Origin of the sequence: Actinomadura parmotrematis, from assembly GCF_019458805.1 — a bacterium.
Classification (GTDB): domain Bacteria; phylum Actinomycetota; class Actinomycetes; order Streptosporangiales; family Streptosporangiaceae; genus Spirillospora; species Spirillospora parmotrematis.
The window spans coordinates 1-110,686 of record NZ_JAIBOA010000012.1; the positions used below are offsets into that span (position 1 = coordinate 1).

Below are 110,686 nucleotides of genomic sequence, written 5' to 3' on the forward strand. Positions count from 1 at the left end.
CCCCCGCCGCCGGCGCCGCCCGCCGCGGGCGCGGCCGCCGGCGCCCACCACGCGCCGGCCGGGGTGCGCGGGGCGACGTCGCCGCCCGCCGCCGGGGCGCCGTGCGCGCGGGGCGCGGCGGCCGCGACGGTGAGGGCGGGCGCGGGATGCTCGGGCTCGGTGCCGTCGGCGGCCTGCTCGTTCCAGGCGACGACGCGGCCGTCGTCGTAGGTCTGGGTCGCCGGCAGCGCCAGCGGGCCGGGCGGCAGCGGCCCGGCGCGCAGCGCGAACCGCCCGGTCGCGCCCGGCCGGACGCCCCGGCCCGGCGCCGCCGTCCAGGTGACGGTGCCCGCCGCGACCCGGGCGGTCCAGCCCGGACGCGGCGCCGGGTCGAGGCGGGTCAGGGACGCCGGCACGCGGACGGCGAGGACCGTCGTCGCGGCGGTCGCGGACTCGCTCGGGACGCTGAAGGTGAGCGTCGCGGTCGCGCCGGGCGCGGTGGTGTCGGCCTGCACGGTCACGTGCGCGGACGCCGCGCCGGGCGCGGCGAGGACGCCGGCGGCGGTGAGGGCGGCGACGGCGAGGACGCGGCGGATCACGGCCCCTCCGCCCCGGCCGGCTCCGCCCCGGCCGGCTCCGCGAGCCCCTGCTCGGCGAGCCAGCCGTCGTCGAAGACCTTGGACAGGTACAGGTGGCCGGAGTCGGGCAGCAGCACGACCACGAGGTCGTCGGGGCCGAGCCCGGCGCCGAGCCGCAGCGCGCCCGCGACGGCCGTCCCCGACGAGCCGCCGACGAGCAGGCCCTCCTCGCGGGCGAGGCGCCGCGCGGTGCGCAGCGACTCGCGGTCGGGGATCCGCTCGAACCGGTCCACGACCGCCGGGTCGTAGGACTCGGGCCAGCGGTCCTCGGCGGCGTCGGGGTGCCGGAAGTGGCCGATGCTCTCCACCAGGTAGGGGCGGCCGTCGCCGCCGGAGTACACCGACGCCTCGGGGTCGGCGCCGACGACGGTGACCGCGCCGCCGCTCGCCTCCTTCAGGAAGCGGCCGGTGCCGGTGATGGTGCCGCCGGTGCCGACGCCCGCGACGAAGTGCGTGATCCGGCCGCGCGTCTGCTTCCAGATCTCCGGGCCGGTGGTGCGGTAGTGCGCCTCGGGGTTGCGCGGGTTGTTGTACTGGTCGGCCAGCCAGGCGCCGGGGATCTCCTCGGCGAGGCGGACGGCGGTGGCGCGGACGTGCGCGGGGTCCTGCGGCGGCACCCCCGACGGGCACACCACGACGTCGGCGCCGAACGCGCGCAGCACCGCGACCTTCTCCCGGCTGCTCTTCTCGGGGATCGCGAACACGCACCGGTAGCCGCGGGCGGCGGCGACCATGGCGAGGCCGGCGCCGGTGTTGCCCGACGTCGCCTCCACGATGGTGCCGCCGGGCCGCAGCAGGCCGCGCTCCTCGGCGTCGTCGACCATCGCGGCGGCGATGCGGTCCTTGGCGCCGCCGCCGGGGTTGGCCGACTCCAGCTTGGCGTAGACGGCGCAGTCCAGGCCGCCGGTGACGCGGCGCAGCCGGACGAGCGGGGTGCCGCCGACGAGGTCGAGCGGGGATTCGTGGACGCTCATGACTCCACTCCGAGCAGCCGCAGGATCCGGTGGCGCAGGTCGCGCAGCGCCGGCGCGCCGGTGTCGCGGGGCCGGGCGGCGTCCACCGGCAGGTCCGCCAGCACGCGGCCGGGCCGCGCCGACAGGACGAGCACGCGGTCGGCGAGGCGCAGCGCCTCGTCCACGTCGTGGGTGACGAGGACGGCGGTGAAGCCGCGCGCCTCCCACAGGTTCAGCAGCTCCTTCTGCATCGCCAGGCGGGTGAGGGCGTCGAGGGCGCCGAGCGGCTCGTCCAGCAGGAGCAGCTCGGGGCGGTTGACCAGGGCGCGGGCGAGCGCGGCGCGCTGCGCCATGCCGCCCGAGAGCTGGCTCGGGTAGGCGTCGGCGAAGTCGGTGAGGCCGACGAGCTCCAGCGCGGCGGCGACGTCGTCGCGGCGCTCGCGCAGCCGCCCCGTCGCCCGCGGGCCGATCTCGACGTTGCCGCGGACGGTCCGCCACGGGAACAGCGTCGGGTCCTGGAACACCAGGGCGCGGGACGGGTCGGGGCCGGCCAGCGGCGCGCCGTCGACCGTGAGGCGGCCGCGGGTCGGCCGGTCCAGGCCGGCGAGCAGCCGCAGCAGCGTCGACTTGCCGCTGCCCGAGGGGCCGACGACGGCGACGAACTCGCCGGGCGCGACCGCCAGGTCCACGCCGTCGAGGACGGTGAGCCGGTCCCGGCCGAGCGCGAACCGGTGCGTCAGCGCGGTCGCCTCGACCGCCGCCGTCACCATCGGACCAGGTCCTTCTGCCAGCGCAGCACGCGGTTGCGGACCCGGAACAGCAGCGCCATCGCGCCGCCGCACAGCACGATCATCAGCGTGATCGCGGCGTACATGCGCGGGTAGGCGGCCCAGCCCTTGGTCCACTGGATGTACCAGCCGAGGCCGTTCTTGACGCCGAGCAGCTCGGCCACCACCAGCGTGAGGAACGCGGCGCCGAGCCCCATGAACAGCCCGACGAAGATCTGCGGGAGGGCGGCCGGCACCGCTACCCGCCACACCAGGTACCCGCTTCCCGCGCCGAGAGTCTGCGCGACGTCGTAGTAGCGGCGGCTGACGGCCGCGACGCCCGCGCGCGTCAGCACGGTCGTGGGGAACCACACGGCGAGGGCCACCATGAACACCGCGCCGCTGTAGCTGGTCGGGAACACCAGCAGGATCAGCGGCAGCCACGCGGCGGCCGGGACGGGGCCGATGCTCATCAGCACCGGGTGCGCCCAGTAGTGCACGCGCGGCGACCAGCCCATGGCGATGCCCGTCAGCACGCCCGTGGCGGCGCCGAGCGAGTACCCGATCACCAGCAGTTTCAGCGAGTTGCCGAAGCTGTCGAGCAGCAGCGCGCGATCGTCCCAGAGCGCCGCCAGCAGGCCCTGCGGCGAGGTGAAGTAGGGCGGTTCCAGCAGGTCGAGCTTCGCCGTCGCCAGCTCCCAGAACACGAACCAGTAACCCGTCGCGGCGATCCACGGCCCGGCGCGGCGGACCCGTTCGGTGAGCGCCGGCGCCAGCGCGGCGGTCAGCACCGCGACCGCGCCCGCGAGCCCCGCCGTGACGGCCGTGTGCTCCGCTTCCTGGCGGTTCGGGACGAGGGCGGTGAGGGCGGCGCCGGCCGTCCAGACGAGCGCGCCGAACAGCGCCGCGACCGGGGGCCGCGCCCGGCGCCGGGCGGCGGCGCGCGCCGGCGCCGCCGCCCGTTCCCGTTGGGTGACGGCCATCAGAACGCCAGGCCCAGATCGACGAACGCCTTGTCGGCGAGCTTGGCGGGATCGGTCTTCCTGTCCAGGTAGCCGGTCTGCTTGAACTTGGCCGCGCTCGGCGCGATCTCCTTCTTCAGGCCCTTCGCCGACGGGTCGAACAGGTAGGTCGACAGCACCTTCTGGATCGTCGGGGCGTCGGCGGCGACGTACTTGCGGGTCGCCTCCAGGTTCGCCGCGGCGGGCAGGTTCGCGCCGACCCACCGCGACCCGTCGGACCAGGCGGTGACGAGCTTGGCGGCCGTCTCGGGGTCCTCGCGCAGCAGCCGCCCGTTGATCGCCGTGGTGCAGCAGTAGTGCTGCGCGTTGGCGCCCTGGCGGTTGTTGGCGAGCTCGACCGCGATGCCCTTGAGCTGCGGCAGCAGCGCGTTCGGGTCGGAGGCGGCGACGGCGGCGACCTCGCCGCGGTCCAGGGCCTGGCCGAGCTGGTCGGGCGGGTACGCCCGCCACTCGACGTCGTCGCTCGGGTGCAGGCCGGCGTCCAGCAGGTCGAGGGAGAAGAACGACATCGCCGAGCTGCCGATCGCCTCCACCCCGATGGTCTTGCCCTTCAGCTGCGCCGCCGAGGTGATCGGGCTGCCCTTCTTCACCACCAGGCGGAGGCAGCCCTCGTGCAGGCCGGCGGCGAGCCGCACGTCGACGCCCTGCTCGATCGGCTTCAGCCAGGAGAACAGGATGCCGGGGGCGGCGTCGAGCTTGCCCGCGCCGACCGCGTCCTTGATCTCGTCGGAGCCGGTCTTGATGATCTCGACCTTGAGGCCCTGGCGGGCGAAGAAGCCCTGGTGGTGGGCGGCGAACAGGGGCGCCTCGCAGATCCCGCCGCCGTAGCCGATCTTCAGGGTGCGGGCGGCGGCGGAGCCGGCCCGGCGGCGGCCGCCGCCGCCGCGGGTCGCCCAGGCGGTGAGGCCGCCGGCGGCGGCGAGGGTGCCGACGGCGACGGCGCCGCCGGCCAGCAGCGACCGGCGGGAGAGGAGCCGCTGGTCGTCGGGGCCGGCGCCCTCGGCGTCGAGGTCGCCGGGCGCGGCGGGGTCGTCGGGCGCGGCGGGGTCGTCGGGCGCGGCGGGCTCGCGGGGCTCGCCGGGCTCGTCGGGCGCGGGAGGGGGGTTCTCGGACATCGTCAGGTTCTCCGTGGTTCAGAGCACGCCGAGGGCGGTCTTGCCGACCACGTCGTGGACGAGGTTGGCGTTCGGGGGGTGGAACGGTCCGGACTGCACGTCGCGGATGAGGCGCTCGAACTCGCCGGAGCGGAACAGCGACGCTCCGCCGTGGACGCGGGCGGCGAGGTCGACGACCTGCTTGGCGCCCTCGACGGCGTTGTACTTGGCGCCGAACAGTTTCGCGCTCCAGGCGGCGCCGTGGTCGACGCCGGCGTCCCAGTCGGCGGCGACCCGCTCCAGCTGGGCCTCGACGGCCTCCAGCCTCAGCGCGGCCTCGGCGACGTTCCACTGCACCGACGGGTGGTGCGCGAACGTCCGCCCGCCGAGCTCCTTGGACGTGCGGCGCCGCGCCGACTCCACCGCGACGTCGAACGCGCGCCGGGCGATGGCGTGGTAGATGTTGCCGAACAGCGGCAGCACCCAGGCGAGGATGCCGAACACGAACGGGTCCTCGATCGGCCCGGCGGGAACGACCCGCGAGACGTGCTCGGGCGCGGCGACGACGCCCTCCAGGACGGTGTCGTGGCTCTGCGTGGCGCGGACGCCGAGCGCGTCCCAGGTCTCCTCGATCCGGTACCCGGGCGCGTCGCGGCGCACGAAGGCGTGCACGACCCGCGGGTTCTCGGGGTCGGCGGCGTCCAGGGCGTGCACGCCGAGCCAGTCCCAGGCCGGCGACAGCGAGGTGAAGATCTTGCGGCCGTGGAAGGCGTAGCCGCCGTCCTCGCGCCGCTCGGCGCGGACGTTGGAGTGGCCGAGCGCCAGGTCGTTGCCCGGCTCGCCGTGGCCGGCGGCGAACAGCTCGCCCGCCGCGGCGGCCTCCAGCAGCCAGTCCAGCGAGGCGTCGCCGGCGGCGTGCACCTCGGCGGCGGCGCCCGTCCAGTACAGGTGCATGTTGATCGCCAGGGCGGTGGCGGGCGACCGGTAGGCGAGCCGGCGCTGCTCGCGGGCGACCTCGGTGAGCGAGTAGCCGAACCCGCCGAGGTCGGCGGGCACGGCGATCCGCAGGTAGCCGATCTCTCTCAGCTCGGCGAGGTCCTCGCTGAAGAAGGCGTTGTCGCGGTCGTAGTCGGCGGTGCGCTTGGCGAAGCCGTCGAGCAGTTCGTCCGGCAGCAGTTGCCGTTCGGGCATGACGTTCCAACTTCCTGGCACGGAGTTGAGGCGTCCGGGGGACGGGAGGAGGGCAGGTGGGAGGGGTGCGCCCTGGCGCGGGGCGCGGTGTCCGGCGGCCGGTGCCCCGACTGTAGGCCGGGCCGGGGCAGTAATCAAGTTTTCCTACCTATTTAGTAGAGATAAGTCCCGGGGCGCCCCGACCGGAGGCGGACGCGGCCGCCCGCGCGAGCCCGCCCGCGACACCTCCTCCCGCTCCGGCATTCACGGGGGACGGCGAAATAAAAGATGCGCCCCAAAGGGACGCGCCGTTAGACTTCGACCATGTTCGAGCCCCGGTACCCCTAGTCCAGGACCGCGCGCTTACCCGCAGGCGTCGGTCGCCCTTCAACGCACCGCGACTCCGCCTTCGCGCTCCGCTCCCTCCGCAGCGGCCGCGCACCCGATCCCGCACGTCACCGGCCCCGCCGGGCACCGTGCGGCGACCTCCTCGCTCCGGTCCGGATCCTGCGATGAATGACGCCCTAAAAACAGGGAATAGCAGGGATCCGACCGGAAAGGACCTCTTCCCCCGAGGACTCGGAAATGACCACCAACGGAGTACCCAAGCACGTTCTCAAGGCCGGGACGAGGCTGGCGACGATTTTCACCCTCTTCGGTCTGGTCTCGCTCGGCGAGGCCCTCGCGACATGGCTGCACGGATCCTCGGCCGACTGGGGGTTCGCCACCTTCGCGGCCGTCGCGGGCGGCGTCGCGGTCCTGCTCGGCGCCTACATGTTCGTCATGGTCTGGCGCCTCGGCCGCGCCCCCGCGGCCCCCGAGCCGGTCCCGGCGGACGACGCCGAGCCGGCCCCCGCGCCCGTGGAGATCGCCTGACGGCCCCGGCGGGCGCCGGTCCACTCCCCCTCGGACCGGCGCCCGCCAGGCGGGGACCGCCGCCTCCAGGGCGCCCTCCAGCTTCTGGCGCGAGCCCACCCCGAGCTTCCCGAACACCTCGCGCAGGTGCCACTCGACGGTGCGCGGGCTGAGGAACAGCAGCGCGCCGATCTTCCGGTTGCTGTGCCCGGCGGCGGCGGCCGCGAGCGCCGCGCGCGGCGTCCCGGGCGGCGCGGAGCAGCGCCGTCTTGCCGATGCCGGGATCGCCGCGCAGCACGAGGCACTGGCCCTCGTCGCCGGCCCGGCCGATCATCTCCGTCAGGGCCAGGATCTCGGCGTCCCGGCCGAACAGGGTGCTGGTCATCAGCGCAAGGTAGCCGCCGCCGGGCGCGCCGTGCTTGCGTCGAACGACCGCGTCCCGGCGGGCGCCGGAACGTCAGGGCGTGAAGAACGCCAGCGACTCGGGGTTGGCCATCGAGTCGCGGTTGGCGGCGCGGTCGGCCGGGACGCCCTGGAGGATCTTGCGGACCGGGACCTCCAGCTTCTTGCCCGACAGCGTCCGCGGCACCCCCGGCACGGCGGTGATCTCGTCGGGGACGTGCCGCGGCGACAGCGCCGAGCGGATCGCGCCGCGCAGCCGCGCGACCAGGTCGCCGTCCAGCTCCGCGCCCCCGGCGAGCTGCACGTACAGCAGCAGCCGCCCCTCCTGCCCGAGCCGGCCGGTGTCGATGACCAGGCTGTCGGCGATCTCGGGGAACGCCTCGACGACGCGGTAGAAGTCCGCGGTGCCCATCCGGATGCCGCCCCGGTTCAGGGTGGAGTCCGAGCGGCCGTAGATGACGCAGCCGCCGTCCGGCAGCACCTTGATCCAGTCGCCGTGCCGCCAGACGCCCGGGTACATGTCGAAGTAGGACTCGCGGTAGCGCTCGCCGCCCGGGTCGTTCCAGAACGCCACCGGCATCGACGGCATCGGCTCGGTGATGACCAGCTCGCCGACCTCGCCGGTGACGGCGCGGCCCTCCTCGTCGAACGCCTCGACGCGGGCGCCGAGCCCGCGCGCCTGGATGACGCCGGCGCGGAGCGGCAGCAGCGGCGACGGCCCGACGAAGCCGGTGCAGAGGTCGGTGCCGCCGGAGAACGAGCCGAGCAGCAGGTCGGCGCCGACCGCCTCGTACACCCAGGCGAACCCCTCGGGCGGCAGCGGCGAGCCGGTCGAGCCGATGCCGCGCAGCCGCGACAGGTCGAGCTCGGCGCCGGGCTGGCGGCCCTCCTTCATCGACGCGGTGATGTAGGGGGCGCCGACGCCGAGGTAGGTGGCGCCGGTCTCGGCGGCGAGGCCCCACAGGTCGGCCGGGGCGCCGTCGTACAGCACCACGGTCGCGCCGACGAGCAGCCCGCCGACCAGGTAGTTCCACATCATCCAGCCGGTCGTGGTGTACCAGAGGAAGACGTCGCCGGGCCCGAGGTCCTGGTGGAAGCTGAGCGCCTTCAGGTGCTCCAGGACGATGCCGCCGTGCCCGTGCACGATCGGCTTCGGCAGGCCCGTCGTGCCCGAGGAGTACACGACCCAGAGCGGGTGGTCGAAGGGGACGGGCTCGAACTCCGGCGCCGCGTCCGGGCGCGGCAGGTCGGCGTAGGCGACGGTGCCGGGCAGCGTCGCGGCCGCGTCCAGGTACGGGACGAGGACGGTCGCGCGGAGCGTGGGCAGCGCGTCGCGGATCTCGGCGACCGTGCCGCGCCGGTCGAAGCCCTTGCCGTTGTAGGTGTAGCCGTCGACCGCGATCAGCACCGCCGGCTCGATCTGGGCGAACCGGTCGATGACCGACGACGACCCGAAGTCCGGCGAGCACGACGACCAGATCGCGCCGAGCGAGGCCGTCGCGAGGAAGCAGACGAGCGCCTCGGCGGTGTTCGGCACGTAGGCGGCGACCCGGTCGCCGCGGCCGACGCCGAGCGCGGCGAGGCCCGCGCGGACCCCGGCCACCTGCGCGGCGAGCTCGCCGTAAGTCAGCTCGCGCGGCGCGCCCGCCTCGGACCGCACGATGACGGCGGTGGCGGACGGATCGCCGCGCAGGGCGTTCGCGGCGTAGTTGAGGGTCGCCGACGGGAACCAGCGCAGGCCGTCCACCGGCATGGGGCCGCCCGCGCGGACGGGCCCGTCGCCGCGCTCCCCGGCGACGTCGAAGTAGTCCCAGACGGCGTCCCAGAAGGCGTCGACCTCGGTGGTGGACCAGTTCCACAGGTCGGCGTAGGAGCCGTCCGGCCCGACCGGCGCCCCGCCCTCGCGCAGGCGGCGCTGGAAGCGGGTCACCCGCGCGGACGCGACGACTTCGTCGGACGGCCGCCACAGCGGGGCCCCCTCGGACACCTGGGACATGTGCGCTCCCCTCACTGGCGTGCGCCGTCGCACGCGCCCCTTCTCAATATCCGGCACCCGCCCACCGGCGCAAATGCGACGGGGCGTCAGGCGGGACGGGCGGGCGCGGTCAGGTCGACGACGGCCCGGACGACCGTCGCGGTGTCGGTCAGGTCGGCGAGCACCGTGTCGGCGCCGGCGGCGCGCAGCTCGGCCTGCGTCGCCGAGCCGGTCGCGACGGCGATCACGGGGGTGTAGGCGATGCGCGCGGCCTGCACGTCGCGCGGCGAGTCGGCGATGTAGACGGCCTGGCCGAAGCGCGCCCCGAGCTTCTCGCCGGTGCGGGTGCGGGCGAGCTCCAGCAGCGCGGCCTTGGAGTACACGCCGGTCTCGTAGCCGCCGGTGTCGATGTTCAGCCAGCGGTCCAGGCCGAGCTCGGTCAGCTTCAGCAGCGCGTTCGGCCGGATGGAGCCGGTGAGGACGGTCTGCGCGGTGTCCTTGCGGGTCGCCAGCGTGGTGATCGCCTCGCGGGCGCCGGCCAGCACCCGGCCGTGCCGGCGCAGGTCGCCGCGGCGGGCGGCGAACGCCTCGGTCAGCGCGACCATGAAGGCGGGCAGGTGGTCGTCGGTGGTGACGATGTCGTTGAACGCCAGCGTCTCGAAGATGATCTCCGATTCGGTGCGGCCGGGCGTCGGGGCGAGGCGGACGAGGGGCCGCCCGGTGGTCCGCCGGAACGCCTCGGCGTACGCCTCCCGGGTGACGCGCGCGACGTCCACCAGGGTGTTGTCGATGTTCCAGAGCACCAGTCGGTTCAGCGTCGACATCCGGCTTTCCATGGGGATCGGCGGGCGGGCCCGCGGGCGGGGGCGGGGCGGGCGTGCTTATCGTCGGGCCTGCGCGGGGGTCACCGCAACTAGCCCGGAACGGGCGGAACCGGGCGCCCGCCGGGGGTTCCCGAAAGGGGCCGGGAGCCGGTCAGGGCAGCAGGTCGGCGAGCTCCTGGGTGGCGTACCAGAGCAGCTCGTGGCCCTCGGCGCCGTCCACCTCGAACCGGGCGTCCTCGTCGCCGGCGTCGGCGGCGGGCAGCGCCGCGACGGCCGCCCGGACGTCGTCCTCCGCCGCCGGCTCGTCCACGTGCCCCGACGCGATCAGCTTCCAGCCGACCGGCGCGCCGACCGTCACGCGGGCCCGCTCCTCGTCGCCGTGGACGGCCGTGACCGCCGCGTCGGGGACCTCGGCGGCCAGCACCACGCGGCGCGGCGCGGCGCCGGGGTCGGCGGCGAGCAGCCGCAGCGAGGCGCGGGCGGCGGCCGTCATCGCCGCGTACTCCAGCTCCTCGGTGTCGCCCTCGGCGTACCACTCGCGCAGCGCCGGGGTGACCGCGTAGGCGGTGAGCGGCGCGGGCCCGGCCTCCCGGTCCGCGTGGACGCGGGCGAGGGCGGGCAGGGTCGAGGGCAGGTAGACGCGCATGACGGCAGGTTATGCGGTCAGAGCGCGCCGAGCGCACGGAGGGCGTCCGCGGTCGCCGCCGGCGAGGTGTGCACGATGCCGCGCATCCCGAGCCGCTCGGCCGCCGCGACGTTGTGCTCGATGTCGTCGATGAACACGCACGCCTCGCCGGGCAGCCCGAGCCGGTCCAGGGTGTGCCGGAAGATCTCCTCGCCGGGCTTGCGGAGGCCGACCTCGCAGGAGATGACGACCTCGTCGAACAGGCCCGCGAACAGGTGCCGGGGGTAGTCGTTGCCCCAGGAGTTCGACAGCAGCGCCGTCCGGACGCCGCCCGCGCGGACCTCCCGGAGCGTCGCGTACATCGGCTCGACGGGCTCGAACGCGGCGAACATGCGGGCGATCAGGCCGTCGGCGGGGACGGGCGCGCCGTCCAGGTCCAGCAGCTCGGCCGCGAGCAGCCGCTCGAACTCGGCGACATCGAGGGTGCCGTCCTCCAGGCCGTGGATCGGGTTGACCTCCGACCCGTCGTAGGCCTGCCGGACCCAGGTCCGCATGACGTCCTTGTAGCGGGCGGTGTCGATCCGGTCGGCCCGCATCCAGAGGGCGATCGCGTCGTTCAGCGGGGAGGTGAGGACGCCGCCCCAGTCGGTGATGACCGCTTCGACCTTGTTCACGGCGTCCGTCCCGGTGTTCGTCGTCACGGGCCGATGGTAGGCGACCGGTCCGGCAGCACGGCCGCCAGGATCAGCAGCGGCACCGCGGGCAGCACGTACCGGTAGTCGAACTGGGCGGTGAAGGCGGGCACGACCAGCAGCGTCACGCCGACCGACCACGGCAGCAGGCCCGCGCCGCCGAGCCGGCGCCGCCGCCGGACGATGCGCGCCGCGCCCGCGACGACGATCGCGCCGAGCACCACGCCGGGCAGGTAGGCGGTGCGCTGGTAGGCGCCGAGGAAGGACGCGTAGGGCCGCACGACGCGGGTCGGCTCGTAGCCGGAGTCGTAGCGGCGGACGTAGCCCTCGGCCTTCGCGCCGGGGCTCGCGACCGTCGGCGCGAACAGGTAGCGGTGGTAGGTCTCCCCGTCGGGGAACTGCGGGTGCCCCCAGCGGAAGGTGCGGGCGATGTCGGTGAGCGCGACCCGCAGGTAGTCGCCGGGCTGCGCCATGATCGCGCGCAGCGCGAAGGAGCGGGCGAGGCGCTCGCCCTGCGGCCCGAACCCCTCGGCCTCCACGCGGTGCCGGGCGGCGTCCGGCCCCCAGATGTAGGAGCGGTACACCGACCGGCCGCCGGGCGGGCCGGACAGGCAGAGCGGCATCTCGTCCACCGGCGGCCGCATCGCCCGGCAGTCGGCGAACGGCGCGACCCGGCCGTACAGGAACACGCCGGTGCTGCGCGTCATCGCGAACTCGCCGTGGTGCGCGGCGAACCAGGACGAGTAGGCGACGAGCGGGACGAGCCCGGCGGCGAGCGCGGCGAGGACGTGCCGCCAGCCCGTCCGCCGCACCAGCAGGTACAGGCCGAACAGCAGCAGCAGCGGCAGCCCGGCCGAGCGGGTGAGGGTGGCGAGGCCGAGCAGGACGGCGGCGCCGACCGTCCAGCGGAGGCCCGGCGCGCCGCCGGGCCAGAGCAGCAGCGCGAGCGCGCTCATGACCAGGAACCCGAACAGGGTGTCGGACATCACCATGTGCTCGAGCTGGAGCTGCCAGGCGTCCAGCAGGGCGGGGACGGCGGCGAGCGCGGCGAGCCACCCGGGCGCGCCGCGCCGCCGCAGCAGCGCGTAGAGCAGCACGCCGGTCGCGACGCCCATCGCGTGCTGGGCGAACGCGACGAGCGTCAGGCTGTGGAAGGGCTTCAGCAGCCAGAGGAACAGCGAGTAGCCGCTCGGCCGGACGAGGCCCGGGTTGGGGTTGACCGCGCCCGACAGGTAGTCGTCGGAGTCGGGGAACCACATCACCGACCGGTAGCCCGCCATCACCGCGAGCCGGAGCAGCACCCCGGCGGCGAGCACGCCGAGGAACGCCCGGTGCCGCCGCGCGGACGCGCGGACGTCCCGGAGCGCGGCCCGGCGGTCCGGCGGGCCGGCGGCGGGGGCCGGGGTGCGGTCCTCCGGCCGGAGGCTCAGCTCGGTCATGGTGGGGATCACGATGCCCGAAGAGCACGGTCCCGTCCATCGGCGCGTTCCGCCCCGGCCTCCCCCGCACCGGGAAACCGAATCCCGTTCTGCGAGACTGGCGGCATGGACTTCGAACTCAGCCCGAAGGCGCGGGAGTATCAGGAGCGCCTGCTGGCCTTCATGGACGAGCACGTCTACCCCGCCGAGTCCGTCTACGCCGGGTGGCGGGCCGCCCACGACCCGCACGCGCTGCCGCCCGTCGTCGAGGAGCTGAAGACCGCGGCCCGCTCGCGGGGGCTGTGGAACCTGTTCCTGCCCGACGTGTCGGGGCTGACGAACCTGGAGTACGCCTCCCTCGCCGAGATCACCGGCCGCTCGCACGAGCTCGCGCCCGAGGCCGTCAACTGCGCCGCCCCCGACACCGGGAACATGGAGGTGCTGCACATGTTCGGCACCCCCGCCCAGCAGAAGGAGTGGCTGGAGCCGCTGCTCGCCGGCGAGATCCGCAGCGCGTTCGCGATGACCGAGCCGGCCGTCGCCTCCTCCGACGCCACCAACATCACCACCTCGATCGTCCGGGACGGCGACGCGTACGTGGTCAACGGCCGCAAGTGGTTCATCACCGGCGCCGCCGACGAGCGCTGCAAGATCTTCATCGTGATGGGCAAGACCGACCCGGACGCCCCCGCGCACCGCCAGCAGTCGCAGGTGCTCGTGCCGCGCGACACCCCCGGCGTCACCGTGCTGCGGCACCTGCCGATCTTCGGCTACCAGGACCAGCACGGCCACTCCGAGATCGTGTTCGAGGACGTCCGCGTCCCGGCCGCCAACCTGATCGGCGAGGAGGGCGGCGGGTTCGCCGTCGCGCAGGCCCGCCTCGGGCCCGGCCGCATCCACCACTGCATGCGCGCCATCGGCATGGCCGAGCGGGCGCTGGAGCTGATGTGCAAGAGGGCCGCCGAGCGCGTCGCGTTCGGCGGGCCGCTCGCCGCGCAGGGCGTCGTCCAGCAGCAGATCGCCGAGTCGCGGATGGCGATCGAGCAGGCCCGGCTGCTGACGCTGAAGACCGCCTGGCTGATCGACCGGCACGGCGCCAAGGGCGCCCGCACCGAGATCGCCGCGATCAAGGTGGTGGCGCCGCGGGTCGCCGCCGAGGTCATCGACCGCGCCATCCAGGTCCACGGCGGCGCCGGCGTCTCCGCCGACACCCCGCTCGCCGCCATGTACGCCTGGGCCCGCGCCATGCGGATCTTCGACGGCCCCGACGAGGTCCACGTCCGCACCGTCGCCCGCCAGGAGCTCCGCCGCCACGGCGCCTGACCCGCCGGTCACCCCCGGCCGGACGCCGCCGCCCGCAGGCCGGACGCCTCGGCGCGGAGGCGTCCGGCCAGCGCCGGATCGGCCGCCTCGACCAGCCCGGCCCGGCCGGCCAGCGCCGCCGCGGCGAGCGTCCAGGCCCAGATGTGGCCCGGCTCCCGCTCGGCGACCCGCGCCAGGCGGTCGTGCGCCTCGACGTACAGCGCGTCGCGCTCGGCGGGATCCGCGGAAGGCGACAGGTTCGCCCGGTGGACGAGGGCGTAGGCCAGCCGCTTCACCGTGTCCGGGTCGTCCCGGCCGCCGTCCAGCAGGCGCCGCGCCGTTTCGGCGGTCCGCGCGAACGCCTCCGCCGCCCTCGCGTCGCCGGTCCGCTCCAGGAGCTGCCCCCGGACCGCCTGGACGGTGCAGAGGCGGTCCGTGAGGTAGGGCCGCGCCCCCTCCGCGCGGGCCAGGTCACCGGCGGCCCGGTCGTAGTGCTCCAGCGCGGCCCCGGCGTCGCCGGTCTCGGCCAGGCGGCCCAGGTGGTAGTGGCACCAGCCGCGCCCGGCGAGCAGGTCCGGATCGTCCGGGGCCGTGGCGAGCCCGCCGTCGTGGACGCGCGCCGCGGCGGCCCACGCGTCCGCCTCCGCCGCCTTCTGGCCGGTCCGGCCGAGCGCGATCGCCCGGCCCTCGTGCGCGTCGGCCAGGGCGAGCCTCGCGGCGAGGTTCTCCGGCGCCCGTTCGACGGCCCGCCGGAGCACCTCCTCGGCGCGCCGGTGCAGGTCCAGCGCTCCGGGCAGCCCGCGGGCGTCCGCGAAGCGGCCGCGGTCGGCGAGCGCGGCCCCGAGCCGGTACAGGGCGTCGGGATCGTCCGGGTCCTTCCGCAGGAGCGCCTCGCCCCACTCCGCCGACTCGGCGGCGAGCCGGTCCGCGAGCGCGGGATCGGCGGGCGCGAAGATGAGGGCCCGCATCCTGAGCGCGAAGGCGATCCGGGCCAGGGCGCGCGGATCGCCCCGGCGGGCGCCGGGCGAGTGGCGCGTCCGGTGCTCGAGCTCCCGGTACAGCCGCTCCTCCTCTTCCGGTCCGGCGTACCGGGCCCGGCCGATGAGCGCGTTGCCGAGGCTCCAGAGGACCTCGTCGCGGCCCGGGCGCAGGTCGAGGGAGCGGCGGTAGAGCGCGGCGGCCTCGGCGTAGCCCTCGCCCCGCCGCTCGCCCTCCTGCTCCACCCGCGTGACGATCACCTGCCCGAGCCGCCACGGGTGGTCGGCCTCCGCGGGCTCGACCCCGGCCAGCACCCGGTACCAGGTCTCGGCGACGCCGAGGAACCGCACCGCCTCGCCGGGGGACGGGTACTCCTGCTGGAACAGCTCGAACGCGGCGCCCGCGAGCTGCCGCACGGCGACGGCGTTCCCCTCGACGGGATGGGCGAGGGGCGCCGCCCGCAGCCGCTCCACCGCCTCGGCGGCGGCGTCCGCGTCGCCGGAGCGGACGGCCCGCTGCGCCTCGCGCCTCAGGTGGCCGAACGCCACCGACGCGCCGGCGATCATGCCGGGGCCCCAGTCCGCCGCCGCCGCGCAGCGCGGGCAGGACGGCAGTTCCGCCGCCGCCGCGCCGGTGCGCTGAGGGCGCCAGCGCTTGCCGCACAGGGCCCTGACGATCCCGCCGTCCTCGGCCGCGCCCTTGCGGACGCGGTGGCTCAGGCCGTCCGGCTCGCTGACTTCCTGCGCGGGGAACGCCTGCCACCCCAGGTACAGCCATTCCGCCGCCCGCTCGTAGTCGGAGACGACGGCGACGAGATCCGCCAGCTCGGCCCCCGTGACGGGGCCGCGCGCGGGCCCGGTCGTCATCTGGATGCCGTCGGGCAGGACCTCGTACCGCTCGATCCGCGGCGGGCCGGTGCGCCGCTCCGCCAGCCACACCTTCTCGTCGAGGGCGAGCCACGACCCGGCGCGGCCCCAGCTGTCGCCGAAGGTGCCGTCGAACATCGCCAGCTCCCGGCCGATGAGCCGGGCCGGCCGCCTGCCCGGGACGTCGGCCGCCGCGCGCAGGAAGGCGAAGAACGCGGTGAGCACCTCCTGGCAGGAGCCCGCGAGGAGCCGCTGGAGGATCCGCGCGGTCAGCGGGTGCATCACGAACGCGTCGGCCTCCACCGCGACCAGCGCCCACCGGGAGAGGACGGCCTCGGCCGCCGCGACCGTCAGGGCGCCCGCCGGGCCGGGGAACAGGTGCCGCAGGAAGTCGTCGGCCAGGTCCTTCGGCACCGTGCCCTCGCCGGCCGTCCACACCAGGGCCGCCAGGACGCGGACGGCGTCCGGGGCGTCCGCGCGCAGCTCCTCCAGCGTCCGCCGGTGGATCACCGACAGCCGCTCGGCGGCGCCGCTGAGGGCGTCCAGCGCGTCGAGGGTGCCGGAGGTGTCGGCGGACAGCGCCGCGACCACGTCCGGGACGGTCCGCCCGGGATCCGCCGCCAGGTACCGGCAGACCCGGTCGAGGACGAGCGGGTGGTGGGCGACGGCCGCGGCGATCCGGTCCCGGTCGCCCGCCGGGAGGCCGGGCAGGAGGGCGCCGATCGCCGCCGCGGTCTCGGCGGGGCCGTAGGCGCCGACCCGCATCCCGGCGAAGGGCGCGGGCGGGTGCGTCCGGGCGGTGACGACGACGGGGACGCGCGGGTCGGGCGGCACGATCTCCCGGACCCGGTCCGGGTCGCCCGCCCCGTCCATGATCACGGCACCGAGGGCGCGGCCGTCCGCCAGCATGCCCCGCAGGTGGCGGCGGCAGGCGGCGGCGCTCCAGGAGCTCGCGTCCGCGTCGCCGTGGGCGAGCGCGGCGAGGACGTCGCTCTCGGTGACGCGGGAGTTGCCGAGCCGGATCTGGGCGGCGGGCCGGGGCCCGCGGACGCGGTCCGCGATCTGCCGGGCGAGCACGGTCTTGCCCGTCCCGGCCTCGCCCCACAGCCACAGCAGCCGCGTCCCGGACAGGAGGCGCCCGGCCTCGGCCAGCGCCTCGGGCCGGTCGATGCGGGCCTCGGCGGGCGGGGCCGGGACGGCGGGGGCGTCCAGGGCGGCCAGGGCGGCGGTGAGCTCCTCGATGATGAGCCCGACGTAGTTCCGGCCCTGCCGGAACGTGTTCGGGGCGGGGTTCTTCGGATGCCTCCGGGCGGCCGTCTCCAGCCGGTAGGGCCACGCCTTGCCGAAGGTCTCCCGGGACACCCCGAACAGCGCCGCCGCCGGGGCGCGCAGCTCCTCGACGCCCATCAGGGCGACGGCCTCGCCGAGCAGGGCGCGCAGCGGCGGGGGCGACGCGGCGCCGGTGCCGTAGCGGCGGCGGGCCAGGGCGGACAGCACGGGGACCCGGGCCGCCAGATCGGCCTCGGGCATCGTCCCGAGCCCCCGGCGCCTCACCTCGTGCAGCTCCGCGGCGGGCGCGCCCGTCACGCCGTCACCGATCCGTCACCGGCCCGTCACCGCCGCCCGCCCGCGGCGCCGAGAGTGGTCGCGACGGGAGAGGAGACCCCCATGACCAGCGCCCTCGCGCACCTGACGGACCCCGCGCACCCGATCGCGATCAAGCTGCTGGCGGCCGGCCTGGTGGCGGCCCTCGCCACCGCCGTGGCGCTGGCCGCCGGCATCGTGAGCCGATTCGCCAAAGCGTCCCTTCCCCAAGCCGCCATCTGCGCGGGCACCGCCTTCGGCGGCACCGCCACGATCCTGCTGCTGGCGATCTCGACTTTCAACCCGTTCTAGCGGGCGAGCGGGCCGCCCGGCGGGGACGTCCCCGCCGGGCGGCCCGCCGCGTCACGCGCTGCGCAGCAGTTGCAGCGCCTCGCGGACGCCGCCGTCGGCCTCCTCCAGCAGGAGCGTGGCGCGCGCGGCCGGGACCTCGCCGAGCAGCGACACCAGCGCGACGCGGGTGTTGCCGCCCGCCTCGGCGAGCGCGTTCTCGCAGGTCACCGGGTCCATGCCGGTCGCCTCGGTGAGGATGCGCACGAGCCGGGTGCGCAGCTTGGAGTTCAGCGCGTTCACGCTGACCATCAGGTTGGAGTAGGTCCGGCCGAGCCGGATCATCAAGGTGGTGGAGAAGGAGTTCAGCACCAGCTTCGTCGCGGTGCCGGCCTTCATCCGGGTCGACCCGCTGATCACCTCCGGGCCGGTGGCCAGCGCGATGTGCACCTCCACCTCCTCCCCGTAGGGCGTCTGCGGGTTGCAGGAGATGAGCGCGGTGTGCGCGCCCGCCGCGGCGGCGGCGCGGAGGGCGCCGACCACGTAGGGGGTGCGGCCGCTCGCCGCGATGCCGATCGCGACGTCGCCCTCGTGCACGTCGCCGGCGTCGCGGCCGCCGAGGTCGTCGTCGTCCTCGACGTCCGACACCGCCTGCGACAGCGCGCCGGGACCGCCCGCGTGGTGCGCGACGACCCGGCCCCAGATCCCGAAGGTCGGCGGCAGCTCGGCGGCGTCGATCACCGCGAGCCGGCCCGAGGTGCCCGCCCCGAAGTAGTGCACCCGGCCGCCCGCCCGCAGCGCGGCGACGGCCAGGTCGACCAGCTCGGCGATCTGCGGCAGCACGGCGGCCACCACCATCGGCACCGTGGCGTCCTCGGTGTTGATCAGACGCAGCACGTCCAGCGTGGGCAGGGTGTCGACGTCGAGGGTGCGCGGGTTGCGCCCCTCGGTGGGCAGCTCGCAGTCGATCACCGACGCCTCCGGTCGGGTCGCACGGTCCGGCCGCGGACCGCCTCGTAAGTGGCTTCCAGGGCCTTGCGGGTGGATCCGAAGGTACGCTGCGCGAGCCCGACGAAGACGCAGTCCACCACGGTGAGCTGCGCCAGCCGGCTGGCGGTCGCGCCGGACCGGAACGTCGTCTCCCGTGCCGCCGTCGTCAGGATGAGGTCGGCCACCTCCGCGATCGGGGACTTGGGGAAGTTGGTCAGGCCGACGGTGGTGACGCCGCGGCCCCGCGCCACCTCCAGCGCGTCGATGGTCTCCATGGTGGAGCCGGTGTGGCTGATGCCGATCGCCACGTCGCCCGGACCGAGGACGGCGGCGCTGGTCAGCATGATGTGCGCGTCCGACCAGGCGCTGCAGACCCGGCCGATGCGGTGCAGCTTCTGCTGGAAGTCGGCGGCGACGAACGCGCTCGCCCCGACGCCGTAGACGTCGACCCGGCCGGCGCCGGCGAGGGCGTCCACGACCTGCTCCAGCGTCTTGATGTCGAGCTGGGCCGCGGTCTCCTCGACGGCGCGGGCGTCGGCGAAGGTGACCTTCTCGACGATCTGCTCCAGCGAGTCGTCGGGGCTGATGTCGCTGCCGATGACGCGGCCGCCGGTCGCGCTCTGCGCGCGCCCCGCCTCGGTGGCGAGGGTGAGGCGCAGCTCGGGGTAGCCGTGGAAGCCGATCGCCCGGCAGAACCGGATCACGGTCGTCTCGGACGTCCCGCAGGTCTGCGCGAGCTCGGTGATGGTGGAGTTGGCGACCCCCTCGGGGTCGTCGATGACGCGCTGGGCGACGCGTCGCTCTGCCGGGGGCAGGGAGGGCAGCAGGGAGCGCACCCGCACCACGGTGCTGAGCGGCGTGCCCTCCCGGCCGGGCGGCGGGCCCCCCGATGTGCTCCCCGACTCTGGGCCGGTGGGTTTCCTCATGGTAGAAAGTTTCTTACTGGCTGGATGTCACGTCAACGGGCGAAAAGGCTACGGTCGCCATGTGTTGACCCATTTGGCCGGTCCTTTCGTGATCGGCATAGACGCGGGTGGCACGAAGACCCGCTGTGTCGTACTAACGCTCGGGGGCGCCCTGGCCGGTTCCGGAACCGGTCCCGGCGCCAACCCCAACTCCGGGGGCGACACCGCGGGTGCGCTCTCCACGGCCCTGCGCGAGGCGCTCGGCGATCTCGACCCCGGCCTGGTCATCGGCGGCGCGTTCGGCATCGCCGGGGCCGGCTCGGCGGGCCGCCCGGCGGCCGTCGCGGCCGCCCGGACCGCCTGGCAGGGGCTCGGGCTGCGCGGCTCGCCCGCCGTCGTCACCGACATCGCCGTCGCGTTCGCGGGCGGCACCACGGCCGGCCAGGGCATCGTGGTGTTCTCCGGCACCGGCGCCGGCGCCGCGGTGATCAACGACGGGGCGATCGTGCAGCGCGCCGACGGCTACGGCTGGCTCGTCGGCGACCAGGGCTCGGCGGTCTGGCTCGGCCGCGAGGCGGTCGGCGCGGCGCTCGCCGCGCTGGACGGCCGGGCGACCCCGACGGTGCTCACCGAGTCGGTGCCGCGCGCCCTGCTCGGCGCCGCGGTGCTGACCGAGCTCGACGACGCGCACCGGCCCCGGCACCGGCGGGCGCTCGCCCTCGCCGGATCCACGGCACGCGCGCCCGGCGACCCCGACGGCGGTACCACGATGCTGCTCGCCGCGCCCGGGGACGCGCCGGCGCCCGATCCGCGGCTCGCCCAGGCGATCATCAAGGAGGTCTACGGGCGCCCGCCCGCCTCCCTCGGCCGGCTCGGCCCGGTCGTCGCCGCCGCCGCGAGCGCGGGCGACGCGGTCGCCCGCCGCATCATCGGCGAGGCCGCGGACTGGCTGCTGCGCGACGTGGACGCCGTCCGGCCCGCGCTCGGCGACCCGACCGCGCCGGTCGTCATGCACGGGTCGGTGCTGCGCAGCGGGCCGGTCGCCGACGCCGTCCGCGCCGGGCTCACCGACCGGTTCGCCGCCCCGCCCGAGGCGGCCGGCGACGGCGCGGTCGGCGCCGCGTCGCTCGCGCTCACCCGGCTCGGCTACCCGCCGCTCGCCCCGGTGCGCTGAACCGCCCGCAACCGGGAGAAGGCGGCACCGGGCGCGCCGGACCGAGTCGACAGCACTCGCGGGGAGCGGCTACCGTCGCCAGGGTCGGATCACGACCCTGTAACGATCAAGGACGGAGCCGGACCGGTGCGCGCCACTCGTTCCCTCGCGCTCGCGGCCGCCGCGGCGCTGGCGGCGCCGCTCGCCGCCTGCGGCGACGCCGACGGCGGCGCGGCGGCCGGGCACGGCTCCCCGCCCGGCGCCCCGTCCACCACCGGCCCGGCGTCCGCCGCGCCGCACGACGCCGCCTGGATCGCCGCGCGGGTCGCGGGCATGAGCCTCGCCGAGAAGGTCGGGCAGCTGTTCGTGCCGACCGTGGCGGACCGCTCGGCCGGCGTCGCGATGGTGAAGAAGTACCACGTCGGCGGCGTCATCTACTTCCCGCAGAACCTCACGTCCCCGGCCGCCGCCGCCCGGCTGTCCAACGCGCTGCAGAAGGCGTCCCGGACGCCGCTGACGATCGGCGTGGACGAGGAGCAGGGCCTCGTCACCCGGGCGCCGTTCGTCACCCGCCTCCCGGGCAACATGGCGCTCGGCGCGGGCGGCAGCGCCGCCGACGCCCGCGACGCCGCCCGCGTCACCGGCGCCGAGCTGCGCGCCGTCGGCATCAACCAGGACTTCGCGCCGGACGCCGACGTCAACGTCGACCCCGCCAACCCCGTGATCGGCATCCGCTCCTTCGGCGCCGACGCGAAGCGGGTCTCGCCGCTGGTCGCCGCCGCCGTCGCGGGCTACCAGGCGGCGGGCGTCGCGGCCACCGCCAAGCACTTCCCCGGCCACGGCGACACCGCCACCGACAGCCACACCGGCCTGCCGGTGATCGAGCACTCCCGGGCCACCTGGGAGAAGGTGGACGCGCCGCCGTTCCGCGCCGCGATCGCCGCCGGCGCCGACTCGATCATGTCGGCGCACATCGTGGTGCCGGGCCTGGACTCCTCCGGCGACCCGTCCACGCTGTCGAAGACCGTGCTCACCGGGCTGCTGCGCGGCGAGCTCGGCTACCGCGGCGTCATCATCACCGACTCGCTGGCGATGGCGGGCGTCCGCAAGAAGTACGGCGACGCGTCCGTCCCCGTCCGCGCGATCACCGCGGGCGCCGACCAGCTCCTCATGCCGCCGGACCTGCCGCGCGCCCACGCGGCGGTGATGCGGGCGGTGCGGTCCGGAAAGATCTCCGCGAAGCGGCTGGACGCGTCGGTCGCCCGCATCCTGGCGATGAAGGAGCGGCGCGGCCTGTTCAAGGGCACGCACGTCGACCCCGCCAGGGCCGCCGCCGCGATGCGCACGAGCGCCCACCGCGCCGTCGCGCACCGCGTCGCCGGGCACTCGGTCACCCTGGTGCGCAACACCGGGGGGCTGCTGCCGCTGAAGGGCCGGACGGTCCGCGTCACCGGCCCGCACGCGGCCGACCTCGCCGCCGCGCTGCGCGCCTACGGCGTCCGCACCGTCACCGGGGGCGCCGACGTCACCGTCGTCACCACGCTGAACACCAGGCCGGCGGTGCCGGCGGGCGGGCGGACGGTCGTCGCCGCCCTCGGCAGCCCCTACGCGCTGAACGGCCTGCCGGCCGGTGCGGACGCGGCCCTCGCCACCTACTCGTCGTCGGCGGTGTCGGTGACCGCCCTGGCGAAGGTCCTGGCGGGGCGGGCGAAGCCGACCGCCAAGCTCCCCGTCCCCGCCGCGGGCCGCCCGATCGGCTACGGCCTGCACTACTGACGCGGGTCTGGACGGGTGTCCAGCCGGGCTGGCAGGATCTCCTCGCCCCTGGGAGGTCGCCGTGCCCCGTCGCCCGCTGCTCGCCGTCCTGATCACCGCGCTGGCGCTCTGCGCGGCCTGCGGGGGAGGCGGCGACCCGCAGCCCGCGCCCTCGCCGGCGGCGCGCTCCACCGGGCCGGCGACCGTCCCAGCCGCCCAGTCCAGGGCCGCCCGCGCCGCACTCGTGGCGTACCTGCACGCGCTCGGCAAGGGCGACGGCAAGGCGTGCTCCTACCTCTCCCCCGCGTACGCGCGGGAGACCTTCGGCAAGAACTGCGCCGCGGGCCTGCGTAGCGCGCGTGCCCGGCTGCGGCCCCGGGACCTCAAGTCGTTGCAGGCGGTCACGGCGCCCGAGGCGGAGCCCGGCGTGACTCCCGGCGAGGTGTCGATCCCCTTCGAGTCCCTTCGGTGGAAGGACGAGCCCGCGCTTCCGGGCGGCCCCGTCGCGGCCCGTTTCACGCTGCAACGCACCGGCAAGCGCTGGCTGATCTCCGGCTGACCCGCCCTCCCCCGACCCTGGGACATCCGGGCCCGCAAAATCTGACAGTTGACTTTCATTTCAAATCGTACTCTCATAAGAGTCCCAACTGTCGATATCTGGAGGTCCGCCGTGGCTCCCCCCGGCACCCGCTCCCCGCGCCGCTGGCTCGCGCTCGCCGCGCTCACCCTCAGCGTGCTGATCATCGGCCTGGACGGCACCGTGATCACCGTCGCGCTGCCCACCCTGGCCCGCGACCTCGGCGCGAGCGCCGCCGAACTCCAGTGGATCAACGGCGGCTACCTGCTGGCGCTGTCGGTGGCGCTGCTGCCGGCCGGCAAGCTCGGCGACCGGTTCGGCCAGAAGCGCCTGCTGCTCGCCGGGATCGCGCTGTTCGGCGCGGCCTCGCTGGCCGGCGCGTTCGCCGCGACCACCGGCCAGGTGATCGCGGTCCGCGCGCTGCTCGGCCTCGGCGCCGCGGCGATCATGCCGCTGTCGATGGCGATCCTGCCGCGCCTGTTCGCCCCGGACGAGCTGTCGCGGGCCATCGCGGTCTGGACGGCCGGGACGGCGCTCGGCATGCCCGCCGGGCCCCTGGTCGGCGGCTGGCTGCTCGACTCCTTCTCCTGGGGCGCGGTGTTCCTGTTCAACGTGCCGGTCGCGGCGGCCGCGCTCGCCGCCGCGGCCTGGCTGCTGCCCGCCGACGGCCCCGCCGGGCGCGCCGCGTCCGGCCCGTTCGACCTGGCCGGGACGCTGCTCGGCGCGGCCGGCATCACCGCCGTCGTCTACAGCACGATCCGCGTCCCCGCCGCCGGGTGGGGCGACCCCGCCGTCCTCGCGACGCTGGCGGGCGGCGCCGTCCTGCTCGTCCTGTTCGTCCGGCGGCAGCGCCGCCACCCCGACCCGCTGGTCGACGTCGGCCTGTTCGCCGGGCGGGCGTTCCGGTGGGGCGCGCTGGCGGCGGTGTTCGTGAACTTCGCGGTGATGGGGCTGCTGTTCGTCGTCCCGCAGTACCTGCAGGACGTGCTCGGCGGCGACGCGCTGTCCACCGGCCTGCGGGTGCTGCCGCTGATCGGCGGGCTGATGGCGGCGGCCACCCTCAGCGAGGCGCTGGTGCCGAAGCTCGGCGCCCGCGCGGTGATCGCGGCGGGGCTCGTCCTGCTCGGCGGCGGCGCGCTGCTCGGCGCGACGACCGCGCCGTCCGACGGCTACGCCTTCACCGCGGCCTGGCTGTCGGTCGCCGGGCTCGGCTTCGGCCTCGCGATGGTCCCGGCGACGAGCCTCGCCGTCGGGGCGCTGCCCGCCGAGGGGACGGGCGCGGGCACCAGCCTGCTGGAGACCGTCCAGCAGCTCGGCGGCGTCCTCGGCGTCGCGGGCCTCGGCAGCCTGCTGAACGCGGGCTACCGCTCCCGCCTGCCCGCCGGCGCCCCCGCCGCGACCCGCGACTCGGTCGCGGCCGCGAACGGCGACCCGGCCGCCCTCGCGGCGTTCGTGCACGGCATGGACCTCGTCCTCGCCTTCTGCGGCGCCACCGCCCTGGCCGTCGCCGTCCTCGCCGCCGTCCTCCTCCCCCGCCGCGCCCCGGCCCCCGAGCTTCCCCTCCCCGCCCCCCACCCGGGACAATTGCCCGTTTGACTTCCTCCCTCACCTAAAGGCGGGGGATTCCAGCGGTCGCCCGCCGGGTTTCCTGCTTCATCGACGACCGCCCCGTCCGGGAGGACTCCCGTTGAGGTCTTACACCGTCTCCACAGGCGGACGCCGCCGGCCCGGCGGCCAGGATGTTGCGTGCCGCGTTCACGTCGCGGTCATGCACCGCGCCGCACTCGCACGTCCACTCCCGGACGTTCAGCGGCATCTTCGCCGCGACCGTTCCGCAGGCCCCGCACAGCTTCGAGCTGGGGAACCAGCGGTTGATCACGACGAGTTCGCGCCCGTACCAGGCGCACTTGTACTCCAGCATGGAGCGCAGTTCCGTCCACGACGCGTCACCGATGGCACGCGCCAGGCCGTGGTTCTTGACCATGTTGCGGACGGCGAGGTCCTCGATCACGACCGTTTGGTTCTCACGGACGAGCCGGGTGGTCAGCTTGTGCAGGAAGTCCCGGCGCCGGTCGGCGATCCGCGCGTGGGCGCGGGCCGCCTTCCGGCGGGCCTTCTCCCGGTCCGCCGAGCCCTTCTCCTTGCGCGACAGTGCCCGCTGCGCGCGGGTCAGGCGGGCGCGGTCGCGGCGCTCGTGCTCGGGGTTGGTGACCTTCTCCCCGGTGGACAGGGTCACCAGGCAGGTGAGCCCCGCGTCGATACCGACCGCGTTCGCGGTGGCGGGCGCGGGGGCGATGCCATCCTCGCACAGCAGGGACACGAACCAGCGTCCCGCGCTGTCGCGCGACACCGTCACCGTGGTCGGCTCCCCTCCCTCGGGCAGGGGACGGGACCACCGGATGTCCAGCGGCTGCGTCATCTTCGCCAGAGTCAGCTTCCCCTCACGCCACGTGAAGGCGGAGCGGGTGTACTCGGCCGACGCGCGAGACTTCTTGCGGCTCTTGTACCGGGGATACTTGGCGCGCTTGGCGAAGAAGTTCCCGAACGCCGTCTGAAGGTGACGCAGCGCCTGCTGGAGCGGGACCGACGACACCTCGGCCAGGAAGGCCAGCTCCTGGGTCTTCTTCCACTGCGTCAGCGCGGCCGAGGACTGCACGTAGGAGATACGGCGCTGCTCGCCGTACCAGGCGCGCGTACGTTCCTCCAGCGCCTTGTTGTAGACCAGGCGGACGCAGCCGAACGTGCGCGACAGCTCCGCCGCCTGCTCGCCGGTGGGGTGGAAGCGGTACTTGAAAGCCCGCTCGACCTGCTGCGCCATGCCTCACACTCCATTAGTTTCCGTGTGAGCCGCAGGGTTCGGCCGGTTACCGTGGACGCCGGATCGCCCTGGCGGCGATTCGCCTTTCCCCGCCCCGCTACGCGGGAGCTTCGTTTCCTCCCCGGCCCGAAGGCCGGGGTATCCACGAAGGAGATCCGATGAACATCCCGGAGGCGAGGCGATGAGCGGGGAGATCTCGGCGGAGGCGGGGCTGGGGCTGCGGGAGCGGAAGAAGCTGCGGACGCGGCGGGCGATCCGCCGGGAGGCGTACCGGCTGTTCGCCGAGCAGGGCTACCAGGCGACCACGGTCGAGCAGATCGCGGCGGCCGCCGAGGTCTCCCCGAGCACCGTCTTCCGCTACTTCGCGACCAAGGAGGACATCGTCCTCGCCGACGAGCACGACCTGCCGCTCGCCGAGGCCCTGCGCGCCCGGCCCCGCGACGAGCCGCTGCTGGAGTCGCTGCGGCGCGTCGTCGCGGACTCGATCGGGGCGGTGATCGAGCGCGACGCGGCGGCGCTGGCCGTGCAGATCCGGCTCGCGACGAGCGATCCCGACATCCGGGCCCGCGCGTTCGAGGACCAGTTCACGAGCCAGCGCCGGCTCGCCGAGCTGATCGCCGAACGCACCGGCCGCGCCCCCGACGACCTCGACGTCGCCACCGCCGCCGCGGCCGTGATCGCGCTGTCCTTCACCGTCCTGCGCCACTGGGTCGACGGCGGCTGCACCGCGGACGTCACCGCCCTCTACGACCGCCAGTTCGCCTTCCTCGCCGCCGGCCTCCCCTTCTCCTGACCCCGCCCCCGGGCGGGTCAGCGGCGGCCGGCGATGGTGTGGACGGTGAGCGCCATGACGGCGAGGAAGGCGGCGGCGCCGGCGGCGGCGATGTTGAAGCCGTGGACGGCGGCGGCCGCGGCGGCGCCCGGATGGGTGTGCAGGTAGCGGACGGCGACGGTGCCCGCGACGGTGCTGAGCAGCGCGGTGCCGAGGGACGCGCCGATCTGCTGCGACGTCATGACCATCGCGCCCGCCGTGCCGGTGTCGGCGCCCGCGCCGAGCGTCGCCGTGGAGTTCGCGGCGACGAGCGTCCAGCCGCCGCCGAGGCCGACGAGCAGCAGCACCGGCAGGACGTGCGCGGCGTAGCCGCTGCCCGGGTGGACGAGGGCGAGCAGCGCGACGCCCGCCCCGACGGTGAGGATGCCGGGCGCGAGCAGCGCCCGGACCGGCGCCCGCGCGAGGAGCCGCCCGACGAGCCGGACGCCGACCATCAGCCCCGCCGTGATCGGCAGGAAGCCGAGGCCGGTCCGCACCGGCGACCAGCCCCGCACGTCCTGGAGGTAGAAGGTGAGGAAGAACAGCACCGCGAACATGCCGACCGACAGCGACAGCACCGCCAGGTAGCAGGCGCCGCGCCGCCGGTCGAGGACGACGCGGAGCGGCAGCAGCGGCGCGGCGACGCGGGTCTGCGTCACCACGAACGCCGCGAGCAGGACGAGCCCGGCGGCGAGCGCCGCGAGGGTGGTGCCGGCGCCCCAGCCGTCGGTCTCGGCGCGGGAGAACCCGAACACGAGGGCCATCAGCCCGGCGGTGGCGAGCACCGCGCCGGGCACGTCCAGCCGCGCGTCCGGATGGCGCGGCGCGGGCCGGACGGCGTAGAGCACCCCGGCGCCGGCGATGACCGCGATCGGCAGGTTCACGAACATGCACCAGCGCCAGTCGAGGTAGTCGGTGAGCAGGCCGCCCGCGATGACGCCGAGGCCGGACGAGCTGCCCATCACCGTCCCGTAGAGCCCGAACGCGCGGCCGCGCTCGGCCGGCGCCGGGAAGGTCGCGCCGAGCGTGCCGAGCACCGCCGGGGTGAGCATCGCCCCGAAGGCGCCTTGCAGGGCGCGCCCGGCGAGCAGCGTCGCCGGGCCGGTCGCGATGCCGCCGAGGGCGGACGCGAGCGCGAACCCGGCCAGCCCGATGACGAGCATCCGGCGGCGCCCGGCGAGGTCGGACAGCCGCCCGCCGAGCAGCAGCAGGCCGCCGTAGGTCAGCGCGAAGATCGTCACGACCCACTGCCGGGTCGGGTCGGACATGCCGAGGTCGCGCTGCGCGGACGGCAGCGCGATGTTCACGATGGTGAGGTCGATCCCCACCATGAGCTGCGCGGTCGCGACCGCGCCGAGCGCCCACCAGCGCCGCGGGTCGGGCGGGGCCTCCGGGCCCGTCTGCACCGTCGTGGTCATCGCACGTCCCTTCCGAGGTAGGCGGCCAGCCGGTCGATCGCCGGGGCGTCGCCGGGCGCGGGCCGCTCGGGGCCGAACGCGTCGCCGCGCGGGCGCCCGTCCAGGCGCTCGCGTACGAACGCCAGCGACCGTTCGGCGAGGTCGTCCGGCAGGCCGGCGGGACGGCCGGTGGCGCGGGCCAGGTCCCAGCCGTGGGCGAGCAGGTCGGTGATGCGGAGCGCGAGGCGCTCGCCGTCGGCGTCCGGACGGTCGAACGCCGCCCGCAGCGCGGCGGCCGACGCCCGCCAGGCCGCGAGCGGGTCGCCCTCCGGCTCGCCCGCCGGCTCGCCCGCCAGTCCGGCGAACCGCAGGTTCAGCAGCGCCAGGTGCGCGGCGAGCGCGCGCACGTCCCAGCCCGTGCAGGGCGTCGGCGCGTCCCAGTCGGGGACGGCGGCGAGCAGGCGGTCCACCGCCGCCACCGTCCGGTCCAGATCGTCGATGTTCGGGTCGTCCACGGTCCCATCCTCCGTAAGTGAACACCTGTAGCGCTATGACTGTAGCGCTACATTCGCTTGGCTACAATGGCCCTCATGGGCGGCACTTCGGGAGCGGCGCGCAGCCGCAACAGGCGCGGGCAGGGCGAGCTGCTGCGCGAGGAGATCGTCACGGCGGCCCTGCGGATGCTCGACGAGCTCGGTGACGAGCAGCTGCTGTCGCTGCGCGCGGTCGCCCGCGAGGTGGGCATCGCGGCGACGTCGGTGTACCTGCACTTCGCCGACCGGGACGCGCTGGTCGCCGCCGCCCTGGAGCGCTACCACCGCGACATGATCGAGGCGGTCGACACCGCCGCCGCCGAGGCGGGCGACCCGGTGGGACGGCTGCGCGCGCGCGTGCAGGCGCGCGGCGATTGGATCTGGCGGCATCCCGGCCTCTACCGGGTGCTGCACGAGGGCAGCGTCAGCTCGGAGTCGGTCGGGCAGTGCAAGCAGGAGCTCGCCGACCGCACCACCGCCGCCGTCCGGGAGGTGATGGAGGCCGGGCTGGCGCCCGAGGACGATCCCGAGATCGTCGCGCTGGACCTGCGGTCCGCCGTCCACGGCGCCGTCTCGATGCGCCTGCACCAGCCGGACGTCGTCTGGCCGCCGCTGGAGGCGCAGGTCGAGCGCTACCTCAAGAAGATCGTGGGAGTCAGGTAAAAGGCGGCGACGCCACCCCTACACCGGGTGGCGTCGCCGCCGGATCCGCCCTACAGGCCCAGTTCCTCCAGGCCCGGCAGGGACGCGCGGGCCGCCCCGTGGGCGCCGGACGCCGAGCGCGCGGCGCGGGCGGCGGCCGCCGCCTCGCGGCACTCCTCCAGCGAGTGCCGGGCGAGCGCGGCGCGCACCAGCGGCAGGGACGGCGCGCTCATCGACAGCGACGTGACGCCGATCCCCACCAGGACGCACGCGAGCACCGGATCGCCGGCCGCCTCCCCGCAGACCCCGCAGGGGACGCCGGCGTCCGCCGCCATCGCGACGAGGTCGAGGACGGCGGGCTGCCAGGGGTCCTGGAGGTGGGCGAGGCCGCCGACCTGCCGGTCGGCCGCGTACGCGTACTGGGTGAGGTCGTTGGTGCCGACGCTGAAGAACTCCACCTCGCCCGCCAGGTCGCGGGCGCGCAGCGCCGCCGCCGGGACCTCGACCATGACGCCGGGGTGGTCGAGGCCGGCCGCGCGGCAGTCGGCGGCGAACCGGGCGGCCTCCGCCGCCTCGGTCACCATCGGCGCCATGACCTGCAGCGTCGCGCCCTGCCCGGCGGACGCGCGGGCGAGCGCGGCGAGCTGGGCGGCGAGGATCTCGGGGTGCCGCCGCGCCATGCGCAGCCCGCGCTCGCCGAGGGCGGGGTTCGGCTCGTCGGACGGGGGCGGGAGGAAGGCGAGGGGCTTGTCCGCGCCGGCGTCCAGGGTCCGGACGACGACCTTGCCTTCGGGAAAGGCTTCCAGCACCGCGCGGTAAGCCTCCTCTTGCTCGGCGTCGCCGGGCGGCTCGGTCCGGTCGAGGAAGAGGAACTCGGTGCGGTAGAGGCCGACGCCCTCCGCGCCGTGCGCGAGGGCGGCCTCGACGTCCTGCGGGCCGCCGATGTTGGCGAGCAGCGGGACGCGGTGCCCGTCGCGGGTCGCGCCCGGCCCGGACGCGTCCGCGACCGCCGACGCGCGCGCCTCCGCCGCGGCCCGCGCCGCCGCGACCTGCGCGCCGGTCGGGTCGACGGTGACGGTGCCCGCGGTGCCGTCGACCAGCACGACCGTGCCGTCCGCCAGCTCCGTCGCCCCGGGGAGCGCGACGACGGCGGGGACGCCGAGGGTGCGGGCGATGATCGCGGTGTGGCTGGTCGGGCCGCCCTCCTCGGTGACGAAGGCGAGCACCCGGCCGCGGTCGAGGACGGCGGTGTCGGCGGGCGCGAGGTCCCGCGCGACCAGCACGAACGGCTCGTCGGACACCGGGACACCGGGCATCGGGACGCCGAGGAGGCGGGCGACGGCGCGGTCCCGGATGTCGTCGAGGTCGGCGACGCGGGCGGCCAGGTACTCGCCGGCGCCGGCGAGCGCCGCCCGGTACCCGGCGAACGCCTCGAACACCGCGCGGGCCGCGCCGGTGCCGCCCGCGACGAGCGCCGTCACGGCGTCGGCGAGGCCGGGGTCGCGGGCCATGAGGGCCTGCGCGGCCAGCACGTCGCGGCCCTCGGCGTTCCCGGCGGCCGCGGCGCGCTCGCCGCGCTCGGTCAGGTCGGCCGCGACGGCCTCCAGCGCGGCGAGCGCCCGCTCGGCGTCGCCCGCCTCGGCCGGGGCGCCGGCGGGCGGCTCGGGCACCGCGCCCGCCACCGCCCGCACCGGCCCGTGCCCCGCACCCGGGCTGACGCCCGCGCCGCGCAGGACGTCAGGCACCCTTGGGCTCCGCCTCGGCCACGACGGCGGCCAGCTTCGCCAGCAGCTCGTCGGCGCCGTCGCCGTCGGCGCGCAGCGTGATCTCCTCGCCGTGCCGGGCGTCCAGCGCCAGCACCGCGAGGATGCTCTTGGCGTTGACCGGCTCCTTGCCGGGCTTGGCGACGGTGACGTCGATCGGCGCCTGCGCGGCGGTCTGCACGAACAGCGCCGCCGGGCGGGCGTGCAGGCCCACCTTCGACTCGACCTTGATGGTGCGCTCGGACACTTCAGACTCCTCGTGAGGCCCCCCGCACCCGCAGCGCGGGTCCGGGCAGCACGTCGATTCCGGTGAGATCGGCGACCACGCCGTCCGCCGCGGCGAGCGCGGCGGACGGCTGCGTGGTGGTCACCGCGATGCAGGTCATACCCGCGGCCTTGGCCGCGGCCACCCCGGCGGGCGCGTCCTCGAACGCGACCATCGCGGCCGGCGGGGCGCCGAGCCGCGCGGACGCGGCGAGGAACCCCTCGGGGGCGGGCTTGCCGGTGGCGACGTCGTCGGCGGTCACCACCGCGTCCAGCAGGTCCCGCACGCCGAGCGAGACGAGCATCTCCTCGGCGTAGCGGCGGACGCCGGAGGTGACCACGGCGAGCGGCACCCCGGCGGCGTGCAGCGCCCGGACGAGCTCCAGCGCGCCGGGCACCGGCTCGGCCGCCGGCAGCGCCGGGTCGTCGTGGTCGTAGCCGACGACCTGCTGGAACAGCTCCTCGACGGTCCGCCCCGGGAACAGGTGGAGGCGGTCGGCGAGGGCCTCGCGGCCGCGCCGCCCGGTGAACGACGACAGGACGTCGTCGTCGTAGGGGGCGCCGTGGTCGTCGAAGAGCCGCGCCCACAGGATCCGGCTGCGCGGCTCGGTGTCGACGAGCGTGCCGTCCATGTCGAACGCGACCGCCCGGAGCGTCAGCTCCATGCGAACAGCTCGGCGCCGCGCTCGACGTCGCCGTCCTCGCGGACGCCCGACAGCGCGTCGGCGCCCGCGTCCAGCGCGACGACGGCGCAGACCGGGGAGCGGCCGCCCGCCTCGATCGCGGCGGGGTCCCACGCCACGACCGGCTGCCCGGCCTCGACGCGGTCGCCCTCGGCGGCGAGCAGCTCGAAGCCCGCGCCCTTCAGCTGCACGGTGTCGATGCCGAGGTGCACGAGCACGCCGTGCCCCTCGGCGTCGACGACCACGTAGGCGTGGGGGTGCAGCTTGACGATCGTGCCGGCGACGGGCGCGGCGGCGGCGCCGGGCCCGCGCGCGGGGTCGACGGCGGTGCCGGGGCCGACCATGGCCTGGGCGAACACCGGATCGGGCACGCCGGCCAGGCCGACCACGCGGCCGGGGACGGGGGAGAGAACTCGCGTCATGTCAGTGCCTCCGCAGGCCCTCAGTCGAGGATGTCCTCGATGTCGCTGGCGAGGGTGTCGGCCTCGGGGCCGACCACCACCTGCACGACGGTGCCCGAGCGCATGACCCCGTACGCGCCGGCGGCCTTCAGCGCGGCGTCGTCCACCGCGCCGCCGTCCCGGACCTCGGTGCGCAGCCGGGTGGCGCAGGGCTCGATCTCGATGATGTTGTCGGCGCCGCCGAGCGCGGCGACGATGGCCTCGGCCTTGTCCATGTCCTGATCTCCTGGTGTTCGTTCAGTCGGTCTGGGTGACCTTGTTGAGTCCGCGGGGCACGTCGGGGTCCAGGCCGAGCGCGCGAGCCAGATTCTCCACCAGGATCTGGCCGGGGACGATGAGGCCGAGCGGGGCGACCCACTCGGGCAGGTCGGGGCCGGCGAGCGCGGCGCTGCTCGCGGCCGCGAGGCCCGCGCCGCCGCCGACGCCGAACGCCGCCGCGCCCGCCCCGCGGACCCGCTCGGCGAGCGCGATGGTGCCCGGCAGCGTCGGCCCGTCGCCCGCCGCGACGAGGATCGCGGGCGTCCGCTCGTCCACGACGGCGATCGGCCCGTGCAGCAGGTCGGCGTAGGACAGGCCCATGGCGTGCAGGTAGCACGCCTCCTTCAGCTTCAGCGCGAGCTCCAGCGCGGTGCCGAAGGCGAGGCCGCGGCCGGAGACGACGGCGCCGGGCACGCCGGCGAGGCCCGCGACGATCTCGGGGAGCGCGTCGGACGCCTCGGTCGCCTCGATCAGCCGGGCGACCTGGTCGGGGACGCGGCGCAGGTCGTCGCCCGCGACGTCGGCGCCGAGGCCGAGCCCGAGGACGGCGAGCGCGGCGAGCTGCGTCGTGTAGGTCTTGGTGGCGGGGACGGCGAGCTCGTCGCCGGCCTCGGTGAGCAGCGCGACCTCGGCGGCCTCGGCGAGCGGGGAGCCGTGCCCGTTGGTGACCGCGACGGTGCGGGCGCCGCAGCGGGCCGCCCACTCCAGCGTCTGCACGATCTCCTCGGTCTTGCCGGACTGGCTGATCGCGACGGCGAGCACGCCGGACAGGTCCAGGTCGCGCCGGTAGGTCGTGGCGATCGACGGCGCGGCGAGCGTCGCGAGGCGCCCGGCGCGCGCCTCGGCCAGGTAGCGGCCGTAGACGGCGGCGTTGTCGGAGGACCCGCGCGCGATGAACAGCACCTGGCGGGTGTCGCGGGCGAGGCGCGCCACGTCGGGCACGCGCGGCAGCAGCCCGTCGATGGTGCGGTCGAGCGCGCCGGGCTGCTCGCCGATCTCGGCCCGCATGCGGCTGGTGGTCATGATCCCCCCTGGAAGACGTTCTGCCCGTTGACCCATGTCGCAAGCGTCCGGTACCCGCCGTCCAGCCAGACGAGGTCGGCGGCGGCTCCGGGCGCGATGCGGCCGAGGTCGGGGCGGCCGATCAGGTCGGCCGGGACGCGGGTGGCGGCGTCGATCGCGGTGACCGGATCGAGGCCGGTGCGGACGAGGTTGCCGATCGCCTCGTCCAGGCGCAGCCCGGATCCGGCGATGGTGCCGTCGGCGCGGACCGGCGGCCCCTGCTCGGGCAGGGTGATCGGCTCGCCGCCGAGCTCGTACTCGCCGGGCGGCATCCCGGCGGCCGAGGCGGCGTCGGTGACGAGCACGACGCGGCCGGGCGCGGCGCGGAACACCAGCGCGCAGACCTCCGGCGCGACGTGGTGCAGGTCGGCGATGAGGCCCGGGTGCAGCCGCTCGTCGATCAGCGCCTGCACGGCGACGCCGGGGCTGCGGTGGTCGACGCCGGTCTGCGCGTTGAAGATGTGGGTGACCATGCGGGCGCCCGCGTCGGCGGCGGCCGCGGCCCGCGCGGCGGTCGCGTCGCTGTGCCCGACGCTGACGAGGACGCCGCCCGCGGTGAGGGTGCGGATCGCCTCCAGCGCGCCGTCCCGCTCGGGCGCGAGGGTGACCAGCTTGACGAGGCCGGTCTCCAGCAGCGCGGCGACCGCGGCGGGGTCGGGGTCGGTCAGGAACCCCTCGTTGTGGGCGCCCTTGCGCTTCGGCGACAGGAACGGCCCTTCGAGGTGGACGCCGAGGACGCGGGTGCCGGCGGGCAGGCCGGGCAGCAGCCCGGCGAGGCCGCGGAGCGCGGCGGCCTGGGTCGCGACGGGCGCGGTGATGAACGTCGGCAGGAACGACGTCACGCCGGTCTCGGGCAGCCGGGACACGACCTCGTGCCAGCCGGCCTCGTCCGCGTCCACCACGTCGTGCCCGTAGAAGCCGTTGACCTGGAGGTCCACCAGGCCGGGAGCGAGGACGCCGCGGTCCAGGCGCACGTCGGCGCGGTCCGGGCGGCCCGTTCCGACCTCGGCGATCACGCCGTCCTCGATCCGGACGAATCCCGGGCCCGGCGGGCGGGTAGGACCCGCCCCGGGGGAAGTGATCATGCTGTTCGCGCTGATCAGAAGCGTTGCCATGGGTGTGCGCTCTCTGTGCCGCCGCGACCGCGGGCGATCCGGCTCCCAACTGGTCTAGTCCGGACTAGACCAGCCAGCACCATACTCCACCAACCGGATGGAAAAGAAGATGTCGGACCGCGCCCGGTCGTCGGCCCTCGCCGTCCTGCAGCGCATCGGCCGGAGCCTGATGCTGCCGATCGCGGTGCTGCCCGCCGCCGGCATCCTGCTCCGCCTCGGGCAGGACGACCTGCTCGGCGCGGACGGCCTCGGCTGGACGCGCGTCGCCGAGGTGTGCGCGGCGGCGGGCGGCGCGCTGCTCGACAACCTGCCGCTGCTGTTCGCGGTCGGCGTCGCCATCGGGTTCGCCCGCAAGGCCGACGGGTCGACCGCGCTGGCGGCCGTCGCCGCCTACCTGGTGTTCGACCGCGTCTCCAAGGCGCTGTTCGCGCACAGCGCCGAGCTGAAGGGCGACGTCGTCCAGGTCGTGCGACAGGACGACGGGTCGCTGCGCGAGGTGGTCGGGTACGGGCTGAAGAACCCGACGCAGGTCCTCGGCGGCATCGCCGTCGGGATCCTGGTCGCGCTGCTCTACCAGCGCTTCTACAAGATCAAGTTGCCGTCCTGGCTGGCGTTCTTCGGCGGCCGCCGCTTCGTCCCGATCGTCAGCGCCGCCGCCGCGCTGCTCCTCGGCGTCGCGTTCGGGCTCGTCTGGCCCGCCCTCGGCGGCTGGATCGACGACTTCGGCGACCGGCTGACCGGCCTCGGCGCCGCCGGCGCGGGCCTGTACGGCGTCGCGAACCGCCTGCTGCTGCCGTTCGGCCTGCACCACATCCTCAACTCGCTCATCTGGTTCGTGTTCGGCACCTACGACGGGCCGGACGGCGCCGTGCACGGCGAGATCAACCGGTACCTGGCGGGCGACCCGCACGCCGGCACGTTCCTGTCCGGCTTCTTCCCGGTGCTGATGTTCGGGCTGCCCGGCGCCGCCCTCGCCATCTGGCGGGCCGCGCGGCCCGAGCGGCGCGCCGCCGTCGGCGGCCTGATGGTCTCCGCGGCGCTCACCGCGTTCGTCTGCGGGGTGACCGAGCCGATCGAGTTCTCGTTCATGTTCGCCGCGCCGCCGCTGTACGCGATCCACGTCCTCCTGACGGGCGCGTCGATGTACCTGCTCGCGGCCGCCGACGCCCAGCTCGGCTTCACCTTCTCGGCCGGGCTCATCGACCTGGTCCTCAACGCCACCAAGGACAACACCCGGCACCTGTGGCTGGTCGTCGGGCTCGGCACGGTCTACTTCGTCCTCTACTTCGCCGTCTTCACCCTCCTCATCCGGCGCTTCGACCTGCCCACCCCGGGCCGCGAGCCGGAGGAGGCGCCCGACGGCGCGGACGCGTGACCCCCGCCACACCCGCGACCTCGCAGAACACCCTGACCTGCACCGATTCGCAGCGGCTCGTTACCGATTCGTGCATTGACACCCCTTCCGGAGCTGTGGTCTAGTCCGGCCTAGACCAGTACGAACCCCTGTCGATACCGGTTCCCCCTGCTAGGAACATCCCGTGACGACCATTGATCCGAACAGCCCGGTCCCGAAGTACTTCCAGCTCCGCGCGATCCTGCTCGACCTGATCGACGGCGCGGAGCTGCCCGTCGACGCGCCGATCCCCTCGGAGCGCGAGCTGTGCGGACGGTACGGGCTCTCCCGGATGACGGTCCGCCAGGGGGTGGACCAGCTGGTCACCGAGGGCCGCCTCTACCGGGTGCCGGGCAAGGGCACGTTCGTCGCCCGGCCGAAGCTGGAGATGCCCCTGCGGCTCGTGTCGTTCACCGAGGACATGCTGGCGCGCGGGCTGCGGCCCGGCGCCGTCGACCTGTCCCGGCGGACCGTCCCGGCCGACGGCTGGCTGGCCCGCATGTTCGACGTCGCCCCCGGCACGCCGGTCCACGTCGTGGAGCGGCTCCGCACGGCGGGCGGCGAGCCGATGGCGCTCGAACGCGCGCACGTCCTGGCGTCCCTGGCCCCCGACCTGCTCGACCGGCGGCTCGCCGACCGGTCGCTGTACGGGGTGCTGGAGGCGGTCTACGGGCTGGTGTTCGACGCCGGGGACCAGACCATCGACGCCGGCCTCGCCGACACGGCCGAGGCCCGGCACCTGCAGATAGCGAAGGGCAGCGCGGTGCTGCTCCTCCGGCGCCGCTCGTTCACGAACGGCGTCTGCGCCGAGCTGGGCGTGTCGACCTACCGGGCCGACAGGTACCAGATCCACACGGCACTCGGAAACCCCCCGTCACTCCCCTGAGATCCGAGGAAGGACACCCCCCGAATGAGTTCCACCACCGCCGTGGGCGGCACCGCCGCCCCGAGCCGAGGGTCCAGCGCCCTCGCCCTCCTGCAAAGGATCGGCCGCAGCCTCATGCTGCCGATCGCCGTGCTGCCCGCCGCCGCCCTGCTGCTCCGCCTCGGCCAGCCCGACTTTCTGGGCGAGAACGACGCCGCCAAGATCAACTTTGCCGGAGCGGACCGGGTCGCCGAGATCTTCGCCTCCGCCGGCGGGGCCCTGTTCACCTGGCTGCCGCTACTGTTCGCGGTCGGCGTCGCGGTCGGCTTCGCCCGCAAGTCCGACGGTTCTACGGGCCTCGCGGCCGTGGTGGGCTACCTGGTCTTCCACTACGTCAGCATGACCATGTTCTTCCACACCTTCGACGAGAAGACCACGGTCTACGGAAAGATCACCAAGCAGCTGTTCGATCCGGACAACCCGGGCAAGCCGAAGGTCGTCCTGGACCTGGCGACCACCAACCCCACCCAGGCGTTCGGCGGCATCGTCATCGGCATCGTCACCGCCCTGCTCTACCAGCGCTTCTACCGGATCAAGCTGCCCACCTGGCTGGCCTTCTTCGGCGGCCGCCGGTTCGTGCCGATCATCACCGCCTTCGCCGCGCTGGTACTCGGCCTGCTCTTCGGCTGGATCTGGCCCTTCTTCGGCCAGGGCCTGACCAACGCCGGTGAGTGGATCTCCGACCACAGCACCCTCGGCGCGGCCATCTACGGTGTCGTCAACCGCCTGCTGCTGCCGTTCGGCCTGCACCACATCGTCAACAACGTCGTCTGGTTCCAGATCCCCGACTGCACCGTCGGCGGCAAGTCCTACACCGGTGACCTCTCTTGCTACCTGAACGGCCAGGACGGCGCCGGCTGGTCCATGACGGGCTACTTCCCCGTCCTGATGTTCGGCCTGCCCGCCGCGGCGCTCGCCATCTGGCGCGCCGCCCCGGCGCACCGCCGCCCGGCCGTCGGCGGCCTGATGATCTCCGCGGCGTTCACCGCGTTCATGACCGGCATCACCGAGCCGATCGAGTTCGCCTTCGTGTTCGTCGCGCCGCTGCTGTTCGGCGTGCACGCGATCCTCACCGGCGTGTCCATGGCCGTCGCGAACGCGCTCGGCATGAAGCTCGGCTTCGGCTTCTCGGCCGGCTTCATCGACATGTTCATCAACGGGTCCAAGCCCAACACCCACAAGCTGTGGGAGCTCGTCCTGATGGGCCTGATCTACGCGGTGATCTACTACTTCCTGTTCTACTTCATCATCAAGCGGTTCAACCTCGCGACGCCGGGCCGCGAGCCCGAGGGCGTCGAGTCGGTCGCCGCCGACCCGGCCGCCTCCCCCGAGGTCGCCGCCGCCGAGGCCCCCGCCGTCGAGACCGACAAGGCCACGGTCGGCGCCCCCGCCGCCGCGGACCCCGACCCCGACCCGGCGCCCGCCGCCGAGCCGAAGGCCGAGCCCGACACCAAGTAGGACCACGCGGCTCCCGGACGGCTCCGTCAGCCCACGGACCGTCCCGCCTCCGCAGGCCCCCCTCCCCACCAGGACGAAGGCGGGGGCCGCCCGACCCGCTGCGGCGGGCGCTCCCCGAGCGCCCGCCGCAGCGGCGTTCCCGGCCCCGGACGTTACGGTTCTGGCCTGATCCGGCCAGGACGTATTTTCCGTGCGGCTCGCGCCTCTTGAAGGGTGTCCCCTCACACCCCTCGAGGAGTTCCCATGGACCCCAGGCGTGCCGCCGTCCCGGCCGTCGTCCCCCTGCCCGCCCCCGCGCGGCCCGCGCCCGTCCGGCTCGTGCGGGCGGTGGCGCCGTCCCGCCCGTCCCCGGCGCCGCTGCGGGCGGTCCCGCCGGCCCCCGGCGGCGGGCCGGACCCGCTCTCCGGCGAGGCCGTCCGCGACGCCGTGCTCGCCGCCGTCCGGCTAATCAGCGAGGTCGTGACGGGGGCGCGCCCGGACCGGCAGCTCGCCGGGATGGCGCTGCCCGAGGTCCGCGCGGGCCTCGCCGCGCTCCGCCCGCCCGCCGGAGGCCGGACGCGCCCGCCGGCGGTGCTGCGCCACTGGTTCCAGCGGCCCTCCCCCGCCGCCGTCGAGGCGGGCGCCGTCGTGGACGCCGGCGGGCACGTCCACGCGATCGCGCTCCGGCTGGAGCTGCGCCGCGGCCGCTGGTGCTGCACCGCCGTGGAGACCACCGCCCGCCGCGTCCCCGCCCCCGGCAGGCGGCTGGCCGCCTGAGACGCGCAGCGGCCCCCGGGACGGTATCCGTCCCGGGGGCCGCTGCGGTGCCGGACCCTACTTCTTGCTGGGGTCCCCGTGGCAGCGCTTGAACTTCTTGCCCGACCCGCACGGGCACGGGTCGTTGCGGTTCACGCCGGCGTACTCGTCGGCGGCCTCCTCGGTGTGGTGCTCCACGCCGCCGTCGCCGTCGACCGTCGGCGCCGAGTAGTCGAGCTTCTTCGGCCGCTGCGGCTCCTCCAGGCCCTTGGCGTGGATGACCGGGACGTCGTCGGTCCCGGCGTCCGCCGGGACGTCGTCGACCTCGGCGTCCACCGCGGTCGCGTCCAGGGCCACCGGGTTGGCGCCGACCTTGGGCGCCTCCGGCTGGTCCTCGATCTCGACCTCGAGGTTGAACAGGTAGCCGACCGACTCCTCCTTGATGCCCTCCAGCATCGCGTTGAACATGTCGTAGCCCTCGCGCTGGTACTCGACCAGCGGGTCGCGCTGCGCCATCGCGCGGAGGCCGATGCCCTCCTGGAGGTAGTCCATCTCGTAGAGGTGCTCGCGCCACTTGCGGTCCAGGACCGACAGGACGACGCGGCGCTCCAGCTCGCGCACGACCTCCTCGCCGAGCTCCTCCTCGCGCTTGGCGTAGGCGGCCTCGGCATCCTCGTGCAGGCGCGTCGCGAGCGTCTCGGCGTCCAGGCCGGAGATGTCGCCGCCGACCTCCTCGACCAGGTCGTCGACGGTGAGGGTGATCGGGTAGAGCTGCCGGAACGCCTTCCACAGCTTGTCGAGGTCCCACTCCTCGGCGTAGCCCTCGGCGGTGGCGCCCGCCACGTAACCGCGGACGACCTCCTCGATCATGCGGCGGACCTGGTCCTTGAGGTCCGCGCCCTCCAGCACCGAGCGGCGCTCGGCGTAGATGACCTTGCGCTGCCGGTTGAGCACCTCGTCGTACTTCAGGACGTTCTTGCGCATCTCGAAGTTCTGCTGCTCGACCTGGCTCTGCGCCGAGCGGATCGCGTTCGACACGATCTTGGACTCGATCGGCACGTCGTCGGGGATGTTGAGGCGCGTCATGATCGCCTCGACCCGCGCGGAGTTGAACAGCCGCATGAGGTCGTCCTCCAGCGACAGGTAGAACCGGGACTCGCCCGGGTCGCCCTGCCGGCCGGAGCGGCCGCGCAGCTGGTTGTCGATGCGCCGCGACTCGTGCCGCTCGGTGGCGAGGACGTACAGGCCGCCGGCCTCGGTGACCTCCTCGTGCTCGCCCTTCACCGCCTCCTTGGCCTTCTCCAGCGCCTCGGGCCACGCCGCCTCGTACTCCTCGGGCGTGTCGAGCGGCGACAGGCCGCGCTGGTGCAGCTCCAGGTCGGCGCGGAAGTCGGGGTTGCCGCCGAGCACGATGTCGGTGCCGCGGCCCGCCATGTTGGTGGCGACGGTGACGGCGCCCTTGCGGCCGGCCTCGGCGACGATCGCCGACTCCTGCTCGTGGTGCTTGGCGTTCAGCACCTGGTGCGGGATGCCGCGCCGCTTCAGCATCTTGCTGAGCCGCTCGGACTTCTCCACCGAGGTGGTGCCGACCAGCACCGGCTGCCCGTTCTCGTGCCGCTCGGCGATGTCGTCGACGACGGCCTCGAACTTGGCCTGCTCGGTCTTGTAGACGACGTCGGCGACGTCCTTGCGGACCATCGGCCGGTTCGTCGGGATCGGCACCACGCCGATCTTGTAGGTCTTGTTGAACTCGGCCGCCTCGGTGTCGGCGGTGCCGGTCATGCCGCCCAGCTTGTTGTAGAGGCGGAAGTAGTTCTGCAGGGTGATCGTGGCGAGGGTCTGGTTCTCGTCCTTGATCGCCACACCCTCCTTCGCCTCGATCGCCTGGTGCATGCCCTCGTTGTAGCGGCGGCCGTGCAGGATGCGCCCGGTGAACTCGTCCACGATCAGGACCTCGCCGTTCATGACGACGTAGTCCTTGTCGCGCTTGTACAGCTCCTTGGCCTTCAGCGCGTTGTTGAGGAACGACACGAGCGGGGTGTTCACCGAGTCGTACAGGTTGTCGATGCCGAGGTAGTCCTCGACCTTCTCCACGCCCGCCTCGGTGATGCCGACGGTCCGCTTCTTCTCGTTGACCTCGTAGTCGCCGGGGCCGTACTCGTCGACCTGGCCGGCGGTGGAGACCAGCTCGGCGCGCTTCAGCCGCGGCACGATCTTGGCGAACTCGGCGTACCACTTGGAGTTCTGCTCGGCCGGACCGGAGATGATCAGCGGGGTGCGGGCCTCGTCGATGAGGATGGAGTCGACCTCGTCCACGATCGCGAAGTTGTGGCCGCGCTGGACGCACTCCTCCAGGCTCCACGCCATGTTGTCGCGCAGGTAGTCGAAGCCGAACTCGTTGTTGGTGCCGTAGGTGATGTCGGCGTTGTACGCGACCCGGCGCTCGTCGGGGGTCATCTGCGGGAGGATGACGCCGACTTCCAGGCCGAGGAACTGGTGCACGCGTCCCATCCACTCGGCGTCGCGCTTGGCCAGGTAGTCGTTCACCGTGACCACGTGCACGCCCTCGCCGGACAGCGCGTTGAGGTACGCCGGGAGCACGCAGGTGAGGGTCTTGCCCTCACCGGTCTTCATCTCGGCGATGTTGCCCAGGTGCAGCGCGGCGCCGCCCATGAGCTGGACGTCGTAGTGGCGCTGGCCGAGGACCCGCTTGGCGGCCTCGCGGGCGGTGGCGAACGCTTCGGGGAGCAGGTCGTCGAGCGACTCGCCGTCGGCGATGCGTTCACGGTACTTGTCCGTGAGCTCGCGCAGCTCGGCATCGCTCATCTCGAGGAAGTCCTCCTCGATCGAGTTGATCTGATCCGCGAGCTTCTTGAGCTTGCGCAGGGTTTTGCCTTCGCCCGCACGAAGGATCTTGTCGATGACTGGCGGCACTCTAGGAGGCTCCTTGCAGATCGTGGGTCACCGCCTGAAGGCGGCGCGCACACCACACGTACGATTGCCATCGTAGGCGAGACCCAGGATGGTCTAGGTCACCCTGGGACGCAACGCCGCGCCTTTACGGGCGCGGTGAGGACAATTAGTGATCATGCAGAGCACCAGAGGGGAGGCGCTGATGTCCGAAGAGTCGCACGGCTCGCACGCCGGACGCCCCAGTTCATGGGTCGCGGTGGCCATCATGTTCGCCGGTTTCGTCGTCGGCGGGGTCGCCTTGTGCGTCGGCCCGCAGTGGATCCTGTTCTGGGTCGGCGTGGCGATCGTGCTGGTCGGCGCGGTGGTCGCCGGCCTCGTGCACATCTTCACCGACGTCGTCGTCGACGCGCCCCGGGTCATCCCGGAGATCGTGGACTACTCCGTCTTCGGCGGCCACAGCGACAAGCGCCGCGGCGGCTCGGCCGGCGAGACGCTCGACCGGCCGGTGAAGACCGACACGCAGAGCACGCCGCACGGCTGACCCGCTTTTCAGCCGGCCGAATCGATCGACCCGTCCAGCAGATCGCGCGAGATCTCGGGCGGGTCGATGCGTTCCACCCGCACCGCGTCGCAGCCGACCCACTCCGCCGCGCGGCGGAGCGCCTCGGCGAGCGATCTCGTGGCCGCCTCCCGGCGTGTCGCGGTCGCGATCGCGCGCGGTTCGAGCGACACCTGCCGCGCGACGAGCGTCCGCCCCTCGCGCGCCGGGTCGACGCGCCCGATCAGCCGGCCGCCCGCCAGCACCGGCATGACGAAGTAGCCGTGCACCCGCTTGGCCTTCGGGACATAGGCCTCCAGCTGGTGGTCGAAGCCGAAGACGCGCGAGGTGCGGGGGCGGTCCCAGACCAGGGAGTCGAACGGCGACAGCAGGGTGGTGGCGTGCCGGCCGCGGACGGGCGCGGCGAGCGCGTCCGGGTCGGCCCAGGCGGGCTGCCGCCACCCCTGCACCCTGACCGGGACGAGGCCGCTCGCCTCGATCGCGCCGTCCACGTGGCGGGCCTTCAGCCGGTAGTAGTCGGCGAGGTCGGCGCGGGTGCCGACGCCGAGGGAGCGGCCGGAGCGGCGCACCAGGTAGGCGAGGCACTCGTCGTCGGCCGGGTCGCGGTCGAGGAGGTCGGCGGGGATGGCGCGCTCGGCGAGGTCGTAGACGCGCCGCCAGCCGTCGCGGCGGACGCAGACCGCCTCGCCGGTGTCCAGCAGCCACTCGATGGCGATCTTGTGGTCGCTCCACTCCCACCAGTCGCCGCCCGCCTTGGCGCCGCCGAGGTCGCGGGTGGTGAGCGGCCCGTCGGACTTCAGCCGGGCGCGCACCTCGTCGCAGACCGCCGCCGGGACCTTGTGCCAGCGCCAGCCGCGCTCGACGTAGGAGCGGCGGCGGAACGCGAAGTAGGGCCAGTCGGCGACGGGCAGGATGCACGCGGCGTGCGCCCAGTACTCGAAGGCCGTCGCGCCGTTCCAGTACGCCTTCTCGACCTTGGCGCGGCCGACGGCGCCGAGCCGCGCGTACGGGATCAGCTCGTGCGAGCGGGCCAGCACCGAGATGGTGTCGAGCTGGACGGCGCCGAGCCGGGACAGGACGCCGGGGACGCCGCCGCGGCGGCCGTCCGCGCCGAGCAGCCCCTGGGCGCGGAGCTGCAGGCGGCGCGCGTCGTCAGCACTGAGTTCGAGCACGCCGCGATGCTACGGCACGACACCGACAAAACGGCATCGGTGGTGATCCCTCCGGAGGCCGGCCGGGATCAGGTGATCTCCAGGAGCTTCTCCCGGACGGCGTACACGACGGCCTCCATCCGCGAATGCAGCTGGAGCTTCTCCAGGATGTTGCGGACGTGGTTCTTCACCGTGTTCTCGGAGATGAACAGCTCCTTGGCGATCTCCCGGTTGCCGAGCCCCCGGGCGACCAGCCGCAGCACCTCCATCTCGCGCTCGGTCAGCCGCGGCGCGGGCACCTGCTGGGTGCGCTCCTCGCTGCGCTTGGCCAGCGAGGCGAACTCGGTGATCAGCTTGGACGCCATGGACGGGCTGATCAGCGACTGGCCGCCGTACACCGCGCGCACCGCCTGCGGGACCTCGTCGATGGAGATCTCCTTCAGCAGGTAGCCGCTCGCCCCCGCCTTGATCGCCTCGAAGAGGTCCTCCTCCTCGTCGCTGATGGTCAGCATGACGATCTTGGCGCTGGGGGCCGCCTCCTTCAGCGCCGAGCACGCCTCGATGCCGCTGCGGCGCGGCATCCGGATGTCCATCAGCACCACGTCGGGAAGCAGGTCCCCGGCCATCTGCACGGCCTCGTGGCCGTCGCCGCCCTCGCCGATGACCTCGATGTCGTCCTCGCTCTGCAGGACCATCTCCAGGCCGCGGCGGAACAGGGCGTGGTCGTCGACGATCAGCACCCGGATGGGGTCGGCCGCGCCGGCGGCGGCCTGCCGGGGTACCGCGGGGGTTCCGCGAGCCTCGGGATTCTCGCTCACCTGAGTCGCGGCGTGGAGGGACGCCGCTTCCCCCTTCCACTGTGCGTGATCTGGACCTGGAGGGTGCCGCGGGGCGGCGGCCCGGGAGCCCGGGCCGGCCGCCCGTACGGCCTGCTGGTTACGCCTTTCTAGATCATGACACGCTTCGGGCGGTGACGTGACGCAAGTGCCACATCACTCTGCGACGATCTACTCCTCGACGAGGCGGAGAACGCCGTAGTCCCACCCGCGGCGGCAGTAGACCACCGACGGCTGCCCGCTCTCCTTGTCGCGGAACAGGAAGAAGTCGTGCCCGACCAGCTCCATCTCCGTGAGGGCCTGGTCGATGGTCATGGGGTCGGCCCGGTGGAACTTCTCGCGGACCACGACGGGGCAGTCACCGTCCATCGGGATCGGCACGAGGTTCTCGTCGAGCTGCGCGGCGACGTCCTCGTACAGGGCGTCCTCGTCGTCGGTCCCCTGCACGGCGGTGCCCGCCTTGGCGGCGGCCGGGACCACCGCGGGCAGGTCGTCCGGCAGCGGCTCCAGGCCGGCGAGCTTGGCCCGCGCCCGCCCGCCGTGGCCGGGCTTGCGCCGCTCGGCGTCGCGCCGCAGGCGCATCTCCAGCTTGTCCAGGGCGAGGTCCAGCGCCGCGTACCTGTCCTCGGCGGCCGCCTCGGCCCGGATGACCGGGCCGTTCGCCCGGATCGTCAGCTCGACCCGCTCGCGCTGGTCGGGCTGGCGCAGGTTGCGGTCCTCCGAGACCTCCACGTCGACGCGGATGACCTTCTGGTTGAGTCGCTCGATCTTGGCGAGCTTGCCGTCGACGTGCTGCCGGAACCTGTCGTTGACGTCGGTGTGCCGGCCTCTCACGATGATGTCCACGCGAGACCCCCCTTCGTTGGCGTGCTCCTGCCCAACGCGGGGCTCCTTATAGCTCCGCGGGGCACTACAGCTCGATGGGATGCCACCCGCCCGGCCGACCTGGTCTTCGTCCCCACATCCGCCTGCTGAAGAGCTCGCGGCGCTATCGCCACTACTGTCCTTCTCCCGGTACGGAGGATGTCTGATCTTCCGGCGGGGCAGGGCTTACCTCTAAGGCGCACCGTGATCGGTCGACGAGAAGTCGCCTTACGTGGGCCGTTTCGCCTGCGCCTGGCATCGGCTAGCCGGATCGCGCACCGTGCTCCTGACGAGCACTGCGATCCGACGCAACCACGGACCCGGGCGGGTGCCATGTCAGGAACGCTAACCCCTTCCGCCACGAATGTCAGCGGGCTGACCCGAGGAAAAACTCACGCACCGTCATCGGAACCCGCCACAGCGCCCGGCCGACCGGCCCGTCCCGCTCCGCTCACCTGCCGTGAACCCCTGTGCACACAGGGGCTGCGCCCGTCCGGCGCCGCCCAGGCCACCTCCCTGAACACCGTTCTCCGGTTAACAAAATCTCTACCGTCCGCCCACCGGCGCATGGCCTGCGAAACCACCGGTAACCACGCACCGCCGAACAACTTCGACAGCACGCCATCACGGTAGGTAATCCCCCGCCTCGACCGGAAGCGTGAAGAAAGTCACTCTCCCCCTCAAGTAACCGCACTCTCACCCCTGAGCCCGCCCGATCCCGAACCAGACGGTGCCGAGCCCTGAGCCGATCCGCACCGAAGCAAGGCCGAACCCTGAGCCTTGAGCCGAACCGGAGCAAGGCCGAGCCCTGAGCCGATCAGAACGGGACCAAGGCCGAGCCGATCAGAACTGGACCAGACCGGAGCCGAGGCCGGGGACAGGATGGAGGCAGGCCAGAAACAGGACTACACCTGGCCTGAGCTGGGCCGCGTCGAAGTTATCCACAATCCCGCGCCCCTCTTCCCGCCCCGCACCTCCGCCGCGCACCCTTGCTTCATGAGCTTCTTCACCGACCTCCTCGACCTCCTCCTCCCGACCACCTGCGCCGGCTGCTCCCGGTCCCCCGGCCTGCTCTGCCCCCGCTGCACCCGCCACCTGGCCCGCCCGCCCCACCGCGTCCCGCACCTCCGAGACCTCCCGCCCTGCTGGACGGCCGCCCCCTACGAAGGCCCGCCCAAAGCCGCCATCACCGCCCACAAGGAACGCGGCCTCACCGCCCTCGCCGTCCCCCTCGGCCAAGCCCTCGCCGCCTCCCTGGAGGCCGCCCTCCTCGCCTCCCCCTCCCCCCCCGTCCCCGCCGTCGTCGTCCCCGCCCCCTCCACCCGCGCCGCGACGCGCCACCGCGGCCACGACCCCACCCGCCGCCTCACCGAGACCGCCGTCCGCGAGCTCCGCTGCCGCGGCCACCCCGTCACCGGCCTGGCCGCCCTCCACCACCGCCGCACCGTCGCCGACCAGTCCGGCCTCACCCGCGCCGCCCGCGCCCGCAACCTCGCCCGCGCCCTGGAGGCCCACCCCTCCGTCCAGGGCGCCCGCGTCCTCCTGACCGACGACGTGGTCACCACGGGGGCCACTCTCACCGAAGCCACCCGCGCCCTCACCGAAGCCGGCGCCCACGTCCTCGCCACCGCCACCGTCGCCGCCACCCCCCTCCGCCACTAGGAGTCCACCCACGACACCCCCACACCCCTGCACCACGACGCTCCGCCACGACCCTGCGCAGCACCTTCCGCTCCAACCCGCGCCGCCCACCCGACGATCACCCTCAGAGGAGCCCGCTCACGACACCACCCAAGACGCTGCGCCACGACCCTGCGCAGCCCCCTCCGCTCCAACCCGCGCCACCCACCCTTATTGGAGGCGTACACCCCTCACCACCGCTGGAGGCATACACCCCGATCACCGCCGTTGGAGGCGCGCACTTCACTCATCAAGCCGGAACCCAAACACAGCCCAAGACACGGCCCAGGCACAGCCCAAGCACGGCCCAAGCCACAGCCCAGGGCGCGGCGCAGACACGGCCCGGGCACGGCCCAAGACACAGCCCAGGCACGGCCCGGTGCGCGGCCCGGTGCGCGGCGCAGACACGGCCCCAAACACGACCCAAGGCACGACCCAAGTACCGCTCAAGACACAGCCCCCAACACCGCTCAGGACATCGCTCAGGACATCGCTCAAGACACAACGCCGAGGCGCTGCGCAGCCCCACGCGCAGTCCCCATCGCGTCTGGCAGGGTGACCTGGAACGGCCCGGACGATCCATGGACTCGGGCTCGGGCTCGCGGGAGGAAGAGCGCGATGGGCTCCTACATCGTCGTCGGGGCGGGGCTGACCGGGGCGGCAACGGCCTGGCGGTTGGCTCGCGGGGGCCATGAGGTAACGGTGCTGGAGCGCTCCACGCCGGCCAACGCCCAAGGGAGCTCGCACGGCTCCGCACGGATCTTCCGTTACGGCTATGCGGACCCGTTCTACGTCCGGCTGGCCGTCGAGGCCCGGCAGGCCTGGGAGGAATTGGAGCGCGCCTCCGGCGAGCGGCTCTTCACACCGACCGGCGCGCTCAACTTCGGCGAGCGCGGGGATCCGGCGGCGCAGGCGGCGGTGTTCGACGAGGTCGGCGTCGAGCACGAGCTGCTCAGCGCCGCCGCCGCAGCCGCGCGCTGGCCGCAGTTCGATTTCGACAGTGGGGTGCTGTGGCATCCCGGCGGCGGTGTCGTCGACGCCGAGACGACGGTAGCGGCGATGCTGCGGCTGGCCGAGGACGGGGGCGCCCGGGTGGAAACGGGTTGGCCGGTGGCGCGGGTCGAGCGAGCAGGCGCCGGATACCGGGCGGTGAGCGCGGACGGGCGCACTGAGGAGGCCGGGAGAGTCGTGATCGCCGCCGGCGGCTGGCTCCCCGACCTGCTGGAACACCTCGGTCTGCCGGCGGCGTTCCTGTCCGCGTTCCCACCCGTGCAGGTGATGCAGGAGAACGTCTTCCACTTCCCCTACCGAGACGTCACGGAAGGAGCCTGGCCAACGTTCATCCACCATGAGGCCGACATGCTGGTCTACGGGCTGCCCGGCGGCCGGGACGCGGCACTCCCCGACGGCCCGAACGGGCTGAAGGGTGGCCGGAGCGGACTGAAGATCGCCCAGTACAACGGTGGTAGGCCGATCCCGAGCGCGTCCGCGCGAACAGGCGAGATCGACCCGGACCACCGGGAGCGCATCGTGGCGTACGTCCAGCGATTCCTTCCCGGTCTCGTGCCCGAGCCCTACGCCGAGACGACATGCCTGTTCACCAACACCCCCACGGAGGACTTCGTGATCGACGGCGTCGGTGGCATCACGGTCGCCTCGCCCTGCTCGGGCCACGGCGCCAAGTTCGCCCCGCTGCTGGGACGGATCATCGCCGAGGCCGCGTCAGGGGAGCGCCCGGCCCCCGCGCCCTTCCGAATCACCGCCCCTGCCCCGACTCAGTCTCCGACCTGACGGCCCGAACTCCGCAAGACCGATCGCTGGAGTTCAGCGCCAAGCCATTCCGCTGCGACCAGGCGAAGAAACGCCTGGTCGGCGGGGCCGGCCGATGGTGAGGGCGCCAGGCCGAAGATCAGGTGACACCCCGGTCCAGCGCGGAGTCCATCGCGCGGAGGTCGGCGTTCGCTGCTGGGCTCAGCCGGTCGCCAGGGTCGAGTCCTCGCTGCTCCCGGTGTCGGGGGCGGGCCATGCCTTCATGGCCAGCTCGGCCGTGCTCGTGAGCTCGGCGGCGGTGGCGCCGTCGCGGGCGCGTTGGGACATGCCCTGCACGACGGCGGCGAAGTAGGCGGCCAGCGAGCGCGGATCCGTGTCCGCGGGCAGCTCGCCGTCTTCGCGCGCCTTCCGCAGGCGGGCCTCCATGGCGGCCAAGCCCTCGGTGCGCAGGTCGCGCAGGAACGCCTCGATCGCAGCGTCCTGCGGGGTGACGTTGGTGGCCGCACTGATGGTCAGGCACCCGGCCGGGTGGGAGGGATCGGAGTACACGACCGCGGCTTCGCGCAGGATGCGGGCGACCGCCCCGCGAGCGGTGCGCTCCTCCCGCAGGGCGACGCCGATGAACCCGCCGGCCGAGGAACGGCCGTAGTTCTGCACGACCTCGCGGAACAGGGACTCCTTGTCCCCGAAGGCCGCGTACAGACTGCCCGGCCGGATGCCCATCGCCCCCGTCAGCTCGCCGATGGAGGTCGCGCCGTAGCCGTGCGCCCAGAACAGCCGAGTGGCGGCCTCCAGTGCCGCCGCCCGGTCGAACCCGCGCGGCCGCCCTCGCTTCGTCCCCGTCTCGCCCACGCCGTCATTGTAGAACGTTCCCTCAAGAATGCTGCTACCGTATTTCTTGGTCGGTCACTCAATAAATCAGGGATGGTACGGACATGGCAGCAGGAGCACTTGAGGGCAAGGTCGCGCTGGTCACCGGCGGCAGCCGGGGCATCGGCCGGGCCATCGCGCAGCGGCTGGGCCGGGACGGCGCCATCGTCGCGGTCGCCTACGCCCGCGAGGAGTCGGCGGCGGGCGAGGTCGTAGCGGACATCGCCGAGAACGGGGGCCGCGCCTTCGCGCTGCGGGCGGAGCTGGGCCGGCACGGCGACGCCCGCCGCCTCTGGGCCGCCTTCGACGCGCGCATCGGCGAGTACACCGGGGAGCCGGTGGTGGACATCATCGTCAACAACGCCGGCATCGGCCGCAGCGCGGCCCTGGCCGAGCTGACCGAGGAGGACTTCGACGAGGTCTTCGCCGTGAACGTGCGCGCGCCGTTCTTCATCGTCCGCGAGGGGCTCGGCCGGTTGCGCGACGGCGGGCGGATCATCAACATCTCCAGCGGCGCCGCCCGCCTCGCCATGCCGGAGATCATCGCCTACGGCGCCACCAAGGGCGCCCTGGACACCTTCACCCTCAACCTCGCGAAGGAGCTGGGGCCGCGCGGCATCACGGCCAACTCGGTGGCCCCCGGCATCGTCGACACCGACGTCAACGCGGGCTGGCTGCGCGACGACCCGGCCGCCCAGGCCCACGCCGCCTCCCTCGCCGCCCTGGGCCGCGTCGGCCGCCCGGAGGACATCGCCGACATCGTGGCCTTCCTCGCCTCCGACGACGCGCGCTGGGTGACCGGTCGCGTCATCGACGCCACCGGCGGCGCCGGTCTCTGACCTCTTCGGCTCAGCGGCACCGAACGCAGGCGAGTCGCCGCCCTCCCGAAGTCGCGCTGCGGCACGTCGGCCGCCTCGGTTCTCCAAGGAGGCCAACGCGCCGCGCGCCGAAGCGCGCGGTGGGGCGGACACGGCGGCGGGGCGTTCGCGGTCCGGCTGTCGCTACCGGAAGGCTTCCCGTCAGGGGCGCGGGTCCGCCCCGCGCGTCTGGCGGCGCCACTGCCCGCAGACCCCGAGCCCTTCGTGGATAAGACTCTCAAGACCGTCCGCGATCGTGGTCAGCGCCACCGCCTGGCCCTTACAGAACGCGGCATCGACATGCCGACCGTTCTTGTCGTGCCGCGCCGTGAGCTTGCCCATCTCCTCGGCGAGGTAACGCTGGTTCTCGATCTCGTCGAGCACCGCACGAAGCGTGCGGCGGACGGACTTCGACCGGAAGACCAGCAGATACACGGGATGGAACCGGCGCTCGCGCCCCGTCACGCCGGGCACTCCTCGTCCGCGCGCTCGGCGTGGAGCACCGCCCATACGGCCTTGCCGCCAGAGGCGAGCGGGATGCAGCCCCACATGGGCGTCATCGCCTCGACCATCATCAGCCCGCGGCCGCTGGTGCTCTCGGCGTTGGGGGAACGGACCTCGGGCTTGATCTCGCTGCGGTCCCACACCTCCAGCACCGGCCCGGCATCGGAGACGAACAGCCGGACGATGATCCCTTCGCCGGGCATCGCCGCGTGCCGGTAGGCGTTGGTGACCAGCTCGGTGGCCACGGTCTCGGCGAGGTCGATGGACGTCTGGTCGAGCCCGTGGTCGTAGAACCAGCGCCCCACGAAATCACGCGCGCTTTTGATCGATTCGGGGGTCGCCGCGATCATGAGAGAGGTAACGCCGTTCGCGGCCCCCGGCGGCTTGTCGCCTGAATTTCGGATCATGGCTGATGACCTCCGCACTGTGGTGGGTGTACGCCACTAAGGTCACGCGTTCGCTACTCCCCGTGTTGCGAGCACCGCCCATCGGCGGAAACAGGCAGCGTTCATTCGGCGACTGATTGTGTCCAGTCGCTATGCGCTCGCAGCTACTTGGGAGATGATTGGAGCATGGTGCGACGAGCCCGCAAGTCCCAGCTCGCGAATCCCGCGCTGGTCGCCTTCGGCAACCAGGTCCGCTTCTACCGGGAGCGCCTGGGGCTCAGCCAGGAACGCCTGGGCGAGCGGTTCCCGGTGAGCGGCTCCTACATCGGGCTGGTCGAGGGCGGCAAGACGCGCTGCACTGAGGAGTTCGCCGAGCATCTGGACGGACACCTCGAAGCGCACGGCGCCCTCCTCCGGCTCTGGAACGATCTCGTCAAGGACGCCCCCTACCCGACGTGGTTCGACTGGCCTGTCATTGAAGCCGAAGCGGTCGAGCTGGTCGCATGGGAGATCTCCGTGGTGTATGGGCTGCTCCAGACACCGGAATACGCCGCCGCCCTGCTCGGCGACAACGCGAAGGTGGAGGGCCGCCTCTCCCGGCAGACCATCCTCACCCGCCCGGATCCCGCTCCCCCGACGCTGGCCGTCCTCATGGACGAGAGCGTCCTTCGCCGTGATATCGGCGGCGCGAAGGTGATGAGCGAGCAGTTGCAGCACTTGATCGACGTTTCGAGCCGCGGCCTGACGGTGCAGGTCGTGCCGCACGGGCTGCACGACGGCCTGTCCGGCTCCTGCGTGCTCGCGACGATGGACGATCGCAGCCAGATCGCGTACGTCGACACCGCCGTCCGGGGTTTGACCATGAGCGGCAAGGAGGAGATCGGTACTCTCTCGCAGGCGCTCACCTCCTTGCGGGCGAACGCCTATTCAGTGAGGGAAACCCAAGAGATCATCCGTAAGGTGGTACACGAGAAATGGACCTGAGCCGCGCGACATGGCGGAAAGCCAGTCGCAGCACCAACAACGGCGGCAACTGCGTCGAACTGGCCGCCGTTCCCGGCAGCGTCGCCGTACGCGACAGCAAGAACCCCCACGGTGGTGAGCTCCTGCTCGACCACGCCGACTTCCGTCGCTTCGTCGGCGTGATCAAGGATCTGTAGCTCTCCGCGGTCCCCTCGTCCCACATCGCGCGGGGGCGAGGGGACGTTCTCTCGTCAAGCTTTCGCAACCGAAAGTATGACCGCTTGGGGAGGGACGGCCACCGATCGGGTCCGCGTTCGTCAGGTCTTCCCGAGGGCATGTGGCCTTGTGTATTTCGGGTACGTATGCAAGGCAGCCATCCCGGAAGGTGGGCGAATGATGGATCTGAGCAAAGCCGCATGGCGCAAGTCTTCGCACAGCGCCGAGAATCAGGGCGACTGCATCGAACTGGCCGCCGTTCCCGGGAGTGTCGCTGTTCGCGACAGTAAGGACCCCCACGGTGGTGGGCTTCTGGTCGGACGGGCCGGCTTTCGTCGGTTCGCGGGTGTCGTCAAGGGGTTGTAGCCAACGCGGAACGTCCCTCGTTCCGCATAGTGCGAGGCGAGGGGCGTTCCGTTGGTGGGCTGCCTCGTCAGGTCGTGGGTGGCTTGGGATGGCGGAGGAGGGCGAGGGAGGTGCCGAGGAGCCACCAGCTGAAGATCGCGCCCATGAGGGCGGTCGTGCCCCAGCCGTTGGCGGCGTAGAAGTGGGCCGGGGTGCTGCCGAAGAACAGTGACGGCAGGAAGGCCAGGTTCAGCAGGGCCAGGGCGCAGGTCAGCAGGCCCGCCCAGTGCGGCAGGATCGACGTGCGCAGGATGGCGAGGCCGACCGATCCCAGGAACATCGCCATGAGCATCCGGCCGATGGCGCCGTAGAGGATGTAGGTCCCGGTGACGGTGATGGTCGGGTCGATCGGGTGGTCGGAGGCGATGACCGCGCCGGCCTCCAGGCCGGACGAGACGAGGGTGACGACGGCGTAGGCCGGGCCGGCGGTCCCGGCGAAGCGGCCGATCCAGGCGTGGCGCGGGTCGGCCTGGCCGACCAGCTCCCGGAACGACAGCGCGAACGCGAGGACGCAGCCGAGGGCCAGGACCCCGATGAGCAGCCGGCTCAGGACGTTCGAGGCGGGCGGCGCGCCCGAGTAGACGAAGTAGAGCGGGACTTCCAGGAGCAGCGCCACGGCGGCGGCGAGCCCGGTGGTCCCGGTGAGGCGGCGGGCGAGGAGGAGGTTCATCGCGTCTCCCATCGAGGTGTGCGGGGGAACGCTTTGAAGTCTTCGCCTCGCGGGCGGTCCGGGCAGTGGGGCCAGGCTGCCGGCCGGCGTGGGGCTAGGCCCCGGGTGGGGTGGGTCGGGCCAGGGTGTCGATCCAGGACTGGAGGCGGCGGCCCTCGGTCTCCAGGAGGGCCGGGTCGCGGAAGGTGTTGGTGAGCAGGGAGGCGCCCTGGTAGGCGGAGAGGAGGGCGACGGCGAGGTCGCGGGCGTCGTCCGGGCGGCCCAGGGCGCGGAACTGGGACTCCAGCCAGTCGAGGAGGGGGCGCATGGTGTCGGCGGCGGCGCGGTCGAGGCCGTCGGTGCGCTTGTCGAGCTCGGAGGCGAGGGTGCCGGTGGGGCAGCCGAAGCGGGCGGCGACGTCGCTCTGGTCGATCCAGCCCTGGACGAGCGCCTTCAGGCGGTCGGCGGGGGCGGGCAGCGCGTCCAGGGCGGCCAGGTGGGCGGCGAGGGCGCCGGCGTGGGAGCCGAGGGCGGCCTCGACGAGCTGGTCCTTGGTCTTGAAGTAGTAGTAGACGTTGCCGAGGGGGACGCCGGCGGCCTCGGCGATGTCGGCCAGGCGGGTCTTCTCCACGCCCTGTTCGTGGAAGGTGCGGACGGCGGCCGCCACGAGGCGGTCGCGCTTGGCGGAGCCGCGCGAAGTTCTTGAGTCAGCCACCTGACTGAGTGTAGACGGCGCGGCGGCGCGTGCCGTAGCGTGAAGTTAGTTAGCCAACTGACTTATGAGGGGTTCTCATGATCGTAGTGACCGGGGCCACCGGGAACGTCGGACGCCGGCTCGTGCGCGCCCTCGCGGACGGCGGCGAGAAGGTGACGGCCGTGTCGCGCGGCGCCGCCGAGCTGCCCGACGGGGTCCGGCACGTGCGGGCCGACCTCGGGGACGCCGCCTCGCTCAAGGGCGCCCTCGACGGCGCGGACGCCCTCTTCCTGCTCATCGCGGGCGAGCAGCTCGTCTCGGGCGAGGCGCCGGAGCGCCTGCTGGAAGTAGCCGAGGGGGCGGGCGTCCGGCGGGTCGTGCTGCTGTCCTCGCAGGCCACCGTGACGCGGCCGGGCCTCGTCTCGCACGCGCGGCTGCGCGCCTTCGAGGACGCCGTCCGCTCCGCGAATGCGGAGGCGACCGTGCTGCGGCCCGGCGGTTTCGCCTCCAACTCCTTCGCCTGGGCGGAGTCCGTCCGGACGCGCCGCCGGGTGGAGGCGCCCTTCGGCGGCGTCGCGCTGCCGCTCGTCGACCCCCACGACATCGCGGACGTCGCGGCGGCCGTGCTGCGCGAGGACGGCCACGCCGGACGCGCGTACACCCTCACCGGACCGGCCGCCGTGACGCCGCGCGAGCAGGTGGCGGCCATCGCCGCCGCGATCGGCGAACCCGTCGCGTTCGCCGAGCTCACGCGGGCGGAGGCGCGGGAGCGGATGGTGGCGTTCATGCCCGCGCCGGTGGCGGACGGCACGCTGGCGATCATCGGGGAGCCGACGGCGGAGGAGCGGGCGGTGAGCCCCGACGTGGCGCGGGTCCTCGGCCGCCCCGCCGCCCCGTTCGCGGACTGGGCCGCCCGCAACGCCGCCGCCTTCGCCTGATCCGCACGGCCGCGACCACCTGGTCATCAGACGTTGAGATGCGGCGTGTTGGGCACTTCGGAGATCGAAAGTGCCCAACACGCCGCATCTCGACGGGGGTGACCGGGGGGTCAGCGGTCGGTGGCCAGGTGGACGCCGAGGGCGACGAAGAGGGTTCCGGTGGCGGTGTCGAGGCGGCGGCGGGCGGTGCGGCGGCGGCGCAGCCAGGCGCCGATGCGGCCGGCGAGGACGCCGACCGCGCCGTCGATCGCGAACTCCAGGGCGATGAGGATCGCGCCGAGGACGGTGAACTGGACCCAGACGCGCCCGAGCGACGGGTCGATGAACTGCGGCAGGAAGGCGATGGTGAAGGTGACCATCTTCGGGTTCAGCAGGTTCGTCAGCAGCCCGCGCAGGTAGGCGTGGCCGCCGCGCACGCCGCCCGCCGGGACGTCGTCCGGGACGTGGTCCTCGCGGTGCCTAAGGAGCTGGACGCCCAGGTACAGCAGGTACGCCGCGCCGGCGGTGCGGAGCACCAGGAAGGCGGTCGGGACCGCGGCGAACAGCGCCGCGAGCCCGGCCGCCGCCAGGGCGACGTGGACGGCCTCGCTGGTGGCGACGCCCGCCGTCGCCAGCAGGCCGGCGCGCGGCCCGCCGCGCATCCCGCAGCCGAGGACGAACATCATGTCGGGCCCGGGGGCGATCATCGCGACGAGGGACGTCGCGGTGAACGCGAGGAGCAGGTGCTGGTCGATCGGCATGGGGCGGACCCTGGCACCGGGCCGGGCCCGACGTCCAGCGCTTTTCCCCCGAGGGCTCAGTACGGGTAGGCGGGGTCGGTGCCGGGGATGGCGCAGACCCATTCGCTGATCTGCTCGCTCGGGCTGCTCTGCCGGCAGACCTGCCGGGTGCCGTTCTGCTCGATGCCGACGAGGACGGACTGCCCCGGCGCGGCGGTGATCGTGGTGGGGTCGCCGAGGGCGCCGACGCCGATGGAGCTGACCGCCGAGCCGCTGACCGGGACGAGGAACGGCAGCACCCGCTGGTCGCCCTGGCGGCGGCCGAGGACGGCGAGCGTCCCGTAGTCGCGCCAGGCCAGGTCGATGGTGGCGGCGAGCTCGGCGCTCACCGGCAGGAACGAGCCGGCCTCGGCCGGGGTGCCGTCGGCGGAGCGGACGATGCGGCCGATCTGGATCTGGGTGGCCCCGTCGACCTTGACGATCGCGGCGGCGCGGACGCCGTCGCGCGCGACCCGGAACGCCGTCACCTCGCGGCCGCTGAGACCCCACTCCTGGACGCGGACGGCGGGCTTGCCGCGCGGCCGCGTCCACAGCCAGGACTTGTCCGCGGACGTCTCCACCGTCCACAGCGTGCCGTCGCGGTCGTAGCCGGGCGCGGTGAAGCGGGTGCCGGCGTGCGCGGTCAGCAGGGTGCGGAGGGCGGTGGCGCCGCCGTTGGTGAGGGCGCCGGTGAGGACGGTGCGGCCGTCGGGGCTGAGGCCGGCGAACTCCTGGGCGTCGCTGGACACCGCGGGCCGGACGAGCCGCCGCGAGACGAGCGCGACCTGCTGCGGCCGGTCGCCGGCGAGCCGGCTGAGCGCCCCGGCGGCGTCGATGACGTAGCCGGTGCGGGTGCTCGGCGCGTCGGGGCCGTCGGGCGCGTTGCCCTGCCAGGCCCGCACCGGCTGGACCTCGCCGGTGGCCTCGGGCGCGACGGTGTCGCCGTCGATCTGCAGCTTCCACTGCTTGATCTCCGAGAGCTGCCGCAGCGTCCAGGCGAGCTGCGCGGACATGCGGTCGACGTCGCCGCGGCGGGCCTGCCCGGACAGGTCGACGGTGGCGGTGTCGTTGTCCAGGGTGAGGCGGCGCAGCCGGGTGCCCTCGGGGAAGTCGTTCTTCACCGCGGTGCCGAGCCAGGAGCTCGGCCCGGCGAGCAGCGCCTGGACGAGCTGGGACGGCAGGTCGCGCCGGTTGACCAGCGGCAGGAAGATGCCGTTCGGGACGAGCGTGGCCCGCTCGGGCGCGAAGTAGTACAGGTTCATGGTGCGGAACGAGCGGTCCACGTCGCTCTTGGTGAGCAGCAGCCCGCCGCGGGCGTCGTCGGGCAGCCCGGAGATCCGCCAGCCGTTCGAGCCGCGGGTGAGCTGGAACTCCTCGGAGATGTCCTCGGGGTCGGCGATGTACTGGCCGTCGGGGCCGATGCGGCCGAGGCGCTTGCCGCGGACCTGCACGGTGGCGGTGGACGCGCCGGTCTGCTCGGCCTGCGGGGCCTGCCAGGCGTCGACGACCGTCACGGCGGGCCGGGCGCCGGGGTTCCAGGCGGTGGACGAGCCGGTCAGGTACTCGCGGGCGACGCGGTGGTCGTCGTCGAAGCTGCCGGACGCGGCGAGGAAGCCCGCGACGAGCTGGTCGGGCTTCCAGTCGGCGCGCGGGTGCGCGGGGATCAGCCGGACGTAGGGGTCGTCGGCCTGCTCGGCCTGGCCGCCGGCGTGGCCGGTGACGACCCGGCCGCCGGAGGGGACGGTGGCGCAGCCCGCGCCGCCGAGGCCGAGCGCGAGCGCGGCGGCGAGGGCGGCGGGGACCCGCTGGGGGCGGCCGCTCATTCGCCCGCCTCCAGCTCGGCGAACAGCGGCCGGCCGCCCGCGCCGGGCGGGACGAGCGGCAGCGGCGAGCCGCGCAGCTCGGCGCCCGCGACGCGCGGCAGCGACAGCCGGAACTGCGAGCCGGCGCCGGGCTCGCCCCACGCCTGGAGCCAGCCGCCGTGCAGCTGGGCGTCCTCGCGGGAGATCGACAGGCCGAGGCCGGTGCCGCCGGTGGTGCGGGCGCGGGCGGGGTCGGCGCGCCAGAACCGGTCGAAGACCATCTGCCCCTCCCCGGCCTTCAGCCCGACGCCGTGGTCGCGGACGGCGACCGCGACGGCGTCCCGGTCGGCGGCGACCGACACCACGATGTCCTCGCCCTCGCCGTGCTCGACGGCGTTGACCAGCAGGTTCCGCATGATCCGTTCGACGCGGCGGCGGTCGACCTCGGCCATGCAGGGCTCGCCGGGGAGCTGGAGCAGCACCTTGGAGCCCTTGCGCTCGGCGAGGTTCTGGATGTCGCCGACGGCGCGCAGCACCAGGTCGCGCATGTCGAGGGACTCGGCGTCCAGGGTCGCGGCGCCGGCGTCGTGGCGGGAGATCTCCAGCAGGTCGGCGAGGAGCGCCTCGAACCGCTCCAGCTGGCTCTGCAGGAGCTCGGCGGAGCGGCCGACGGCGGGGTCGCCGAAGTGCTCGCGGTACTCGTAGAGCATGTCGGCGGCGATGCGGATGGTGGTGAGCGGGGTGCGCAGCTCGTGCGAGACGTCGGAGACGAACTGGCGCTGGAGCTGCGACAGGTCCTCCAGCTCGCCGATCTTCTCCTGGAGGTTGGCGGCCATCTCGTTGAAGGAGCGGGCGAGGCGGGCGAGGTCGTCCTCGCCGCGGACCCGCATCCGCTCCTCCAGCCGGCCGGCGGCGAGCCGCTGCGCGCCCTGCGCGGCGAGCCGGACGGGGATGACGACCTGCCGCGTCACCAGGGAGGCGATCGCGGCGAGCAGCAGCAGCAGGACGACGCCGACGCCCCACAGGGAGCGGCTGACGATCGTCAGGGTGTGCTGGTCCTCGGTCAGCGGGAACAGGTAGTACAGCTCGAACTGGCCGGACTTGCCGCCGACGATCAGGCCGGGCTCGGACGCGCGGCCGTTGTAGGTGAGGCGGCCGAAGGTGTAGGCGGTGGTGTCGGGCGGGGCGTTGCCGAGCTCGTCGCGGAGCCGCTGCGGGATGCTCTCGGCGCGCAGCTCGTTGGAGCTGTAGCCGTCCAGGGACTGGTCGTGGACGTCGCGGATGTACACCTCGTACAGGCCGGACGGGCCGCTCCGCTCCTTCAGCGTGTTGATCACGCTGTTGAGGCGGTCGCCGGTCTCGGGCTGGTCGGCGAGCTGCCCGCGCACCGTCGACAGGCCCTCGTCGAGCTGGAGCTGCGCGGCCTTGACCTTGCCGCTCATCAGCGCGTTCGACATCTGCTGGGTGAGGAAGGCGCCGAGGATCGCCACCACGACCGCCGAGATGCAGAGCGTGGAGGTGACCACCCGCAGCTGGATGGACCGGCGCTGGCGGACGTAGACGGCCCGCAGGAGGCGCCGCGACGAGGCGAGGGCGCGCCGCGCCGACCGCTTCACCGCGTTCATCCGGGACCGCCGGGCATCAGGCGGGGCCGGCCTTATAGCCGACGCCGCGGACCGTCACCACGATCTCGGGCCGCTCCGGGTCCTTCTCGATCTTGGCGCGGAGGCGCTGCACGTGCACGTTGACCAGGCGGGTGTCGGCGGCGTGCCGGTAACCCCAGACCTGCTCCAGCAGCACCTCGCGGGTGAACACCTGCCGGGGCTTGCGGGCCAGCGCGACCAGCAGGTCGAACTCCAGCGGCGTCAGCGGGATGTGCTTGTCGGCGCGCTTCACCGAGTGCCCGGCGACGTCGATGGTGATGTCGCCGATGGTGAGCGTCTCGGGGGCGGGCTCGTCGGTGCGGCGCAGCCGGGCGCGGACGCGGGCGACGAGCTCCTTCGGCTTGAACGGCTTGACGATGTAGTCGTCGGCGCCCGACTCCAGGCCGAGCACGACGTCCACGGTGTCGCTCTTGGCGGTCAGCATGACGATCGGCACGCCGGACTCGGCGCGGATCTGGCGGCACACGTCGATGCCGTCGGCGCCCGGCAGCATCAGGTCGAGCAGCACCAGATCGGGCCGGCTCTCCCGGAACGCCTCCAGCGCCTTGTCGCCGTCGTGCACGAACGACGGCTCGAAGCCCTCGCCCCTCAGCACGATGCCGAGCATCTCGGCGAGCGCGAGGTCGTCGTCGACGACCAGTACACGTCCTCTCATGGCCCTCATCGTCACAGTGTCGGGGTCCGGTGGATATGCGGTGCGGTGTCGCCACCGCCGGCCCTCCGGGGAGGCCCGGCCCCACCTCGCCGGGAAGATATGCCTTGGCGTGCAAGGTTACCTGCGTTTGCCCGGTCCATGACTCCCCCGTAATCGGCCGCGGGGGCGCCTCTGCTAAAGGCGGCCTCTCCTGGACGCGGATTGTAGACAGTGACTCCCGATGGGGACGCCCGGTTGACCCGGTGGCCACACCGGGCGCCAAGTGATCAACTGTGCGGGTTACCGCATTCCGCGCACCCCGCCCATGACAGGATGACCTGACGCGCCCTGCCCCCGGGGGTCCGGCGCACCGGACGCCACGAGGAGCGGGGATGCCGAGACCGGACGGGTGGGACGACGATCCCGCCGCCCTCTTGGGGGGCGACGTCCCGTTCCGGCCGCTGTCCATCGTCGAGCTGCTGGACGCCTCGATCGGCGGGATCCGCCGCGATCCGCGGTTCGTGCTCGGCCTGTCGGCGCTGATCAGCACGGTCGTGCAGGTCGCCGGATCGGTCGCGGCCTACTCCTTCATCGGCCGGGACGCGCGCGGCGACGTGACCCCGGACGTGCTGCTCCGCTCGGTCGGCGGCCAGTTCCTGCTGACGGCGGTCGGCCTCGTCCTGTCGGCGTTCGGCGTCCTGGTGCTGGCGGGGGCGCTCGCGCCGTACTTCGGGCGGGCGCTGCTCGGGCGGCCGCCCGACCGGCGCCTGTCCTGGCGGGCCGCCCGGCGGCGGCCGGGCCCGCTGCTCGCGCTGGCCCTGCTGATCATGGGGATGGTGCTGGCGGCGCTGCTGCTGCCCGCGGCGCCGCTCGTCGCGGCCCTCGCCGTCGAGGCGCACCCCGCGGTGATCGTCGTCGCCGGGCTGATCGGGCTGCCCCTCGGGATCGCCCTGACGGTCTGGCTCTACCCCAAGGTCGTGCTGGCGCCGCCCGCGCTCGTCCTGGAGCGGACGGGGGTCCGCGCGGCGCTCGGCCGGTCCCGCGCGCTCGCCCGCCGGAGCTGGGGCCGGACCTTCTGGACGCTGGCGGTGACCGCGCTGGTCACCGCGTTCATGGGGTTCCTGGCGCTGCGCATCCCGTTCCTGCTCGTCCAGCTGATCTTCTTCCGGAACGCGACCGGCGGCGTCCCGCTGCTGCTCGGCCTCGCCGTGGACACCCTCGGCCGGATCGTGGCCTGGTCGGTGATGCTGCCGTTCGACGCCGGGGTGATCGCGCTGCTCTACCTGGACCAGCGGATGCGCCGCGAGGGCCTCGACCTGGACCTGCGCACCCGGCCCCGGCCCGCGGACGAGGCCCTGGACGCCGGCGGCGACGCGGACCCGTTCGCCGTCCGGACGGCGGGCCGCCCCTCATGATCATCAGCGTCCTCCGCGGCCCCGAGCCCGTCGACCGCGGCACCGCCCGCGAGCTGGCCCGCCGCGAGCTGGAGAAGCCGGTCTACCACCGGGACCGGTCGTCCTGGCTGGAGCGCACCCTGCAGCGGTTCTCCGACTGGCTGCACGAGCTGACCTCCCGCGCCGGGCACCCGACCGCGCAGGGCGGCGGCAGCGGCTGGATCACCTGGCTCGTCATCGCGCTGCTCGCCGTGCTCGCCGTCGCGCTGGTGACCTGGCTGATGTGGGGGCGCCGCAACGTGCGGTCGGCGGCCGGGCCGCTGCTGGAGGACGCCCCGACGAGCGCCCGCGGGCACCGCGAGGAGGCCGCCGCGCACGCCGCCGCCGGCCGCTGGCCCGAGGCGATCCGCGAGCGCCTGCGCGCCGTCGCCCGCGATCTGGAGGAGCGCGCCGTGCTGGACCCGCGGCCCGGCCGCACCGCCGACGAGCTCGCCGCCGAGGCGGGCGCCGCGCTGCCCGCCCTGGCCGGCGAGTTGCGCGCCGGCGTGCTGGTCTTCGACGACGTCTGGTACGGCGACCGGCCCGGCAGCGCCGCCGAGTACGACCGGCTCGTCCGGCTGGACGACGCCGTCCGCGCCACCCGGCCCCGCCCCCTCGGCGAGGACGGGGACGCGGGCACGGGCGAGGCGGAGGCGCTCCGATGGTGACCGGCCTCGCGGCGCCGCCCGAGCCCACCGCCCGCCAGGTCGCCGGCCGCCGCTTCCGCACCGCCCGCGGCGTCGTCCTCGCGCTCGCCGCGCTGATCATCGTCGCGATCGCGCTCGCCGCGCTGAAGCCGACGGCCCGCGAGACCGACCTGGACCCCGCGTCGCCGAGCCCCGGCGGCAGCCGCGCCCTCGCCGAGATCCTCCGGCAGCACGGGACGCCCGTCACGGTGGCGCGGTCCGCGCGGCAGGCCGCCGAGCTGGCCACCTCCGACAGCGTGACGCTCGTCACCCGCGGCGAGCGGCTCACCCCCGCCGGCATCGACCGGCTCCGCGCGGCGCCCGGCGACCTGTTCCTCGTCCAGCCGACGCAGGACATGCTGGCCGCGCTCGCCCCCGGCGTGGACGAGGCCGGGCCGTCCTTCGAGCGGACCGGCGCGCCCGGCTGCGCGGTGCGGGCCGCGATCCTCGCCGGGGACGTGGAGTTCGGCCGGTCGGAGACCTACAACGCGCCCGCGGGCGCCGCGTCCTGCTACGTGTCCGGCGGCCACCCCCGGCTGGTGCAGCTGCCCGTCGGCAGCCGCACCGTCACCGTCCTCGGCGCCGGCGCCCCGCTCGCCAACGACATGCTCGACAGCGCCGGCAACGCCGCGCTCGCCATGGACGTGGCGGGCGCCCGCGCCTCGGTCGTCTGGCTGATCCCCGACCTGCCGCCGCCCGGCGACGACAGCGGGCGGAAGTCCCTCGGCGAGCTGGTGCCGTTCGGCGTCAAGCTGTTCTTCCTGGAGCTGCTCGTCGCCGTCGCGCTGCTGGCGCTCTGGCGGGCCCGGCGGCTCGGACCCGTCGTCGCCGAGGCGCTGCCGGTCGTCGTGCGGTCCGCCGAGACCGCCGAGGGCCGCGCCCGCCTCTACCGGGCGCACCGCGCCCGCGACCGCGCCGCGGACGCGCTCCGCTCGGGCGTCCGCGAGCGCCTCGTCCCGCTGCTCGGGCTGCCGCGCGGCGCCGCGCAGGACCCGGCGGCGGCCACCGAGATCGTCACCGCCGTCGCGCTCCGCACCACCCACGACCAGGCGACCGTCCACGCCGCGCTCTACGGCCCCGCACCGGACGGCGACGCCGCCCTGGTCGCCCTCTCCGACCTCCTCGACGACCTGGAAAGGCAGGTGCGGGAATCGTGAACCACCCCGTCGACCTCGACAAGGACGACGCCCCCCGCGACGACGTCCCCGGCCCGCCGGCGGCCGACGCCGACGCGGCCCGCAAGGCCCTCGCCGCGCTGCGCGCCGAGGTCGCCAAGACCGTCGTCGGCCAGGACCCGGTCGTGACGGGCCTGGTCATCGCGCTGCTCTGCGGCGGCCATGTGCTGCTGGAGGGCGTGCCGGGCACCGCCAAGACGCTGCTGGTCAAGACGCTGTCGCGGGCGCTGGACCTGGACTTCAAGCGGGTCCAGTTCACGCCCGACCTGATGCCCGGCGACGTCACCGGCTCGCTCGTCTACGACAACCGGACCGCCGAGTTCGGCTTCCGGGCCGGGCCGGTCTTCACCCACCTGCTGCTCGCCGACGAGATCAACCGCACCCCGCCGAAGACGCAGGCGTCGCTGCTGGAGGCGATGGAGGAGCGGCAGGTGTCGGTGGACGGCGAGCCCCGCGCGCTGCCCGACCCGTTCCTGGTGTGCGCGACGCAGAACCCCGTCGAGTACGAGGGCACCTACCCGCTGCCCGAGGCGCAGCTCGACCGGTTCCTGGTCAAGCTCGCGGTGCCCGTCCCCGGCCGGGACGAGGAGATCGCGATGCTGCGCCGGCACGCCGCCGGGTTCGACCCGCGCGACCTGTCGGAGGTGCGGCCGGTCGCCGGCGCCGCCGAGCTCGCCGCCGGGCGCGCCGCGGTGCGGACGGTGCACCTGGACGCCAAGGTCGCCGCGTACGTGGTGGACCTCTGCCGCGCCACCCGCCAGTCCCCGTCGCTGCAGCTCGGCGTGTCGCCGCGCGGCGCGACGGCGCTGCTGGCGACGGCGCGGGCGTGGGCGTGGCTGTCGGGCCGCGACTACGTGACGCCCGACGACGTCAAGGCCCTCGCCCGGCCGACGCTGCGGCACCGGATCGGGCTGCGGCCGGAGGCCGAGCTGGAGGGCGCGACCGCCGACGGCGTGCTGGAGGGCATCCTCGCCCACGTCCCGACGCCCCGCTGATGGCGCTCACCGGCCGTCTCGGGCTGCTCGCGCTGCTCGGCTGCGCGCTGCCGATCCTGCTGCCGAGCTGGTGGACGCTGCTCGCGGTGTGGGCGGTGCTCGCGGCGGGCGTCGCCGCGGACCTGGCGCTGGCGGGCAACGTCCGGGCCCTCGTGTTCCACCGCTCCGGCGACACCAGCGTGCGGCTCGGCGAGCCCGCGCGGGTGGCGCTCACCGTCGAGAACCCCGGGCGGCGGCGGGTGCGGGCGCTGCTGCGCGACGTGTGGCCGCCGAGCGCGGGCGCGACGCCGCGCACGGCGCGCATCGACGTCCCGGCGGGCGAGCGGCGCCGCGTCGACGTGGCGCTGGCGCCGACGCGGCGCGGCGACCGGCACGCGGTGACGGTCGCGGTGCGCTCGGCCGGGCCGCTCGGGCTCGCCGCCCGGCAGCTCTCGCGCGAGGCGCCGTGGCGGGTGCGGGTGCTGCCCGCGTTCCCGTCCCGGCGGCACCTGCCGGCCAAGCTGTCGAAGCTGCGCGAGCTCACCGGCAACCACGTCGCGATGGTGCGCGGGCAGGGCACCGAGTTCGACTCGCTGCGCGAGTACGTCGACGGCGACGACGTCCGGTCCATCGACTGGCGGGCGACGGCGCGGCGCGCCGACGTCGTCGTGCGGACCTGGCGGCCCGAGCGCGACCGGCGCCTCTACCTGGTGCTGGACACCGGCCGCACGTCCGCCGGGCGCGTCGGGGACGTCCCCCGGCTGGACTGCTCGATGGACGCGGCGCTGCTGCTCGGCGCGCTCGCCTCGCGGGCCGGCGACCGCGTCGACCTGCTCGCCTACGACCGGCGGGTGCGGGCGCGCGTCGAGGGCGCCTCGCGCACCGACCTGCTGACCGCGATGGTGCAGGCGATGGCGCCGCTGGAACCGGAGCTGGTCGAGTCGGACGCGGCGGGCATGGTGTCGGCGCTGCTGTCGCGGGTCCGGCAGCGGTCGCTGGTGGTGCTGCTGACCGAGCTGAACGAGGCCGCGTTCGAGGAGGGCCTGCTGCCGCTGCTGCCGCAGCTCACCGCCCGCCACATCGTCATGATCGCGTCGGTGGCGGACCCGCGGGTCGCGGAGATGGCGGCGTCCCGCGGCGACCTCGCCGCCGTCTACGACGCCGCCGCGGCCGAGCGGGCCCGCGCCGAGCGCGGCCGCCTGGTCGCCGAGCTGCGCTCCTACGGCGTCGAGGTCGTCGACGCCCCGCCCGACGACCTGGCCCCCGCCCTGGCGGACGCCTACCTCGCCCTCAAGGCCGCCGGCCGCCTCTGACCGGGGGGTCAGGGGGTGCGGGTGCGGCGCCAGGCGCCCGGGGAGGCGCCGTAGCGGCGCTTGAAGGCGCGGCCGAACGCCTCCTCGGACTCGTAGCCGACCCGCCGGGCGATCACCGCGACGGGCCGGTCGGTGGTGGCCAGCAGGTCGTCGGCGAGGTGCAGCCGCCAGTCGGTGAGGTAGCGGATCGGCGAGCGGCCGAGGACCTGCCGGAACCGCTCGTCCAGCGACGACCGCGACACCGCGACGGTCTCGGCGAGCGCCGCGACCGTCCAGCGCCGCGCCGGGTCGGCGTGCAGCGCGGCGAGGGCGGGCGCGAGGACGGGGTCGGCGAGCGCGGCGATCCAGCCCGACCCGATCGTGGGCGCCGACCGCAGGTGCAGCCGCAGCACCTCGACGAGCAGCAGCTCGGGCAGCCGCACCGACGTGGCGTCCGTCGGCGCCTCGGCGGACGTCGTCGCCGCCACCGCGTACTGGACGCTCGCCTGGATCCACTGCGCGGCCGGGCCCTCGGGCGGGCGGACGACGAACACCGGCGGCAGCGCGGCGAGCCCCGGGTCGAACAGCGGGTCGCTGGAGTGCAGGTAGCCGCAGACGATGCCGGCCGCGGCGCCGCCCCCGCCGTGCCGGACCATCGGCAGCGCCGTCCAGGGGCGCGGGTCCATCAGGTCGGTGATGGGGACGGGCTCGGCGTCCGCGGTCCCGCCCATCGTGTGCTGGTCGGCGTAGGGCAGCACGACGACGTCGCCGGACTCGGCCCACAGCCGCTCGCCGCCCTCCAGTGACACCCAGCAGGGGCCGTCCACCACGATGTGGAACAGGATGATGCTGCGGGCGCCGGGGTGCAGCGCCTCCACCAGCCGCTCGGGGTGCGGCGACAGGTAGGACCACGCCTCGGTGAACTCGGCCCGGAAGAAGATCGCCCCGTTGAGGCGCAGCCGGTGCAGCGCGGCATCCAGGGCCTCGTCCAGCGCCGCGTCCGGCGCCGTTGCCAGGACGGTGTCCCGGCCAGGTCGTTCGGTCACACGGTCATGGTGCCCCGGATCGGGCGGCGCCAGTATCGAGTTACGACGAAGCGGCCGGAATCAGTACGGCCGCCGGGAACGGGGAGAGACCATGCCGAAGTTCGTGATCGAGCGCACGCTGCCGGGTGCCGGGGACCTCAGCGGCGACGAGCTGCACGGCGTCGCCTGCAAGTCCAACGAGGTGCTGGACTCGCTGAACGGCGCGGCGCAGTGGATCCAGAGCTACGTCACCGACGACAAGCTGTTCTGCATCTACATCGCCGACAGCGCCGAGACCATCCGCGAGCACGCCCGCCGGGGCGGGTTCCCGTGCGACGCCGTGCACGAGGTGCGCACCGTCATCGACCCGACGACGGGCGAGAAGAGCGGCTGACCGCCGCATCCGAGGACCCGGCCGGGGGCACCCAGGGGGAATGGGGCACCGCAGCCCCCGGCCGAACCGCTCCGCCCCGGTCCCCGCTCCGCCCTTTGACGTCGGGCGGGCGGGGCCCGGCCGCGGGCCATCGGCCGGGCGACGGGGCGGGCGACGGCTGTCTGGGAGTCAGCCGGAGACGGGGGCGAGATCGGGACGTTCTCGGACGTCGCCGGTCTCGCCCTCGCGCACGGCGCGGCGGCCGAGCACCACGACGTAGGCGAGGAACGCGGCCTCGGCGACCACGCCGATGCCGATCCGCAGCCAGGTGGTGTGCACCCAGCCCGTCACGAAGCCCTCGATCAGGCCGGACACGAACAGCACCCCGACGAGGCCGATCGCGATGCTGACGGCGGCCCGGCCCTCCTCGGCGAGGGCCTGCCCGCGCCGCCGCGGCCCCGGGTCGATCACCGTCCAGCCGAGCTTCAGGCCGGCCGCGCAGGCCAGGTAGACGGCGGACAGCTCCAGCAGGCCGTGCGGCAGGATCAGCCCGAAGAACACCGCGCCCTTGCCGTGCGCGAACATCAGGCCCGCGCTCACGCCGAGGTTCAGCTGGTTGGCGAACAGCACGTACAGCGTCGGGATGCCGAGCAGGATCCCGAAGATGAGCGCGGTCGCCGACACCCACGCGTTGTTCGTCCACACCTTGAACGCGAACGAGGACGCCGAGTGCTCGGTGTAGTAGTCGGCGAAGTCGTGCTCGACGAGCTGCCGCACCTCGTACGGCGACCCGATGGACGCCTGCACCTCGGGGCTCTGCACGACCCAGATCGCCAGGGCGAGCGCGAACAGGTTGCCGAGGACGGCGATGCCGATCCACCAGTACCGCATCCGCCAGGCGGCGGCCGGGAACGAGACGGTGAGGAAGCGCGTCGCGTCCCGCCACATCGGCGCCCGCGCGCCCGCGACGGCGGCGCGGCCCCGCGCCACCAGCGACGACAGCCGCGCGACCAGGATCGGGTCGGGCGAGCTGGACCGCACCACCGACAGGTGCGTGGCGGTCCGCTGGTACAGCTCGACGAGCTCGTCGACCTCGGCGCCGGTGCGCTTGCGGCCCGAGCCGATCAGCCGCTCCAGGCGCTGCCACTCGGCGTTGTGCGCGGCGACGTAGGCATCGACGTCCATTCGGGTGAGACTAACGCGTCACCGCCCGGAGCGGGCAGAATGGACGCTCCACCCCCGCCGTTCCCTCGCCGAGGAGGACCCGTTGGCCGAGCTCGTCACCGGCGAGGCCGTCGCCCTCGACATCCGGGTCGCCCGGCTGGCGAGCCGCGGCTGCGCCCTGCTGCTCGACCTGTTCCTCCAGTACAGCATCCTCAGCGCGCTGGTCACCGCGGTGAGCGTGCTCAGCGCGTTCGGCGACCCGGCGTGGGCGGCGGGCCTCAGCGTGCTCGCCACCGTCGCCGTCGTCGTCGGCTACCCGTGCGTCTGCGAGACGCTGACCCGCGGCCGCACCGCCGGGAAGATGGCGTTCGGGCTCCGCGTGGTCGCCGACGACGGCGGGCCGGTCCGGTTCCGGCAGGCGCTCGTGCGGGCGCTCGCGGGGTTCGTGGAGTTCTGGGCGCTGGCCGCCGCGCCCGCGCTGATCTGCTCGATCTGCTCGCGCCGCGGCAAGCGGCTCGGGGACGTGTTCGCCGGCACCATCGTCATCCAGGAGCGCGTCCCCGCCAACTCGGCGTTCGGCGCCGTCGCGGTGATGCCGCCGCAGCTCGCCGGCTGGGCGCGGACGCTGGAGCTGTCGCAGGTGCCCGACGGGCTGGCGCTCGCCGCCCGCCAGTACCTCGCCCGGTTCTGGGAGCTGCAGCCGGAGGTCCGCGACGAGCTCGGCGCGCGGATCGCGGGCCGGGTCGCCGCCCTCGTGACGCCGCCGCCCCCGCCGGGCGTCCGCCCCGAGATCATGCTGTCGGCGGTGCTGGCCGAGCGGCGGTTCCGCGAGGAGCGGCGGCTCGCGCAGCGGGCGGCGCTCCGGTTCCGGCGGCGGGGCGGGACGCCGCAGCCCGCGCCGTTCCCGGCGCCCGCGCCCGTGCCTGCGCCGGTGCCCGCCGGGGCGTGGCCGCAGGCGTGGCCACAACAGGACGCCTGGCGCCGGTGACCGCCACGGGCTGACCGGGCACCCTACTCCGAAGAAGTTTCACATTCGGAGGCGACATGCGCGCTGCCCCGCCCGCGTCCCTGCTGCTGCCGCTCCTCACGGCCGCCGCCCTGCTGTTCCCCGTCGCGCCCGCCCGCGCCGCACCCGCGCCGCCGCCCCCGCTGATCACCGACGACCGGGGGCGGGCGCTCGTCCTGCACGGGCTGAACACCGCCGGCAGTGCCAAGGGCCCGTCCGGGCTGCCGTGGATCACCCGCGCCGACGTCGCCCGCGAGGTGCGGGCGATGGGCACGAACTCGGTCCGCTACCTGATCCAGTGGAAGAACGTCGAGCCCTCCCCCGGCCGCTACGACGAGAAGTACCTCGACGCCGTCGCCGAGCGGATCGGCTGGTACCGCGAGCAGGGCGTGCACGTCGTCCTGGACATGCACCAGGACATCTACGGCCCCGCCGCCTGCGCGGGCGCCGGGAACGGCGCGCCCGCCTGGGCGACGTTCACCGACGGCCTGCCCTGCACGCCGCAGACGCCGTGGGTGCTGACCTACCTCCAGCCCGCCGTGCTTCGCGCCTACGACAACTTCTGGAACCACACCGGGAGTCACCCGGAGCTGATGCGGCGGTACACCGCGATGTGGCGGCACGTCGCGGCGCGCTTCGCCGCCGACCCGGCCGTACTCGGCTACGACCTGATGAACGAGCCGTTCGGCGGGACACGCCAGTTCGGCTTCTTCGAGACGCCCTCGCTGACGCCGTTCTACCAGCGCCTCGTGACCGCGATCCGGTCGGTGGACCGCGACGGCTGGATCTTCGCCGAGCCACAGGCGCTCGGCCCCAACGAGGGCCTCGGCACCTCCCTCGGACCGATCGCCGACCCGCGCCCGGGCGGGCCGCGCGTCGTCCTCGCCCCGCACCTGTACCCCGGCGGCGTCGACATCGGCGGCTCCTACACCGGCGCGGCCAAGGCGCTCGTGCAGGCACAGTTCGCGCTGTGGAAGGCGAACATGCCGAGTGCCGCGCGCCGCCTCGGCACGCCCATGTGGCTCGGCGAGGTCGGCGGCATCCCCGGCTCGGCGGGCGGCGCGCTCGACTACACCGCCGACTGGCTGGCGCTGGCCGACGGGCTCGGCGTCGGCTGGGCCTACTGGTCCAACGACCCCGGCGACGTCACCGACGCGGCCGGGAACCTCACCGCCGTCGGCCGCCTGCTGGCCCGCCCCTACCCGCGCGCCGTCGCGGGCACCCCCACCAGGATCGCCTACTCCGCCGGGGCGCTGACGGTGTCCTGGCGCGACCGGGCCGGCGCTAGCGGGCCGACCGAGATCTGGTTCCCGACCGCGCCCCGCGTGACGTCCACCGACCCGCGCTGGAGCTGGGACGCGGCCCGCCACGTGCTGTCGGTCTGGCCCGCGAAGGGCCGCGCCGACCACACCGTCACGCTCCGCCCGTGACGAGGTTGGGCGGGGACGCGAGGGCGGCCAGCTCGATGCCGGGGGCGTCCAGCACGACGTCCCCGGCGAGGTGGACCGCCCACGCCTCGGCGGTCTCCAGGTCGGCGACCTCGTAGCGCTCGACCGGCAGCGGCGCCGTCTCGGTCGCGTGCTCGGTGACGTCGGCGAGCCGCCAGCGCTGCCGCACGGTGAGCGCCGCCAGCGACGGCCCGCCGAGCCGGACGAGCGCGACGTCGCGCTGCGCGCCCGGCTCCAGGCGGAGCCAGCGGGCGACGGCGACGAGGAAGGCGGGCGACTCGCCGACGAACGCCGCCGCGCGGGCGCCGTGCTCGTCGCCGGTCCCGCCCGCCGCCCGCACCCAGGCCAGCTCGTTGCCGGTGACGCCGCCCCGCACCCACCGCTCCCCCGCCGCGACCTCGACGCGGATCTGCCGCCACCGGCCGTCCACGACCAGGTCGGTCCGGACGCCGTCGGCGCGCGTCCCGACGTACCGCCACCCGCCCGCGCCGGGCGCGCACTGGAAGGTCTCCTCGATCTCGCCGTCGAGGTGCAGGTACGTTCCGCTCGGCATCCGCCGACGCTACTGCACGCCGGGAGCGGGCGGTCAGCGGCCCATGTAGCCGTCGAGGGCGGCGACGCAGGCGTCGCGGCGGGCGGCGTCGGGGAAGCGGCGGGCGCACTCGGTGCGCGTCCAGGACGGGCCGGCCGGGGGTTTCGGGCGGGCCTTGGGCCTCGCCTTCGGGCGGCGGGCCGGGGTGTGGCGGCGCTGTGCGGCGGCGGTTCGCGGCGCCGCTTTCGGGCGGGCCGTTGGGGGGCGGCGCGGGCGCACGTGTCGTTCCTCGGTCACGGCGTGCACGGGCGGGACGGGCACGCTCACGACGGGCGGTGCGGGCGCCCGTCGCGTCGGGGAAGGCGGCGGCGCGGGCAGGGCGGGGGCCTGGGCGGCGGGCGCGGCGAGGGGCGCGCGGGCGGGCTCCGGCCAGGCGGCCCAGCCGAGGCCCGCGACGGCGAGGACGGCCGCCGCCAGCGCGCCGCCCGCCAGCAGGCGCCGCCACCGGCGGGACGCCTCCGGCGCCGCGCGCAGGTAGGCGGACGGGGGGAGCTTGCCGGGACGGGCATGGGCCATGAGGCGATCCTCACCGCTCCCCCGCGCCGGGGCACGGCATCGCGGCGGTCGTTGCACGCCTGCAACCTGCCGTGCACGTGCAGCTACGCTGTGTGTCAGGAACCGAGCCGCCAGGAGTGCAGGTAGTCCTCCTGGTCGGGTGTCAGCACGTCGATAGAGATCGCCATGGCGGCCAGCTTCAGCCGCGCCACCTCGGTGTCGATCTCCTTCGGCACCTCGTGCACGGCCGGCGCGAGCGCCGCGTGCTCGGCGGCGAGCCAGGCGCAGGCGAGCGCCTGGTCGGCGAACGACATGTCCATGACCGCGGCCGGGTGCCCCTCGGCGGCGGCGAGGTTGACCAGGCGGCCTTCGGCGAGCAGCACGAGGCGGCGCCCGTCGGCGAGGACGTACTCGTCGGCCTGCGGCCGCACGTCCCGGTGCACCTCGACGGCCAGCGCCGCCAGCGCCGGGATGTCGATCTCCACGTCGAAGTGGCCGGAGTTGGCGAGGATCGCGCCGTCCTTCATGACCGCCAGGTGCGTCCCGTCGATCACCTCGCGGTTGCCGGTGACGGTGATGAACACGTCGCCGTGGCGCGCGGCGTCGGCCATCGGCATCACCGAGAAGCCCTGGTGGACGGCGTCCAGGGCCTTCACCGGATCGATCTCGGTGACGACGACGCGGGCGCCGAGGCCGCGGGCCCGCTCGGCGAGGCCGCGCCCGCAGTACCCGAACCCCGCGATGACGATCGTCTTGCCGGCGAGCAGGGTGTTGGTGGCGCGGACGATGCCGTCCAGCGTCGACTGGCCCGTCCCGTACCGGTTGTCGAACATGTGCTTGGTGTCGGTGTCGTTGACCGCCACCATCGGGAACCGCAGCGCGCCCTCGCGGGCCATCTGGTGCAGCCGGATGACGCCGGTCGTCGTCTCCTCGCAGCCGCCCTTGACGCCGTCCAGCAGGTCGGTGCGCTCCAGGTGCAGGATGTTGACCAGGTCGCAGCCGTCGTCCAGGACCAGGTCGGGGCCGATCTCCAGCGCCTGGTGGATGTGCCGGTAGTAGCCCTCCCGGTCGATGCCCGCGCGCGCGTACACCTCGGCGCCGTACTCGACGGCGAGCGCCGCCGCCGTGTCGTCCTGGGTGGACAGCGGGTTGGACGCGGCGAGCGCGACCCGCGCGCCGCCCGCCTGGAGCGTGCGGATCAGGTTCGCGGTCTCGGTCGTGACGTGCATGCACGCCGCGACCCGCAGCCCGTCCAGGGGGCGCTCGGCGGCGAACCGCTCGCGGATCCGGCGCAGCACCGGCATGGTGCGGTCGGCCCACTCGATCCGCTTGGCGCCCTCGTACGCCAGGGACGGGTCCGCGATGTCGCTGCTCAACTGGGTCGTCCCCCTCGGATGGCGCGGCCGCCGCGCGCGTCCTCGCGGGGACGCGGGCGGCGGCCGTCGGTCGTCGCGCTACCGGGTACCGGTCAGTAGCGGTAGTGGTCGGGCTTGTAGGGGCCCTCGACGTGGACGCCGATGTAGTCGGCCTGCTGCTTGGTGAGCTCGGTCAGCTTCACGCCGAGCGCGTCCAGGTGCAGGCGGGCGACCTTCTCGTCCAGGTGCTTCGGCAGCACGTACACCCCGACCGGGTACTCCTCGGTCTTGGTGAACAGCTCGATCTGCGCGATGACCTGGTTGGTGAAGGAGTTCGACATGACGAACGACGGGTGGCCGGTGGCGCAGCCGAGGTTCATCAGCCGGCCCTCGGCGAGCACCAGGATGGAGTGGCCGTCGGCGAACCGCCACTCGTGCACCTGCGGCTTGATCTCGATCTTCTCGATGCCCGGGATCCGGGCCAGGCCGGCCATGTCGATCTCGTTGTCGAAGTGCCCGATGTTGGACACGATCGCCTGGTGCTTCATCCGCTCCATGTGGTCGGCGCGGATGATGTTGAAGTTGCCGGTGGTCGTCACGAAGATGTCGACCTGGTCCACCACGTCGTCCAGGCGGGCGACCTGGAAGCCGTCCATGGCGGCCTGCAGCGCGCAGATCGGGTCGATCTCGGTGACGATGACGCGGGCGCCCTGGCCCTTCAGCGCCTCCGCGCAGCCCTTGCCGACGTCGCCGTAGCCGGCGACCAGCGCGACCTTGCCGCCGATCAGCACGTCGGTGGCGCGGTTCAGGCCGTCGATCACCGAGTGGCGGCAGCCGTACTTGTTGTCGAACTTGGACTTGGTGACCGAGTCGTTGACGTTGATCGCCGGGAAGGCGAGGGTGCCGGCCTTCGCCATCTCGTACAGGCGGTGGACGCCGGTCGTGGTCTCCTCGGTGACGCCCTTGACGCTCGCGGCCGTCTCGGTCCAGCGGCCGGGGGTCTCGCCGATGGTGCGGCGCAGCGTCTCCAGGATGATCCCCCACTCCTCGGGGTCGTCCTCGGCGGCGGCGGGGACGGCGCCCGCCTTCTCGTACTCGGCGCCCTTGTGCACGAGCAGGGTGGCGTCGCCGCCGTCGTCCAGGATCATGTTCGGGGCGGAGCCGTCGGGCCAGCGGAGCGCCTGGTCGGTGCACCACCAGTACTCCTCCAGCGTCTCGCCCTTCCAGGCGAACACCGGGACGCCCTTCGGGTCGTCGACGGTGCCGTCGCGGCCGACGACGATCGCGGCGGCGGCGTGGTCCTGGGTGGAGAAGATGTTGCAGGACACCCAGCGGACGTCGGCGCCGAGCTCCACCAGCGTCTCGATCAGCACCGCGGTCTGGATGGTCATGTGCAGCGAGCCCATGATCTTCGCCCCGCTGAGCGGCTTGGTGTCGGCGTACTCCTCGCGCACCGACATCAGACCGGGCATCTCGTGCTCGGCGAGCCGGATCTCCCGGCGCCCGAAGTCGGCCAGGGAAAGGTCGGCGACCTTGAAGTCCATGCTGTGGTTGCTCCTTGAGTCCGGGTCGTCGGCCGCCGTGGTCGCGCGGGGACGCGCAGGGGACGCGCGGGGCCGGGTCCACGAGCGAGTCTAGGTCGCCCCCGCCCTCCGAGGCACGGCCGGGAGCGCATTTCTGACACGGATTTGTCAGAATCGGCTCCATGCGCATCACGGAGGCCGCCCGGCGGCTCGGCACCTCGCCCCGCATGCTCCGCTACCGGGAGTCCCTCGGCCTGCTCCCGCCGACCCGCGACACCGGCCACGGCGGCCACCGCCGCTTCGGCGACGCCGAGCTGCGCGCGGTCGCCCTGGCCCTGGCGCTGGAGAAACGCTACGACGTCGGCCCCGCCGAGCTCGCCTTCGGCCTGCGCGTCCTTGCCGAACCCGAGGTGCAGGCCCGCGTCCGCGAGCTGGGCGAGCGCATCGGCCGCGTCTCCGCCCCGCCCGCCCGCGCCCTGGACTTCGAGAAGGAGAAGGCCCTCCGCCTCCTCCAGCGCCGCCGCTGACCTCTCGGGCGGCACCCGGATGGACGGATCGCCCGCCCATGTCCGGCTCGCCCGTTACGCTCTCCCGCACTCCACCGCGACGAGACCCGCAAGGCGGACACATGAGGGAACGCATCTACCAGGTGCTCGGCGTCATCGGCGGGATCGTCCTGCTGTTCGGCGGCATCTCCCAGATGGGCGACAAGGAGGTGAAATGCGGCGGCCAGGTGATGCGACCGGGCGACATCTGCAACGAGATCCGCCGCGGCCACTCCACCCGGCGCACCTACGACGAACAGAAGTCCAGCAACCACACCTGGGCCGTCGTCATGGCGATCGGCGGGCCGCTGCTGACGATCGGCTGCGGGGTGTGGCTCGTCACCTCGCTCCGCCGCCCGCGCCCGAGCACGAGCGCATACCCCCACCCCCGGCCCTACCCCGCCGGTCCCCCGCAGCCCTACCCCGCCGGCCCTCCCCAGGGAACGCCCTACGCCGCCGGTCCCTCACACCCCCAGCCCTACGCCGCCGGCCCGCACTACCCCGCCGGTCCCTCACAACCTCAGCCCTACGCCGCCAGCCCGCCACAGCCCTACGCAGCCGGACCGCCGCAGGGGGCGCCCTATGCCGCCGGTCCCTCGCAACCCCAGCCCTACTCCGCCGCCCTGCCGCAGCCCTACGCGGCCGGGCCGCCGCCGGGAGCGCCCTACGGCGCCGGCCCTCCGCCCGGCTACGGCCAACCCCAGCAGTACGGCCCGCCGCAGGGCCACCAGCAGCCCCAGCCGTACGCCCAGCCCCAACAGCCCCCGCCGCCGCACCCGCCCCAGCCCGGCGGCCCCCACGGCCACTGACCACGACCACCCTCCGCCAACCCCGCCACCGGCGATGACCACCCGCCCACCACACGTTGAGATGCGGCGTGTTGGGCACTTTCGATCTTCAAAGTGCCCAACACGCCGCATCTCAACTTTGGACGACCACCTGGTCATGGGCGGTTGGGCGGGCTGCTTGCCGGTCGGCCGCTGCCGCCCGGCGGGGCTGGGAGCGGGGCGTCCCGGGACGGTGTTCCGGGTGGCGGCGGGACGGTGCTCCCGCGCGCCTGGTGCGGCCCGGCTGCGACGCTCGGGGCACGCCCTGATCAGGGGCCGTGACGGGAGGAGCAGCCATGACGGGAACGGGACGGAAGCGGTGGGGGCGGCGGGCGGGCGTCGTCGCGGTGGGCGTGCTGGCGGCCGCCGGGGGAATCGCCGTGGCGGGCTCGCCCGCGCAGGCGGCGCCGTCCGCCTGCACCTTCACGTGGGGCGGCGGCAAGTCCCTCACGACGGCCTGCGCGGAGGGCGACGGCCAGTACCGCACCAAGCTCCTGTGCGGGCGCACCGGCCAGATCCCGTCGCGCCTCACCTACTACGGGCCGTGGGTGGCCGCCGGGCCCGGCACCCGGTCCGTCGCCACCTGCCTGGCGATCTCCAGCTACGCCATCAGCGGCAGCATCGAGGCCGCCTGACACCTCGGCGGACGCGGCGGCGGGCATGCCGCCTGACGCGGCGGCGGGCACGGCGGCGACGGACGTGGCGGCGGGCATGGCAGCGGCGGGCATGGCAGCGGGCATGGCGGTGGCGGACGCGGCGGTAGGCACGGCGGTGGGCGCGTTAGGTGTCCGTGCCGCCAGGGACGCGGCGGCGGGCGCGTCAGCCGTCCGCGCCGCCGGGGACGACGACGCCGGACTCGTAGGCGAGCATGACCGCCTGCGCCCGGTCGCGCAGGCCGAGCTTGGTGAAGACCCGCGCGACGTGCGTCTTCACGGTGTGCTCGCTGACGAACAGGCGCGCCGCGATCTCGGCGTTGGACAGCCCGCCCGCGATGAGCACGAGGACCTCGCTCTCGCGGGCGGTCAGCGTCGCCAGCTCCGCCGGCGCCTGCGGCCGGTTGCGCCGCTGCCTGGTGAACTCGCGGATGAGGCGCCCGGTGACCTGCGGGGCGAGCAGCGCGTCGCCGCGCGCGACGACCCGCACCGCCGACACCAGCTCCTCGGCCGTCGCGTCCTTCAGCAGGAACCCGCTCGCGCCGACCGCGAGCGCCTCGTAGACGTACTCGTCGACGTCGAAGGTGGTGAGGACGAGGACGCGGACGCCCTCGGCGGCCGGCGCGGCGAGGATCCGGCGGGTCGCCTCGATGCCGTCCATGTGCGGCATCCGGATGTCCATCACCACCACGTCGGGCCGCTCGGCGGCGGCGAGGCGGACGGCGTCGCGGCCGTCGCCGCCCTCGCCGACCACGGTGATGTCGGGCTGGGCGTTCAGCAGCGCGGCGAAGCCGGCCCGCACGATGGTCTGGTCGTCGATGACGATGACCTTGATCAACGTCGCTCCCGGGTCGGTGGTCAGCGCGGCGCGTCGCGGGCGGGGGTCCCCTCCCGGTCCAGCGGGAGGTCCGCCGCCACCACGAACCCGCCCTCGGTGGCGGGGCCGGCGGAGAACCGTCCGCCCAGCATGGTCGCACGTTCCCGCATCCCGACGAGCCCGTGCCCGGAACCGGCCGGTCCCTCGACGCGGGTGCGGCCCGCCGGGCCGGCCGGGCGGCCGAGGACCTGCGTCCGCGCGTCCGCGCCGCCGTCGCTGACCCGGACCTCCAGGCGGTCGGGCAGGTAGGCGAGGTCGACGTGGACGGCCGCGCCGGGCGCGTGCCGGCGGGCGTTGGTGAGGGCCTCCTGCACGATCCGGTACGCCGACAGCTCGACCGTCGTGGACAGCGTCCGCGCGTCGCCGCGCACGGCGAGGTCGACGCGGCCGCCGGCGCCGCGGTGCTGGTCGAGGAGCTCGGGCAGCCGGTCGAGGCGCGGCTGCGGCGCCGACTCGGGCTCGGCCCGCGCGTCGGCGCGCAGCACCGACAGGAGGCGGCGCATCTCCACCAGCGCGTCGCGGGCCGTCCGGGCGATCTCGGCGTAGCCGTCGCGGGCCTGCGGGGACAGGCCGTCCATGGTGTAGGGCGCGGTCTCCGCCTGCACCGCGATCATGGAGACGGAGTGCGCGACGACGTCGTGGAGCTCGCGGGCGATGCGGGCCCGCTCGCGCATGACGGCCTGCTCGCGCTGCACGGCGGTGAGGCGGGTCAGCGTCTCGCTCGTGCGCTCGGCGGCGGCGGCCTCCGTACGCGCGGACGTCTCCACCGTCCGGCGGGCGTCGCCGAGGCCGATCGCGGCGAGCACCGCGACGACGGCGGCCGGCCAGGGGACGTCGTCCAGGGTGCCGGTCGCGAGGTAGACGACGGCGACGGTCGCGGCGGCGCCGGCCGCGAGCATTCCGGCGGACTGGCGCGGGAGCTGCCGGCCGAGCGCGTACAGCGTGTACAGCGCGCCGAGCGTCGTGGTGATCAGCAGGGTCTGGCCGGTGAGCAGCCCGGCGGCGAACGCGCCGAGGGCGGTCGCGGCGACGGGCCGCAGGTACTCGCGGCGCCAGATCAGCGGCAGCGTCGAGGCGACCGCGAACGCGCCCGCCAGGCTGAGCGGCGACGCCACCCGCGGCGCGAGCTCGGCGAGCGCGGCGACCGCGAGCGCGAGGCCGGTCAGCGGCGCGAAGTACCAGGATCCGGCGACCTCCGCCCACGCGTTGGTCCAGCGCGGCAGCGGCGCCGTCGCGGTGACTCCCGGCGCGGGCGCCGGGCCGCCGGTCAGCTTGGCGGTGAGCCGCCGGCCGAGCGGCCGGAGCAACCGCCCCGCGCCCGTCAGCACCCACAGCAGGAGCTGCCCGACGCCCGCGACGACGCGCCCCGACAGCCGCCACGCGTGGCGGGCGAGGGCGGGGCCGAACGCCGTGGGCGCGGCGGGCGGGGCGGGGTGCGGGGCGGGCGGCGGGGACGGGTCGGTGCTCACGCCTTCCATGGTTACCCGGTGATCGGCGTGCCCGCCTCACCGGGCGGAGCCATAAGGCGGACCCGTATCCCCCTGGAGGACGACACGGTTTCCCTCCTTTCGGTGGACGCCCCGGCGACCTGCGGGAACGTAGTGTTCTGGGTGTGACCGCGACACGGTGGCCCGGCCGGCTAGGGGGTTCGGCCGGCCACCGCAGTCACACCAGAACCGCCCGGGAATTCAGGGGCCCGGGCGGGGAGCATGGGAAGGCGCCCTCGCCGGCCGGACGCGCGCGTGCCCCTTCGCGGGGCACGAACGGTCTTGCCTGGGCTGGGGACGATCGGCGCCGCGCCGGCCGGTGAGGGGACCGCCTCCCGCACGAGACCCCGCCGAGAACTGACGGCCCCGCACCCGGGCCGCCGCATGATGAAGGCGCCCGCCGAGTGTCCCCGGCGGGCGCCTTCGTCGTATCCGCGGCGTTCGCGCGGCGCGCGGTCGCGCGCGGTCGGGAAGACGCGGTGGTCTCCGCATCGCCGTGTCCGCAGCGCTCGCGCGGCGCGCGGTCGCGCGCGGTCGGGAAGACGCGGCGGTCTCCGCCTCGTCGTGTCCGCAGCGTTCGCGCGGTGCGCGGTCGGGAAGACGCGGCGGTCTCCGCATCGCCGTGTCCGCAGCGCTCGCGTGGTGCGCGGTCGCGCGCGGTCGGGAAGACGCGGTGGTCTCCGCATCGTCGTGTTCGCAGCGCTCGCGTGGTGCGCGGTCGGGAAGATGCGGCGGGCTCCGCATCGTCGTGTTCGCAGCGCTCGCGTGGTGTGCGGTCAGGAGGACGCGGCGGTCTCCGCGTCGCCGGTCTTCGCGGTCGGCTCGGGAACGTCCTGCTGGCCGCCGGCGTCGCCCTCCAGGTCGGGCTCCAGGTAGATCAGCCGGGCCTCGGGGAACTGGCCGCGGATCTTGGCCTCGGCGGCGTTGATGCCGCGGGCGACCTGCCCGGCGGTGTCGTCGTGGTTCACCGCGATCTTCGCGGCGATGAGCAGCTCCTCGGGGCCGACGTACTCGGTCCGCATGTGGATGACCCGGTCGACCTCGGGCACCGACTCCAGGCAGGCCACGATGCGGTCCTGGACCTCGGGGTCGGCGCCCTCGCCGATCAGCAGGCTCTTGGTCTCGATGGCGAGGACGGTGGCGACGAGGCCGAGCAGCACGCCGATGCCGACGGTGCCGACGCCGTCCCAGGTGCCGTCGCCGGTGAGGACGGCCATGGAGACGCCGAACAGGGCGAGGACGAGGCCGATGAGGGCGGCGAAGTCCTCCAGCAGGACGACCGGCAGCTCGGGCGCCTTGGCGCGGCGGATGAACTGCACCCAGGACCGGTCGCCGCGGGAGGTGTTCGACTCCTTGATCGCGGTGCGGAAGGAGAAGGACTCCAGCAGGATCGCGAAGATCAGCACGCCGAACGCCCAGCCGGGCGACTCCACGTGGTGCGGCTCGATGATCTTCTCGACGCCCTCGTAGAGCGAGAACGCCGACCCGACGGTGAACAGCACGACGGCGACGACGAAGGCGTAGAAGAACCGCTCGCGCCCGTAGCCGAAGGGGTGCTTCGGCGTGCGGTCGCGCTCCGAGCGCTTGCGGCCGAGGATGAGCAGGCCCTGGTTGCCCGAGTCGGCCACCGAGTGGATCGACTCGGCCAGCATCGAGGACGACCCGGTGAACAGGAACGCCACGAACTTGGCCACCGCGATCCCCAGGTTGGCGCCCAGCGCCGCGATGATCGCTTTGGACCCGCCCTCTGCACTCATCTACACAATCCTCGCTTTGAGCTCTTGGATGGCCGACACCGGCGTGGGGTCCACGCCGAGCGCGATAGCCAAGTAAACCGTGACGTAGTCCGCCAAAGCGATCAGCGAGGCGATCCGTTCCAGCGGATGGTCGCCCTCGGCGGCGATCTCCGTCACCGCCACGCCGCGTGCCCGCGCGAGCTCCACCGAAACCTCGCGGCGCTTGCTCACCTGCGGGTGCTCGTCGGTGTCGCGCAGCACGACCAGGTGCAGGCCGTGCTCGGCGTCGTCCACCCGGTCGCGGAAGAAGTCGTCGTCATCGTCGCCGTCGGCCGCGCCGGACCCACCGCGGGCGAAGAACCCGTCGAAGGCGACCACCTGGTTGTGGTCGGCCTCCGGCAGCTCCCCGAACACGCCGGGGTACTTGGCGTTCTCGTTGAGCTGGCAGCAGAACCGGTAGGCGGCGGCGGCCGCGAGCGGCGAGGAGCCCCACACCATCGGGACGTCGCCGGCGAGCTCGGCGGCGATCCGCTTGGCCGGGTTCACGAACGTCTCGCTGCCCGGACGGCAGCGGTGCGCGACCTCCTCCAGCCGCGCGGCGACCGCCTCCAGCAGCGCGTCCGGCGCCCGCACGAGGCCGAGCTCGCGGGCCGCGACGATCAGCGGGACGGTGAGGCCCCACAGCGTCGAGCGCGGCTGCCCGACCGAGCGGACCGGGACGAACGGGCCGCGGCTCTGCTCGGCGAGGCCCGCGAGCGGCGAGCCCTCCCCGCCGACGAACAGCATCCGGCAGCCGCGGCGGACCGCCTCGGCGGCGACGGCGAGGGTCTCCTCGGTGCTCCCCGAGCAGGACACCGCCATCACCAGGTCGGCGGCGCCGACCCAGCCGGGCAGCCGGTAGCCGCGCACCGTCACGATCGGGATGGGGCAGCCGGGTCCGCAGACGGCGGCGAGGACGTCACCGCTCATCCCCGAGCCGCCCATGCCAGCGACCACGATCGCGCGGGGCCGCCCGTCGGCGGCGAGCGCCGCGACCCCGGCCTCGGCCGCGAGCAGCAGCGCCTCGCGGACCTGCGCGGCGGACGAGGCCACCTGGCGGAGCATCCCCTCCGGGTCGGCCGCCTCGATCGCCGCCAGGTCCTCCAGCCGGCCGGTGTCGAGGCCGCCCGTCATGAGGCCGGGGCCCGCGCCTCGTCGACGAGCAGCACCGGGATGTCGTCGCGCACCGGGTACACGTAGTGGCACGGGCCCGTGCAGGCGAGCTCGGCGGCGGCCTCGTCGGCGCGCAGCGTTCCCTTGCAGTTCGGGCAGGCCAGGATCTCCAGCAGCCAGGAGTCGAGCTTCACCGTCATGTCCCCCTCACAATGGCCAGCACCTCGTCGCGGAGCGCGGCCATGGACGGACCGTCGGCGGCCTCCGCGTTGAGGCGCAGCAGTGGCTCGGTGTTGGACGGGCGCAGGTTGAACCAGCCGCCGCCGGCGGCGACGGTCAGCCCGTCCAGTTCGTCGATCGTAACGCCGGGGCGCTCCTCGAACGCCCGGCGGACCCGCGCGGTCGCGGCGGCCTGGTCGGCCACCTCGCTGTTGATCTCCCCGGACGCCGCGTAGCGGGTGTACTCGGCGAGCAGCTCCGACAGCGTCCGCGCGTCCTGCTCGCCGAGGGCGGCGAGGACGTGCAGCGCGGCGAGCATGCCCGAGTCGGCGAACCAGAAGTCGCGGAAGTAGAAGTGCGCCGAGTGCTCGCCGCCGAACACCGCGCCCGTCTCGGCCATCGTCTGCTTGATGAACGAGTGCCCGACGCGGGTGCGGACGGGCTTCCCGCCGTGCTCGGCGATGATCTCCGGCACCGCCCGCGAGGTGATCAGGTTGTGCACGATCGGCGCGCCGGGGTGCTTGGCCAGCTCGCGCGCCGCGACCAGCGCGGTGACCGCGGACGGGGAGACGATCTCGCCGCGCTCGTCCACGGCGAAGCAGCGGTCGGCGTCGCCGTCGAAGGCCAGGCCGATGTCGGCGCCGGTCTCGCGGACCTTCGCCTGCAGGTCGCGCAGGTTCGCCGGCTCGATCGGGTTGGCCTCGTGGTTCGGGAAGGTCCCGTCGAGCTCGAAGTAGAGCGGGACGAGGTCGATCGGCAGCCCGGCGAGGACGGTCGGGACGGTGTGGCCGCCCATGCCGTTGCCGGCGTCCACGACGACCTTCAGCGGGCGGATGCCCGACAGGTCGACCAGCGTCTTCAGGTGGTCGGCGTAGCCCTGGAGCATGTCGCGCCGCGTGACGGCGCCGGGCTTGCCGTCGAAGGCGGGGACGCCGCTCTCGACGAGCGCGCGGATGTCGGCGAGGCCGGTGTCGCGCCCGATCGGGCGGGCGCCGCCGCGGCACAGCTTCATGCCGTTGTAGCGGGCCGGGTTGTGGCTGGCGGTGAACATGGCGCCGGGCAGGTCCAGCACGCCGCTCGCGTAGTAGAGCAGGTCGGTGGACCCGAGGCCGGCCTCGATCACGTCGGCGCCCTGCGCGGTCGCGCCGCGCGCGAAGGCGGCGGCGAGCGGGACCGAGGAGGCGCGCATGTCGTGGGCGGTGACCACCGCGTCCGCGCCGGTCACCCGGACGAACGCCGCGCCGACGGCCTCGGCGGTGGCCTCGTCCAGCTCGGCCGGCACCACGCCGCGGATGTCGTACGCCTTGAAGATCTTGGCGGGGTCGCCCAACTCCGGTCTCCTGTCCGTCGGTCCTGCGGCCCACGAGCCTACCGGCGCGGGCGGCCCGGACAGGTCCGACCTGACGGGAAAGGGCGGTGTGCGCCGCGCGCGCGTCAGTCCTGGACGGGCGGGGCGCCGGCGGGCTGGCTGCCGGCGGGCTCGGAGCGCAGGACGCGCAGGTGGCCGCGGCGCCCTATCTCGGTGCCCTGGCCGACGGGCTCGGCGCCGGGCGCGCCGCTCGGGCGCGCGGCCTCGCGGACGGCGTCGGCGAGCGCCTCCAGGTCGTCGGCGCTCGGCTCGGATCCGGTCTCCACCGGCAGGCGGACGAGCTCCCACCCCATGGGGGCGGTGAGGCGTTCCGAGTGCTCCGCACACAGGTCGTAGCAGTGCGGCTCGGCGTACGCGGCGAGAGGACCCAGGACTGCGGTGGAATCGCGGTAGACGTACGTGAGCGTGAACACTGCGGACGCCTTGCAGGCGGTACGGGAGCAGATGCGGGCGGGGCTCACGATGGCCGACCGTACCCCGCCGCCGCCGACTCCGCCACCACCCCCGTGCACGTGTCGCCGTTACCGGACAATTTCCGCGATAACAATTACATTCCGTCCCGCTACGGATGCGGAGCGCTTCCGGGCGGCCCGCGCGAGGGCCGGACGGCACCCCGGACCCGGCGGTAGGCTGGGACGCGTGCGACCCCGTGTGGTTGGCGTGCGGCGCCGCGACCGGCACGGTCGCGGGGTTCGCGGCCCCTTGACCCCTCCGCAGGTGCCGGCCTCCCGCAGCCGGGCCGAGCGGTTCGACGACCTCGTCGAGGGCGAGGTGCGGCGCCTCGGCGCCCGCTTCGAGCAGGAGCTCGCCCGGGTGGAGTTCGCCGTCGAGGAGGTCCCCGACGTCGACCCGGGCGACGACGCGCCCGTCCCCCTCGTGCTGACCGAGCCCGGCGAGCAGGGCCGCCCCGTGCGCATCGTCGTGTACCGGCGGCCCGTGCAGGTCCGCGCGTCCGGCGACCCGGAGACGGCCCGGCTGGTCCGCGAGCTGCTCACCGAGGAGATCGCCGACCTGCTCGGCCTGTCCCCCGAGTCCGTCGACCCCGGCTACGACGGCCCGGAAGACTGACCTTCCGGCTACCGCACCAGGGTGCGGCCGGTGTCGCCCGCGGGTGGCAGGGCCGTGGTGACGGCGGCAGGGAACAGTGGCAGGACGGTCAGGCGCTTCGCCTCGGTCATCGTCCGCGCGGCGTGCACCGGGCCGGAGCCGGGCAGCGGGACGATCCACGCGCCGCCGGCGCTCAGGCCGAGGGCCTTCTCGACGGTGCGGCCCGCCGGGACGGCGACCTCCTGCGCGGCGCCGGGCGCCCCGAGCGGGACGATCCGCACCTTCGCCGCCCCGTCCGGCGCGGTGAGCAGCACCGACGCCGCGTAGCGGGTGTCGGCGACGACCGCACCGTCGGCGCCGATCGGCGGGGTCGCCGAGCCGTAGGCGACGTCGCCGCCCGCGGAGGCGTCGAACCCCGCGATGATCGGCCGGTCGGCGACGAGGCGGATCGCGGCGGGCTTGCCGAGCAGCGCGCCGTTCAGGTCGACGGCGGTGACGGTGCGGCCGGGCGCGTCCAGCTCGTCCTGGCCCTGCGGCGCGAATGCGCCGGCGGACGTCAGCACCTGGACGCGGACGCGGGCGTCGCCCTCGCCGGGCACCGCGAGGGCGAGGCGGCGCGCGCCGCCGCCGCTCGGGACGCCGGGGACGAGCACCGAGCGGGCCGGGGCGGGCGACAGCGGGAGCCAGTCGACGCCCTGGCCGGCGCCGCTGCGGACCCGGACGGCGGCGGCGACGCGGCCGGTGGTGGCGCGCACGCTCAGCGCCATGTCGCGAGCGCCGGCGACGACGGCGCCGAGCCCTTCGGGCGACCGGCCGATCTCGATGACCTTGCTGCCGTGGCCGGGGACCTGGGTGCCGCGCCCCTCGACGGTGTCGAGGGGGCCGTCGTCCGACAGCGCGGCGAGGTCCACCGCCGCCGGGGCGGGGTCGGGGTTGGTGAGCAGCACCTCGACGCGGTCGGCGGCGGCGGGGCCGGGGCCGAGGAACCACAGGTCGGTGCCGGGCGGGGCGCAGCGGGTCGCGGCGAGGCCGCGGTCGTCGCCCTTGGCGCGGTAGGAGGTGCGCTCGGCGGCGAGGCCGGCGGCGAGCCCGCCGGACGCGATGACGGTGCGGGCGGCGGGCGCGCGGGCGTCGTCGTGGGTCCAGGCGTGCCCGGCCTGGGTGGTGGACAGCAGCGGCAGCCCGGTGCCGGCGGGCTGGACGGTGAGCTGGCCGGCGCCGCGCGAGCGGTCGGCGGGCAGCGTCTGCACGGTCGTGCGGCCGCCGTCGCCGCCGGGGCAGACGAGCAGCGCGGCGGTGACGGGCGAGTGCCCGCCGCGCGGGGCGGCGCGGGCGCCGGGCCGCGACAGGTCGGCGGCGCCGTACAGGGCGGCGCCCGCGACCAGCACCAGGAGCGCGGCGACGGCCCGGTAGCGCAGCAGCCCGGCCGCGCCGCCCAGGTCGATGCGCGGCGCCCTCACGCGGGCACCTCCTCGTGCTCGGCGCGGACGGCCGCGGTCTCGCCGGTGCGGCGGCGCCGGCCGCCCGCGCGGCGGCGGGGCGCGCTGAAGGTGTCGAGCTGCGCGCCGGGCAGCGCGAGGACGAGGACGGCGAGCGCCGCCGCGCCCTGGATCCACAGCCAGCCGTGCCGGAGCAGCATCCCGCGCCGCTGGTCGAAGACGCCGCCGGCGGGCGGGATGCGGTAGCCCTGCGCCCAGCCGTCCACGGTCAGCGACGGCACGTCGCGGCCGTCGAGAGTGGCGTGCCAGCCGCCGTCGGCGGGTTCGGCGAGCAGCAGGATCCGGCCCGGCGGGCCGGGCGGGACGCGGACCGGCCCGGACGCGGGCAGCGGGACCAGCGCGCCGCTCGTGTCGAGCATGCGGCGGCCGGCGTCGGGCTGCACCCGCCAGACGGCGAAGGTCGCGGTGCGGCTCAGCCGCGACAGCTCGGGCGTGGCGTCGAGGACGGCGGTGAGCGGCGACCGTCGCGGGTCGTTGACCAGCAGGTACTGCACGCCCATGCGGGCGAGCGCCGTCCCGTCGTCGCCGGGCCGGTTCACGGCCATCGCGGCGGCGAGGCCGTCCATGCGGTGGCGGGCGCGGTCGTCGGCGGGCGTCTCGGCGTCGCCGAGGACGGGCGCGGCGCCGCGCAGCACGCTGTAGGAGATCCGCCCGTCCGGCTCGGCGCGCAGGGCGAGCGTGCGCGGCCCGGCGGGGCCGGCGAGGTAGCCGGGGACGGTGTCGGGGTCGACGCGGCCGAGCGGCCCGCCCGCCCCGTCCAGGATCCAGGACCCGGCGGCGAGGATCGGGGTGGCGACCGCCGCCGCGAGGACCGCCCAGGCGAACGGCCGGGTGCGGCGGGTCGCCCGGACCGCGCGGCGGACCGCGACGGCGACCGCGGCGAGCAGCCCGGCGGCGGCGACCAGCAGCACCGCGCCCGGCCAGGCCGGCGCCGGGTCCGGGCCCCGGGTGACGGTGATCGCCGCGGTGAGCAGGGCGACGAGCAGCGCCGACACCGCGAGCAGCCAGCCCGCCAGCGCGACGCGCCGCCCGCCGCGCAGCCAGAGCGCGCCGAACGCGGCGACCGGCAGCCCGGCCGTCGCCCAGTACGGCGGGGTGCCGGGGCCGCCGGGGTTCAGCGTGAGCAGCTCGGCGGCGGTCGCGGGCGCGTAGGGCGCGTTCAGGCCCGCCTCCAGCAGGAACCGCGACGGGTGCGCCAGCAGGCCGAGCGTCCAGGGCAGGCAGAGCAGCGGCGGGACGCCGAGCGCGATCACCAGGCCGCGGCGTACGCGCCCGCCCGGCCGTCCCGCGAGCGCCCAGGCCGCGCCGCCGCCGAGCACGGCGAGCAGCCACGTCAGCGGGACGAACGCGAACGCGACGGCGAGCAGCAGCCCCGTCGCCCATGCCGCCCGCCCCGCCTTGCGGCGTTCGGCGGACGGGTCCAGCATCCGCGCCGCCTGGACGGCGACGAGCGGCAGCAGCACGACGACGACGGCGCTGCCGAGCCGTCCCCCGGCGATCGCGCCGGTCGCGGTCGGCAGCAGCGCGTAGGTCGCGGCGAACCAGACGCGCAGCGGGTACGCCGCGCGCGGCAGCAGCAGCCGGGACGCGCGGTAGGCGGCCAGCCCGGCGAGCGGAACGCTGCCGAGCAGCAGCAGCGCGACGGCCAGCCACGGCTTGCCGAGGGTGAGCGACGACAGCAGCGCGACGACGCCCACCCACGGCGGGCTGCCCGCGGCCGAGCCGAGCCCGGCCGGATGCCAGCCCGCCAGGTACTGGTGCCACAGGTCGCTCGCACCCGCCACCGGCGGCGCCAGCGCGCCGCCGCCAAGGCGGCCGCCCGCGAACGGCAGCGACCGCTCGGCCGCCGGCGTGACGGCGCAGAGCGCCACGACGAGCGGCACGGCGGGGCGGGCGAGGAGCCGCCGCAGCGGTCCCGGGCCCTCGGGGACGGGCGCCGCGTCGCGCTCGCGGTCGCGCTCCTCGTCGCTCGGCGCGAGCCGGTCGGCGACCGTCTCGTACAGGCGGCGCAGCGCGACGCCGCGCGGCTGGAAACGGCGCACCGTCCGGTACACCTGCTTGCGGCCGTCCGCGCGGTCGGCGCGCACCCGCCGGAAGCGTCCGGGACGTCCGGCGACGGCGGCGAACGCGGCGAGCTCGTCGCGGGCGGCGCCCGGCTGCTTCACCGCGAACAGCACGAGCGCCCGCATCAGCGCGGCCCAGCCGTTGCGGAGCAGCGCGCGCGGCAGGCGGCGCAGCGGCAGGTTGCCGAGCAGCGCGTACAGCGCGTTGCGGCGGTCGCGGCGGCGCGGGCTCTCGGACGTCATGCCGATGGTGCGGAGGCCCCGCCGGGACGCCTCGGCGTGGTACACGACCGCGCCGGTGACGACCATCACGCGGTGGCCGGCGGCGTGCGCCCGCCAGCAGAGGTCCAGGTCGTCGCGGAACAGGCCGAACTCGACGTCGAAGCCGCCGAGCCGGTCCCACACGTCGCGGCGGACGAGCATCCCGGCGCTGCTGACGGCGAGGACGTCGCGGTCGCCGTCGCGCTGGCCCTGGTCGAACTCGCGGCCGTCCAGGCCGGTCTCGCGGCGGGTCGCGCCGTCGACGGCGACGCCGACCTCCAGCAGGACGCCGCGGTCGTACCAGTCGCGCAGCTTCGGCCCGAGGACGGCGGCGCGCGGGTCGGCGTCCGCGGCGCGCAGCAGGGCGGCGAGGGCGTGCCGGTCGGGGGCGGAGTCGTCGTGCAGGAGCCAGATCCACTCGGTCGCGGGACCGGCGCCCGGGTCCGCCGGGGCGCGCGCGGCGGCGGGGTGGCGGAGCGCCTCGGCGATCGCCTCGCCGTAGCCGGTGGTGCGGGGCAGCGCCAGCACCGCGTCCGCGCCGACGACCTCCGCGAGCACCGCGGCGCCCCGGTCGCGGCTCCCGGTGTCGGCGGCCACCAGCGCGTCGGGCGGGCGGGCCTGTGTGAGCAGGGCCTTCAGCGTGTCGGGCAGCCAGCGCACGCCGTCGTGCGCGACCAGGACGGCGGTGACGCGGTGCCCGGCGGCGGGCCGGGGCGGGGCCGGGCGGTGCTCGTGCGGGGGGTCGAGAGAGGGCGGCAAGGGAGGCGCTCGCTCTGGGTGGGGGAAAGGCAGCAGCCGTGCCGGCATGCTGCCGGCACGGCTGCCAACTGTACGCGCGAGCCGCCGGAACCGTCCCGAATCCCCTTATTTAGGGGTTTTCGACCGGGGGTGGTCCGCCGGGCCGCGCGGTCCGTCGCGCCCGCCCGTCCGCCCCGCCGCGCCCGTCCCGTCCCCGCTCGGGCGGGCCCGTCCGGGCGGCGGCGTCAGACGGCCTGGCGCTTCAGCTTGCGACGCTCCCGCTCCGACAGCCCTCCCCAGATACCGAAACGCTCGTCGTGCTGAAGCGCGTACTCCAGGCACTCAGCCCGCACCTCACATGCCCGGCACACCTTCTTGGCTTCGCGAGTGGAGCCGCCCTTCTCTGGAAAGAACGCCTCCGGGTCCGTCTGCGCGCACAGGGCGCGCTCCTGCCAGCCCATCTCTTCGCCGTCGTCTGTGCCGTGCGCCAGCGGGATCACTACCTCGCTCACAGCGCACCTCCTAGCCCGTGGAGCCCCCTGGTCAATGCCTTCCCTCGAGCTCCATCCCCCCGAGAAGGCATAGAACTACACTCACGAAATTACACGTGTGTAGCGCCCGCTCCGTCAAGCGGAACAAGTTTGCCCTGGGGCAAAGATGGGTTTTTGGGGCATCAGCGCGATCTGCTTTGGCCAGAGATCAGATAATCACGGCATCACTGAGGGGGACGGTTGTCGCGATACCAATCGCGGCCCTCGCCCTGAGCGCCCTCTCCCTGCTGGGGAGCCTGGCCGTACCCGGACTGACCTGGAGTATGCGGAGTTCCGGAAGGTCCCTGGGCATTGGGGTCGCCGCTGCCCGAACCGCCATAAGCCCGGGTCCACTCCCCCATGCTCTCGTCCTCGGCCTCCTGCGCCGCCGAGGGCTGCTGCGGCTGCTGGCCGTACTGCTGCTGGCCCTGCTGCTCGCCGTACTGCGGCTGCCCGTACTGGGCCTGCGGGCCCTGGTCGCCGTACTGCTGCTGCGGCTGCCCGTACTGCTGGTAGCCCTGCTGGCCGTACTGGGCCTGCTCGCCGTACTGCTGCTGATCGCCGTACTGCTGCGGCTGGCCGTACTGCTGCTGCTGCTCGCCCGGCTGCCCGTACTGCTGCTGGCCGTACGGGGCCTGCTGGCCCTGCTGGTACCCGTAGTCGGGGTAGCCGCCGCCCTGCGGCACCTGCTGCGGGTTCTGCGGCCGCGGCGGCTGGAGGCCCTGGAAGACGGTGAACACGAACCAGGCCGCGACGCCGGCGACGGCGAGCTTGGCGGCCCCGTGGAGGAACAGCGCCAGCTTGAAGCCGGCGCCCGCGTACTGCGAGCTCGACAGCATCCCGCCGAGCCAGGTGATGACGCCGAACAGGAGGATGCCGCCGAGCACGCCGAGCGCGCCCATCGTGATCGTCCGCGCCTGCGGCGTCGGCGCCGCACCGCCGTTGACCAGCAGGACCGCGACGACGGCCAGCGCGACGGTCGCCGTCGCGGTGAAGAATCCGTCCTGGGTCTCGATCAATGCGCGATACGTGAATCCGCCGGTGGTGAACAGCGCGATCAGGCCGGACAGCAATTGCAGCCCGGCGGCGGCCAGCAATACCCAGGCGGCCGGCTCGCGCAGGCGCTGGACGGCATCCTTGTTCACGGCGACATCTCCTGACAGAGGCATTCGGATTACAGCGCAAAGCTTTGCACATCGCCGGGCGCCGCGGCGCGCGCGGACCGGCCGGACGCGGTCCCGTGCGGGCGGCCGCGGCGGGCGCTCTAGGCTGGCGGTATGAAGATCGTGGCGCTGGCGGGCGGTATCGGTGGTGCCCGCTTCCTGCGCGGCCTGAGGGCGGCCGAACCGGCCGCCGACATCACCGTGATCGGCAACACCGGGGACGACATCTCGCTGTTCGGCCTGCGGGTCTGCCCCGACCTCGACACCGTCATGTACACCCTCGGCGGCGGGATCGACGAGGAGCAGGGGTGGGGGCGCCGGGACGAGGCGTTCACCGTCAAGGAGGAGCTGCTCGCCTACGGCGTCGGCCCGTCCTGGTTCGGCCTCGGCGACCGCGACTTCGCCACCCACATCGTGCGCACCCAGATGCTCGCCGCCGGGTACCCCCTGTCGGCCGTCACCGAGGCGCTCTGCGACCGCTGGAAGCCCGGCGTCCGGCTGATCCCGATGACCGACGACCAGGTCGAGACGCACGTCGTCGTCGACGACCCCGAGCACGGCCGCCGCGCGATCCACTTCCAGGAGTGGTGGGTGCGGCTCCGCGCGTCCCTGCCCGCCGTGACGATCGCGCCGGTCGGCGCGGCGGACGCCAAGCCCGCCCCCGGCGTCCTGGAGGCGATCCGCGACGCCGACGCCGTGCTGCTGCCGCCGTCCAATCCGGTGGTTTCGGTCGGGACCATTCTCGGGATCCCCGGCGTGCGCGACGCCGTCGCCGCCAAGACCGTCGTCGGCGTCTCCCCCATCATCGGCGGCGCCCCCGTGCGCGGCATGGCCGACGCCTGCCTCACCGCGATCGGCGTCGAGACGTCCGCGCGGGCCGTCGCCGAGCACTACGGCGCGGAGCTGCTGGACGGCTGGCTGGTCGACGACGCCGACGCCGCCACCGCCGCCGAGGGCGTCGAGGGCGTCGCGGTGCGGTCCCGGCCGCTGCTGATGAGCGACCCCGCCGCGACCGAGGCGATCGCCCGCGCCGCCCTGGACCTCGCGGCCGAGCTGGCGGGGGCCGCGGGATGAGCCGCGGCCTCCAGGTCTTCGGCGTGCCCGGCCTGCCGGAGGTGGCCGAGGGCGCCGACATCGCCGCGCTGATCCCCGCCGACCTGCTGGAGGACGGCGACGTCCTGGTCGTCACCTCCAAGATCGTCAGCAAGGCGGAGGGGCGCGTCCTGGTCGCCGGCGACCGGGAGAAGGCGATCGACGCCGAGACCGTCCGCGTCGTCGCGCGCCGCGCGCACGCCCGCGGCGAGACCCGCATCGTGGAGACCCGGCAGGGCCTCGTCATGGCGGCCGCCGGGGTGGACGCCTCCAACACCGCGCCCGGCACCGTCCTGCTGCTGCCCGAGGACTCCGACGCCTCGGCCCGCCGCATCCGCGCCGGGCTGCGCGAGCGCACCGGGCTGAACGTCGCCGTCCTCGTGTCCGACACCTTCGGGCGGCCGTGGCGGAACGGCCTCACCGACGTCGCGATCGGCGCCGCCGGCCTCGACCCGCTGGACGACTTCCGCGGCCGCTCGGACGCCTACGGCAACCGGCTGGAGGCGACCGTCACCGCCGTCGCCGACGAGCTGGCGGCGGCGGCCGAGCTGGTCAAGGGCAAGCTGGACGGGGTGCCCGTCGCGGTCGTGCGCGGCCTCGGCGACCTCGTCACCGACGACGACGGGCCGGGCGCGCGGATCCTGGTGCGCGCGCCCGCCGACGACATGTTCCGCTACGGGCCGTCGGAGGTGCTGTACGCGCGCCGCACCGTCCGCGAGTTCACCGCCGAGCCGGTGGACCCGGCGGCCGTCCGCCGCGCCGTCGCCGCCGCGATCACCGCGCCCGCCCCGCACCACACCACGCCCTGGCGGTTCGTGCTGGTGGAGTCGGCGGCGGCGCGGACCCGGCTGCTCGACGCGATGCGCGACGCGTGGGAGGCCGACCTGCGCCGGGACGGCTTCACCGAGGAGTCGGTCGAGCGGCGGCTGCGGCGCGGCGACGTCCTGCGCCGCGCCCCCTACCTCGTCGTGCCGTGCCTGGTCATGGACGGCGCGCACACCTACCCCGACGAGCGGCGCAACGCCGCCGAGCGCGAGATGTTCGTCGTCGCCGCCGGGGCGGGCGTCGAGAACCTGCTGGTGGCGCTGGCCGTCGAGGGCCTCGGGTCGTGCTGGGTGTCGTCCACGATGTTCTGCCGCGACGTCGTCCGCGAGGTGCTGGACCTGCCCGCCGGCTGGGATCCGATGGGCGCCGTCGGCGTCGGCCACCCCGCCGCGCCCCCGCGCGAGCGCCCTCCGCGCCCCGCCGACGCCTTCATCGAAGTCCGCTGACGCCCCGGCTCAGCGCCAGGCGCGGAAGGCGGCGGCCAGGGCGGCGCGGGTGGGCGGCGCCAGCGTCTTCGGGCGGGCCGCCGGGACGGCGAAGCGCTCGGCGCGGGCCGCGTCGAACGTGCCCTGCGGCGTCCGGAACCCGGCCGCCTGGAGGGCGTCGCGGGACGGGCGGGTGCCGAGCGCGGTGAGGAGCGCCTGCGCGCCCTCGCGCCGCGCGGCGTCGGCGGTCGTGACGGCGAAGGGGTAGTCGAGCAGGACGGTGCCCTCCTTCGGCACGGTCGGCTCGACCGGGTTGGGGCGGTGCGCCTCGTTGTAGGCGAGGACGGCCTGCTCGGTGGTGACGAGCAGCGGCCGCTCGCCCCGGTCGGGACCGAGCAGCCCCGCCAGCGGGACGCCCTTGCCGAGCGCCCGGCCGAGGCCCGCGTCGACGTCGCCGGCCGCGACCTGCTTGAGCGCGAGCATGGCGACGGCGCCGGGCATCGAGGCCGCCGGATCGGGCGAGCGGCGCGACAGGCCGCCGTCCAGCAGGGCCTTCCAGGTGCCGCCGGTGTCGACGCCCGCGGCCTTCGGCGCGGCGAGCACGACGGGCGTGCCGACGAGCGTCGGCGCGAGCGGCGGGACACGGTTCGCGCCCGCCTCGCGGGCCGGGCCGAGCCATAGGCCCGACTCGGGAACCCACACGTCGTAGCGCGCGCGCAGCGGAGCGCGCCGCACGTAGTCGGCGGACGCCACGTCGGTGACGGTGACTCTTACGCACCGCGTCCCGACGTGGTGCTCCTCGACGTTGAAGCGGTCGGCGACGCCGCGCAACGTCGACGCGATCCCGGGATCCGCGCCGACCGCGACCTGAACGGGCGCGCCGTCGCACGAGGAACCCGACGGCCCGAGCGCCCACACCCCGCCCGCGACGGCGACGAGCAGCAGCGCCGCCGCGCCCGCCCACAGCGGCGCGCGGCTCCGCGCCTTGGGCGGGGCGTCCTCGGCGGCCTCCGGTTCGGGCTCGGGTTCGGGCGCGGGCTCGTCCCCGTCCTCGTCCGGGACGCCGGGGACGGTCCAGCTCACCCGCTCGTCGAGCCCCTCGAACTCCTCGGTCCCACCGTCCGCGTCACCGGCGCGCTCGCCGTCCGCGGCGGCGTCCATCGCGGCTTCCCCGCCGTCCCCGCCGCCCGTCCCGACCGCGGGGTCGTCCGGGTCGCCGGGCCGGGGGCCGCCCGTGCTCTCGTCCACGGATCAGTAATACCGGATGGGCGCCTCTTTGCCGCGCCGCGCGTTGGCCGTGGAAGCCCCCCGGGCACCGCATGATCATGGGGGCGCGGGGGCTGGACTGGCGGTGGGGGGACGCGCTGCCCGGCGCGGTGTACGCGGTGCCGCCCGTCCTGGTGATCCTGTTCGGCGACGTCGAGAAGGGCCTCGCGTTCGCGGTGGGGACGGTCCCGGCGGTGCTCGTCGGGGTGCGGCCGGCGCGGCGGGGGCGGGTGCTCACCGCCGTCGTCGGGCTGGTCGCGGCGCTGTCGATCCTGCTCGGCAGCCTGCTGTCGCACGTGCCGCCGCTCGCGGTCGCCGCGATGCTGCTGCTGCCGATCGGCGCGGCCCGCGCCGCCGTGCGGCGGCCCGCCGGGACGCTCGCGCTGGTGCTCTGCGTCCCGCTCGTCGCGGTCGGGCTGAGCTACCGCGACCTCGGGCAGGGCGCGGCGATCGCCGGGCTCATCGCGTGCGGGTCGGTGGCGTCGTGGCTGCTGTCGCTGCTCTGGCCGTCGCGTCCGGGGCCGCCGCGCCGGGCGTTCGCGGCGCTGGAGCCGGCCGCCGCCCGCTCGTTCGGCCTGCGGATGGGCCTCGCCGCCGCGATCGCCGCGCTCGTCGGCTACCTGGCCGGGCTGGAGCACGTCGGCTGGGCGACGGCCGCCGCCACGTTCGTCACCCGCCCGGCGCCCGGCCCGCAGCGCCTGCGCAGCTACGGGCGCGTCCTGTCGGTGCTGGCCGGCGGCATCGCCGCGCTGCTGTTCGTCCGGTTCGCGTCGGACCCGTGGGTGATGGCGGCGGCGACGTTCGCCGTCCTCACGGCGGCGTCGGCGACGCGCGGCGGGCGCTGGTACATCACCGCCGCCTACACGACGTTCTTCGTCATCCTGCTGCTCGGCTTCGCCGACCACCCGTCGGCGGTCGCGCACTTCAACGAGCGGCTCGTCGAGACGGCGTTCGGCATCGCGCTCGCGCTCGTGTTCAGCCGCTCCTTCGGGGAGGGCGCGGTCCAGCGGTCGCGGTAGCGGTCACCAGCGCATCCGGACCTGCTCGGCCCAGCCGAGCAGGCCGTCCACCTCGACCGGTTCCTGCCCGCCGGGGCGGATCGTGCCGGCGTAGTGGCCGAAGCACTGGTGGGTGTCGTTGTAGATCAGGCCGGCGTTGGTGCGCTCGGCGCGCTCGTGGAAGGGGGTGAACACGACGTCCACGCGGTCGGAGCCGGGCGTGCGGACGCGCCAGGGCTGCGCGAAGTCGCCGTACTCCCAGTCCAGCTCCTCGCCGATCTTGGTGAGGCGGCCGTCGACGCAGAGCGCGTTCTCGGTCATGCCGGTGCCCGCCGTCCACTTCCCGCCGAACTGGAGGCCGACGGTGCGGCCGCCGGTGACGCCGGACGCGGCGCCCCAGTTCCACAGGGTGTCGTAGGGCCAGCGGCCGCGCCCGTGGTCGAGGACGCCCCAGCCGCCGTCGAAGTCGTACGTCCTCCCCCGCACGACGGCGGTCCCGGACGCGGGGCGGGCGGTGTGCTTGGAGGTGTACTGGAACCGCTTGCGGCTCCACGGGATGACGACGCTCATCGTCTCGTGCCCCTCGGGCAGCGCGGCGAACAGGTCGGCGCGCACGTCGGCGGTCTTGACCCGGATCCGCGTCCCGCCCGGCTCGCGGACGATGTCCACGCCGACCTTGCCGCGGACGGCGATGTCCGCGCCGTCCAGGCTGTCGGGCAGCCGCACGCCCCGCCCGAACGGGACGAGATCGGTCGCGGCGAGCTCCGCGCCGCCGTACTCCAGGAAGTAGACGGTGTTGAGCGCCAGGTAGTCGATGTCGCTGACGGTGACGGCGATCAGGTGCGTCGGCGTCGTGAGGCACCAGTACTCCCACCGCTTGCCGCGCCCCCACCCCTTGAGCGCCGTCCGGTGCAGCGGCGTCCGCGACCAGCCGACGGCCGCCGGGTTCAGCGTCCCGTCCGGCAGGCACAGGTCGACGCCCTCGGTGATCTCACGTTCCCCGCTCGCCATCCCCGGATCTTAGGACCCCGGCGCCGCTCCGCTCCGTCCGGGGCGGCGCCGGGGCGGCGGGTCAGGGCAGCTCGCCGGGACGGCCGGTGACGGCGGTGCGCAGCACGGCGGCCTCGTAGAGCACCTGCCCCTGCCGGTGCGCGGCGCGGAAGGCTGGATCGGTCCCGGCGCCGGGGCTCTTGCCCCCGGACGGGCGGAAGGAGGCGTCGAAGTCGACCACCGTGCGGGTGCCGAGGAAGCGCCGGCTGGCCGCGTCGAAGATCAGCTCGTACCGCGTCCCGGCCCAGGTCTGGCCGACCGCGACGCCGCGCCGCCCGGCGAAATCGACCGCGGCGGGGGACGCGGTCACGCCGGGGACGCGGGTCGCGGCCCGGAACAGCGCGGCGAGCGCGGCGGGCGGCACGTACCGCTCGGCGACGGTGTCGCCGAGGGTGATGAACGCCTGCACGTCGGGCGGGTTGCCGCCCTGCGCGGTGCGGTACAGCCAGGCGCGCGCGGCGCCCGCCTCCGCCGGCACGGCCGGGTCGGCGGCGGGCCGGTTGCGGCATCCGGACGGCCGGGGACCGGGCCCCGAGCCATGCGGGGCTTTCTTGACCGGCGCCGCGGCGTCGTCGCAGAGCCAGGTACGGACGGTCCGCCCGTCCCGGGTCTCGGCCGTCAGCCCGGCCTTCGCGCCGTCGAACGGCAGCCACGCGCGGCGCAGGACGGGCGAGCCCGACATGCCGCGCGTCTCCGGCGCGGCCGGGTCCACCGCCTGCCGGCTCCGCGTCTCGACGAACAGATAGCGCCCGGCGTCCACCCGGAGCGGCGGCCGCGCGGACGCGGCCTCGGCGGCGTCCTCCAGCACCGTCACGGCCGCCACGGGGGCCGTGCGGGGCGGGGCGCCTCCGCCGCCGCTTGCGATCGGGGTGATGGGCCGGTCGTGGCCGGGCCTCTCCCGGTTCGGCAGTGGCTCGCGATGAGCCGACCGTTGCCCGCCCTCGAATCAGGTCCCGCTGAGCTCTCGTTCGGTCGAGCGAACGTTCATGCAAGCCTCATGCATGAGACGGGCCGCCTTCTCCCAGCCGGGGGTATCGCCTCCGATGCGGTGCAGTGCTCCACGGACGGTGGCCAGGAGCTTCTGGCCCGCCTCGGCCAGGTCACTGGCTTCCACACACATGTTCACCTCGACGTCCCCGGTGGTCAGGGTCGCCGTGACATCGACGTCCACGATGGCCGGATCCGCCTCTTCCAGGTCGGCCAGCGCCTCCAGGAGCTCATCGACGCACTCCTGCACGTCGTCGATCCCCTCGATGTCGACGGCGATACCGAGGTCGGCATAGAAGATCACTCGGACTCCTCGTTCCAGCACGTCCGGCTGCCCAGATGCTTGACCAGATTGGTCTTGTAGCGGGGATCGGAAGGGGTGAGCTTCACCGTTTTGAAATGCTTCAACCGGCACGGACACCAGAGCTTCCAGTAGCGCTTGTCACGCGTTATCCGCCACCCCTTCCGCCATGCCTCCGCGAAGACCTGGTCCAGCTCCTTGTCGTTGTGCTTGGGCCGTGTCACGCACCACACCTGTCTTCGCGAGTGTATGTGCCCGTTTTGCTCTAGACCTATAGCGGGCACCGTCACTGAACAGCTACCAAGAGTGACGTTACGCTTGCTTGGCACACGCGCGCAGGTGTTCATCCGATCGAGTTGCAGACAGAACACCCGTGGCGGGCGCGCAGGCGGGCGGCGACCTGCCTCCCAGGCGAGCCCTGGTCAGGGGGCGCTGACGGCGGGGAGGAGTTTCAGTTTCTGGTGGCTCTCCGAGCCCGGGGTGGCGGTGTAGACGAGGAGTTCCTGGGCCTGCTCGGGGTCCAGGAGGACCTGGCACTGGAGTTCCAGGACGCCCAGCTCAGGATGCACGACGTGCTTGACGTCGGGGCGGTGGCCGCCGACGTCGTGGGCCTTCCAGACCTCGGCGAACTCCGGGCTGCGCGCCTGGAGGTCGGCCGCCATGCGGGCGGCGCGGGAGTCCGGGCCCTGGCGGGAGGACGCGGCGCGCAGGGAGGCGGCGAAGAAGCGGGAGAGGCCCGGGTGGTCCTCCGGGGCGTACCGCTCGCGGGTGGCCGGGTCGGTGAACCAGCGGTGGACGATGCTGCGGGCCGGGCCCGTGTGCGCGGCCGGGTCGCCGAACAGGGCGACGCCCGCCGGGGTCCGGACGAGGGTCTCGCCGAGGTCGGTGACGACCTCGGCCGGGGTGTCCTGGAGGCGGTCCAGGATGCGCATCAGGCCGGGCGTGATGTGGTCCGAGCGCGAGGCGCGGCCCGGGGTGTTGTGCCCGGCGAGGCGGAACAGGTGGTCGCGCTCGTCCAGGGACAGGTGCAGGCCGCGCGCGATCGCGGCGAGCATCGGCTCGGACGGCTGCGGGCCGCGCCGCTGCTCCAGGCGGCTGTAGTAGTCGGTGGACATGCCCGCGAGGGCCGCCGCCTCCTCGCGGCGGAGGCCCTCGGTGCGGCGGCGCGGGCCGCGCGGCAGCCCGACGTCCTCGGGCTGCAGCGCGGCGCGGCGGGTGCGCAGGAAGTCGGCGAGCTGCTCGCGGTCCATCACGTCCCCCAGGATGCCGGACGGGTCACAGGAACAGGCCGCCGGACGCCTCGACGCGCTGCCCGGTGATCCAGCCGGTGCCGGGGCGCAGCAGGGTCGCGATGGCGGCGCCGATGTCGTCGGGCTCGCCGATCCGGCCGAGCGCGGCCATCGACCCGAGCGCGCCGCGGACCTGCTCGTCGTCGCGGAGGCGGCCGCCCTCGAAGTCGGTGGCGACGGGGCCGGGCGCGACGGTGTTGACGGCGATGCCGCGCGGGCCGAGCTCCTTGGCGAGGTAGCGGGTGAACACCTCGACGGCGCCCTTCATCATCGCGTAGGCCGACATGCCCGGCGTGGTGAAGCGGGTGAGGCCGGACGACAGGTTGACGATGCGGCCGCCGTCGGCCATGAGCGGCACGAGCTTCTGGGTGAGGAAGTACACCCCGCGCACGTGCACGTCCACGAGGGCGTCGAAGTCCTCGACGGTGGTCTCCAGGAACGTCGTGCCGCCGGAGGCGCCGGCGTTGTTGACCAGGACGTCGAAGGTGTCGCGGCCCCAGTTCTCGCGCAGGGCGGCCAGGACGCGCGCGGCGAACGCGTCGAACGAGGCGAGGTCGGCGGCGTCGAGCGGCAGCGCGACGGCGGTCCGGCCGAGCGCCCCGATCTCCTTGGCGACGGCCTCGGCCTCGGCGGCGTGCGACCGGTAGGTGATGATCACGTCGGTGCCGTCGGCGGCCAGGTGCAGCGCGGTGCTGCGGCCGAGACCGCGGTTGGCGCCGGTGACGATCGCGATCCGCTGGTCGGTCATGGGAGTCCTCCTGCGCCGGGTCCGCGCCGCGTGACCCTCACGCGTCCCGCCCGGCGATCTCCATGCTGGTCGGCGGGCCGCGGCGGAAGAAGGCCGCGTTCATCCAGGGATCGTCAATCCCTGGCATGGACGCGTCCCGGGACGCCCCGCGCGGGGCGTCCCGGGACGCGCGTCAGCGGGTGACGAGCGGCAGGCCGCGGCCGGCGCCGAAGTGGCCGATGCCGTCGGTGCGGCGGGCCGCCTCGACGCGCTCGGCGGGGACCTCCCCGTACAGGGTGGTGCGCTGCCGGGACGGGCGCCCGGCCGCCGCCGCGATCGCCTCCAGCTCGCTGATGGCCTTGAAGGAGCCGTTCTCCGACCCGGCCATCCGGCTGATCGTCTCCTCCATCAGGGTGCCGCCGAGGTCGTTGACGCCGCCCTGGAGGACGCGCGTGCACAGCTCGTCGCCGAGCTTGACCCAGGACGTCTGGATGTTGGCGATCGCGCCGTGCAGCAGGATCCGCGCGAGGGCGTGGACGGCGACGTTCTCGCGCGCCGTCGGCCCCGGCCGGGCGAGCCCCGCCAGGTAGATCGGCGAGTTGTGGTGCACGAACGGCAGCAGCACGAACTCGCTGAACCCGCCGGTCCGCTCCTGGATCGAGCGGAGCAGCCGCAGGTGCCCGACCCAGTGCGAGGGCGTGTCGACGTGCCCGTACATCATCGTGGACGTCGTCGGGATGCCGACCTCGTGCGCGGTCGTGACGACCTCGACCCACTGGTCGGTCGGCAGCTTGCCCTTGGTGAGGACCCAGCGGACCTCGTCGTCGAGGATCTCGGCGGCGGTGCCCGGCAGCGAGTCGACGCCCGCCTCGCGCGCCGCGATCAGCCACTCGCGGATCGACAGGTCGGTGCGGGACGCCCCGTTGACGACCTCCATCGGGCTGTAGGAGTGCAGGTGGATATCGGGCGCGCGGCGCTTCACCTCGCGGGCGAGGTCGAAGTAGGCGGTGCCGGGCAGGTCGGGGTGGATGCCGCCCTGCATGCAGATCTCGGTGGCGCCCGCCGCCCACGCCTCGTCCACCCGGTCGCCGACCTGCGCGAGCGAGAGGGTGTAGGCGTCGGCGTCGGTGCGGCGCTGCGCGAACGCGCAGAACCGGCAGCCGGTGTAGCAGACGTTGGTGAAGTTGATGTTGCGGGTGACGACGTAGGTGACCTCGTCGCCGACGGTGTCGCGCCGCAGGTCGTCGGCGAGGCGGGCGAGCGCGTCCAGCTCGGGGCCGTCGGCGTGCAGCAGGGCGAGCGCCTGGTCGTCGCTGAGGCCCGCCGGGTCGCGCTCGGCGGCGGCCAGCGCGGACGCCACGTCGGAGTCGAACCGCTGCGGGGCTCCGTCTGCCCGAGGGGGGGCGACCCCCCACTGAACAGCCGCGGGCAAGCGGTCGCGCAGCGCGTCCCAATCGCCGTAGACCGAGTCGAAGTCCTCGCGCCGGTCCGACGTCCGCCCGCTCGTGTCGATCTCGACGTGCAGGTCGGTGCGGCCGGACGGGGCGAGCGCGGCGAACCCGCCGTCGGGCTCCTGCCAGGGGCGGCCCTCCAGGACGGCGTCCTCGCGGGCGAGGCCGGTCGCCGGGTCGGCGAGCGCGGCGACGTGCCCGGCCAGGCGCGGGTCGAGCCACGGCTCGCCGCGCTTGACGTACTCGGGGTAGATGGTGAGGCGCTCGCGCAGCGTGAAGCCGGCGTCGGCGGTGCGGGCGGCGAGCTCGTCGATCTGCGGCCAGGGGCGCTCGGGGTTGACGTGGTCGGGGGTCAGCGGCGAGACGCCGCCCCAGTCGTCGATGCCGGCGCGCAGCATCAGCGCGTACTCGTCGTCGACCAGGTTCGGCGGGGCCTGGATGCGGGCCTTCGGGCCGAGGACGACGCGGGCGACGGCGATGGTGGCGGCGAGCTCGTCCAGCTCGGCGTCCGGCGTCGCCCTCATCTTCGTGTCGGGCTTGGCGCGGAAGTTCTGGACGATGACCTCCTGCACCGCCCCGTACTCGCGCATCGTCCGGCGGATCTCGAACAGCGCGTCGGCGCGCTCGGCGACGGTCTCGCCGATGCCGATGAGGATGCCGGTGGTGAACGGGACGTTGGTGCGGCCGGCGTCCTCCAGGACGCGCAGCCGGACGGCCGGGTCCTTGTCGGGCGAGCCGTAGTGCGGGCCGCCCTTCTCGCTGAACAGCCGCGTCGCGGTCGTCTCCAGCATCATGCCCATGGACGGCGCGACCGGCTTCAGCCGCTGGAAGTCGCGCCAGGTGAGCACGCCGGGGTTGAGGTGCGGGAGCAGGCCCGTCTCCTCCAGCACGCGGACGGCCATCGCGCGGACGTAGGACAGGGTGTCGTCGTAGCCGTGCGCGTCCAGCCAGTCGCGGGCGGCGGTCCAGCGGTCCTCGGGCCGGTCGCCGAGGGTGAACAGCGCCTCCTTGCAGCCGAGCGCCGCGCCCTGCCGGGCGATCTCCAGCACCTCGTCCGGGCTGAGGTAGGGCGACTCCAGGCGGTGCGGGACGGTCGCGAAGGTGCAGTAGCCGCAGCGGTCGCGGCAGAGCCGGGTCAGCGGGATGAAGACCTTGCGGCTGTAGGTGACGACGCCGGGCCGCCCGGCCGCCTCCAGGCCGGCGTCGCGGATCCGCGCCGCGTGGGTGAGCAGGTCGCCCAGCTGCGCGCCGCGCGCGTGCAGCAGGGTGGTCGCCTCGGATCGGTCGAGTGTCTTGCCGTCGCGGACCCGTGCCAGGGCCCGGCGCAGGGCGTTGTCCGTCACCGGGTGGGTCATGCCCGCGCCCCGGCCCGTGCTGCGCCTGCGGTCTGTGCTGCGCTTGCGGTCATGCGGGCACTCTATGCCAATCGTCATATTCCGCGCCGCGCGGGGGACGCCGTCGGGACCGTCCGGAAGGCACAGCCGCGCGCGCGTCCGCGCTATTCCCGCGCGAGCGCCGGGCGCTCGGCGGCGAGCGCCGCGGCCCGCGCGCGCACCTCGTCCAGCACCGCCCGCACCGGCGGGCGCGCGTCGGCGCCGGTCCGCCAGCGCAGCACCATGCGGCGCCGCACGTCGGCCTCGGCGATCGGCCGGACGGCGACGCCGGGCGGCTCCTGCTCCATCGCCAGCTCCGGCACGATCGCGGCCGACCCGGCGCGCACCATCGCGAAGATGACGAGCAGGTCGTTGGAGCGCTGCCGGACGTCGGGCCGGAAGCCGCCGAGCTCGGCGCAGGCGCTCGCGACGACGTCGGCGTGGCCGGTGCCGAGGTGCCCGGTCGCCCACGTCGCGCCCCCGAGGTCGGCGAGCCGGACGGGCCCGGCGGCGAGCGCCAGCGGGTGCCGCTCGGGCAGCAGCAGCCGCATCGGCTCGGTGAACAGCACCTCCTCGGCGAGCTCGGGGTGCGCGGGCGCCCGCACGTGCGAGTACTCGCAGGACAGGACGAGGTCGACCTCCTGCTGCACCAGCGCCTGCAGGACGCGCACGTACTCGTCGTCGTGGATCTCCACGACGAGGTCGGGGTAGGCGGCGGCGAGGCGCGGCAGCGCGGGCGCCAGCAGGTGCAGGATCGCGGTCTGGAACCCGACGACCTCGACGCGCCCGGTGACGCGGCCGCTCGCGGCGCGGGCGTCCTCCTCGGCGCGGCGGGCGCCGTCCAGCAGGGCGTCGGCGTGCCCGGCGAGCGCCTCGCCCGCCGCGGTGAGCCGGAGGCGGCGCCCGGCCCGCTCGACGAGCGGCACGCCGACCTCGCGCTGGAGCTGCGCGAGCTGCTGGGACACCGCCGACGGGCTGTACCCGAGGGCCTCGGCGACCGCGCCCGCGGTGCCGCGGCGGCGGAGCTCGCGCAGGATGCGCAACCGGCCCAGATCCAACATGGTGAAGCGATTCTTACACGAACGCTGCAGAAAAGGTCGCTGGACCTGAAGGGTGCGATCCGCCCACACTGGAGTCACGAACCCGCGGGAACGTCCCCGGGGCCCGGCCAGGCCCCACCCCACACCGCTGGAAAGGGACCGATCCCATGATGACCTTCCTCGCCCTCCTCGTCACCGTCGCCGCCTTCGGCCTCCTCGGCGCCCTGTTCGGCGCCGACTCCCGGGACGGCCGCGACTGGGCGCCCGGCAGCTTCGGCGAGCGGTGCCTGCGCCGCGTCACCGGCCGCTCCCCCGAGATCGTCGCCGAGGCCGCCCCGGCGGACCGGCCCGTCAGAACGAGCGGTAGTCGCGCACCGGCATGCGCGGGGCGCGGCGCGGCCGCCCACCGCCGACCGCTGCGAGCAGGACGGTGACGCGGTGCCGGTGGCCGGCGAACGGCGCGAGCAGCTCCAGCATCCCCGCGTCGTCCACCGGCTCGCCGGTGAGCGCCCACCCGACCCGGGAGGCCAGGTGGTAGTCGCCCACCGAGACGGCGTCGGGGTCGCCGGCCGCGCGCTGGCGGACCTCGGCGGCCGTCCAGACCCCGACGCCCGGCAGCGACCGCAGCCGGCCCTCGGCGCAGTCGGCCTCCAGCCGGTCCGCGACCCGCGCCGCCCCGATGATCGTCCGGGCGCGGACGGCCTCGGCGCCGGCCCGGTGCCACTCCCACGAGGGGATCGCGGCCCAGACCCTCGGCGGCGGCGGGACCCGCAGGTCGGGGGCGCCGGGCGCGGGCATGCCGAAGCGGCGCAGCAGGTAGCGCCAGGCGCGCCACGCCTCGGTGGTGACGACCTTCTGCTCCAGCACCGCCGGCACCAGGGCCTCGAAGACGCGGCGCGTCCGGCCGATCCGCAGGCCCGGCTGCTCGCCGGCGAGCCGGGACAGCAGGGCGTGGCCGCCCGGCGCGAACGCGGCCGCGGTGTCGGCGGCGCCGAGCAGCTCGGGGACGCCGTCCAGCAGCCAGGCCGCGCCGGGCCCCCAGGCGGCGGCGTGGACGGTGCCGCCGGTCAGCGCGAGGCGCAGCGTGCCGGGGCCGTCCGGGGTGAACGAGGCGCGCCGGACGGCGCCTGAGGCGTCGATCGCGAAGGCCGGGTCGCCGGTGCCGCGCCGGTGCGGCGACAGCACCGCGTGCAGGTCCAGCGGCCACGGCGGCGTCCACGCCCGGGTGAGCGGGCCCGCCGCCGTGACGCTCACGCGCTCAGGCGTCCGGCGAGAAGCGGACCGCGGTCGGCGGCAGCGAGATGCCCGGCCAGAGCCGCAGCCCGCCGCACAGCTCGTTGCCCGGCCCGACGGACGCGCCGTCGCCGAGGATCGCGCCGTCCAGCAGGGCGCCCGCGCCGACCCGCGCGCCGCGCCCGATCACCGAGTCGCGCACGGTGGCGCCCTCGGCGACGAACGCGCCGTCCTGCAGGATGCTGCCGATCACGGTGGCGCCGCCCTCGATCTCGGCGCCGCGCCCGACGGTCGTGCCGCCGCGCACGACGGCGCGCGGCGAGACGACCGCGCCGTCCAGCACCAGCCGCTCGCCCGGCTCGCCCGGCATCGCCGCCGAGGCGATCTCGCCGCGGACCAGGTCGCGCGAGCCCCGCACGAACGCCTGCGGGGTGCCGACGTCGAGCCAGTAGCCCGACTCGACGTAGCCCATCACCAGGCGCCCCGAGGAGATCAGCCCGGGGAACGTCTCGCGCTCGACCGACACGACCTCGCCGTCGGCGATGCCGTCGATGGCCGAGCGGCGGAACACGTAGCAGCCCGCGTTGATCTGCTTGGTCGGCGGCCGGTTGGTCTTCTCCAGGAACGCCGTCACCCGCCCGTCGCCGTCGGTCGTCACCACGCCGTAGCGGGACGGGTCCTCGACGGTGGTGAGGTGCAGGGTGACGTCGGCGTCCGCGCCGGTGTGCAGCGCGACCTGCGCCCGCACGTCGTGGCCGGACAGGATGTCGCCGTTCAGGATGAGGATCGGGTCGTCCGGCTCCGAGCGCAGCGCGCGCGCGGCGTTGCGGATCGCGCCGCCGGTGCCGAGCGGGCGCGCCTCGCTGACGTAGTCGAGCTCGACGCCGAACGCCTTCTCGCCGAACGCCGCCTCGAACATCTCCGCGCGGTAGGACGTCGCGAACACGATGCGGGTGACTCCCGCGGCGTGCGCGCGCGCGAGCTGGTGCGCGAGGAAGGCGACGCCCGCGGTGGGCAGCAGCGGCTTGGGGGTGGAGATGGTCAGCGGGCGCAGCCTGGTGCCCTGCCCCCCGACCAACAAGATCGCTTCCAACGGTCTCCCTTCCTCGACCGGGCGAGCCTACCGACGCGGCCGGGCCCTCCCCGGCCCGGCCGGAGTGACGCAGGTCACCCCTGCCGCCCGACCCTACGCCGGTGCGCCGCGCTTGCGGGCCTGGACGAGGACGATGCTGCCGCGCTCGTTCGGGGCGCTCCGGTCGCCGAGCGCGACGAGCGGCGCGAGCGGCGCCGCCGCGTTGAACCCGACGCGGCCGCCGTAGGTGGACAGCGACAGGTAGAGGCGCTCGGCGGCGGCGGTGCGGAACTGGTAGGAGTGGCGCTCCACGTCCAGGTCGCGCTCGTCCATCAGCTTCGCCAGGGAGCCGTGGGTGTAGGTGTGCTGCACGTGGTACTTGGCCTTGTGCGCGTCGCGCAGCTTCGGCCAGGCGTCGGCGCGGCTCAGCACGTCGGCGGACATGAAGATCCGGCCGCCGGGCTTCAGCACGCGGGCCATCTCGTCCAGGGAGGTGCCGCCGTCGTCGAAGTGCTCGATCGCGCAGACGGACAGGATCGCGTCGAAGGACCCGTCGGCGAACGGCAGCCGCAGCGCGTCGCACTCCACCAGCGCGGGCGGGTGCGCGAGGGTCCGCCCGTACAGCATCTTCTTGCGGGCGAGGTCGATGGAGACGGCCTGCGCGCCGCGCTTGGCGGCCTGCCCGGCCCAGTAGCCGTCGCCGCCGGCGACGTCCAGCACGCGGCGCCCGCGCAGGTCGCGACCCATCCAGTCGAGCAGCGTCCCGGCCTCGCGGTACCGGCAGACATGCACCTGGTGCCCCATGAAGGCGACCACATCCGAGATCTTCATCGGTCCTAGGGTAGAGCCCCGTCGCCTACTCTGTGGCAGGTGACTGCCAAGGCCCTCGCCCTCCGGGTGCTCCGCGTGCTGCTCGTCCTGCTCGCCCTGGGCTTCTGCGCGTACAGCCTCGCGTCGCAGTGGGACGAGACGGTCGAGGCGTTCGAGCGGATGTCGGCGCCGACGCTGCTCGGGTCGCTCGCCGCCGGCTGCGGCGGCCTGTGGGCCTGGATGCTGGCCTGGCGGGTCTTCGTGCAGGGCATGGGCTCCCCGCTGCCGCTGCGCGCCGCGTTCCGCATCACCGCGATCTCCGCGCTCGGCAAGTACGTGCCGGGCAAGGTGTGGGCGCTGGTCACCCAGATCGAGCTGTCGCGCGAGCACGAGGTGCCCGCCGAGCGCAGCTTCTCCGCCACGATGATCGCGGTGGCCACGTCGATGGCCTGCGGGCTCGCCGTCGCCGCCGCGACGCTGCCGCTCACCTCCCCGGCCGCCCGCGAGAAGTACTGGTGGCTGTTCCTGCTCGCGCCGGTGCTGCTCGCGATGCTGCACCCCAAGATCGTGACGTGGGGCATCAACCTGGTGCTGCGGCTGGCCCGCCGCACGCCGCTGGAGAAGCCGGTCAGCGTCCGCGCGACGCTGCACGCGATCGCCTGGACGCTCGTCGCCTGGGCGCTGTTCGGCGTGCACATCTGGCTGCTCTGCCTCGCCGTCGGCGGCTCGGGCGCGGGCCTGCCGTTCCTCGCGACCGGCGCCTACGCGCTCGCGTTCGTCGCGGGCTTCCTGGTGTTCATCGCCCCCGGCGGGCTCGGCGCCCGCGAGGCCGCGATGGTGCTGGTGCTGAACCCGGTGCTGCCGGTCGGCGCGCCGATCGTCGCCGTCGCCTCCCGGGTGCTGCTCACCGTCGCCGACCTGATCGGCGCGGGCGTCGCGGTGCTGATGGGGCGCGCCGCCGCCCGCGAGCGCCGCGACCGCGCCGCCGCGGCGGCCCGGAGCGATACCGCCGGGAATGCGGCGGCCGCCCCGGAACTTGTCCCCGACAGGCAGCCGACGAAAGAGGAGCGAGCGTGAGCTCTACGACCACCGTGACCGACGCGACGTTCGACGCCGAGGTCCTCGCCAGCGAGACCCCCGTGCTGGTCGACTTCTGGGCCGAGTGGTGCGGCCCCTGCAAGATGATCGCGCCGGTGCTCGACCAGATCGCCGCCGAGCAGGACGGCAAGCTGAAGATCGTCAAGATGGACTACGACGCCAACCCGCTCACGCCCGGCAAGTACGGCGTGCTCGGCCTGCCGACACTGCTGCTCTACAAGGGCGGCGAGGTCGTCGAGCAGATCACCGGCGCCAAGCCGAAGCGCGCCCTGCTGAAGGCCATCGAGCCCCACCTCTAACCGCGCGCCGCTCCGAGCAGCGCGGCGGTGTAGGCGTCCCACAGCGGGCCGTGGTCGACGCGTTCGACCGCGGCCCGCAGCCGTTCCGGCTCCCCCGGCGCGTAGAACCGGTCGAGCGCCGCCGCCAGGGACGCGGCGTCGTCCGGGTCGCAGAGCAGCCCGTCCACGCCGTCGCGGACCTGGTCGGGGAACCCGCCGACGCGGGTCGCGATGACCGGGACGCCGTACTCGGCCGCCATCCACACGTTCTGCGACGCCGTCGCCGTCCGGTAGGGCAGGACGAGCGCGTCGGCGGCCGCGAACAGGCCCGGCACGTCGGCGGCGGGCACGTAGCCGGGCCGCAGCTCGACGCGGTCGGACAGGCCGAGCGAGGCGACGAGCGCGCGCGTCTCGTCCAGGCCGCCCCAGAACTCGCCCGCGACCGTCAGCGTCGCCTTGGCCGAACTCGCGGCGAGGGCGCGGAGCAGCACGTCCAGGCCCTTGTAGGGGCGGATCATGCCGAAGAACAGCAGGTGCTCGTGGACGGGCACGGCGCCGCCGCCGTCCCCGCCCGCCGGAGTCGGGAAGTGCGCCGGCATCTCGGCGACCGTCACCGGCCGGCCGGTGAGGCCGCGCGCCAGGGCGGCCTGCTCGTCCGAGTGCACGAGGACGCCGTCCACCCGCTTCAGCAGCGCCTTCATCAGCGGCCGGTCGTAGGGCTTGCGCTCGTGCGGCAGCACGTTGTGGCAGAGCGCGACGGCCGGCGTGCCGCGCCGCAGCCCCGCCAGGATGCCGAGGTAGGCGGGGACCTGGACGGGGCTCAGCACCGCGAGCACCACGAGGTCGGCCGAGCGGAGCGCGCGGCCGGCGCGCCACCAGCCGTCCGGGCGCCGCCAGTCCAGGTCGCGGGCGGTGCCGGGGAACGGCTCGCCCTCCGGCTCGTCGATCGTCTGCCGCCCCGGGTAGAGGAACCCCGGGTACTGCGCCCGCCACGACTCGATGCGCACGTCGTGGCCCGCGGCCGCGAGGCGGTGCGCCAGCTCGGTGGTGTGGTGGGCGCCGCCGCCCTTGTACGGGAACGCCGGCCCGACGATCGCGACGCGCCGCTTCTCCGCCACGGGTCAGACGTCCCCTCGGGAGCGGACGATGAGGTCGGCGAGCAGCGCCATCGACCCGATGATCAGCCCCGTCACGAAGATCATGATGGTGTTGTTGGCGAAGTAGCCGAAGTGCCACACCATGTCGAACACGCCCTTGGCGAACCCGATGACGATCAGCCAGAGCGCCGGCGGCATCAGCACCTTCAGCGGGTTGAAGTACATGACCATCCGCAGCACCTGGAGGATGTAGCGGTAGGCGTCCTTGAAGAAGTGGAACTTGGACGTGCCCGCCCGCTTGGCGTAGCCGATCGGCTCGTAGCGGACCGGGTGCTGGTTGGCCAGGAACGCGATGGTGATCGTGGTGACGCAGGAGAACCCGGGCGGCAGCAGCCGCAGGTAGGGCAGCGACACCTCGCGGCGGAACGCGCGCAGCCCCGAGTTCAGGTCCGGGATCTTGGAGTTGGTGAGCCGCTCGGCGACCTTGCGGATGAACCACTTGGCCGGCACCCGCAGCACCTTGTGGGTGCCCTCCTCGCTGGTGCGCGCGCCGACGACCTGGTCCACCGCCGGGTCGTCGTCCAGGATGTCGACGAGCTCGGGGATCCGCTCGTTCGGGTAGGTCATGTCGGCGTCGGTCCAGACGACGATCTCACCGCGCGCCTGCTGCGTGCCGATCCGGCGGACGGTGCCGGACCCGCTGTTGTGCTGGAAGCGCATGATGCGCATCCGCGGGAAGCGCGGCGCCGCCTCCTCCAGCCGCGCCAGGGTCTCGTCGGTGGAGCGGTCGTCGACGGCCAGCAGCTCGTAGGACTTCCCGCTGTTGTCCATCGCCTTGGTGATCCGCTCGACCTCGTCGATGACGTGGTCCTGCTCGTTGTAGCAGGGCAGCACGATCGTGACGTGGACGGGCTCGGACGGCGGCGCGGTGGGGTCGGTGCTCACGCAGCGCGAGAATACCCGCCCCGGCGGGCCGGCGAAGCCGATCACCTCCCCGGGCACCGGTCCGGCGGGCGCCGGGGCGCCGTCAGGGCAGCTGCGGCTCGGCCGCCCACACGTCGATCGCGAGGCCCCAGGTGCCCGACGGCGGCCGGTCCAGCGTGCGCGCGTCCTGCCGGGCGCGCAGCGCCATGACCTGCGTCGGCGGTCCGTAGGGCGCGACCTGCGCGGCCTGCGCGCCCACCACGACCGGCCGCCGCCCGGCCTTCACGACCTTGCCCATGACGCGCTGCACGTCGGCCTGCCCCGCGCCGGGCAGGAGGCGCGCGGCGGGCAGCCCGCACATCCCCCGGATCACCTGGAGGAAGCGGTCGGCGGTGACGGT

The 110,686-nt window shown here is 74.8% G+C and carries 107 protein-coding genes and 3 pseudogenes (1 of these 110 cut by a window edge); 39 read left to right on the plus strand and 71 right to left on the minus strand.

Annotation, left to right across the window (positions count from 1 at the left end; genetic code table 11):
• The 6 genes and pseudogenes from K1Y72_RS19185 to K1Y72_RS19210 all read right to left on the minus strand — a co-directional run.
• Nucleotides 1-578: DUF1775 domain-containing protein (locus tag K1Y72_RS19185; protein WP_220167758.1), on the minus strand; the 578-nt coding region annotated here is incomplete at its 3' end.
• A 44-nt stretch (nt 579-622) separates the two neighbouring features.
• Nucleotides 623-1,591: pseudogene (locus K1Y72_RS19190) on the minus strand (PLP-dependent cysteine synthase family protein); the annotation flags it as partial.
• A complete protein-coding gene (locus K1Y72_RS19195) occupies nt 1,588-2,340 on the minus strand; it encodes an ABC transporter ATP-binding protein (RefSeq protein ID WP_220167760.1) in 753 nt (250 codons plus the stop codon). The gene K1Y72_RS19195 and the pseudogene K1Y72_RS19190, both read right to left, overlap by 4 nt.
• Entirely contained in the window at nt 2,334-3,320 is a 987-nt protein-coding gene (locus K1Y72_RS19200; protein WP_220167761.1) for an ABC transporter permease, read from the minus strand. The genes K1Y72_RS19195 and K1Y72_RS19200 overlap by 7 nt, the downstream gene beginning before the upstream one ends.
• Nucleotides 3,320-4,474 (minus strand): ABC transporter substrate-binding protein, encoded by a 1,155-nt coding sequence (locus K1Y72_RS19205; protein ID WP_220167762.1) that lies wholly within the window; start codon nt 4,472-4,474, stop codon nt 3,320-3,322. The genes K1Y72_RS19200 and K1Y72_RS19205 overlap by 1 nt, the downstream gene beginning before the upstream one ends.
• 18 nt (nt 4,475-4,492) lie before the next feature.
• Entirely contained in the window at nt 4,493-5,644 is a 1,152-nt protein-coding gene (locus K1Y72_RS19210; RefSeq protein ID WP_220167763.1) for an acyl-CoA dehydrogenase family protein, read from the minus strand.
• Nucleotides 5,645-6,208: 564 nt separating this feature from the next.
• On the opposite strand from K1Y72_RS19210, the gene K1Y72_RS36405 reads away from it, so the two are divergent.
• Nucleotides 6,209-6,499, plus strand: a complete 291-nt coding sequence (locus K1Y72_RS36405; RefSeq protein WP_258572863.1) for a hypothetical protein — start codon at nt 6,209-6,211, stop codon at nt 6,497-6,499.
• 90 nt (nt 6,500-6,589) lie between these two features.
• Here K1Y72_RS36405 and K1Y72_RS37230 read toward each other — a convergent pair.
• The 7 genes and pseudogenes from K1Y72_RS37230 to K1Y72_RS19240 form a co-directional block, all read right to left on the minus strand.
• Nucleotides 6,590-6,763 (minus strand): annotated as a pseudogene (locus tag K1Y72_RS37230) (helix-turn-helix domain-containing protein); the annotation flags it as partial.
• Nucleotides 6,747-6,863 (minus strand): annotated as a pseudogene (locus tag K1Y72_RS37595) (hypothetical protein); the annotation flags it as partial. The pseudogenes K1Y72_RS37230 and K1Y72_RS37595, both read right to left, overlap by 17 nt.
• Before the next feature lie 72 nt (nt 6,864-6,935).
• The gene (locus K1Y72_RS19220; protein ID WP_220167764.1) at nt 6,936-8,876 is read right to left on the minus strand and encodes an acetoacetate--CoA ligase; all 1,941 of its coding nucleotides are present in this window, start codon (nt 8,874-8,876) and stop codon (nt 6,936-6,938) included.
• 86 nt (nt 8,877-8,962) lie between these two features.
• Entirely contained in the window at nt 8,963-9,679 is a 717-nt protein-coding gene (locus K1Y72_RS19225; RefSeq protein WP_220167765.1) for an HAD family hydrolase, read from the minus strand.
• Nucleotides 9,680-9,830: 151 nt separating this feature from the next.
• Nucleotides 9,831-10,325: a DUF6912 family protein gene (locus K1Y72_RS19230; protein ID WP_220167766.1), complete on the minus strand. Its 495-nt coding sequence runs from the start codon at nt 10,323-10,325 to the stop codon at nt 9,831-9,833.
• Nucleotides 10,326-10,342: 17 nt separating this feature from the next.
• Nucleotides 10,343-11,005, minus strand: a complete 663-nt coding sequence (locus tag K1Y72_RS19235) for an HAD family hydrolase (protein WP_372452928.1) — start codon at nt 11,003-11,005, stop codon at nt 10,343-10,345.
• Nucleotides 11,002-12,435 carry a glycosyltransferase family protein gene (locus K1Y72_RS19240; protein WP_220167767.1) on the minus strand — a complete coding sequence of 478 codons (1,434 nt, stop codon included), beginning with the start codon at nt 12,433-12,435 and terminating at the stop codon, nt 11,002-11,004. Before K1Y72_RS19240 ends, K1Y72_RS19235 begins: the two co-directional genes overlap by 4 nt.
• A 105-nt stretch (nt 12,436-12,540) precedes the next feature.
• On the opposite strand from K1Y72_RS19240, the gene K1Y72_RS19245 reads away from it, so the two are divergent.
• The gene (locus tag K1Y72_RS19245; RefSeq protein WP_220167768.1) at nt 12,541-13,737 is read left to right on the plus strand and encodes an acyl-CoA dehydrogenase family protein; all 1,197 of its coding nucleotides are present in this window, start codon (nt 12,541-12,543) and stop codon (nt 13,735-13,737) included.
• An 8-nt stretch (nt 13,738-13,745) separates the two neighbouring features.
• Here K1Y72_RS19245 and K1Y72_RS37235 read toward each other — a convergent pair whose 3' ends face one another.
• Nucleotides 13,746-17,147, minus strand: a complete 3,402-nt coding sequence (locus tag K1Y72_RS37235; RefSeq protein ID WP_220167769.1) for a tetratricopeptide repeat protein — start codon at nt 17,145-17,147, stop codon at nt 13,746-13,748.
• 81 nt (nt 17,148-17,228) lie between these two features.
• On the opposite strand from K1Y72_RS37235, the gene K1Y72_RS19255 reads away from it, so the two are divergent.
• The gene (locus tag K1Y72_RS19255) at nt 17,229-17,456 is read left to right on the plus strand and encodes a hypothetical protein (protein WP_220167770.1); all 228 of its coding nucleotides are present in this window, start codon (nt 17,229-17,231) and stop codon (nt 17,454-17,456) included.
• A gap of 51 nt (nt 17,457-17,507) precedes the next feature.
• Here the strand turns inward: K1Y72_RS19255 and K1Y72_RS19260 are convergent, their stop codons facing one another.
• Together K1Y72_RS19260 and K1Y72_RS19265 are read right to left on the minus strand one after the other, a co-directional pair.
• The gene (locus tag K1Y72_RS19260; RefSeq protein WP_220167771.1) at nt 17,508-18,404 is read right to left on the minus strand and encodes an N-acetylmuramic acid 6-phosphate etherase; all 897 of its coding nucleotides are present in this window, start codon (nt 18,402-18,404) and stop codon (nt 17,508-17,510) included.
• Entirely contained in the window at nt 18,401-19,348 is a 948-nt protein-coding gene (locus K1Y72_RS19265; RefSeq protein WP_220167772.1) for a MurR/RpiR family transcriptional regulator, read from the minus strand. Before K1Y72_RS19265 ends, K1Y72_RS19260 begins: the two co-directional genes overlap by 4 nt.
• Before the next feature lie 88 nt (nt 19,349-19,436).
• On the opposite strand from K1Y72_RS19265, the gene K1Y72_RS19270 reads away from it, so the two are divergent.
• From K1Y72_RS19270 to K1Y72_RS19285, 4 genes are all read left to right on the plus strand, one after another.
• A complete protein-coding gene (locus K1Y72_RS19270) occupies nt 19,437-20,501 on the plus strand; it encodes a BadF/BadG/BcrA/BcrD ATPase family protein (RefSeq protein WP_220167773.1) in 1,065 nt (354 codons plus the stop codon).
• A gap of 126 nt (nt 20,502-20,627) precedes the next feature.
• The gene (locus K1Y72_RS19275; protein ID WP_220167774.1) at nt 20,628-22,256 is read left to right on the plus strand and encodes a glycoside hydrolase family 3 protein; all 1,629 of its coding nucleotides are present in this window, start codon (nt 20,628-20,630) and stop codon (nt 22,254-22,256) included.
• Between the two features lie 61 nt (nt 22,257-22,317).
• Complete coding sequence (locus K1Y72_RS19280; RefSeq protein WP_220167775.1) at nt 22,318-22,794, plus strand: hypothetical protein; 477 nt, start codon at nt 22,318-22,320, stop codon at nt 22,792-22,794.
• A gap of 111 nt (nt 22,795-22,905) precedes the next feature.
• Nucleotides 22,906-24,408 carry an MFS transporter gene (locus tag K1Y72_RS19285; RefSeq protein WP_220167776.1) on the plus strand — a complete coding sequence of 501 codons (1,503 nt, stop codon included), beginning with the start codon at nt 22,906-22,908 and terminating at the stop codon, nt 24,406-24,408.
• Nucleotides 24,409-24,421: 13 nt separating this feature from the next.
• Here the strand turns inward: K1Y72_RS19285 and K1Y72_RS19290 are convergent, their stop codons facing one another.
• Nucleotides 24,422-25,630, minus strand: a complete 1,209-nt coding sequence (locus K1Y72_RS19290) for an RNA-guided endonuclease InsQ/TnpB family protein (protein ID WP_220167777.1) — start codon at nt 25,628-25,630, stop codon at nt 24,422-24,424.
• Between the two features lie 181 nt (nt 25,631-25,811).
• Here K1Y72_RS19290 and K1Y72_RS19295 point away from each other — a divergent pair, with 181 nt between their 5' ends.
• A complete protein-coding gene (locus K1Y72_RS19295) occupies nt 25,812-26,423 on the plus strand; it encodes a TetR/AcrR family transcriptional regulator (protein ID WP_220167778.1) in 612 nt (203 codons plus the stop codon).
• A gap of 17 nt (nt 26,424-26,440) precedes the next feature.
• On the opposite strand, the gene K1Y72_RS19300 is transcribed toward K1Y72_RS19295, so the two are convergent.
• The gene (locus K1Y72_RS19300) at nt 26,441-27,859 is read right to left on the minus strand and encodes an MFS transporter (protein WP_220167779.1); all 1,419 of its coding nucleotides are present in this window, start codon (nt 27,857-27,859) and stop codon (nt 26,441-26,443) included.
• Nucleotides 27,856-28,353, minus strand: coding sequence for a TIGR03086 family metal-binding protein (locus K1Y72_RS19305; protein ID WP_220167780.1), 498 nt, complete (start codon nt 28,351-28,353; stop codon nt 27,856-27,858). Before K1Y72_RS19305 ends, K1Y72_RS19300 begins: the two co-directional genes overlap by 4 nt.
• Before the next feature lie 75 nt (nt 28,354-28,428).
• Between K1Y72_RS19305 and K1Y72_RS19310 the strand changes: the two genes are divergently transcribed.
• Entirely contained in the window at nt 28,429-29,034 is a 606-nt protein-coding gene (locus K1Y72_RS19310; RefSeq protein ID WP_258572868.1) for a TetR/AcrR family transcriptional regulator, read from the plus strand.
• Nucleotides 29,035-29,084: 50 nt separating this feature from the next.
• On the opposite strand, the gene ptsP is transcribed toward K1Y72_RS19310, so the two are convergent.
• From ptsP to nagA, 7 genes are read right to left on the minus strand one after another with little or no spacing between them, the layout of a single operon-like run.
• On the minus strand, nt 29,085-30,758 hold the full coding sequence (gene ptsP, locus K1Y72_RS19315; RefSeq protein WP_220167782.1) for a phosphoenolpyruvate--protein phosphotransferase: 1,674 nt from the start codon (nt 30,756-30,758) through the stop codon (nt 29,085-29,087).
• Nucleotides 30,751-31,023, minus strand: coding sequence for an HPr family phosphocarrier protein (locus tag K1Y72_RS19320; RefSeq protein WP_220167783.1), 273 nt, complete (start codon nt 31,021-31,023; stop codon nt 30,751-30,753). The genes ptsP and K1Y72_RS19320 overlap by 8 nt, the downstream gene beginning before the upstream one ends.
• Nucleotide 31,024: 1 nt before the next feature.
• Entirely contained in the window at nt 31,025-31,705 is a 681-nt protein-coding gene (locus K1Y72_RS19325) for an HAD family hydrolase (RefSeq protein WP_220167784.1), read from the minus strand.
• The gene (locus K1Y72_RS19330; RefSeq protein ID WP_220167785.1) at nt 31,696-32,145 is read right to left on the minus strand and encodes a PTS sugar transporter subunit IIA; all 450 of its coding nucleotides are present in this window, start codon (nt 32,143-32,145) and stop codon (nt 31,696-31,698) included. Before K1Y72_RS19330 ends, K1Y72_RS19325 begins: the two co-directional genes overlap by 10 nt.
• Nucleotides 32,146-32,165: 20 nt before the next feature.
• Nucleotides 32,166-32,399, minus strand: coding sequence for a PTS sugar transporter subunit IIB (locus K1Y72_RS19335; RefSeq protein WP_258572870.1), 234 nt, complete (start codon nt 32,397-32,399; stop codon nt 32,166-32,168).
• A gap of 22 nt (nt 32,400-32,421) precedes the next feature.
• A complete protein-coding gene (locus K1Y72_RS19340) occupies nt 32,422-33,465 on the minus strand; it encodes an SIS domain-containing protein (protein ID WP_220167786.1) in 1,044 nt (347 codons plus the stop codon).
• Nucleotides 33,462-34,619, minus strand: coding sequence for an N-acetylglucosamine-6-phosphate deacetylase (gene nagA / locus K1Y72_RS19345; protein WP_220167787.1), 1,158 nt, complete (start codon nt 34,617-34,619; stop codon nt 33,462-33,464). Before nagA ends, K1Y72_RS19340 begins: the two co-directional genes overlap by 4 nt.
• A gap of 109 nt (nt 34,620-34,728) precedes the next feature.
• Here nagA and K1Y72_RS19350 point away from each other — a divergent pair, with 109 nt between their 5' ends.
• The 4 genes from K1Y72_RS19350 to K1Y72_RS19365 all read left to right on the plus strand — a co-directional run bounded on the left by K1Y72_RS19350 (nt 34,729) and on the right by K1Y72_RS19365 (nt 39,151).
• Nucleotides 34,729-35,994: a PTS transporter subunit EIIC gene (locus tag K1Y72_RS19350; RefSeq protein ID WP_258572873.1), complete on the plus strand. Its 1,266-nt coding sequence runs from the start codon at nt 34,729-34,731 to the stop codon at nt 35,992-35,994.
• Between the two features lie 163 nt (nt 35,995-36,157).
• Nucleotides 36,158-36,898, plus strand: coding sequence for a GntR family transcriptional regulator (locus K1Y72_RS19355; RefSeq protein WP_220167789.1), 741 nt, complete (start codon nt 36,158-36,160; stop codon nt 36,896-36,898).
• A gap of 24 nt (nt 36,899-36,922) precedes the next feature.
• Nucleotides 36,923-38,395 (plus strand): PTS transporter subunit EIIC, encoded by a 1,473-nt coding sequence (locus K1Y72_RS19360; protein WP_220167790.1) that lies wholly within the window; start codon nt 36,923-36,925, stop codon nt 38,393-38,395.
• A 243-nt stretch (nt 38,396-38,638) separates the two neighbouring features.
• Nucleotides 38,639-39,151, plus strand: a complete 513-nt coding sequence (locus K1Y72_RS19365) for an Rv3235 family protein (protein ID WP_220167791.1) — start codon at nt 38,639-38,641, stop codon at nt 39,149-39,151.
• Between the two features lie 57 nt (nt 39,152-39,208).
• On the opposite strand, the gene secA is transcribed toward K1Y72_RS19365, so the two are convergent.
• Nucleotides 39,209-42,064, minus strand: a complete 2,856-nt coding sequence (gene secA, locus K1Y72_RS19370) for a preprotein translocase subunit SecA (protein WP_220167792.1) — start codon at nt 42,062-42,064, stop codon at nt 39,209-39,211.
• 154 nt (nt 42,065-42,218) lie between these two features.
• Between secA and K1Y72_RS19375 the strand changes: the two genes are divergently transcribed.
• On the plus strand, nt 42,219-42,584 hold the full coding sequence (locus tag K1Y72_RS19375) for an HGxxPAAW family protein (RefSeq protein WP_258572876.1): 366 nt from the start codon (nt 42,219-42,221) through the stop codon (nt 42,582-42,584).
• Nucleotides 42,585-42,592: 8 nt separating this feature from the next.
• On the opposite strand, the gene K1Y72_RS19380 is transcribed toward K1Y72_RS19375, so the two are convergent.
• The 3 genes from K1Y72_RS19380 to hpf form a co-directional block, all read right to left on the minus strand.
• Nucleotides 42,593-43,774, minus strand: a complete 1,182-nt coding sequence (locus K1Y72_RS19380) for a winged helix-turn-helix domain-containing protein (RefSeq protein ID WP_220167793.1) — start codon at nt 43,772-43,774, stop codon at nt 42,593-42,595.
• 68 nt (nt 43,775-43,842) lie between these two features.
• Entirely contained in the window at nt 43,843-44,571 is a 729-nt protein-coding gene (locus K1Y72_RS19385; RefSeq protein WP_220167794.1) for a response regulator, read from the minus strand.
• 189 nt (nt 44,572-44,760) lie between these two features.
• Entirely contained in the window at nt 44,761-45,435 is a 675-nt protein-coding gene (gene hpf / locus K1Y72_RS19390; RefSeq protein ID WP_220167795.1) for a ribosome hibernation-promoting factor, HPF/YfiA family, read from the minus strand.
• Between the two features lie 1,014 nt (nt 45,436-46,449).
• Between hpf and K1Y72_RS19395 the strand changes: the two genes are divergently transcribed.
• Together K1Y72_RS19395 and K1Y72_RS19400 are read left to right on the plus strand one after the other, a co-directional pair.
• A complete protein-coding gene (locus K1Y72_RS19395) occupies nt 46,450-47,115 on the plus strand; it encodes a ComF family protein (protein WP_220167796.1) in 666 nt (221 codons plus the stop codon).
• Between the two features lie 636 nt (nt 47,116-47,751).
• On the plus strand, nt 47,752-48,924 hold the full coding sequence (locus K1Y72_RS19400) for an FAD-dependent oxidoreductase (RefSeq protein ID WP_220167797.1): 1,173 nt from the start codon (nt 47,752-47,754) through the stop codon (nt 48,922-48,924).
• A 180-nt stretch (nt 48,925-49,104) separates the two neighbouring features.
• Here K1Y72_RS19400 and K1Y72_RS19405 read toward each other — a convergent pair whose 3' ends face one another.
• Entirely contained in the window at nt 49,105-49,755 is a 651-nt protein-coding gene (locus K1Y72_RS19405; RefSeq protein WP_220167798.1) for a TetR/AcrR family transcriptional regulator, read from the minus strand.
• An 83-nt stretch (nt 49,756-49,838) separates the two neighbouring features.
• Here K1Y72_RS19405 and K1Y72_RS19410 point away from each other — a divergent pair, with 83 nt between their 5' ends.
• A complete protein-coding gene (locus K1Y72_RS19410) occupies nt 49,839-50,612 on the plus strand; it encodes an SDR family oxidoreductase (RefSeq protein ID WP_220167799.1) in 774 nt (257 codons plus the stop codon).
• A 180-nt stretch (nt 50,613-50,792) separates the two neighbouring features.
• Here K1Y72_RS19410 and K1Y72_RS19415 read toward each other — a convergent pair whose 3' ends face one another.
• Together K1Y72_RS19415 and K1Y72_RS19420 are read right to left on the minus strand one after the other, a co-directional pair.
• Nucleotides 50,793-51,095 (minus strand): hypothetical protein, encoded by a 303-nt coding sequence (locus K1Y72_RS19415; protein WP_220167800.1) that lies wholly within the window; start codon nt 51,093-51,095, stop codon nt 50,793-50,795.
• Nucleotides 51,092-51,541, minus strand: coding sequence for an ATP-binding protein (locus K1Y72_RS19420; protein WP_308287145.1), 450 nt, complete (start codon nt 51,539-51,541; stop codon nt 51,092-51,094). Before K1Y72_RS19420 ends, K1Y72_RS19415 begins: the two co-directional genes overlap by 4 nt.
• 165 nt (nt 51,542-51,706) lie before the next feature.
• Here K1Y72_RS19420 and K1Y72_RS19425 point away from each other — a divergent pair, with 165 nt between their 5' ends.
• From K1Y72_RS19425 to K1Y72_RS19435, 3 genes are all read left to right on the plus strand, one after another.
• The gene (locus tag K1Y72_RS19425; RefSeq protein WP_220167802.1) at nt 51,707-52,504 is read left to right on the plus strand and encodes a helix-turn-helix domain-containing protein; all 798 of its coding nucleotides are present in this window, start codon (nt 51,707-51,709) and stop codon (nt 52,502-52,504) included.
• Nucleotides 52,495-52,680 carry a DUF397 domain-containing protein gene (locus tag K1Y72_RS19430; RefSeq protein WP_220167803.1) on the plus strand — a complete coding sequence of 62 codons (186 nt, stop codon included), beginning with the start codon at nt 52,495-52,497 and terminating at the stop codon, nt 52,678-52,680. Before K1Y72_RS19425 ends, K1Y72_RS19430 begins: the two co-directional genes overlap by 10 nt.
• A 199-nt stretch (nt 52,681-52,879) precedes the next feature.
• Entirely contained in the window at nt 52,880-53,065 is a 186-nt protein-coding gene (locus tag K1Y72_RS19435; RefSeq protein ID WP_220167970.1) for a DUF397 domain-containing protein, read from the plus strand.
• A gap of 67 nt (nt 53,066-53,132) precedes the next feature.
• On the opposite strand, the gene K1Y72_RS19440 is transcribed toward K1Y72_RS19435, so the two are convergent.
• Both K1Y72_RS19440 and K1Y72_RS19445 read right to left on the minus strand, forming a co-directional pair.
• Nucleotides 53,133-53,774 carry a hypothetical protein gene (locus tag K1Y72_RS19440; protein ID WP_220167804.1) on the minus strand — a complete coding sequence of 214 codons (642 nt, stop codon included), beginning with the start codon at nt 53,772-53,774 and terminating at the stop codon, nt 53,133-53,135.
• Between the two features lie 94 nt (nt 53,775-53,868).
• Entirely contained in the window at nt 53,869-54,468 is a 600-nt protein-coding gene (locus K1Y72_RS19445; RefSeq protein ID WP_220167805.1) for a TetR/AcrR family transcriptional regulator, read from the minus strand.
• A 77-nt stretch (nt 54,469-54,545) separates the two neighbouring features.
• Between K1Y72_RS19445 and K1Y72_RS19450 the strand changes: the two genes are divergently transcribed.
• On the plus strand, nt 54,546-55,385 hold the full coding sequence (locus K1Y72_RS19450) for an SDR family oxidoreductase (protein WP_220167806.1): 840 nt from the start codon (nt 54,546-54,548) through the stop codon (nt 55,383-55,385).
• A 110-nt stretch (nt 55,386-55,495) separates the two neighbouring features.
• On the opposite strand, the gene K1Y72_RS19455 is transcribed toward K1Y72_RS19450, so the two are convergent.
• The 4 genes from K1Y72_RS19455 to mtrA are packed head-to-tail and all read right to left on the minus strand — an operon-like array spanning nt 55,496 to nt 60,264.
• Nucleotides 55,496-56,125: a LysE family translocator gene (locus K1Y72_RS19455; protein WP_220167807.1), complete on the minus strand. Its 630-nt coding sequence runs from the start codon at nt 56,123-56,125 to the stop codon at nt 55,496-55,498.
• A 56-nt stretch (nt 56,126-56,181) separates the two neighbouring features.
• Entirely contained in the window at nt 56,182-57,966 is a 1,785-nt protein-coding gene (locus K1Y72_RS19460; protein ID WP_220167808.1) for an LpqB family beta-propeller domain-containing protein, read from the minus strand.
• Nucleotides 57,963-59,570 carry an MtrAB system histidine kinase MtrB gene (mtrB, locus tag K1Y72_RS19465; protein ID WP_220167809.1) on the minus strand — a complete coding sequence of 536 codons (1,608 nt, stop codon included), beginning with the start codon at nt 59,568-59,570 and terminating at the stop codon, nt 57,963-57,965. Before mtrB ends, K1Y72_RS19460 begins: the two co-directional genes overlap by 4 nt.
• 16 nt (nt 59,571-59,586) lie before the next feature.
• Nucleotides 59,587-60,264 carry an MtrAB system response regulator MtrA gene (gene mtrA, locus K1Y72_RS19470; protein WP_220167810.1) on the minus strand — a complete coding sequence of 226 codons (678 nt, stop codon included), beginning with the start codon at nt 60,262-60,264 and terminating at the stop codon, nt 59,587-59,589.
• 371 nt (nt 60,265-60,635) lie between these two features.
• On the opposite strand from mtrA, the gene K1Y72_RS19475 reads away from it, so the two are divergent.
• Genes K1Y72_RS19475 through K1Y72_RS19495 form a run of 5 tightly spaced genes read left to right on the plus strand, consistent with a single transcriptional unit; the run spans nt 60,636 to nt 65,824 of the window.
• The gene (locus tag K1Y72_RS19475) at nt 60,636-61,658 is read left to right on the plus strand and encodes a hypothetical protein (RefSeq protein WP_220167811.1); all 1,023 of its coding nucleotides are present in this window, start codon (nt 60,636-60,638) and stop codon (nt 61,656-61,658) included.
• Nucleotides 61,655-62,344, plus strand: coding sequence for a DUF4129 domain-containing protein (locus K1Y72_RS19480; RefSeq protein ID WP_220167812.1), 690 nt, complete (start codon nt 61,655-61,657; stop codon nt 62,342-62,344). The genes K1Y72_RS19475 and K1Y72_RS19480 overlap by 4 nt, the downstream gene beginning before the upstream one ends.
• Complete coding sequence (locus K1Y72_RS19485; RefSeq protein WP_220167813.1) at nt 62,338-63,519, plus strand: DUF4350 domain-containing protein; 1,182 nt, start codon at nt 62,338-62,340, stop codon at nt 63,517-63,519. Before K1Y72_RS19480 ends, K1Y72_RS19485 begins: the two co-directional genes overlap by 7 nt.
• Complete coding sequence (locus K1Y72_RS19490; protein ID WP_220167814.1) at nt 63,516-64,532, plus strand: AAA family ATPase; 1,017 nt, start codon at nt 63,516-63,518, stop codon at nt 64,530-64,532. The genes K1Y72_RS19485 and K1Y72_RS19490 overlap by 4 nt, the downstream gene beginning before the upstream one ends.
• Nucleotides 64,532-65,824, plus strand: coding sequence for a DUF58 domain-containing protein (locus K1Y72_RS19495; protein ID WP_220167815.1), 1,293 nt, complete (start codon nt 64,532-64,534; stop codon nt 65,822-65,824). Before K1Y72_RS19490 ends, K1Y72_RS19495 begins: the two co-directional genes overlap by 1 nt.
• A gap of 8 nt (nt 65,825-65,832) precedes the next feature.
• Here the strand turns inward: K1Y72_RS19495 and K1Y72_RS19500 are convergent, their stop codons facing one another.
• Complete coding sequence (locus K1Y72_RS19500) at nt 65,833-66,849, minus strand: AraC family transcriptional regulator (protein WP_220167816.1); 1,017 nt, start codon at nt 66,847-66,849, stop codon at nt 65,833-65,835.
• A gap of 91 nt (nt 66,850-66,940) precedes the next feature.
• On the opposite strand from K1Y72_RS19500, the gene K1Y72_RS19505 reads away from it, so the two are divergent.
• Nucleotides 66,941-67,222: a DUF4242 domain-containing protein gene (locus K1Y72_RS19505; RefSeq protein ID WP_220167817.1), complete on the plus strand. Its 282-nt coding sequence runs from the start codon at nt 66,941-66,943 to the stop codon at nt 67,220-67,222.
• Nucleotides 67,223-67,390: 168 nt separating this feature from the next.
• Here K1Y72_RS19505 and K1Y72_RS19510 read toward each other — a convergent pair whose 3' ends face one another.
• Nucleotides 67,391-68,386, minus strand: a complete 996-nt coding sequence (locus K1Y72_RS19510) for a stage II sporulation protein M (RefSeq protein WP_220167818.1) — start codon at nt 68,384-68,386, stop codon at nt 67,391-67,393.
• An 82-nt stretch (nt 68,387-68,468) separates the two neighbouring features.
• On the opposite strand from K1Y72_RS19510, the gene K1Y72_RS19515 reads away from it, so the two are divergent.
• The gene (locus K1Y72_RS19515; RefSeq protein WP_220167819.1) at nt 68,469-69,353 is read left to right on the plus strand and encodes an RDD family protein; all 885 of its coding nucleotides are present in this window, start codon (nt 68,469-68,471) and stop codon (nt 69,351-69,353) included.
• A gap of 56 nt (nt 69,354-69,409) precedes the next feature.
• Complete coding sequence (locus K1Y72_RS19520) at nt 69,410-70,801, plus strand: cellulase family glycosylhydrolase (protein WP_220167820.1); 1,392 nt, start codon at nt 69,410-69,412, stop codon at nt 70,799-70,801.
• Here K1Y72_RS19520 and K1Y72_RS19525 read toward each other — a convergent pair.
• The 4 genes from K1Y72_RS19525 to ahcY (K1Y72_RS19540) form a co-directional block, all read right to left on the minus strand.
• Nucleotides 70,785-71,372 carry a hypothetical protein gene (locus K1Y72_RS19525; protein WP_220167821.1) on the minus strand — a complete coding sequence of 196 codons (588 nt, stop codon included), beginning with the start codon at nt 71,370-71,372 and terminating at the stop codon, nt 70,785-70,787. The two genes, K1Y72_RS19520 and K1Y72_RS19525, sit on opposite strands and share 17 nt — an antisense overlap.
• Nucleotides 71,373-71,405: 33 nt before the next feature.
• The gene (locus K1Y72_RS19530) at nt 71,406-71,927 is read right to left on the minus strand and encodes a hypothetical protein (RefSeq protein WP_220167822.1); all 522 of its coding nucleotides are present in this window, start codon (nt 71,925-71,927) and stop codon (nt 71,406-71,408) included.
• A gap of 95 nt (nt 71,928-72,022) precedes the next feature.
• Nucleotides 72,023-73,282, minus strand: a complete 1,260-nt coding sequence (ahcY, locus tag K1Y72_RS19535) for an adenosylhomocysteinase (RefSeq protein ID WP_220167823.1) — start codon at nt 73,280-73,282, stop codon at nt 72,023-72,025.
• Nucleotides 73,283-73,374: 92 nt separating this feature from the next.
• Nucleotides 73,375-74,805, minus strand: a complete 1,431-nt coding sequence (gene ahcY / locus K1Y72_RS19540; protein WP_220167824.1) for an adenosylhomocysteinase — start codon at nt 74,803-74,805, stop codon at nt 73,375-73,377.
• A 161-nt stretch (nt 74,806-74,966) separates the two neighbouring features.
• On the opposite strand from ahcY (K1Y72_RS19540), the gene K1Y72_RS19545 reads away from it, so the two are divergent.
• The 3 genes from K1Y72_RS19545 (at nt 74,967) to K1Y72_RS19555 (ending at nt 76,791) form a co-directional block, all read left to right on the plus strand.
• On the plus strand, nt 74,967-75,311 hold the full coding sequence (locus K1Y72_RS19545) for a MerR family transcriptional regulator (RefSeq protein ID WP_220167825.1): 345 nt from the start codon (nt 74,967-74,969) through the stop codon (nt 75,309-75,311).
• Nucleotides 75,312-75,412: 101 nt separating this feature from the next.
• Nucleotides 75,413-76,138 carry a hypothetical protein gene (locus tag K1Y72_RS19550; protein WP_220167826.1) on the plus strand — a complete coding sequence of 242 codons (726 nt, stop codon included), beginning with the start codon at nt 75,413-75,415 and terminating at the stop codon, nt 76,136-76,138.
• 314 nt (nt 76,139-76,452) lie between these two features.
• On the plus strand, nt 76,453-76,791 hold the full coding sequence (locus K1Y72_RS19555) for a hypothetical protein (RefSeq protein WP_220167827.1): 339 nt from the start codon (nt 76,453-76,455) through the stop codon (nt 76,789-76,791).
• Between the two features lie 184 nt (nt 76,792-76,975).
• Here K1Y72_RS19555 and K1Y72_RS19560 read toward each other — a convergent pair whose 3' ends face one another.
• The 7 genes from K1Y72_RS19560 to K1Y72_RS19590 form a co-directional block, all read right to left on the minus strand.
• Entirely contained in the window at nt 76,976-77,647 is a 672-nt protein-coding gene (locus K1Y72_RS19560) for a response regulator (RefSeq protein ID WP_220167828.1), read from the minus strand.
• A 20-nt stretch (nt 77,648-77,667) separates the two neighbouring features.
• Nucleotides 77,668-79,155 (minus strand): sensor histidine kinase, encoded by a 1,488-nt coding sequence (locus tag K1Y72_RS37240; protein ID WP_308287146.1) that lies wholly within the window; start codon nt 79,153-79,155, stop codon nt 77,668-77,670.
• 794 nt (nt 79,156-79,949) lie between these two features.
• Nucleotides 79,950-80,930, minus strand: a complete 981-nt coding sequence (locus K1Y72_RS19570) for a cation diffusion facilitator family transporter (protein ID WP_220167830.1) — start codon at nt 80,928-80,930, stop codon at nt 79,950-79,952.
• Complete coding sequence (locus K1Y72_RS19575) at nt 80,931-82,082, minus strand: SIS domain-containing protein (protein ID WP_220167831.1); 1,152 nt, start codon at nt 82,080-82,082, stop codon at nt 80,931-80,933.
• Nucleotides 82,079-82,261: a Trm112 family protein gene (locus K1Y72_RS19580; protein ID WP_220167832.1), complete on the minus strand. Its 183-nt coding sequence runs from the start codon at nt 82,259-82,261 to the stop codon at nt 82,079-82,081. The genes K1Y72_RS19575 and K1Y72_RS19580 overlap by 4 nt, the downstream gene beginning before the upstream one ends.
• Complete coding sequence (locus tag K1Y72_RS19585; RefSeq protein ID WP_220167833.1) at nt 82,258-83,610, minus strand: phosphomannomutase/phosphoglucomutase; 1,353 nt, start codon at nt 83,608-83,610, stop codon at nt 82,258-82,260. The genes K1Y72_RS19580 and K1Y72_RS19585 overlap by 4 nt, the downstream gene beginning before the upstream one ends.
• Before the next feature lie 104 nt (nt 83,611-83,714).
• Nucleotides 83,715-84,110 carry a DUF3499 domain-containing protein gene (locus tag K1Y72_RS19590; protein WP_220167834.1) on the minus strand — a complete coding sequence of 132 codons (396 nt, stop codon included), beginning with the start codon at nt 84,108-84,110 and terminating at the stop codon, nt 83,715-83,717.
• 190 nt (nt 84,111-84,300) lie between these two features.
• On the opposite strand from K1Y72_RS19590, the gene K1Y72_RS36420 reads away from it, so the two are divergent.
• Nucleotides 84,301-84,717, plus strand: coding sequence for a metallopeptidase family protein (locus K1Y72_RS36420; protein WP_372452937.1), 417 nt, complete (start codon nt 84,301-84,303; stop codon nt 84,715-84,717).
• A gap of 8 nt (nt 84,718-84,725) precedes the next feature.
• Here K1Y72_RS36420 and K1Y72_RS19600 read toward each other — a convergent pair whose 3' ends face one another.
• The 4 genes from K1Y72_RS19600 to K1Y72_RS19615 form a co-directional block, all read right to left on the minus strand.
• Nucleotides 84,726-86,156 carry a DUF5719 family protein gene (locus K1Y72_RS19600; protein WP_220167836.1) on the minus strand — a complete coding sequence of 477 codons (1,431 nt, stop codon included), beginning with the start codon at nt 86,154-86,156 and terminating at the stop codon, nt 84,726-84,728.
• Nucleotides 86,153-89,278 carry a glycosyltransferase gene (locus K1Y72_RS19605; protein WP_258572886.1) on the minus strand — a complete coding sequence of 1,042 codons (3,126 nt, stop codon included), beginning with the start codon at nt 89,276-89,278 and terminating at the stop codon, nt 86,153-86,155. The genes K1Y72_RS19600 and K1Y72_RS19605 overlap by 4 nt, the downstream gene beginning before the upstream one ends.
• A 224-nt stretch (nt 89,279-89,502) precedes the next feature.
• On the minus strand, nt 89,503-89,718 hold the full coding sequence (locus K1Y72_RS19610) for a WhiB family transcriptional regulator (protein WP_153537861.1): 216 nt from the start codon (nt 89,716-89,718) through the stop codon (nt 89,503-89,505).
• A 254-nt stretch (nt 89,719-89,972) separates the two neighbouring features.
• Complete coding sequence (locus tag K1Y72_RS19615) at nt 89,973-90,806, minus strand: hypothetical protein (RefSeq protein ID WP_220167838.1); 834 nt, start codon at nt 90,804-90,806, stop codon at nt 89,973-89,975.
• 258 nt (nt 90,807-91,064) lie between these two features.
• Between K1Y72_RS19615 and cofD the strand changes: the two genes are divergently transcribed.
• Together cofD and K1Y72_RS19625 are read left to right on the plus strand one after the other, a co-directional pair.
• Complete coding sequence (cofD, locus tag K1Y72_RS19620; RefSeq protein ID WP_220167839.1) at nt 91,065-92,024, plus strand: 2-phospho-L-lactate transferase; 960 nt, start codon at nt 91,065-91,067, stop codon at nt 92,022-92,024.
• Nucleotides 92,021-93,313 carry a coenzyme F420-0:L-glutamate ligase gene (locus tag K1Y72_RS19625; RefSeq protein WP_220167840.1) on the plus strand — a complete coding sequence of 431 codons (1,293 nt, stop codon included), beginning with the start codon at nt 92,021-92,023 and terminating at the stop codon, nt 93,311-93,313. The genes cofD and K1Y72_RS19625 overlap by 4 nt, the downstream gene beginning before the upstream one ends.
• A 9-nt stretch (nt 93,314-93,322) precedes the next feature.
• Here the strand turns inward: K1Y72_RS19625 and K1Y72_RS19630 are convergent, their stop codons facing one another.
• Nucleotides 93,323-94,540, minus strand: coding sequence for a substrate-binding domain-containing protein (locus K1Y72_RS19630; protein ID WP_220167841.1), 1,218 nt, complete (start codon nt 94,538-94,540; stop codon nt 93,323-93,325).
• A 77-nt stretch (nt 94,541-94,617) separates the two neighbouring features.
• On the opposite strand from K1Y72_RS19630, the gene K1Y72_RS19635 reads away from it, so the two are divergent.
• Nucleotides 94,618-95,577 carry an FUSC family protein gene (locus K1Y72_RS19635; protein ID WP_220167842.1) on the plus strand — a complete coding sequence of 320 codons (960 nt, stop codon included), beginning with the start codon at nt 94,618-94,620 and terminating at the stop codon, nt 95,575-95,577.
• A gap of 3 nt (nt 95,578-95,580) precedes the next feature.
• Here K1Y72_RS19635 and K1Y72_RS19640 read toward each other — a convergent pair whose 3' ends face one another.
• From K1Y72_RS19640 to K1Y72_RS19675, 8 genes are all read right to left on the minus strand, one after another.
• Nucleotides 95,581-96,567, minus strand: coding sequence for a DUF2804 domain-containing protein (locus K1Y72_RS19640; protein WP_220167843.1), 987 nt, complete (start codon nt 96,565-96,567; stop codon nt 95,581-95,583).
• 61 nt (nt 96,568-96,628) lie between these two features.
• Nucleotides 96,629-97,516 (minus strand): CU044_5270 family protein, encoded by an 888-nt coding sequence (locus K1Y72_RS19645; protein WP_258572970.1) that lies wholly within the window; start codon nt 97,514-97,516, stop codon nt 96,629-96,631.
• Between the two features lie 36 nt (nt 97,517-97,552).
• Complete coding sequence (locus K1Y72_RS19650) at nt 97,553-97,897, minus strand: hypothetical protein (RefSeq protein WP_220167845.1); 345 nt, start codon at nt 97,895-97,897, stop codon at nt 97,553-97,555.
• Entirely contained in the window at nt 97,894-98,118 is a 225-nt protein-coding gene (locus tag K1Y72_RS19655) for a hypothetical protein (RefSeq protein WP_220167846.1), read from the minus strand. The genes K1Y72_RS19650 and K1Y72_RS19655 overlap by 4 nt, the downstream gene beginning before the upstream one ends.
• A 198-nt stretch (nt 98,119-98,316) precedes the next feature.
• Nucleotides 98,317-99,144 carry a helix-turn-helix transcriptional regulator gene (locus K1Y72_RS19660; RefSeq protein ID WP_258572973.1) on the minus strand — a complete coding sequence of 276 codons (828 nt, stop codon included), beginning with the start codon at nt 99,142-99,144 and terminating at the stop codon, nt 98,317-98,319.
• Between the two features lie 25 nt (nt 99,145-99,169).
• Nucleotides 99,170-99,931: an SDR family NAD(P)-dependent oxidoreductase gene (locus tag K1Y72_RS19665; RefSeq protein ID WP_220167848.1), complete on the minus strand. Its 762-nt coding sequence runs from the start codon at nt 99,929-99,931 to the stop codon at nt 99,170-99,172.
• A 172-nt stretch (nt 99,932-100,103) separates the two neighbouring features.
• Nucleotides 100,104-102,716 carry a bifunctional FO biosynthesis protein CofGH gene (locus tag K1Y72_RS19670; protein WP_220167849.1) on the minus strand — a complete coding sequence of 871 codons (2,613 nt, stop codon included), beginning with the start codon at nt 102,714-102,716 and terminating at the stop codon, nt 100,104-100,106.
• 143 nt (nt 102,717-102,859) lie between these two features.
• The gene (locus K1Y72_RS19675; RefSeq protein ID WP_220167850.1) at nt 102,860-103,795 is read right to left on the minus strand and encodes a LysR family transcriptional regulator; all 936 of its coding nucleotides are present in this window, start codon (nt 103,793-103,795) and stop codon (nt 102,860-102,862) included.
• Nucleotides 103,796-103,941: 146 nt separating this feature from the next.
• Between K1Y72_RS19675 and K1Y72_RS19680 the strand changes: the two genes are divergently transcribed.
• Nucleotides 103,942-104,208 carry a hypothetical protein gene (locus K1Y72_RS19680; RefSeq protein WP_220167851.1) on the plus strand — a complete coding sequence of 89 codons (267 nt, stop codon included), beginning with the start codon at nt 103,942-103,944 and terminating at the stop codon, nt 104,206-104,208.
• Here the strand turns inward: K1Y72_RS19680 and K1Y72_RS19685 are convergent.
• The 3 genes from K1Y72_RS19685 to K1Y72_RS19695 form a co-directional block, all read right to left on the minus strand.
• On the minus strand, nt 104,126-105,028 hold the full coding sequence (locus K1Y72_RS19685) for a DNA-3-methyladenine glycosylase family protein (protein WP_220167852.1): 903 nt from the start codon (nt 105,026-105,028) through the stop codon (nt 104,126-104,128). The genes K1Y72_RS19680 and K1Y72_RS19685 overlap by 83 nt on opposite strands.
• 4 nt (nt 105,029-105,032) lie before the next feature.
• The gene (manB, locus tag K1Y72_RS19690) at nt 105,033-106,088 is read right to left on the minus strand and encodes a mannose-1-phosphate guanylyltransferase (RefSeq protein WP_258572891.1); all 1,056 of its coding nucleotides are present in this window, start codon (nt 106,086-106,088) and stop codon (nt 105,033-105,035) included.
• 105 nt (nt 106,089-106,193) lie between these two features.
• On the minus strand, nt 106,194-106,910 hold the full coding sequence (locus K1Y72_RS19695) for a class I SAM-dependent methyltransferase (protein ID WP_220167854.1): 717 nt from the start codon (nt 106,908-106,910) through the stop codon (nt 106,194-106,196).
• 39 nt (nt 106,911-106,949) lie between these two features.
• Between K1Y72_RS19695 and K1Y72_RS19700 the strand changes: the two genes are divergently transcribed.
• Nucleotides 106,950-107,966, plus strand: a complete 1,017-nt coding sequence (locus K1Y72_RS19700) for a lysylphosphatidylglycerol synthase transmembrane domain-containing protein (protein WP_220167855.1) — start codon at nt 106,950-106,952, stop codon at nt 107,964-107,966.
• Nucleotides 107,963-108,286: a thioredoxin gene (trxA, locus tag K1Y72_RS19705; protein WP_220167856.1), complete on the plus strand. Its 324-nt coding sequence runs from the start codon at nt 107,963-107,965 to the stop codon at nt 108,284-108,286. Before K1Y72_RS19700 ends, trxA begins: the two co-directional genes overlap by 4 nt.
• On the opposite strand, the gene K1Y72_RS19710 is transcribed toward trxA, so the two are convergent.
• The 3 genes from K1Y72_RS19710 to K1Y72_RS19720 form a co-directional block, all read right to left on the minus strand.
• The gene (locus tag K1Y72_RS19710) at nt 108,283-109,383 is read right to left on the minus strand and encodes a glycosyltransferase family 4 protein (RefSeq protein ID WP_220167857.1); all 1,101 of its coding nucleotides are present in this window, start codon (nt 109,381-109,383) and stop codon (nt 108,283-108,285) included. The genes trxA and K1Y72_RS19710 overlap by 4 nt on opposite strands.
• Nucleotides 109,384-109,386: 3 nt before the next feature.
• Entirely contained in the window at nt 109,387-110,307 is a 921-nt protein-coding gene (locus tag K1Y72_RS19715) for a glycosyltransferase family 2 protein (RefSeq protein ID WP_220167858.1), read from the minus strand.
• A gap of 82 nt (nt 110,308-110,389) precedes the next feature.
• A protein-coding gene (locus K1Y72_RS19720; protein WP_220167859.1) for a hypothetical protein crosses the window boundary here: on the minus strand, nt 110,390-110,686 show its 3' end. 1,758 nt of this gene lie beyond the right edge of the window; only the last 297 of its 2,055 coding nucleotides appear in the window; its start codon lies off the right edge, out of view; the stop codon is at nt 110,390-110,392.

Bases quoted from the DNA above. Each gene is read 5' to 3' on its own strand.
- K1Y72_RS19525 (WP_220167821.1), bottom strand. From the start codon at position 71,372: ATGCCGAGCGGAACGTACCTGCACCTCGACGGCGAGATCGAGGAGACC.
- K1Y72_RS19660 (WP_258572973.1), bottom strand. From the start codon at position 99,144: ATGGACCGCGAGCAGCTCGCCGACTTCCTGCGCACCCGCCGCGCCGCG.
- K1Y72_RS19570 (WP_220167830.1), bottom strand. From the start codon at position 80,930: ATGAGTGCAGAGGGCGGGTCCAAAGCGATCATCGCGGCGCTGGGCGCC.
- K1Y72_RS19410 (WP_220167799.1), top strand. From the start codon at position 49,839: ATGGCAGCAGGAGCACTTGAGGGCAAGGTCGCGCTGGTCACCGGCGGC.
- K1Y72_RS19695 (WP_220167854.1), bottom strand. From the start codon at position 106,910: ATGAAGATCTCGGATGTGGTCGCCTTCATGGGGCACCAGGTGCATGTC.
- K1Y72_RS19510 (WP_220167818.1), bottom strand. From the start codon at position 68,386: ATGGACGTCGATGCCTACGTCGCCGCGCACAACGCCGAGTGGCAGCGC.
- K1Y72_RS19435 (WP_220167970.1), top strand. From the start codon at position 52,880: ATGGATCTGAGCAAAGCCGCATGGCGCAAGTCTTCGCACAGCGCCGAG.
- K1Y72_RS19475 (WP_220167811.1), top strand. From the start codon at position 60,636: ATGCCGAGACCGGACGGGTGGGACGACGATCCCGCCGCCCTCTTGGGG.
- K1Y72_RS19310 (WP_258572868.1), top strand. From the start codon at position 28,429: ATGGGCGGCACTTCGGGAGCGGCGCGCAGCCGCAACAGGCGCGGGCAG.
- cofD (WP_220167839.1), top strand. From the start codon at position 91,065: ATGAAGATCGTGGCGCTGGCGGGCGGTATCGGTGGTGCCCGCTTCCTG.
- K1Y72_RS19530 (WP_220167822.1), bottom strand. From the start codon at position 71,927: ATGGCCCATGCCCGTCCCGGCAAGCTCCCCCCGTCCGCCTACCTGCGC.
- ahcY (WP_220167824.1), bottom strand. From the start codon at position 74,805: ATGGACTTCAAGGTCGCCGACCTTTCCCTGGCCGACTTCGGGCGCCGG.
- K1Y72_RS19330 (WP_220167785.1), bottom strand. From the start codon at position 32,145: ATGACGCGAGTTCTCTCCCCCGTCCCCGGCCGCGTGGTCGGCCTGGCC.
- K1Y72_RS19210 (WP_220167763.1), bottom strand. From the start codon at position 5,644: ATGCCCGAACGGCAACTGCTGCCGGACGAACTGCTCGACGGCTTCGCC.
- K1Y72_RS19670 (WP_220167849.1), bottom strand. From the start codon at position 102,716: ATGACCCACCCGGTGACGGACAACGCCCTGCGCCGGGCCCTGGCACGG.
- K1Y72_RS19340 (WP_220167786.1), bottom strand. From the start codon at position 33,465: ATGACCACCAGCCGCATGCGGGCCGAGATCGGCGAGCAGCCCGGCGCG.
- K1Y72_RS19580 (WP_220167832.1), bottom strand. From the start codon at position 82,261: ATGACGGTGAAGCTCGACTCCTGGCTGCTGGAGATCCTGGCCTGCCCG.
- K1Y72_RS19420 (WP_308287145.1), bottom strand. From the start codon at position 51,541: ATGATCCGAAATTCAGGCGACAAGCCGCCGGGGGCCGCGAACGGCGTT.
- K1Y72_RS19665 (WP_220167848.1), bottom strand. From the start codon at position 99,931: ATGACCGACCAGCGGATCGCGATCGTCACCGGCGCCAACCGCGGTCTC.
- K1Y72_RS19505 (WP_220167817.1), top strand. From the start codon at position 66,941: ATGCCGAAGTTCGTGATCGAGCGCACGCTGCCGGGTGCCGGGGACCTC.
- K1Y72_RS19680 (WP_220167851.1), top strand. From the start codon at position 103,942: ATGATGACCTTCCTCGCCCTCCTCGTCACCGTCGCCGCCTTCGGCCTC.
- K1Y72_RS19550 (WP_220167826.1), top strand. From the start codon at position 75,413: ATGAGGGAACGCATCTACCAGGTGCTCGGCGTCATCGGCGGGATCGTC.
- K1Y72_RS19375 (WP_258572876.1), top strand. From the start codon at position 42,219: ATGCAGAGCACCAGAGGGGAGGCGCTGATGTCCGAAGAGTCGCACGGC.
- K1Y72_RS19460 (WP_220167808.1), bottom strand. From the start codon at position 57,966: ATGAGCGGCCGCCCCCAGCGGGTCCCCGCCGCCCTCGCCGCCGCGCTC.
- K1Y72_RS19265 (WP_220167772.1), bottom strand. From the start codon at position 19,348: ATGAGGAAACCCACCGGCCCAGAGTCGGGGAGCACATCGGGGGGCCCG.
- K1Y72_RS19520 (WP_220167820.1), top strand. From the start codon at position 69,410: ATGCGCGCTGCCCCGCCCGCGTCCCTGCTGCTGCCGCTCCTCACGGCC.
- K1Y72_RS19675 (WP_220167850.1), bottom strand. From the start codon at position 103,795: ATGTTGGATCTGGGCCGGTTGCGCATCCTGCGCGAGCTCCGCCGCCGC.
- K1Y72_RS19200 (WP_220167761.1), bottom strand. From the start codon at position 3,320: ATGGCCGTCACCCAACGGGAACGGGCGGCGGCGCCGGCGCGCGCCGCC.
- K1Y72_RS19495 (WP_220167815.1), top strand. From the start codon at position 64,532: ATGGCGCTCACCGGCCGTCTCGGGCTGCTCGCGCTGCTCGGCTGCGCG.
- K1Y72_RS19335 (WP_258572870.1), bottom strand. From the start codon at position 32,399: ATGGACAAGGCCGAGGCCATCGTCGCCGCGCTCGGCGGCGCCGACAAC.
- K1Y72_RS19635 (WP_220167842.1), top strand. From the start codon at position 94,618: ATGGGGGCGCGGGGGCTGGACTGGCGGTGGGGGGACGCGCTGCCCGGC.
- K1Y72_RS19300 (WP_220167779.1), bottom strand. From the start codon at position 27,859: ATGACCACGACGGTGCAGACGGGCCCGGAGGCCCCGCCCGACCCGCGG.
- mtrA (WP_220167810.1), bottom strand. From the start codon at position 60,264: ATGAGAGGACGTGTACTGGTCGTCGACGACGACCTCGCGCTCGCCGAG.
- K1Y72_RS19485 (WP_220167813.1), top strand. From the start codon at position 62,338: ATGGTGACCGGCCTCGCGGCGCCGCCCGAGCCCACCGCCCGCCAGGTC.
- K1Y72_RS19245 (WP_220167768.1), top strand. From the start codon at position 12,541: ATGGACTTCGAACTCAGCCCGAAGGCGCGGGAGTATCAGGAGCGCCTG.
- K1Y72_RS19350 (WP_258572873.1), top strand. From the start codon at position 34,729: ATGTCGGACCGCGCCCGGTCGTCGGCCCTCGCCGTCCTGCAGCGCATC.
- K1Y72_RS19440 (WP_220167804.1), bottom strand. From the start codon at position 53,774: ATGAACCTCCTCCTCGCCCGCCGCCTCACCGGGACCACCGGGCTCGCC.
- K1Y72_RS19225 (WP_220167765.1), bottom strand. From the start codon at position 9,679: ATGTCGACGCTGAACCGACTGGTGCTCTGGAACATCGACAACACCCTG.
- K1Y72_RS19230 (WP_220167766.1), bottom strand. From the start codon at position 10,325: ATGCGCGTCTACCTGCCCTCGACCCTGCCCGCCCTCGCCCGCGTCCAC.
- K1Y72_RS19205 (WP_220167762.1), bottom strand. From the start codon at position 4,474: ATGTCCGAGAACCCCCCTCCCGCGCCCGACGAGCCCGGCGAGCCCCGC.
- K1Y72_RS19480 (WP_220167812.1), top strand. From the start codon at position 61,655: ATGATCATCAGCGTCCTCCGCGGCCCCGAGCCCGTCGACCGCGGCACC.
- K1Y72_RS19625 (WP_220167840.1), top strand. From the start codon at position 92,021: ATGAGCCGCGGCCTCCAGGTCTTCGGCGTGCCCGGCCTGCCGGAGGTG.
- K1Y72_RS19610 (WP_153537861.1), bottom strand. From the start codon at position 89,718: ATGGGCTGGCAGGAGCGCGCCCTGTGCGCGCAGACGGACCCGGAGGCG.
- K1Y72_RS19195 (WP_220167760.1), bottom strand. From the start codon at position 2,340: ATGGTGACGGCGGCGGTCGAGGCGACCGCGCTGACGCACCGGTTCGCG.
- K1Y72_RS19255 (WP_220167770.1), top strand. From the start codon at position 17,229: ATGACCAGCGCCCTCGCGCACCTGACGGACCCCGCGCACCCGATCGCG.
- K1Y72_RS19325 (WP_220167784.1), bottom strand. From the start codon at position 31,705: ATGGAGCTGACGCTCCGGGCGGTCGCGTTCGACATGGACGGCACGCTC.
- K1Y72_RS19220 (WP_220167764.1), bottom strand. From the start codon at position 8,876: ATGTCCCAGGTGTCCGAGGGGGCCCCGCTGTGGCGGCCGTCCGACGAA.
- K1Y72_RS19295 (WP_220167778.1), top strand. From the start codon at position 25,812: ATGAGCGGGGAGATCTCGGCGGAGGCGGGGCTGGGGCTGCGGGAGCGG.
- K1Y72_RS19545 (WP_220167825.1), top strand. From the start codon at position 74,967: ATGCGCATCACGGAGGCCGCCCGGCGGCTCGGCACCTCGCCCCGCATG.
- K1Y72_RS19365 (WP_220167791.1), top strand. From the start codon at position 38,639: ATGGACCCCAGGCGTGCCGCCGTCCCGGCCGTCGTCCCCCTGCCCGCC.
- mtrB (WP_220167809.1), bottom strand. From the start codon at position 59,570: ATGAACGCGGTGAAGCGGTCGGCGCGGCGCGCCCTCGCCTCGTCGCGG.
- K1Y72_RS19430 (WP_220167803.1), top strand. From the start codon at position 52,495: ATGGACCTGAGCCGCGCGACATGGCGGAAAGCCAGTCGCAGCACCAAC.
- K1Y72_RS19400 (WP_220167797.1), top strand. From the start codon at position 47,752: ATGGGCTCCTACATCGTCGTCGGGGCGGGGCTGACCGGGGCGGCAACG.
- K1Y72_RS19640 (WP_220167843.1), bottom strand. From the start codon at position 96,567: ATGGCGAGCGGGGAACGTGAGATCACCGAGGGCGTCGACCTGTGCCTG.
- K1Y72_RS19360 (WP_220167790.1), top strand. From the start codon at position 36,923: ATGAGTTCCACCACCGCCGTGGGCGGCACCGCCGCCCCGAGCCGAGGG.
- K1Y72_RS19450 (WP_220167806.1), top strand. From the start codon at position 54,546: ATGATCGTAGTGACCGGGGCCACCGGGAACGTCGGACGCCGGCTCGTG.
- nagA (WP_220167787.1), bottom strand. From the start codon at position 34,619: ATGGCAACGCTTCTGATCAGCGCGAACAGCATGATCACTTCCCCCGGG.
- K1Y72_RS19575 (WP_220167831.1), bottom strand. From the start codon at position 82,082: ATGACGGGCGGCCTCGACACCGGCCGGCTGGAGGACCTGGCGGCGATC.
- K1Y72_RS36405 (WP_258572863.1), top strand. From the start codon at position 6,209: ATGACCACCAACGGAGTACCCAAGCACGTTCTCAAGGCCGGGACGAGG.
- K1Y72_RS19395 (WP_220167796.1), top strand. From the start codon at position 46,450: ATGAGCTTCTTCACCGACCTCCTCGACCTCCTCCTCCCGACCACCTGC.
- K1Y72_RS19290 (WP_220167777.1), bottom strand. From the start codon at position 25,630: ATGGCGCAGCAGGTCGAGCGGGCTTTCAAGTACCGCTTCCACCCCACC.
- K1Y72_RS19240 (WP_220167767.1), bottom strand. From the start codon at position 12,435: ATGACCGAGCTGAGCCTCCGGCCGGAGGACCGCACCCCGGCCCCCGCC.
- K1Y72_RS19425 (WP_220167802.1), top strand. From the start codon at position 51,707: ATGGTGCGACGAGCCCGCAAGTCCCAGCTCGCGAATCCCGCGCTGGTC.
- K1Y72_RS19555 (WP_220167827.1), top strand. From the start codon at position 76,453: ATGACGGGAACGGGACGGAAGCGGTGGGGGCGGCGGGCGGGCGTCGTC.
- K1Y72_RS19455 (WP_220167807.1), bottom strand. From the start codon at position 56,125: ATGCCGATCGACCAGCACCTGCTCCTCGCGTTCACCGCGACGTCCCTC.